General features: G+C 60.4%; 110 protein-coding genes, 1 tRNA gene and 1 pseudogene (2 of these 112 only partly in view). 54 read left to right on the forward strand and 58 right to left on the reverse strand.

Translation table 11 applies throughout. The features are described 5' to 3' along the window. The 10 genes and pseudogenes from uca to ACM6IK_RS07830 form a co-directional block, all read left to right on the forward strand. On the forward strand, positions 1 to 1,345 hold the final stretch of the coding sequence (gene uca, locus ACM6IK_RS07785; RefSeq protein WP_414873850.1) for an urea carboxylase. The gene continues 2,300 nt to the left of window position 1, outside the view; the window shows 1,345 of its 3,645 coding nt (coding positions 2,301-3,645); its start codon lies beyond the left edge, outside the window; the stop codon is at positions 1,343 to 1,345. 25 nt (positions 1,346 to 1,370) lie between these two features. After that, positions 1,371 to 3,149 carry an allophanate hydrolase gene (atzF, locus tag ACM6IK_RS07790; protein WP_414873851.1) on the forward strand — a complete coding sequence of 593 codons (1,779 nt, stop codon included), beginning with the start codon at positions 1,371 to 1,373 and terminating at the stop codon, positions 3,147 to 3,149. 60 nt (positions 3,150 to 3,209) lie between these two features. Further along, positions 3,210 to 3,383: a hypothetical protein gene (locus ACM6IK_RS07795; RefSeq protein WP_414874320.1), complete on the forward strand. Its 174-nt coding sequence runs from the start codon at positions 3,210 to 3,212 to the stop codon at positions 3,381 to 3,383. A 43-nt stretch (positions 3,384 to 3,426) separates the two neighbouring features. Further along, positions 3,427 to 3,645, forward strand: coding sequence for a cysteine-rich CWC family protein (locus tag ACM6IK_RS07800; RefSeq protein ID WP_414873852.1), 219 nt, complete (start codon positions 3,427 to 3,429; stop codon positions 3,643 to 3,645). Between the two features lie 33 nt (positions 3,646 to 3,678). Continuing rightward, positions 3,679 to 4,371, forward strand: coding sequence for a pseudouridine synthase (locus tag ACM6IK_RS07805; RefSeq protein ID WP_414873853.1), 693 nt, complete (start codon positions 3,679 to 3,681; stop codon positions 4,369 to 4,371). Between the two features lie 314 nt (positions 4,372 to 4,685). Continuing rightward, positions 4,686 to 5,570: an alpha/beta fold hydrolase gene (locus ACM6IK_RS07810; protein ID WP_414873854.1), complete on the forward strand. Its 885-nt coding sequence runs from the start codon at positions 4,686 to 4,688 to the stop codon at positions 5,568 to 5,570. 181 nt (positions 5,571 to 5,751) lie between these two features. Then, positions 5,752 to 5,825 (forward strand) — tRNA-Gly (locus tag ACM6IK_RS07815). 202 nt (positions 5,826 to 6,027) lie between these two features. Continuing rightward, positions 6,028 to 6,201, forward strand: a pseudogene (locus tag ACM6IK_RS07820) (transcriptional regulator); the annotation flags it as partial. Positions 6,202 to 6,815: 614 nt separating this feature from the next. Beyond that, positions 6,816 to 7,085: a short-chain dehydrogenase gene (locus ACM6IK_RS07825; RefSeq protein ID WP_414873855.1), complete on the forward strand. Its 270-nt coding sequence runs from the start codon at positions 6,816 to 6,818 to the stop codon at positions 7,083 to 7,085. Between the two features lie 80 nt (positions 7,086 to 7,165). Further along, on the forward strand, positions 7,166 to 7,894 hold the full coding sequence (locus ACM6IK_RS07830) for a class I SAM-dependent methyltransferase (RefSeq protein WP_414873856.1): 729 nt from the start codon (positions 7,166 to 7,168) through the stop codon (positions 7,892 to 7,894). Positions 7,895 to 7,934: 40 nt separating this feature from the next. Here ACM6IK_RS07830 and tam read toward each other — a convergent pair whose 3' ends face one another. From tam to ACM6IK_RS07855, 5 genes are all read right to left on the reverse strand, one after another. Beyond that, positions 7,935 to 8,705: a trans-aconitate 2-methyltransferase gene (tam, locus tag ACM6IK_RS07835; RefSeq protein WP_414873857.1), complete on the reverse strand. Its 771-nt coding sequence runs from the start codon at positions 8,703 to 8,705 to the stop codon at positions 7,935 to 7,937. A gap of 213 nt (positions 8,706 to 8,918) precedes the next feature. Continuing rightward, positions 8,919 to 9,422, reverse strand: a complete 504-nt coding sequence (locus tag ACM6IK_RS07840; protein WP_414873858.1) for a DUF4142 domain-containing protein — start codon at positions 9,420 to 9,422, stop codon at positions 8,919 to 8,921. Positions 9,423 to 9,494: 72 nt separating this feature from the next. Then, positions 9,495 to 9,653, reverse strand: a complete 159-nt coding sequence (locus ACM6IK_RS07845) for a KGG domain-containing protein (protein ID WP_218430358.1) — start codon at positions 9,651 to 9,653, stop codon at positions 9,495 to 9,497. A gap of 117 nt (positions 9,654 to 9,770) precedes the next feature. After that, complete coding sequence (locus ACM6IK_RS07850; RefSeq protein ID WP_414873859.1) at positions 9,771 to 11,117, reverse strand: diguanylate cyclase domain-containing protein; 1,347 nt, start codon at positions 11,115 to 11,117, stop codon at positions 9,771 to 9,773. 79 nt (positions 11,118 to 11,196) lie between these two features. Continuing rightward, complete coding sequence (locus tag ACM6IK_RS07855) at positions 11,197 to 11,835, reverse strand: LysE family translocator (RefSeq protein ID WP_414873860.1); 639 nt, start codon at positions 11,833 to 11,835, stop codon at positions 11,197 to 11,199. Positions 11,836 to 11,988: 153 nt separating this feature from the next. On the opposite strand from ACM6IK_RS07855, the gene ACM6IK_RS07860 reads away from it, so the two are divergent. Both ACM6IK_RS07860 and ACM6IK_RS07865 read left to right on the forward strand, forming a co-directional pair. Further along, a complete protein-coding gene (locus tag ACM6IK_RS07860) occupies positions 11,989 to 12,228 on the forward strand; it encodes a CopG family ribbon-helix-helix protein (RefSeq protein WP_414873861.1) in 240 nt (79 codons plus the stop codon). Further along, positions 12,218 to 12,502 (forward strand): type II toxin-antitoxin system RelE/ParE family toxin, encoded by a 285-nt coding sequence (locus ACM6IK_RS07865; protein WP_115948218.1) that lies wholly within the window; start codon positions 12,218 to 12,220, stop codon positions 12,500 to 12,502. The genes ACM6IK_RS07860 and ACM6IK_RS07865 overlap by 11 nt, the downstream gene beginning before the upstream one ends. 20 nt (positions 12,503 to 12,522) lie before the next feature. Here ACM6IK_RS07865 and ACM6IK_RS07870 read toward each other — a convergent pair whose 3' ends face one another. Beyond that, positions 12,523 to 13,431 carry a LysR substrate-binding domain-containing protein gene (locus ACM6IK_RS07870; protein WP_414873862.1) on the reverse strand — a complete coding sequence of 303 codons (909 nt, stop codon included), beginning with the start codon at positions 13,429 to 13,431 and terminating at the stop codon, positions 12,523 to 12,525. 77 nt (positions 13,432 to 13,508) lie between these two features. Between ACM6IK_RS07870 and ACM6IK_RS07875 the strand changes: the two genes are divergently transcribed. Beyond that, positions 13,509 to 13,997, forward strand: coding sequence for a DMT family transporter (locus ACM6IK_RS07875; RefSeq protein ID WP_414873863.1), 489 nt, complete (start codon positions 13,509 to 13,511; stop codon positions 13,995 to 13,997). Positions 13,998 to 14,075: 78 nt separating this feature from the next. On the opposite strand, the gene ACM6IK_RS07880 is transcribed toward ACM6IK_RS07875, so the two are convergent. The 4 genes from ACM6IK_RS07880 to ACM6IK_RS07895 all read right to left on the reverse strand — a co-directional run bounded on the left by ACM6IK_RS07880 (position 14,076) and on the right by ACM6IK_RS07895 (position 18,828). Continuing rightward, entirely contained in the window at positions 14,076 to 15,407 is a 1,332-nt protein-coding gene (locus ACM6IK_RS07880; RefSeq protein ID WP_414873864.1) for an MFS transporter, read from the reverse strand. Positions 15,408 to 15,577: 170 nt separating this feature from the next. After that, on the reverse strand, positions 15,578 to 16,504 hold the full coding sequence (locus tag ACM6IK_RS07885; protein WP_414873865.1) for a hydroxymethylglutaryl-CoA lyase: 927 nt from the start codon (positions 16,502 to 16,504) through the stop codon (positions 15,578 to 15,580). Beyond that, complete coding sequence (locus ACM6IK_RS07890) at positions 16,501 to 17,694, reverse strand: CaiB/BaiF CoA transferase family protein (RefSeq protein ID WP_414873866.1); 1,194 nt, start codon at positions 17,692 to 17,694, stop codon at positions 16,501 to 16,503. Before ACM6IK_RS07890 ends, ACM6IK_RS07885 begins: the two co-directional genes overlap by 4 nt. Before the next feature lie 225 nt (positions 17,695 to 17,919). After that, on the reverse strand, positions 17,920 to 18,828 hold the full coding sequence (locus ACM6IK_RS07895) for a LysR family transcriptional regulator (RefSeq protein WP_414873867.1): 909 nt from the start codon (positions 18,826 to 18,828) through the stop codon (positions 17,920 to 17,922). A 132-nt stretch (positions 18,829 to 18,960) separates the two neighbouring features. Here ACM6IK_RS07895 and ACM6IK_RS07900 point away from each other — a divergent pair, with 132 nt between their 5' ends. Further along, a complete protein-coding gene (locus ACM6IK_RS07900; protein WP_414873868.1) occupies positions 18,961 to 19,980 on the forward strand; it encodes a DUF4917 family protein in 1,020 nt (339 codons plus the stop codon). 173 nt (positions 19,981 to 20,153) lie between these two features. Here the strand turns inward: ACM6IK_RS07900 and ACM6IK_RS07905 are convergent, their stop codons facing one another. The 3 genes from ACM6IK_RS07905 to ACM6IK_RS07915 all read right to left on the reverse strand — a co-directional run bounded on the left by ACM6IK_RS07905 (position 20,154) and on the right by ACM6IK_RS07915 (position 21,564). Continuing rightward, complete coding sequence (locus tag ACM6IK_RS07905) at positions 20,154 to 20,498, reverse strand: YegP family protein (RefSeq protein ID WP_414873869.1); 345 nt, start codon at positions 20,496 to 20,498, stop codon at positions 20,154 to 20,156. 164 nt (positions 20,499 to 20,662) lie between these two features. Further along, entirely contained in the window at positions 20,663 to 20,968 is a 306-nt protein-coding gene (locus ACM6IK_RS07910; protein WP_115948222.1) for a ribbon-helix-helix domain-containing protein, read from the reverse strand. A 14-nt stretch (positions 20,969 to 20,982) separates the two neighbouring features. Continuing rightward, on the reverse strand, positions 20,983 to 21,564 hold the full coding sequence (locus ACM6IK_RS07915; RefSeq protein ID WP_008051822.1) for a DJ-1/PfpI family protein: 582 nt from the start codon (positions 21,562 to 21,564) through the stop codon (positions 20,983 to 20,985). A 279-nt stretch (positions 21,565 to 21,843) separates the two neighbouring features. Between ACM6IK_RS07915 and ACM6IK_RS07920 the strand changes: the two genes are divergently transcribed. Continuing rightward, positions 21,844 to 22,734 carry a DMT family transporter gene (locus tag ACM6IK_RS07920; RefSeq protein ID WP_414873870.1) on the forward strand — a complete coding sequence of 297 codons (891 nt, stop codon included), beginning with the start codon at positions 21,844 to 21,846 and terminating at the stop codon, positions 22,732 to 22,734. 77 nt (positions 22,735 to 22,811) lie between these two features. Here the strand turns inward: ACM6IK_RS07920 and ACM6IK_RS07925 are convergent, their stop codons facing one another. From ACM6IK_RS07925 to ACM6IK_RS07935, 3 genes are all read right to left on the reverse strand, one after another. Continuing rightward, a complete protein-coding gene (locus ACM6IK_RS07925; RefSeq protein ID WP_414873871.1) occupies positions 22,812 to 24,026 on the reverse strand; it encodes a class I SAM-dependent methyltransferase in 1,215 nt (404 codons plus the stop codon). 132 nt (positions 24,027 to 24,158) lie between these two features. Further along, positions 24,159 to 24,521, reverse strand: a complete 363-nt coding sequence (locus ACM6IK_RS07930) for a hypothetical protein (protein ID WP_414873872.1) — start codon at positions 24,519 to 24,521, stop codon at positions 24,159 to 24,161. A 2-nt stretch (positions 24,522 to 24,523) separates the two neighbouring features. After that, positions 24,524 to 24,802 (reverse strand): ogr/Delta-like zinc finger family protein, encoded by a 279-nt coding sequence (locus ACM6IK_RS07935; protein ID WP_414873873.1) that lies wholly within the window; start codon positions 24,800 to 24,802, stop codon positions 24,524 to 24,526. 300 nt (positions 24,803 to 25,102) lie between these two features. Between ACM6IK_RS07935 and ACM6IK_RS07940 the strand changes: the two genes are divergently transcribed. Beyond that, positions 25,103 to 25,531 (forward strand): helix-turn-helix domain-containing protein, encoded by a 429-nt coding sequence (locus ACM6IK_RS07940; protein WP_414873874.1) that lies wholly within the window; start codon positions 25,103 to 25,105, stop codon positions 25,529 to 25,531. Positions 25,532 to 25,607: 76 nt separating this feature from the next. On the opposite strand, the gene ACM6IK_RS07945 is transcribed toward ACM6IK_RS07940, so the two are convergent. From ACM6IK_RS07945 to ACM6IK_RS07965, 5 genes are all read right to left on the reverse strand, one after another. Continuing rightward, positions 25,608 to 25,964, reverse strand: coding sequence for a putative holin (locus ACM6IK_RS07945; protein WP_108216780.1), 357 nt, complete (start codon positions 25,962 to 25,964; stop codon positions 25,608 to 25,610). After that, positions 25,951 to 26,253, reverse strand: coding sequence for a helix-turn-helix transcriptional regulator (locus ACM6IK_RS07950; protein ID WP_414873875.1), 303 nt, complete (start codon positions 26,251 to 26,253; stop codon positions 25,951 to 25,953). The genes ACM6IK_RS07945 and ACM6IK_RS07950 overlap by 14 nt, the downstream gene beginning before the upstream one ends. Positions 26,254 to 26,383: 130 nt before the next feature. Further along, a complete protein-coding gene (locus tag ACM6IK_RS07955; RefSeq protein ID WP_414873876.1) occupies positions 26,384 to 27,001 on the reverse strand; it encodes a TPM domain-containing protein in 618 nt (205 codons plus the stop codon). 27 nt (positions 27,002 to 27,028) lie between these two features. Then, positions 27,029 to 27,784 (reverse strand): TPM domain-containing protein, encoded by a 756-nt coding sequence (locus ACM6IK_RS07960; protein ID WP_414873877.1) that lies wholly within the window; start codon positions 27,782 to 27,784, stop codon positions 27,029 to 27,031. A gap of 42 nt (positions 27,785 to 27,826) precedes the next feature. Beyond that, on the reverse strand, positions 27,827 to 28,432 hold the full coding sequence (locus ACM6IK_RS07965; RefSeq protein ID WP_414873878.1) for a LemA family protein: 606 nt from the start codon (positions 28,430 to 28,432) through the stop codon (positions 27,827 to 27,829). 263 nt (positions 28,433 to 28,695) lie between these two features. Between ACM6IK_RS07965 and bglX the strand changes: the two genes are divergently transcribed. Next, positions 28,696 to 30,987, forward strand: a complete 2,292-nt coding sequence (gene bglX / locus ACM6IK_RS07970; RefSeq protein WP_414873879.1) for a beta-glucosidase BglX — start codon at positions 28,696 to 28,698, stop codon at positions 30,985 to 30,987. A 71-nt stretch (positions 30,988 to 31,058) separates the two neighbouring features. Here the strand turns inward: bglX and ACM6IK_RS07975 are convergent, their stop codons facing one another. From ACM6IK_RS07975 to ACM6IK_RS07995, 5 genes are all read right to left on the reverse strand, one after another. After that, positions 31,059 to 32,216 carry a phospholipase D-like domain-containing protein gene (locus ACM6IK_RS07975; protein WP_414873880.1) on the reverse strand — a complete coding sequence of 386 codons (1,158 nt, stop codon included), beginning with the start codon at positions 32,214 to 32,216 and terminating at the stop codon, positions 31,059 to 31,061. Between the two features lies 1 nt (position 32,217). Next, positions 32,218 to 32,808 (reverse strand): YceI family protein, encoded by a 591-nt coding sequence (locus ACM6IK_RS07980; RefSeq protein WP_414873881.1) that lies wholly within the window; start codon positions 32,806 to 32,808, stop codon positions 32,218 to 32,220. Positions 32,809 to 33,095: 287 nt separating this feature from the next. Then, positions 33,096 to 33,419, reverse strand: coding sequence for an amidase (locus tag ACM6IK_RS07985; RefSeq protein WP_414873882.1), 324 nt, complete (start codon positions 33,417 to 33,419; stop codon positions 33,096 to 33,098). Then, positions 33,416 to 34,510: a serine hydrolase domain-containing protein gene (locus ACM6IK_RS07990; RefSeq protein WP_414873883.1), complete on the reverse strand. Its 1,095-nt coding sequence runs from the start codon at positions 34,508 to 34,510 to the stop codon at positions 33,416 to 33,418. Before ACM6IK_RS07990 ends, ACM6IK_RS07985 begins: the two co-directional genes overlap by 4 nt. A gap of 165 nt (positions 34,511 to 34,675) precedes the next feature. Further along, on the reverse strand, positions 34,676 to 35,563 hold the full coding sequence (locus ACM6IK_RS07995; protein WP_414873884.1) for an acyl-CoA dehydrogenase: 888 nt from the start codon (positions 35,561 to 35,563) through the stop codon (positions 34,676 to 34,678). Between the two features lie 155 nt (positions 35,564 to 35,718). On the opposite strand from ACM6IK_RS07995, the gene olsB reads away from it, so the two are divergent. Then, complete coding sequence (olsB, locus tag ACM6IK_RS08000) at positions 35,719 to 36,474, forward strand: L-ornithine N(alpha)-acyltransferase (protein ID WP_218430330.1); 756 nt, start codon at positions 35,719 to 35,721, stop codon at positions 36,472 to 36,474. Beyond that, complete coding sequence (locus ACM6IK_RS08005; RefSeq protein ID WP_414873885.1) at positions 36,474 to 37,265, forward strand: lysophospholipid acyltransferase family protein; 792 nt, start codon at positions 36,474 to 36,476, stop codon at positions 37,263 to 37,265. The genes olsB and ACM6IK_RS08005 overlap by 1 nt, the downstream gene beginning before the upstream one ends. 107 nt (positions 37,266 to 37,372) lie before the next feature. On the opposite strand, the gene ACM6IK_RS08010 is transcribed toward ACM6IK_RS08005, so the two are convergent. Then, positions 37,373 to 37,951 (reverse strand): ACP phosphodiesterase, encoded by a 579-nt coding sequence (locus ACM6IK_RS08010; RefSeq protein ID WP_414873886.1) that lies wholly within the window; start codon positions 37,949 to 37,951, stop codon positions 37,373 to 37,375. Between the two features lie 170 nt (positions 37,952 to 38,121). Between ACM6IK_RS08010 and ACM6IK_RS08015 the strand changes: the two genes are divergently transcribed. Genes ACM6IK_RS08015 through ACM6IK_RS08025 form a run of 3 tightly spaced genes read left to right on the forward strand, consistent with a single transcriptional unit; the run spans position 38,122 to position 40,717 of the window. Then, on the forward strand, positions 38,122 to 38,424 hold the full coding sequence (locus ACM6IK_RS08015; RefSeq protein WP_008019443.1) for an ArsR/SmtB family transcription factor: 303 nt from the start codon (positions 38,122 to 38,124) through the stop codon (positions 38,422 to 38,424). Positions 38,425 to 38,470: 46 nt separating this feature from the next. Beyond that, positions 38,471 to 39,637: an MFS transporter gene (locus tag ACM6IK_RS08020; RefSeq protein ID WP_414873887.1), complete on the forward strand. Its 1,167-nt coding sequence runs from the start codon at positions 38,471 to 38,473 to the stop codon at positions 39,635 to 39,637. A gap of 30 nt (positions 39,638 to 39,667) precedes the next feature. Beyond that, on the forward strand, positions 39,668 to 40,717 hold the full coding sequence (locus tag ACM6IK_RS08025; RefSeq protein ID WP_414873888.1) for an alkene reductase: 1,050 nt from the start codon (positions 39,668 to 39,670) through the stop codon (positions 40,715 to 40,717). A gap of 360 nt (positions 40,718 to 41,077) precedes the next feature. Here the strand turns inward: ACM6IK_RS08025 and emhR are convergent, their stop codons facing one another. Then, positions 41,078 to 41,710: an efflux system transcriptional repressor EmhR gene (gene emhR / locus ACM6IK_RS08030; RefSeq protein WP_108216762.1), complete on the reverse strand. Its 633-nt coding sequence runs from the start codon at positions 41,708 to 41,710 to the stop codon at positions 41,078 to 41,080. Positions 41,711 to 41,977: 267 nt separating this feature from the next. On the opposite strand from emhR, the gene ACM6IK_RS08035 reads away from it, so the two are divergent. The 4 genes from ACM6IK_RS08035 (at position 41,978) to ACM6IK_RS08050 (ending at position 49,458) form a co-directional block, all read left to right on the forward strand. Further along, positions 41,978 to 43,135 carry an efflux RND transporter periplasmic adaptor subunit gene (locus ACM6IK_RS08035; RefSeq protein WP_108216761.1) on the forward strand — a complete coding sequence of 386 codons (1,158 nt, stop codon included), beginning with the start codon at positions 41,978 to 41,980 and terminating at the stop codon, positions 43,133 to 43,135. A 3-nt stretch (positions 43,136 to 43,138) separates the two neighbouring features. Beyond that, positions 43,139 to 46,300, forward strand: a complete 3,162-nt coding sequence (gene emhB, locus ACM6IK_RS08040; protein WP_414873889.1) for an efflux RND transporter permease subunit EmhB — start codon at positions 43,139 to 43,141, stop codon at positions 46,298 to 46,300. Then, complete coding sequence (emhC, locus tag ACM6IK_RS08045; protein WP_108216759.1) at positions 46,300 to 47,760, forward strand: efflux RND transporter outer membrane subunit EmhC; 1,461 nt, start codon at positions 46,300 to 46,302, stop codon at positions 47,758 to 47,760. Before emhB ends, emhC begins: the two co-directional genes overlap by 1 nt. 438 nt (positions 47,761 to 48,198) lie before the next feature. Continuing rightward, positions 48,199 to 49,458 (forward strand): OprD family porin, encoded by a 1,260-nt coding sequence (locus ACM6IK_RS08050; RefSeq protein ID WP_414873890.1) that lies wholly within the window; start codon positions 48,199 to 48,201, stop codon positions 49,456 to 49,458. A 123-nt stretch (positions 49,459 to 49,581) separates the two neighbouring features. On the opposite strand, the gene pcaC is transcribed toward ACM6IK_RS08050, so the two are convergent. The 11 genes from pcaC to pcaR form a co-directional block, all read right to left on the reverse strand. After that, positions 49,582 to 49,974, reverse strand: a complete 393-nt coding sequence (pcaC, locus tag ACM6IK_RS08055) for a 4-carboxymuconolactone decarboxylase (RefSeq protein WP_178129518.1) — start codon at positions 49,972 to 49,974, stop codon at positions 49,582 to 49,584. A gap of 10 nt (positions 49,975 to 49,984) precedes the next feature. Further along, positions 49,985 to 50,776: a 3-oxoadipate enol-lactonase gene (gene pcaD, locus ACM6IK_RS08060; protein WP_414873891.1), complete on the reverse strand. Its 792-nt coding sequence runs from the start codon at positions 50,774 to 50,776 to the stop codon at positions 49,985 to 49,987. A gap of 11 nt (positions 50,777 to 50,787) precedes the next feature. Beyond that, positions 50,788 to 52,152, reverse strand: coding sequence for a 3-carboxy-cis,cis-muconate cycloisomerase (locus ACM6IK_RS08065; protein WP_414873892.1), 1,365 nt, complete (start codon positions 52,150 to 52,152; stop codon positions 50,788 to 50,790). A 43-nt stretch (positions 52,153 to 52,195) separates the two neighbouring features. Beyond that, positions 52,196 to 53,500: an MFS family transporter gene (locus ACM6IK_RS08070; protein WP_414873893.1), complete on the reverse strand. Its 1,305-nt coding sequence runs from the start codon at positions 53,498 to 53,500 to the stop codon at positions 52,196 to 52,198. A gap of 193 nt (positions 53,501 to 53,693) precedes the next feature. Further along, on the reverse strand, positions 53,694 to 54,260 hold the full coding sequence (gene pcaG, locus ACM6IK_RS08075) for a protocatechuate 3,4-dioxygenase subunit alpha (protein ID WP_108216753.1): 567 nt from the start codon (positions 54,258 to 54,260) through the stop codon (positions 53,694 to 53,696). A 1-nt stretch (position 54,261) separates the two neighbouring features. Further along, a complete protein-coding gene (pcaH, locus tag ACM6IK_RS08080) occupies positions 54,262 to 54,966 on the reverse strand; it encodes a protocatechuate 3,4-dioxygenase subunit beta (RefSeq protein WP_414873894.1) in 705 nt (234 codons plus the stop codon). Between the two features lie 37 nt (positions 54,967 to 55,003). Then, positions 55,004 to 56,209, reverse strand: a complete 1,206-nt coding sequence (pcaF, locus tag ACM6IK_RS08085; RefSeq protein ID WP_414874304.1) for a 3-oxoadipyl-CoA thiolase — start codon at positions 56,207 to 56,209, stop codon at positions 55,004 to 55,006. After that, positions 56,206 to 56,985: a CoA-transferase subunit beta gene (locus tag ACM6IK_RS08090; RefSeq protein ID WP_223550837.1), complete on the reverse strand. Its 780-nt coding sequence runs from the start codon at positions 56,983 to 56,985 to the stop codon at positions 56,206 to 56,208. The genes pcaF and ACM6IK_RS08090 overlap by 4 nt, the downstream gene beginning before the upstream one ends. Beyond that, positions 56,985 to 57,842, reverse strand: a complete 858-nt coding sequence (locus ACM6IK_RS08095) for a CoA transferase subunit A (protein WP_020798340.1) — start codon at positions 57,840 to 57,842, stop codon at positions 56,985 to 56,987. The genes ACM6IK_RS08090 and ACM6IK_RS08095 overlap by 1 nt, the downstream gene beginning before the upstream one ends. Positions 57,843 to 58,063: 221 nt before the next feature. Then, positions 58,064 to 59,410 carry an MFS transporter gene (locus tag ACM6IK_RS08100; protein WP_414873895.1) on the reverse strand — a complete coding sequence of 449 codons (1,347 nt, stop codon included), beginning with the start codon at positions 59,408 to 59,410 and terminating at the stop codon, positions 58,064 to 58,066. A gap of 123 nt (positions 59,411 to 59,533) precedes the next feature. Next, on the reverse strand, positions 59,534 to 60,376 hold the full coding sequence (gene pcaR / locus ACM6IK_RS08105) for a pca regulon transcriptional regulator PcaR (protein ID WP_108216748.1): 843 nt from the start codon (positions 60,374 to 60,376) through the stop codon (positions 59,534 to 59,536). Between the two features lie 691 nt (positions 60,377 to 61,067). Between pcaR and ACM6IK_RS08110 the strand changes: the two genes are divergently transcribed. Further along, on the forward strand, positions 61,068 to 61,268 hold the full coding sequence (locus ACM6IK_RS08110) for a hypothetical protein (RefSeq protein WP_007986337.1): 201 nt from the start codon (positions 61,068 to 61,070) through the stop codon (positions 61,266 to 61,268). A gap of 377 nt (positions 61,269 to 61,645) precedes the next feature. Further along, positions 61,646 to 63,121 carry an inorganic phosphate transporter gene (locus ACM6IK_RS08115; protein WP_414873896.1) on the forward strand — a complete coding sequence of 492 codons (1,476 nt, stop codon included), beginning with the start codon at positions 61,646 to 61,648 and terminating at the stop codon, positions 63,119 to 63,121. A 265-nt stretch (positions 63,122 to 63,386) separates the two neighbouring features. Here the strand turns inward: ACM6IK_RS08115 and ccoM are convergent, their stop codons facing one another. The 3 genes from ccoM to ACM6IK_RS08130 all read right to left on the reverse strand — a co-directional run bounded on the left by ccoM (position 63,387) and on the right by ACM6IK_RS08130 (position 64,250). Further along, positions 63,387 to 63,503, reverse strand: coding sequence for a cytochrome c oxidase subunit CcoM (gene ccoM / locus ACM6IK_RS08120; protein WP_305729722.1), 117 nt, complete (start codon positions 63,501 to 63,503; stop codon positions 63,387 to 63,389). 144 nt (positions 63,504 to 63,647) lie between these two features. Beyond that, positions 63,648 to 63,809, reverse strand: a complete 162-nt coding sequence (locus ACM6IK_RS08125; protein ID WP_218430314.1) for a hypothetical protein — start codon at positions 63,807 to 63,809, stop codon at positions 63,648 to 63,650. Between the two features lie 99 nt (positions 63,810 to 63,908). Beyond that, positions 63,909 to 64,250, reverse strand: a complete 342-nt coding sequence (locus ACM6IK_RS08130; RefSeq protein ID WP_108216746.1) for an aspartate-semialdehyde dehydrogenase — start codon at positions 64,248 to 64,250, stop codon at positions 63,909 to 63,911. 216 nt (positions 64,251 to 64,466) lie between these two features. On the opposite strand from ACM6IK_RS08130, the gene rapA reads away from it, so the two are divergent. Further along, positions 64,467 to 67,313: an RNA polymerase-associated protein RapA gene (gene rapA / locus ACM6IK_RS08135; protein WP_414873897.1), complete on the forward strand. Its 2,847-nt coding sequence runs from the start codon at positions 64,467 to 64,469 to the stop codon at positions 67,311 to 67,313. Positions 67,314 to 67,496: 183 nt separating this feature from the next. On the opposite strand, the gene ACM6IK_RS08140 is transcribed toward rapA, so the two are convergent. Beyond that, positions 67,497 to 68,846: a spinster family MFS transporter gene (locus tag ACM6IK_RS08140; protein ID WP_414873898.1), complete on the reverse strand. Its 1,350-nt coding sequence runs from the start codon at positions 68,844 to 68,846 to the stop codon at positions 67,497 to 67,499. A 268-nt stretch (positions 68,847 to 69,114) separates the two neighbouring features. Between ACM6IK_RS08140 and ACM6IK_RS08145 the strand changes: the two genes are divergently transcribed. Both ACM6IK_RS08145 and ACM6IK_RS08150 read left to right on the forward strand, forming a co-directional pair. Beyond that, positions 69,115 to 69,480, forward strand: a complete 366-nt coding sequence (locus ACM6IK_RS08145) for a YkgJ family cysteine cluster protein (RefSeq protein ID WP_108216743.1) — start codon at positions 69,115 to 69,117, stop codon at positions 69,478 to 69,480. Between the two features lie 148 nt (positions 69,481 to 69,628). Further along, complete coding sequence (locus tag ACM6IK_RS08150; protein WP_414873899.1) at positions 69,629 to 71,845, forward strand: putative bifunctional diguanylate cyclase/phosphodiesterase; 2,217 nt, start codon at positions 69,629 to 69,631, stop codon at positions 71,843 to 71,845. On the opposite strand, the gene ACM6IK_RS08155 is transcribed toward ACM6IK_RS08150, so the two are convergent. After that, positions 71,802 to 72,698 carry an NAD(P)-dependent oxidoreductase gene (locus ACM6IK_RS08155; protein ID WP_414873900.1) on the reverse strand — a complete coding sequence of 299 codons (897 nt, stop codon included), beginning with the start codon at positions 72,696 to 72,698 and terminating at the stop codon, positions 71,802 to 71,804. The genes ACM6IK_RS08150 and ACM6IK_RS08155 overlap by 44 nt on opposite strands. Positions 72,699 to 72,895: 197 nt before the next feature. Here ACM6IK_RS08155 and ACM6IK_RS08160 point away from each other — a divergent pair, with 197 nt between their 5' ends. Further along, entirely contained in the window at positions 72,896 to 75,091 is a 2,196-nt protein-coding gene (locus tag ACM6IK_RS08160; protein WP_414873901.1) for a hypothetical protein, read from the forward strand. Positions 75,092 to 75,407: 316 nt separating this feature from the next. Here ACM6IK_RS08160 and ACM6IK_RS08165 read toward each other — a convergent pair whose 3' ends face one another. After that, the gene (locus ACM6IK_RS08165) at positions 75,408 to 75,713 is read right to left on the reverse strand and encodes a DUF2288 domain-containing protein (RefSeq protein WP_414873902.1); all 306 of its coding nucleotides are present in this window, start codon (positions 75,711 to 75,713) and stop codon (positions 75,408 to 75,410) included. A gap of 352 nt (positions 75,714 to 76,065) precedes the next feature. Here ACM6IK_RS08165 and ACM6IK_RS08170 point away from each other — a divergent pair, with 352 nt between their 5' ends. From ACM6IK_RS08170 to ACM6IK_RS08190, 5 genes are all read left to right on the forward strand, one after another. Beyond that, positions 76,066 to 77,193 carry a branched-chain amino acid ABC transporter substrate-binding protein gene (locus tag ACM6IK_RS08170; protein WP_414873903.1) on the forward strand — a complete coding sequence of 376 codons (1,128 nt, stop codon included), beginning with the start codon at positions 76,066 to 76,068 and terminating at the stop codon, positions 77,191 to 77,193. A 232-nt stretch (positions 77,194 to 77,425) separates the two neighbouring features. Continuing rightward, the gene (livH, locus tag ACM6IK_RS08175) at positions 77,426 to 78,349 is read left to right on the forward strand and encodes a high-affinity branched-chain amino acid ABC transporter permease LivH (protein ID WP_008147295.1); all 924 of its coding nucleotides are present in this window, start codon (positions 77,426 to 77,428) and stop codon (positions 78,347 to 78,349) included. Next, on the forward strand, positions 78,346 to 79,602 hold the full coding sequence (locus ACM6IK_RS08180) for a high-affinity branched-chain amino acid ABC transporter permease LivM (RefSeq protein WP_414873904.1): 1,257 nt from the start codon (positions 78,346 to 78,348) through the stop codon (positions 79,600 to 79,602). The genes livH and ACM6IK_RS08180 overlap by 4 nt, the downstream gene beginning before the upstream one ends. After that, positions 79,599 to 80,366 carry a high-affinity branched-chain amino acid ABC transporter ATP-binding protein LivG gene (livG, locus tag ACM6IK_RS08185; protein WP_108216735.1) on the forward strand — a complete coding sequence of 256 codons (768 nt, stop codon included), beginning with the start codon at positions 79,599 to 79,601 and terminating at the stop codon, positions 80,364 to 80,366. The genes ACM6IK_RS08180 and livG overlap by 4 nt, the downstream gene beginning before the upstream one ends. Continuing rightward, entirely contained in the window at positions 80,367 to 81,068 is a 702-nt protein-coding gene (locus tag ACM6IK_RS08190; RefSeq protein WP_108216734.1) for an ABC transporter ATP-binding protein, read from the forward strand. It begins immediately after the preceding gene. A gap of 197 nt (positions 81,069 to 81,265) precedes the next feature. Here the strand turns inward: ACM6IK_RS08190 and ACM6IK_RS08195 are convergent, their stop codons facing one another. Next, positions 81,266 to 82,174 (reverse strand): LysR family transcriptional regulator, encoded by a 909-nt coding sequence (locus ACM6IK_RS08195; protein ID WP_218430303.1) that lies wholly within the window; start codon positions 82,172 to 82,174, stop codon positions 81,266 to 81,268. 107 nt (positions 82,175 to 82,281) lie between these two features. On the opposite strand from ACM6IK_RS08195, the gene ACM6IK_RS08200 reads away from it, so the two are divergent. The 3 genes from ACM6IK_RS08200 to ACM6IK_RS08210 all read left to right on the forward strand — a co-directional run bounded on the left by ACM6IK_RS08200 (position 82,282) and on the right by ACM6IK_RS08210 (position 85,378). Continuing rightward, positions 82,282 to 82,878: a short chain dehydrogenase gene (locus ACM6IK_RS08200; protein ID WP_414873905.1), complete on the forward strand. Its 597-nt coding sequence runs from the start codon at positions 82,282 to 82,284 to the stop codon at positions 82,876 to 82,878. Between the two features lie 110 nt (positions 82,879 to 82,988). Further along, positions 82,989 to 83,657, forward strand: coding sequence for a COG3650 family protein (locus ACM6IK_RS08205; RefSeq protein WP_414873906.1), 669 nt, complete (start codon positions 82,989 to 82,991; stop codon positions 83,655 to 83,657). Between the two features lie 107 nt (positions 83,658 to 83,764). Continuing rightward, positions 83,765 to 85,378, forward strand: coding sequence for an NAD(P)/FAD-dependent oxidoreductase (locus ACM6IK_RS08210; RefSeq protein ID WP_414873907.1), 1,614 nt, complete (start codon positions 83,765 to 83,767; stop codon positions 85,376 to 85,378). Between the two features lie 142 nt (positions 85,379 to 85,520). Here ACM6IK_RS08210 and ACM6IK_RS08215 read toward each other — a convergent pair whose 3' ends face one another. Beyond that, a complete protein-coding gene (locus ACM6IK_RS08215) occupies positions 85,521 to 86,618 on the reverse strand; it encodes a PLP-dependent cysteine synthase family protein (protein ID WP_414874305.1) in 1,098 nt (365 codons plus the stop codon). Positions 86,619 to 86,865: 247 nt separating this feature from the next. Here ACM6IK_RS08215 and nhaA point away from each other — a divergent pair, with 247 nt between their 5' ends. After that, positions 86,866 to 88,053, forward strand: coding sequence for a Na+/H+ antiporter NhaA (gene nhaA / locus ACM6IK_RS08220; RefSeq protein WP_223531219.1), 1,188 nt, complete (start codon positions 86,866 to 86,868; stop codon positions 88,051 to 88,053). Between the two features lie 102 nt (positions 88,054 to 88,155). Here the strand turns inward: nhaA and ACM6IK_RS08225 are convergent, their stop codons facing one another. After that, entirely contained in the window at positions 88,156 to 88,620 is a 465-nt protein-coding gene (locus tag ACM6IK_RS08225; RefSeq protein WP_108216726.1) for a glycine zipper 2TM domain-containing protein, read from the reverse strand. A gap of 163 nt (positions 88,621 to 88,783) precedes the next feature. Here ACM6IK_RS08225 and ACM6IK_RS08230 point away from each other — a divergent pair, with 163 nt between their 5' ends. Continuing rightward, entirely contained in the window at positions 88,784 to 89,020 is a 237-nt protein-coding gene (locus tag ACM6IK_RS08230; protein ID WP_414873908.1) for a hypothetical protein, read from the forward strand. Positions 89,021 to 89,025: 5 nt separating this feature from the next. Here the strand turns inward: ACM6IK_RS08230 and pdxH are convergent, their stop codons facing one another. The 5 genes from pdxH to dinG form a co-directional block, all read right to left on the reverse strand. After that, positions 89,026 to 89,673, reverse strand: coding sequence for a pyridoxamine 5'-phosphate oxidase (pdxH, locus tag ACM6IK_RS08235; RefSeq protein ID WP_414873909.1), 648 nt, complete (start codon positions 89,671 to 89,673; stop codon positions 89,026 to 89,028). Between the two features lie 24 nt (positions 89,674 to 89,697). Beyond that, positions 89,698 to 90,705: an OmpA family protein gene (locus tag ACM6IK_RS08240; RefSeq protein ID WP_414873910.1), complete on the reverse strand. Its 1,008-nt coding sequence runs from the start codon at positions 90,703 to 90,705 to the stop codon at positions 89,698 to 89,700. A gap of 112 nt (positions 90,706 to 90,817) precedes the next feature. Then, on the reverse strand, positions 90,818 to 91,963 hold the full coding sequence (locus ACM6IK_RS08245; RefSeq protein ID WP_414873911.1) for a serine hydrolase domain-containing protein: 1,146 nt from the start codon (positions 91,961 to 91,963) through the stop codon (positions 90,818 to 90,820). A 219-nt stretch (positions 91,964 to 92,182) separates the two neighbouring features. Continuing rightward, on the reverse strand, positions 92,183 to 94,597 hold the full coding sequence (locus ACM6IK_RS08250) for a beta-galactosidase (protein WP_414873912.1): 2,415 nt from the start codon (positions 94,595 to 94,597) through the stop codon (positions 92,183 to 92,185). Positions 94,598 to 94,691: 94 nt separating this feature from the next. Next, positions 94,692 to 96,836, reverse strand: coding sequence for an ATP-dependent DNA helicase DinG (gene dinG, locus ACM6IK_RS08255; RefSeq protein ID WP_414873913.1), 2,145 nt, complete (start codon positions 96,834 to 96,836; stop codon positions 94,692 to 94,694). A gap of 99 nt (positions 96,837 to 96,935) precedes the next feature. On the opposite strand from dinG, the gene ACM6IK_RS08260 reads away from it, so the two are divergent. After that, positions 96,936 to 97,400 (forward strand): CopD family protein, encoded by a 465-nt coding sequence (locus ACM6IK_RS08260; RefSeq protein ID WP_414873914.1) that lies wholly within the window; start codon positions 96,936 to 96,938, stop codon positions 97,398 to 97,400. Between the two features lie 68 nt (positions 97,401 to 97,468). Here ACM6IK_RS08260 and ACM6IK_RS08265 read toward each other — a convergent pair whose 3' ends face one another. The 4 genes from ACM6IK_RS08265 to ACM6IK_RS08280 form a co-directional block, all read right to left on the reverse strand. Then, positions 97,469 to 98,227: a collagen-like protein gene (locus tag ACM6IK_RS08265; protein WP_414873915.1), complete on the reverse strand. Its 759-nt coding sequence runs from the start codon at positions 98,225 to 98,227 to the stop codon at positions 97,469 to 97,471. Continuing rightward, entirely contained in the window at positions 98,220 to 98,498 is a 279-nt protein-coding gene (locus ACM6IK_RS08270; RefSeq protein ID WP_414873916.1) for a DUF1145 domain-containing protein, read from the reverse strand. Before ACM6IK_RS08270 ends, ACM6IK_RS08265 begins: the two co-directional genes overlap by 8 nt. A gap of 149 nt (positions 98,499 to 98,647) precedes the next feature. After that, complete coding sequence (locus ACM6IK_RS08275) at positions 98,648 to 99,358, reverse strand: OmpA family protein (protein ID WP_414873917.1); 711 nt, start codon at positions 99,356 to 99,358, stop codon at positions 98,648 to 98,650. 89 nt (positions 99,359 to 99,447) lie between these two features. Beyond that, positions 99,448 to 100,143: an OmpA family protein gene (locus ACM6IK_RS08280; protein WP_414873918.1), complete on the reverse strand. Its 696-nt coding sequence runs from the start codon at positions 100,141 to 100,143 to the stop codon at positions 99,448 to 99,450. Between the two features lie 189 nt (positions 100,144 to 100,332). Here ACM6IK_RS08280 and ACM6IK_RS08285 point away from each other — a divergent pair, with 189 nt between their 5' ends. From ACM6IK_RS08285 to ACM6IK_RS08300, 4 genes are all read left to right on the forward strand, one after another. After that, on the forward strand, positions 100,333 to 100,830 hold the full coding sequence (locus tag ACM6IK_RS08285) for a DUF6231 family protein (RefSeq protein WP_414873919.1): 498 nt from the start codon (positions 100,333 to 100,335) through the stop codon (positions 100,828 to 100,830). A 4-nt stretch (positions 100,831 to 100,834) separates the two neighbouring features. Continuing rightward, complete coding sequence (locus tag ACM6IK_RS08290) at positions 100,835 to 101,311, forward strand: YchJ family protein (RefSeq protein WP_414873920.1); 477 nt, start codon at positions 100,835 to 100,837, stop codon at positions 101,309 to 101,311. An 87-nt stretch (positions 101,312 to 101,398) separates the two neighbouring features. Further along, positions 101,399 to 101,893, forward strand: a complete 495-nt coding sequence (locus tag ACM6IK_RS08295) for an LEA type 2 family protein (protein ID WP_414874306.1) — start codon at positions 101,399 to 101,401, stop codon at positions 101,891 to 101,893. Next, the gene (locus ACM6IK_RS08300) at positions 101,890 to 102,102 is read left to right on the forward strand and encodes an SEC-C metal-binding domain-containing protein (RefSeq protein ID WP_414873921.1); all 213 of its coding nucleotides are present in this window, start codon (positions 101,890 to 101,892) and stop codon (positions 102,100 to 102,102) included. Before ACM6IK_RS08295 ends, ACM6IK_RS08300 begins: the two co-directional genes overlap by 4 nt. A gap of 213 nt (positions 102,103 to 102,315) precedes the next feature. On the opposite strand, the gene ACM6IK_RS08305 is transcribed toward ACM6IK_RS08300, so the two are convergent. Next, positions 102,316 to 102,873, reverse strand: a complete 558-nt coding sequence (locus ACM6IK_RS08305; RefSeq protein WP_414873922.1) for a cysteine hydrolase family protein — start codon at positions 102,871 to 102,873, stop codon at positions 102,316 to 102,318. A 254-nt stretch (positions 102,874 to 103,127) separates the two neighbouring features. Here ACM6IK_RS08305 and ACM6IK_RS08310 point away from each other — a divergent pair, with 254 nt between their 5' ends. The 7 genes from ACM6IK_RS08310 to ACM6IK_RS08340 form a co-directional block, all read left to right on the forward strand. Next, positions 103,128 to 105,578 (forward strand): penicillin acylase family protein, encoded by a 2,451-nt coding sequence (locus ACM6IK_RS08310; protein WP_414873923.1) that lies wholly within the window; start codon positions 103,128 to 103,130, stop codon positions 105,576 to 105,578. A gap of 155 nt (positions 105,579 to 105,733) precedes the next feature. Next, a complete protein-coding gene (locus tag ACM6IK_RS08315; RefSeq protein WP_414873924.1) occupies positions 105,734 to 106,768 on the forward strand; it encodes a ligase-associated DNA damage response exonuclease in 1,035 nt (344 codons plus the stop codon). Continuing rightward, the gene (locus ACM6IK_RS08320) at positions 106,765 to 108,435 is read left to right on the forward strand and encodes an ATP-dependent DNA ligase (protein ID WP_414873925.1); all 1,671 of its coding nucleotides are present in this window, start codon (positions 106,765 to 106,767) and stop codon (positions 108,433 to 108,435) included. Before ACM6IK_RS08315 ends, ACM6IK_RS08320 begins: the two co-directional genes overlap by 4 nt. 225 nt (positions 108,436 to 108,660) lie before the next feature. Continuing rightward, positions 108,661 to 109,443 carry a transporter substrate-binding domain-containing protein gene (locus tag ACM6IK_RS08325; protein WP_007996874.1) on the forward strand — a complete coding sequence of 261 codons (783 nt, stop codon included), beginning with the start codon at positions 108,661 to 108,663 and terminating at the stop codon, positions 109,441 to 109,443. Between the two features lie 56 nt (positions 109,444 to 109,499). Then, entirely contained in the window at positions 109,500 to 110,228 is a 729-nt protein-coding gene (locus tag ACM6IK_RS08330; RefSeq protein WP_414873926.1) for an ABC transporter permease, read from the forward strand. Next, positions 110,225 to 110,935 carry an ABC transporter permease gene (locus tag ACM6IK_RS08335; RefSeq protein ID WP_414873927.1) on the forward strand — a complete coding sequence of 237 codons (711 nt, stop codon included), beginning with the start codon at positions 110,225 to 110,227 and terminating at the stop codon, positions 110,933 to 110,935. The genes ACM6IK_RS08330 and ACM6IK_RS08335 overlap by 4 nt, the downstream gene beginning before the upstream one ends. 27 nt (positions 110,936 to 110,962) lie before the next feature. Continuing rightward, positions 110,963 to 111,451, forward strand: partial view of a succinylglutamate desuccinylase/aspartoacylase family protein gene (locus tag ACM6IK_RS08340; RefSeq protein ID WP_414873928.1) — the start only. It continues 630 nt past the right edge of the window; the window shows 489 of its 1,119 coding nt (coding positions 1-489); the start codon lies at positions 110,963 to 110,965; its stop codon lies beyond the right edge, outside the window.

The raw sequence follows: 111,451 nt of genomic DNA on the forward strand, positions 1-111,451 counted from the left end.
TGGGAGCGAGCTTGCTCGCGATAGCGGTGTTTCAGTCACACAGATGTCGGATGTGATGCCGTCATCGCGAGCAAGCTCGCTCCCACAGGGGATTGAGTCGCCTGTGGTTCTGGACATTGGGCAGGACGATACGCGGTTGGTGGCGCGTCTTTCCGGCGACACCCACCTGCTGCTGGAAATCGGCGCCCCGGAACTGGACCTGGTTCTGCGCTTCCGCGCCCACGCCCTGATGCAGGCGCTGGAAAGCAAACAGCTGCACGGCGTGATCGACCTGACGCCAGGCATCCGTTCGCTGCAAATCCATTATCAGCCCGAGCAACTATCACTGTCGGATCTGCTCGGCATCGTCGCCGGCGAATGGGACGCCGTGTGCGCCGCCAAAGACCTGCAAGTGCCGTCGCGCATCGTTCATCTGCCGCTGTCCTGGGACGACCCGGCGTGCCAGTTGGCCATCGAGAAATACATGACCACCGTGCGCAAGGACGCGCCATGGTGCCCGAGCAACCTGGAGTTCATCCGCCGCATCAACGACCTGCCGAACCTCGATGAAGTACAACGCACAGTGTTCGACGCCAGCTACCTGGTGATGGGGCTGGGCGACGTCTACCTCGGCGCACCGGTCGCCACCCCGCTCGACCCGCGTCATCGCCTGGTCACCACCAAGTACAACCCGGCGCGCACCTGGACCGCGGAAAACTCGGTGGGCATCGGTGGTGCCTACATGTGCGTCTACGGCATGGAAGGCCCCGGCGGCTATCAGTTTGTCGGGCGCACGCTGCAGATGTGGAACCGCTATCGCGAAGTCGCAGCCTTCGATGGCAAACCGTGGTTGCTGCGGTTTTTCGACCAGATCCGTTTCTACCCGGTCAGCGCCGACGAACTGCTGCGCATTCGCCGGGATTTCCCCCTCGGGCGCTTCGACCTGAACATCGAGCACAGTCAATTGAACCTGGCGGATTACCAGGCCTTCCTGGCCCGGGAAGCCGAGACCATCGGCACGTTTCGCGATCAGCAAAAAGGCGCATTCAATGCCGAGCGCGAACGCTGGATCGCCAGCGGCCAGGCCCATTTCGACAGTGAAGAACCGGCCCCGGAGACAACCGAAGAGGCGCCGCTGACCAGCGGCCAACAGAGCGTCGACAGCCACATCGCCGGCAACCTCTGGCAGGTTCAGGTCGAGGCCGGCAGCCGCGTCGAGGCCGGTGACGTGCTGGTGATCCTGGAGTCGATGAAGATGGAAATCCCCCTGCTCGCACCGATGGCCGGCGTGGTGCGCGAGATTCGCGTGCAACCGGGTTCGGCGGTGCGCGCCGGACAGCGCGTCGTGGTGCTGGAACTCGACTGAACCCATTTTGCCAAGGACTCATGCCATGAACATCAATCTGCAACTCGACGCCCTGCGCAGCGCCTACCGCGACGGCAGCCTCACCCCTCGGCAACTGTTGCCGAGCCTGCGGGACAAAGCCGCAGTACTGAACCCGGACTATCACCTGTTCATCCACTTGCTCAGCGCCGAGGAGCTGGAACCTTACCTCGCCGCCCTCGACGGTCGCGCTCCCGACAGCCTGCCGCTGTATGGCGTGCCGTTCGCGATCAAGGACAACATCGACCTGGCGGGCATTCCGACCACGGCGGCGTGCCCGGCATTTGCCTATGTGCCGCAGCGTTCGGCGACCATCGTCGAGCAACTGCTGGCCCTTGGTGCGATCCCGCTGGGCAAGACCAACCTCGACCAGTTCGCCACGGGGCTCAACGGCAGCCGCTCACCGTACGGCGCGTGCCCCAACAGCGTGTTGCCGGAGTACCCGTCGGGCGGATCCAGTGCCGGTTCGTCACTGGCGGTGGCGCTCGGGGTTGCGAGTTTTTCCCTGGGCACCGACACCGCCGGCTCCGGACGCGTGCCGGCGGCGTTGAACAATCTGGTCGGCCTGAAAGCCACCAAGGGCCTGATCTCGACGGCTGGCGTGGTACCGGCCTGTCGTACGCTGGATTGCGTCACCACGTTCACCGCCACCGCGCGGGAGGCCAGTCAGTTGCTGGCGCTCACTGCGCGCCTCGATCCACGGGACGAATACAGCCGCAGCAACCCGCTGTGGAACGACGGCTCGGCGTTCGGCACACCGCGGCCATTCCGTTTCGGCGTGCCGCGCGCGCAGGACCTGCAATTTTTCGGTTGCCCTGAAGGCCCGCTGTTGTTCGGTGATGCCATCGACCGCCTCAAGGCCTTGGGCGGCGAAGCGGTGGAACTGGACCTGTCGCCGTTTCTGGAGGCCGCCCGCTTGCTCTATGAAGGCCCGTGGGTAGCCGAGCGCTACAGCGTGGCCGGTGAGTTGATGGCGCAAAACCCCGAGGCCGTGTTGCCCGTGATTCGCGCTGTATTGGCCAAGGCACCCGCCGTCGACGGCGTGCAAACCTTCCGCGCCCAATACCGACTGCAAGCGCTCAAAGCCCTGTGCGACAACGCCCTGCAAGGCCTCGATTGTGTCGTCACGCCGACCATCGGCCGCCCGGTGACGCTGGCTGAACTCGAGGTCGAACCGGTGCTGCGCAATTCGGAACTGGGTTACTACACCAACTTCATGAACCTGCTCGACTACGCCGCTGTCGCCGTGCCCAGCGCCTTCATGGACAACGGCATGCCTTGGGGCGTGACGCTGTTCGGGCGGGCCTTCACCGATCAGTATCTGCTGAGCGTGGCGGATGCCTTGCAGCGTCAGCAAGGCCTGGCCGCACCTGCCCCGGCGCCGGTTGCACGCCATGATCGGGCGCGGCTGGTGGTCTGCGGCGCGCACCTGGACGGGCTGGCGTTGAACTGGCAGCTCAAGCAGCGCGGCGCCCGCCTGGTGGAAACGACTTTCAGCTCGCCGGACTACCAACTCTATGCCCTGGCCGACGGCCCGCCGTTTCGTCCGGGCATGGTCCGCGTGAAGGATGGCGGCGTGGCGATTGCGGTGGAAGTCTGGGAGTTGCCAAGCAGCGAGTTGGGTTCGCTCCTGACCGGAATTGCGGCCCCGCTGGGATTGGGCAAGGTACAACTGGCGGATGGTCGCTGGGAGAGCGGGTTTATCTGTGAGGCCTATGGACTGGAGGGCGCGGTGAATATCAGCCATTTGGGCGGGTGGCGGATGTACCTGAAAACACTGCGATAAACACACATCCCCTGTGGGAGCGAGCTTGCTCGCGATGGCGTCAGCACATTCACGATTGATGTGACTGACACACCGCAATCGTCGGATCGCCGCCCGGAGCAGGCTCGCTCCCACAAGATCCTGCACGAAGCCTTGCAACTGACCGTGAGCATCGGTCTCACCACCCTGCAGCCCGATGACACCTTGCACAGCCTGCTGTCGCGGGCGGATCATGCGATGCATCGGGCCAAATAAAGTGGCCGCAACCGAACCTGCGTAGAGAAGTCTCACTCCGTCCATGAACCAGCCTGAGCTCTGCCCCGCCTGCGGTGCCCCCAACGACTGCACCCTGGCCGACCCGCGAACCGCTGACAGCGCCTGCTGGTGCTACGGCGTCAGCATCGACCCGGCGGTGCTCCAGGCGCTGCCGAAGGAACTGCGCGACGCCTCGTGCCTGTGCCCGCGTTGCGCCGAAGTCGAAGCGCAGCTGCAAGCAGTGTCCAATTCGATCAAGTAAGATGCGCGCCCCTTTCTTCACTGATCCTTAGCCATGCGAGTCGACCGTTTCCTCAGCAACCTGCCGTGCTTCAACCGAAAGCAGGTACGCCTGTTGCTGGTGGAAAAACGCGTCAGGGTTGACGGAAAAATCGTCAGCGACCCACACAGCGAAGTCCGCGAGTTCAGCCGCGTCGAAGTCGACAACGACGTGCTGCAAGTCGGTAAACCCCTGCGCCACTTCATGCTGCACAAACCTGCCGGTTGCGTCAGCGCTACCAAGGACCCGCAGCACCCGACCGTGCTCGACCTGATTCATGAACCGGACAAGGAAGAACTGCACATCGCCGGACGCCTGGATTTCAATACCACCGGTCTGATGCTGATCACCAACGACGGCAGCTGGTCGCGACGCTTGACCCAACCACAGACCAAACTGCCCAAGGTCTATTACGTCGAAACCGAACAGGACATCGGTCCCGAATACGCGATCAAGTTCAGCCAAGGGCTGTACTTCGCCTTCGAAGACCTCACCACGCAACCGGCCGGGTTAGAGCTGCTCGGGGCAAAATGCGCACGCCTGAGCATCGTCGAAGGCCGCTATCACCAGGTCAAGCGCATGTTCGGCCACTTCAACAACAAGGTGATGCGCCTGCACCGCGAACGCATGGGGCCGCTGGTGCTCGACGACGCGTTGAAACCGGGCGAATACCGCTCACTGAGCGATGCAGAGATCGGATTGATCTAAGCAGGCGACCGCCGAGCAGAAAGTTGTCGAACAATTTACCAATGGCACTTGCGCGATGACGTGACCCCTGCTTGAATCAGGACGTCGGCCGAAATGTGACCGATGAGTCACCACATTCTTCCAAGAAACTTTTTGCCGGTAGGAACCCTTGGGTTCCGGCCTCATCCGGCAGACTGCCCGCCAATAACAATACCCGTCGACCGGACTGCAGTGGATCGACATGGGCCTCTCAAATTCCAGGCGTATGCCTACCTGTCACAAAGCTCGTGCAATCTCTATTTGCGCGCATACCCGCTTGCCAGGAGTCTTATGACATGAGGCCAGAAATCGCTGTGTTGGATATACAGGGTCAGTATCGGGTTTACACGGAGTTCTATCGCGCAGACGCCGCAGAGAGGACCATTATCCTGGTCAACGGCTCGATGGCCACGACTGCGTCGTTTGCACAAACCGTGAAAAACCTCCATCCGCAGTTCAACGTCGTCTGCTACGACCAGCCCTACGCGGGCCGGTCAAAAGCTCACAACCTGCATGAAAAAATGCTCACCAAGGAAATCGAAGGGCAGATCCTGCTTGAGCTGATCGACCACTTCGCCGCCGAACACGTGCTGTCGTTTTCCTGGGGCGGTGCCGCGACCATGATGGCGTTGTCGCAACGCCCACGGCGCATCGAAAAAGCCGTGATCAGCTCGTTCTCCCCGGTGATCAACGCACACATGCTCGACTACCTCGAGCGCGGCGTCGAACACCTCGGCAACCTGGATCGCGACCGGGTCGGGCACCTGGTGAACGACACCATCGGCAAACACCTGCCGTCGTTGTTCAAGCGCTTCAACTATCGCCACGTCAGCTCCCTGGCCGAACATGAGTACGGGCAGATGCACTTCCACATCAACGACGTGTTGCACAGCGACCGTCAGTGCTACCTGCACGCGGCGAAGAAAATCGACGTACCGGTGCTGTTCCTCAACGGCGAATGGGACGAATACACCGCCGCCGACGACGCCCGGTTGTTCGAAAGCCACGTACAACACAGCACGTTCAGTACCCTTCAGGCCACCGGCCACTTTCTCGACATGGAGCACAAAGCCGCCTGCCGAGACAGCCGCAACGCACTGATGGGATTCCTGAAACCAGCGCAACACGAAAGCCGACCGCGTTACCACAAAGTCCAGGAACACCATGCATTGGCAGGCTGAAGTAGCGTCATCGCGAGCAAGCCCCGCCCTGCTGCGTTAAACGCATTCTGCAGGCGCGAGGTTTGCCCGCGATCGACCGTCAGGCGGTCCGGGCTTTTTTGTCACATCTGCGTTAAACCCGCCCCACGTAAAGAAAAACTTCAAATCCATGGCCGTATCTGGTACAAAGTCACCGCTCTGAGCGGGTGTCGTATAATGGCATTACTCCAGCTTCCCAAGCTGATAACGAGGGTTCGATTCCCTTCACCCGCTCCAATCGAATTTTGATCTCACGTCAGGGTGGTTTTGACGGGGGATGTAGAGACAGAAAAAACCGGTCCGAGTGGCCGGTTTTTTTGTGGGCGGGATTTGGGTCAGCGTCTCCAAACCCTGAAAATTAGCGTTTTCGCGCAAGATCCAGGTTTCGTTAACGTTTTTCGTGTCCTGATAACGATTACATCAACGCGGAGATCGTGTGATGAACATTAAACCTATCCATCGTAAAGAAGACCTGACCGCTGCACTTGCTCGCGTTGAGCAATTGTGGGGAGCTGAAATCGGCTCGCCTGAAGGCGGTGAGCTGGAAATTCTGGCGCTGCTTATCGAAAAATATGAAGACGAGCATTGTCCGATGCCGCCCTCAGAACAGGTTGTCTGACGAGAGATCCTATGAAAGAAAAAACCAGCCCAAGTGACTAGTGCCGATCAGTTAGGGGCTTGAACACCGCAATCCTTGTGCGAGCCTGCTCGCGATGACGGTTGGAGAGTCACACAAGGGGTGCCTGACAGTCCGCCATCGCGAGCAAGCTCGCTCCCACAGGCTTCGTGTGTTAACTGATCAGCATTAGCCAAAGTGGCCGGTTTTTTGTGCGCGGAACTTAGTGATGCGTTCGCGAACGCAAGTGTTAAGGGCTCAATTTTAAAAGCCCAACGGAGATCAACGCCAGAAAAAGCAACGTCCTACACGACACTGGGAAATGTCCGTACACTTGCGCATTGCTGTGCCTTTGTCATGAGACCTATAGTCCGAGCGCGCCCAAATGGCGTATCGGGTTTGGCGACTCGGTAACAACGGTACAGAAGGCTCCGAGGATTTCTCGGAGCACTTTTGATCACGCTTGGCTGCTTTTTCGGTAGCTGTGCGTGGGAGACCTTCGGGTCTGCCGGTTTTACCATTGTCCGGTTCGCCAACCCGCGTACAGCTACCACCCTATTGTTTGGCGACAATTGAGTGGTAGGTCTTCCACCTACAATTGGTACTCACTCATGAATGAATTCATGGCTTTAACCAGCAACGCCGACGACCTCCCCTCCCTCTACGTCAACACCACCCAACCCCTGCACTCCCTGCTCAGCACCGCCAGCTACAGAATTCGCGCCGTGACGCAGCTTCTTGAAAATCTCGCAATGCGCGGCGACCTGACCTCTGACACCGTGGTGCTGAGCGACTTCGCATTGCTCTGCTGCGTGCCGCTGCGCGACGGTTGCGATGTGCTGGACGTTATCGCTCGACGCATGGATGCAGCGCCGTCCTGACGTCCCATGCCCGGTCTTCCAGTGCTGGCTTGGTCCGGTACTATGGTCGGGCTTTTTCTCTCCGGGAAATGGACTTTTACATGACTCAAAACATCTACGACGACCCTGAATTCTTCCAGGGCTACAGCCAGATGGCCCGCTCCATCGGCGGCCTCGGTGCCGCGCCGGAATGGCCTGCACTGAAGGCCATGCTACCGCCCATGCAGGGCTTGAAGGTGGTGGATCTCGGTTGCGGCTACGGTTGGTTTTGCCGTTGGGCCAGTGAGCAAGGTGCTGACAGCGTGCTCGGTCTGGATGTATCGGAAAAGATGCTGGAGCAAGCGCGCAAGACCACATCCGCATCAAACATCCGTTATCAGCGCGCCGACCTGGAGCAGCTCGATCTGCCCGCCGCCACGTTCGATCTGGCCTACAGCTCCCTGGCACTGCATTACATCAAGGACTTGCCTGGACTGTTCACACATGTCTACGCAGCCCTCAAACCCGGATCGCATTTCGTGTTTTCCATCGAGCACCCGATCTTCATGGCTCCGCGCAATCCTGGCTGGATCATCGATGCCGAGGGCCGCAAGAGTTGGCCTGTGGACGGTTACCAACAGGAAGGTGAACGCGTGACCAATTGGCTGGCGGACGGCGTGATCAAGCAGCATCGAACCATCGGGACGTTGCTCAACTCGCTGATAGCGGCGGGTTTCAGCATTCGCCATGTCAACGAATGGGGGCCGAGCGATGCCGAGGTGGCGGCGCAGCCAGCGCTTGCCGAAGAGCGTGAGCGGCCAATGATGATGCTGGTCGGCGTTCAGCGTTGATGGATAAAAAAGGGACAGATTACGCTGCCCCTTTTTTCCATCAGCGGGTCGCGACGATAAACAGTCGTGGAAACGGCAGCAGTACCGAACCATCGGCCAATACCGGGTAGGCCCGCTCGATAGCCGTCTGATATTGCTTCAGATACTGCGCCCGTTCCGCCTCGTCCAGCGGATCAAGAAACGGCCGCAAGCCACTGCCCTTGAACCACTCCACCACCCCGGACGCACCCCCTGCGAGCGGATGATGGTAAGTGGTGCGCCACACGTCGACGCGGGTGCAACAGGCTTTGAGTATCGAGTAATAACCGCTGGCATCGGCCATTTCAGTCCGCTGCCCGGCGGCGCCTGCCAGTTTGCCGACCCAAGGGCCATCAGCGGCGACTTCACGCATCAAGCGGTGCGAGTGTTCATTCAGGTTGTCAGGCATCTGGACGGCCAGGCTGCCACCCGGCGCCAGTTTGCTCACCAGCGACGGAAGCAACCTGGCGTGATCAGGCACCCACTGCAACACCGCGTTGGCGAAAATCACATCGAACGGGCCACTGTCATTCCAGGTGTCGATGTCGGCGATGTCGAACTGCACCTGCGGCAAGCGCTTGCGAGCGGCTTCGATCATGTCGCTGGAACTGTCCAGCCCGCGAACTGTGGCATCGGCAAAACGCTCGACCAGCAACTCGGTGGAGTTACCGGGCCCGCAACCGATATCGATGGCCGAACGCACGTCCCCGGCGGGAATGGCCGCCAGCAGGTCACGGGCGGGACGGGTGCGTTCATCTTCAAAAGCGACGTACTGTTTGGCGGACCAACTCATTGCGTTCTCCTGTCGGTGTGTTGTCCTCGGGCGGCTACGATACCGCAGCGAACACCGCCAAATGTTTCAGAGAATCATCTTTTCGGCCACGTCGAGTACTTGACCTCAATGGCCTGAATCCACCGCATAACCTCAAACCGCATCTGGATCAGTGCTGAAAACAAAAACGGCGCGTGACCGAAGTCCCGCGCCGTTTTTGTTCAATCCTTATGCTCAACTTTTAGCCTGCAACGCCTTGGCCATTTGCAGATGATTTTGCAATTTTGGCAGGGTTTCTTCGGCGAACGCCTTGATTTCCGGCAGATCGGTGGTTTGTGCTTCCTGCTGCAACTGATCAATGGCTTCCTGGGTGGTCTTCACCTGACTGGCTGCATAGGCCTCGTCGTAGGTCTCCCCTTCCATGATTTGTGGCATCAGGGCTTTGGCTTTTTCGACAACCTCTTCGCGCGGGGCGACAGGTAAATCCAGTTGTTTGGCGATTTTCGCCAAGTGCTGGTTCGCAGTGGTGCGGTCGTTGATGACGACGATGGTGTAGTCCTTGACCTCTTTGGACTCGGATTTCTGGTGCGCCAGGCGGCTCACTTCGATATCGGCGATACCTTTTGCCGAGGCCTCGTCGATGAACTCGGCGGGCGACTGGGCAAAGGCGCTGCTGGCAAACAGACCCAGCAGCGTGGCAAAACTGACATTACATAATCGGGTGGCCATCCGGTTCATGGTCGCGCCCTCCTTTTCAAAGTCAAACGGGAGCTTTCGCCCCCGCTTCTCAATCAAAACCACCTGCATCCTTTAGCGGGTTTTCTGACCGCCCTTGCGACCCATGCCAGGTTTCGCAGGGTCTTTATCGACGGTCGTGGTGGTGGTTTTCCCACCCTTGCGACCGGCTTCAGAGGCCTTCGTTCGATCGTTGGCGAAGTTTCCCGAGTTCGAGTTTCTTGAATTAGGCATGATTCTCTTCCTCCTGGTGATGATCGCGGCGAGCTGTAGCCCCCATAGAATCTGAAGTTGCGCGTCCCAAAAGGTTTAGAAAATTGCATGGATACCACGACGAACGGTGCCCGGCTTTCAGACCAGTCGCAGGTGATTCTCGCGTTTTGCGCAGTACATCGCCTCGTCCGCATGCCTGAACAATTGCTTCTCTTCGGTGCCGTGATCGGGGTATCGGGCGACGCCGATACTTGGCTGGATGTTCACGCTGTGCCCGTCCAGGCGCAAGGGCTGGACCAGGACCTGACGGATTTTCTCGACCACGATGTCGGTATCGCCCGCAGCGCGAATGCTGTGCAACAACACCACGAATTCATCGCCGCCGATGCGGGCCACGGTGTCGGTTTCCCGCACGCAGCCCTTGAGCCGGTTGGCCACCGCTTGCAGCAGCATGTCGCCGACCGCGTGGCCATGGGTGTCGTTGACTTGCTTGAAGCGGTCGAGGTCGACGTACAACAGCGCCATGCGCCCGCGGTCCTCCCTGGCCGCTTGCAGTGATGCCTTGAGCCGGTCGCGCAGCAATTCGCGGTTGGGTAACTGGGTCAATTGGTCGTACTGGGCCATGTATTGCAGGCGGGCATGCAGTTGCTTGCGCTCGATGGCGGTTGCGACCTGGGCGCAGACGTATTGCAGCAGTTCCTTGTCTTGCTCGGTGTAGCGCTCGCCGCCCGGAATGCTTTTGACGATCAACGCACCGATGGTGCCGTTTTGCGAGTTCAGCGGCACACCCAGCCAACACGGTGCGTTCTGCCCGGTCAACAGCACTTCGAAGCCGGCAGGCGGTGCGCTCTGGTCCGGGGTCAACAGGATCGGCTGCCCCGTGCGGATCACTTCGGTGCACAGGCGCCCGGTCATGGTTCCGGGCTGTTCGGGCTGTGGCTCGTGGTCATCGACGTGATAAGGGAAATTCAACTGCGCGCAGCGCTCGTCGTACAGCGCCACGGAAAAATTCAGTGCCGGCAGCCATTCGCCGATGATCATGTGGATGCGTTTGAACAACGCCAGCAGATCTTCCGCCGCGTGGGCCGCCTCGGAAATCGCATACAACGCTGCCTGCCGGGATTCGGCCTGCTTGCGTTCGGTGATGTCGCGAGCCACCGCGATACGCAATTGATCGTCCTCGGACCAACGTGCCGACCAGAGGATGTGTACCACGCTGCCATCCTTGCGCAGGTAGCGGTTTTCGAAGTTGAGCTTGGGCTCGCCACCCATGATTTCCCGGGCAGCGTCGAGGGTGCGCTGGCGATCGGCCGGGTGCACCATATCGATCATCGTTTCTCCGATCATCTCGTCGGCGCTGTAGCCGAAAATGCGCTCGCACGCCGCGCTGACAAAGACGAAACGGCCCTGTTTATCCACCGCGCAGACGGCGTCCAGCAACAGATCGATATAGCTCGCCAGCGGCGCGGAGTTTCGGTTTTCCATGGTTCAGCGTGGGTGTCCCGATTATGCAGTGCTCATCAATCATCCCTGCCCTGTCGGCCTTGCGTCCTTGTGATCACATTCAAGCCTTGTTCGGCATCAGCCCCGGCAACGCATGGACCAGCGCGTTGATGGCAAACCCGATGAACATCACCCCGCACAACCGGGTAATTGCCAGTTCATGACGCTGGTACAGGCTGCGCACTCGCCGCGCACCGACAACGCCAATGAGAATAGCGTAGGCGAGCAACCCGCCGACGAAACTCAGAGCGATCAGCGCCGGCAGCATTGACCAGTGGAGCAGTTCCGCGCGGCTCGACAACAGTGCCGTGAACGTCGCCACCGCCACCGGATAGGCCTTCGGATTAGTCAAACCGAACAGAATGCCGTGCCAGAACGGCTGCCGCGCCGGGCCCTGCGGCGTATCAGCGCTGCTGCGTCGGGCGCGTACCGCGCGCCAGCCGAGCCAGAACAGATACAGGCCGCTGAGCACACCGAGCACGTCGAACGCGGCACTGCCGATCTCCCGCGCACCGACAATCGCGATCAGCGCCGTGCTGCACCAGAGCACATCGCCGAGCAAATGCCCGCACAGAAACCCCGCCCCGGCCCGTCGCCCATGGGCGGCGCCAATGCCGAACACCGCCAGCACACCCGGTCCCGGGGTGATGCCGTAGATAAAACCCGAGGCAAGCACGGCCATTAGCAACGATGGGGTCATGGGGAATCCTTTTGAACGGCTTGGTGAATGGTGGCCAGTCTATATCAGGTCATTACCTGTCGACTGAAACATCTCGACAGACGAACGGGCTGGCCCCGCCCCACAGATGACGGTGTAGTATGTTGTATTACAAACCACTACATCGAGACCACCATGTCAGTTATGTCCCTGCGCATACCAGACGACATCGCCGATACCCTCGCGAGCCTTTCCAAGGCAACGGGCCGCAGCAAATCATTTCTGGCCGTGGATGCGCTGCGTGAATACCTCGCCCGTGAAGCGTGGCAAATCGAGGAAATTCAGAAAGCCTTGAAAGAAGCCGATGAAGGTGACTTCGCGACACAAGAAGAAGTGAACGCAGTGGCTGGCAAGTGGACGACGAATGCGCGTTGAGTGGTTGCGTACCGCGTTGAAGAATCTGGATGACGAAGCCGCGTACATCGCCATCGAGAACCCAAAAGCTGCTGCAGATTTTGTCCAGGCGATTCTCGCCAGTGTCGATCACCTTGCCCGATTTCCAGCAACGGGTCGTGAAGGACGCTTACCCGGTACCCGGGAATGGATCATGCCAGATCGCCCCTATTTGATTCCCTACCGGGTTCGCCAAGGTCGGCTTCAGGTACTACGAATTTTTCATACGCGTCGCCTGCCACCATCCAATTGGTAAAGGCCATTTTAGAAAAGCCTCTAGCGTTCGATCCCCTCCTCAATCCTGCGATTCAACCAGTTCAACGCCTGATCCCCGCCCCGCCGTTTATGCCACGCCAACACAAAGGCGAACGACGGAATGTGAAAGGGTGGCGGCACGACGACCAATGTCGACTCATGGATATCGCGCAGGCCTCGAGAAGCGACGGTGAGGATCAGGTCGGTACCGCTGATGAGCTGCGGGGCCACGCTCCAGTGCGGCAGGCTGATGGCGACACGCCGGCGCTCGCGCAATGCAGTCAAGGCGCGCTCGATTTCCGGGGTGCCGCTGCCGCGCATCTCCAGCAGCACATGAGGCCGAGCCAGGTAGGTGGGCAGGTCGAGGACACCATCGATGGGCAAGCTTTTGCGGTCGACCAGGCAGGCGTAGTGCTCTTCGAACAGCGCCGTGCTACGCAACTCGTTGGGCATTTCCGGAAACACACCGGCGGCGACATCAATGTCACCGTTGAGCACCCCTTCGAGCATGCTTTCGCGACTGCCATGGCTGATTTGCAGGTCAATGCCCGGCGCTTCACGGCGCAAGGTTCGGATCAGTCCCGGCAGGACGATGGCGGCGCCATAGTCGGACATCGCCAGGCGGAAAGTGCGCCTGGTGGTCGCGGGATCGAAGGCGTTCGGCGCCAACAGCGCTTGCACCTGGGCGAGGGCTTCGGCCAGCGGTGCCACCAGCTCCAGCGCTCGCGGAGTCGGCACAAGGCCGGCCCCGGCGCGCACCAGCAGCGGATCGCCGAGCAGGTCACGCAATCGCGCCAGCGCATGGCTGACCGCTGGCTGGCTCAAGTGCAGACGCTCGGCCGCCCGGGTCACGTGTTGCTCGCTGAGCAAGGCGTCGAGGATTACCAGCAAATTGAGGTCGATGCGTCGTAGATCATTCATCTGCTGCATGTTCTGGATAGCAAAACGGAATTTAAATCTGCGCGACGAATACCCTAGAGTCCAGCAAAACCTGTTGGAGCATGAACATGAGTACGTTGCATTGGGCCGGTCTGATGGGGCTGGCGATGATCGCCGGGGCGGTGGTGCCATTTCAGAGTGCGATCAACGTCAATCTCGGACGCGGGTTGGGCCATCCGTTGTGGGCGACGCTCGCCTCGTTGCTGGTGAGCGTTGTGGTGTTGTTGCCGATCATCGTTGCAATGCGCTTGCCGTTGCCGTCACTGGCGTTCATCAGCAAGGCGCCGCCTTGGATGTGGGCCGGTGGTGCCTTTGGGGTGATCTTTATTTCCTTGGCATTGGTATTGCTGCCCAAGCTGGGTGCCGCGGGGTTCATGGCATTGGTGCTGGCGGGGCAAGTGGTGGCGTCGTTGTTGCTGGATCACTACGGCTGGTTTGGGTTGGTGGAGCGGCAGGTCACCTTGCCGAAGATGTTTGGCGTGGCGTTGTTGATGGCCGGGGTGGTGTTGATTCAGTTTAGTGACGCTGCGCAAAAAGCGATGACAGCGACTTCTTGAAGATCAAAAGATCGCAGCCTCCGGCAGCTCCTGCGGGGATGCGTGGTCCGAGCAGGCGCTGCCGAAGGCTGCGATCTTTTAAAACTTGTCGAGTGTGCGCAACTTCTGCGGCAACCCCCACAGCAACAGCGCCACCGCGATCAGTGCACAGACGCCGATGACATACAGCGCCGGCGTGGTGCTGCCGGTCAGGTCCTTGATCCGGCCGACCATCACCGGGCTGACGATGCCGCCGAACTGGCCCAGGGTGTTGATCACCGCAATCCCGCCGGCAGCGCCCGCGCCGGCACCGGCCAGCAGTTTCGGCGGCAGGGTCCAGAAGCTCGGGATGGAGGCGATGATCCCGGCACCGAGCAGGCCCAACGCGACAATCAGGAAGGTCGTGTGGTTGGCGAAAATCCCTGCGCAGAAGAAACCGATCGCACCGACCGCCACCAGACCGGCGACAAACTTGCGCCGCTCGCCAGAAGCATCGGACAGCCGACCGATCACCACCATGCTGATGGCGCCGCAGATATAAGGGATGGCTGTCAGCAAACCGATCATCACCGGACTTTCGGTGCCGGCGCTGCGGATCAGTTGCGGCGCCCAGAAGTTCAAGCCGTAGGACGCCACCTGGATCAGGAAATAGATCAGGCCCAAGGTCAGGAAGCCCGGAATCCGCAGCGCGGCGAGCAGCGAACCACCGCTCTTGTGCGGCTCATGCCGGGCGATGCGGCTGGCCAGCAGGGTCTTCTCCGAAGACGTCAGCCAATGGGCGTCTTCGATGCGGTCCTTGAGCAGGGTCAGCACCAGCAAACCGAGGCCGATGCACGGCACGCCACCGAGCAGGAACAGCCAGTGCCAGCCACGCATTTGCAGGAAGCCGTCGAGGTGCTGCAGCACCAGCCCGGAGAACGGCGCGCCCACAAGGCCGGCAAATGCCGACGACAGGAACAGCATCGAGGTGATGCGCCCGCGATAGTGCTGCGGGAACCACAGGGTCAGGTAATACAGCACGCCTGGGGCGAAACCCGCCTCCATTGCGCCGATCACGAAGCGCAGCACGTAGAACTGCCATTCGCTGTTGACGAACACCATGGCCGCCGTGGCCAGGCCCCAGGACATCATGATCCGGGCGATCCAGCGGCGGGCGCCAACCTTGTACAGCATCATGTTGCTCGGCACTTCGAAAATCACGTAACCGACCACGAACAACCCGGCGCCGAGGCCATACGCGGTGTCGCTCAGGCTCAGGTCGGTCTGCAGCTGAAACTTGGCGAAGCTGATGTTGATACGATCGAAAAAGGCAAACAGGTAGCAGACCATGATCAGCGGCATCAGACGCCAGGCGACTTTGCTGACCAGGGCTTTTTCGGTGTCGTGGCTAACGGCCGGGCTCACGCCGGCCTCCAGTGCATTCAGGCTCATTGCGGTTCTCCAGGCGGACTTCCCGTGGGTGTCCGATTGTTTTTGTTGTCTGGTTGAGGTGCTTTTTACTGTAGGAGCGAGCCTGCTCGCGATGGCTGAGTCACATCCAACATTGATGTTGACTGACCCACCGCTATCGCGAGCAGGCTCGCTCCTACAGGGGATTTGTGTCAGGTGGGGATCGGGTGCAAGTCGCAATTGCGTCCGGCCTTGGCCAGTTGCCCCGGCACTTCGTGGCCGAGCAGCGCCGGCAGTCCTCGGGACAGTTTCAGCAGCAACGGTAAATCGATACCGGTATGAATGCCGACTTCATCGCACAGGTTCACCAGATCCTCGGTGCAGATGTTTCCCGATGCCCCTGGTGCAAACGGACAGCCACCGAGGCCGCCGAGGGCCGCGTCGAAGCGTCGGGCACCGGCCTCGTAGGCGGCCAGCACGTTGCACAGGCCAAGGCCGCGGGTGTTGTGAAAGTGCAGGGTCAGGTCCGCCGGGGAGACCCGTTGCAGCACCCGACGCACCAGCCGGTCGACCTGACGCGGGTTGGCCATGCCCGTGGTATCGGCCAGGGTGATGCCCTGGATGCCGAGTTCCTGATAGGCCTCGACGATTTGCAGTACCCGGTCCTCATCGATCTTGCCCTCGAACGGGCAACCGAAGGTGGTGGCGATACTGCCGTTGAGTCGTACGGGACTGTCGCCGACGAACTGCACAATTTCGCCGAACGCGGCCAATGAATCCTCACAACGCATGCGCATGTTCGCCTGGTTGTGGGGCTGGCTGGCGGACATCACCAGGTTCAACTCATCGGCACTGCACGCCAGCGCCCGTTGCGCGCCTTTGAGGTTGGGGATCAGCGCGACATAGATCACCCCCGGTTGCCGGGCGATGCCCTTGAACACCAGCTCGCCATCGCGCAGCGCTGGAATGGCCTTGGGCGACACGAACGAACCGGCTTCGATACGGCTGAATCCGGCCAGCGACAGTTGATCGATCAAGGCGATCTTGTCGTGGGTTTCAACCCAGGTCGGCTCGATCTGCAAGCCGTCGCGCGGGGACACTTCCTGCACGATCAGGCTATCGGAATAGTCGGTGATCATTGCACCACTCCTTCGACTTTCAGACGTTCTATGTCGGCAACGGTAAGACCCAGTTGCGCGAGGATGCCGTCGGTGTGCTGGCCCAAACCAGGGCCGGACCAGTTCACGCCGCCGGGGGTTTCGGAGAGTTTCGGCACGATGCCCGGCATCTTCACCGTGGCGCCACCGGGCAGTTCCGCATTGAGCAGCATGTCCCGCGCCTGATAGTGCGGATCGGCGACGATGTCGGCCACCGAATAGATGCGTCCGGCCGGGACTTCGGCGGCCTCCAGCGCGGCCAGGACTTCGTCGATGGGCAGGCTGCTGGTCCAGTGGGTGATGGCGGCGTCAAGCAGATTGCTTTTGGCTGCACGCCCGTCGTTATGGGCGAACTCCGGGGCTTCGGCCAGATCAGGGCGGCCGATGGTTTGCATCAGGCGTTTGTAGATCGGGTCGCTGTTGCCGGCAATCACCACGTAGGCGCCATCGGCGGTCAGATAGGTGTTGGACGGCGCGATGCCCGGCAAGGCGCCGCCGCTGCGTTCACGCACATGGCCCAGCATGTCGTATTCCGGCACCAGGCTTTCCATGACGTTGAACACGCTTTCGGCCAGGGACACATCAACGATTTGCCCGCCGCCCTGCCCGGTCTTGACCCGCAGCAGCGACATCAGCGCACCGATCACCGCATGCAGCGAAGCCAGGGAATCGCCAAGGCTCACGCCGACCCGCGCCGGCGGCGAACCGGGCGTGCCGGTGGTGTAGCGAATCCCGCCCATGGCCTCGCCGATGGCACCGAAACCCGGACGATCACGGTACGGACCGGTCTGGCCGTAACCGGAAATCCGCACCAGCGTCAGGTTGGGGTTGAGCGCATGCAATACGTCCCAACCGAGGCCGAGTTTCTCCAGGGCGCCGGGGCGCAGGTTTTCGATCAGCACATCGGCGCTGGTCGCCAGTTGCTTGACCAATTCAATGCCTTCAGGGGATTTGAGGTTCAGCGCCAGGGACTTCTTGTTGCGCGATTGCAGGTACCACCACAGCGAGGTGCCTTCGTGCAGCTTGCGCCATTTGCGCAGGGGATCGCCCTGGCCCATGGCTTCGATCTTGATCACCTCGGCGCCGAACTCGGCCAGCATGCGCGCCGCAAACGGCGCGGCGATCAGCGTGCCGATCTCGATCACTTTGATCGCACTCAAGGGGGCAGTCATCGCGGGGTACCTCTTGTTCTTGGAATATGCGCCAAGGCTAGAGGACAGGGGGCTCGGGAATCCAACCTTCAGTTGGCAACGAGCGTTCGCCAAATGCGAACGCTCAGGAAGATTGTCGTGGCCTCAGGTCAGTCATCGCGAGCAAGCTCGCTCCCACAGGGGAACGCATTCCAATGTGGGAGCGAGCTTGCTCGCGATGAGGCCGGCCCATACAGCCAAGAACTGTCAGGCTGGCCCCCGCAAATGCTCAAACAACATCCGGCTCACCGGCGACAGCAACGCCTCATCCCGCACCACCAGAATCAGCGCCCGATCGGACCATTCGTCCGTCAGCGGCACCGCGTGCAAACCCAGCGCCCGGCCAAACAATTCATAGGCCCGTTGCGGGAGGATGCCGATCCCCATGTTGGCCTGGACCATGCGGCACATGGCATCGAACCCTGGCACATGAATACGTACCCGCAACACCTTGCCGGCTTCGCGGGCCGCGGCATGGGTGCGCATGTTGATCGAACTGGCGGCATGCAAGCCGACGTAGTCGCTGCCCAGCGTATCGGCGAACGCCACGCTCGACCGGCTCGCCAATGGATGATGGGGCGGCATCAACACCACCAGTTTGTCCTGACGATACAACACGCTGTGCAGGCCCTTGATGTCACTGTCGATGGAGCAGATCCCGAGGTCGGCCACCCCGTCGAGCACGCCCTGAATCACCCCGGCGCTGGGGCGCTCTTCGAGGTCGGTCTTGACCTGTGGGTGACGCTCGGAAAAATCCCGCAGGTCCTCGGGCAAAAACTGAATGATCGCAGACAGGTTGGCGAGCATCCGCACATAGCCGCGCACACCGTGGCTGTGCTCGCCCAGTTCAAGGCCCATTTTCTCGACGTTGAACAACATCTGCCGGGCATGGTGCAACAGGGTTTCGCCGGCCGGCGTCAGGGACATGCCCTTGGCCTGGCGCACGAACAGGCTGATGCCCAGCGCCTCCTCCAGCTCCATCAAGCGCTTGCTCGCCGCCGAGACGGCAATCGCTTCGCGCGAGGCGGCACGGGTCAGCGTGCCCTCTTCATGCACGGCGACGAACAGTTGCAGGGTGATCAGGTCGAGACGGCGGATCAGGCTTTTTTGCAGCATCGGGTACTCGGCGAAGTCGGCTCAGGCAAAGTCGCAGCATAGCGTTCTTCGCCCGCGTCGTGCCGTGGTCCGGGCACCCGGTCGTGATAAAGTCGCCGCCCACAGACCTTTTGCCGTGAGACGAAGACCGCAATGACCGATTTCCAGGATGTCGATGCCCAGCTTGAAGACTGGAACGCCTTGCGCAGTACCGCTTCGTTCAGTGGTTTGCTGGTGGGTAACGGCGCCAGTCGCGCGGTGTGGGACGATTTCGGCTACGAGTCGCTGTTCGAAAACGCCCGCACCGTTGAAGAAAAACCCCTGAGCCAGTCCGAGCTGAGCGTGTTCGATGCGCTGCAGACCCGCAGTTTCGAGCAGGTACTGAGCGCGTTGAAAACCACCAGCCGGGTCAACAAGGCCCTGGCCGTCAGCTCCGCCGCCCCACGCAATCGCTACTACGCGATCAAGGAAGCGCTGATCAACACCGTGCATACGGTGCATATCCCGTGGCGGCTGGTGGTGCCTTCGACGTTGGCGACGATCAATCAGGAACTGGCCAGTTACCGCACGGTGTTCACCACCAATTACGATTTGCTCAACTACTGGGCGGTGCAACAGCAGCCCGAGGCGATTACCGACCTGTTCCAGGGTGCCGAGCCCGGTTTCGATCTGAGCGACACGGCCACCGACAAAACCCGTTTGCTGTACCTGCACGGAGGCCTGCATCTGGTGCGCAACCAGGACGGCACGGCGCGCAAGCTGATGTCGACCGAGGGCACGTTGCTGGGCAATTTCGCCATCAACAACACGATCAAGACCCTCGACGACGTGCCGCTGTTCGTCAACGAAGGGCCGAGCGCGGACAAGCTCAAGACCATCCGCAGTTCGGACTATCTGTCGTTCTGCTACGAGCAACTACTCGGTCACGGCCAGGCGCTGTGCATCTTCGGCCAGGCGCTGGGAGAGCAGGACAGCCACATCATCCACGCCTTGCGCCTGGCGAAGCCGCAGGTGGTGGCGATCTCGATTTACCCGCGCAGCAAGGCATTCATCCAGCACCAGAAGCGGCATTACGCGAAGGTGTTTGAGGGGACGGGGGTTGAGTTGCGGTTTTTTGATTCCAAGAGCCATGCGTTGGGTGGCCCGAAGCTGACCGTACCCGTTGAAGTCTAACTGCGACACGATTGACGCCTTCGCGAGCAAGCCCGCATTGGAACGCACTACCCCTGTGGGAGCGAGCTTCGCTCGCGATGAGGCCATTACATTCAATTCAGATGTTGACTGTCAGACCGCCATCGCGAGCAGGCTCGCTCTCACAGGGATATCGGTGAAGTTGAAACGTTGATTCAAAGCACCGGCAACGTTTTGTCCTTGACCACCTTGGACGGGCCATTAGCCTTCACGCTGGCAATGCCTTTCTCCATGGCCGCCGGTGAGGCATAGGCCTCGCTGCTGCCGATGATCTCGTGGTTGCCCGCCTTGAGGTTGAAATACGGGTGACCATCCTTGGTGGTTTTCTTCTCGTAACGCTCATCCAGCGGACTGTTGGCCTGGACCGAGGCGATGCCTTTGTCGGCGGCGGCGTGAGTGGTGTACAGCTCGCTGGTCAGAATGGTCTCGGCGTTGGCTGCCTTGAGGACAAACCTGAACTGGCCATTGCTGCTTTTGCTCACTTCATACCATCCGGACATGCTCTTTCTCCTGGGCGATTGAGAGGTTGCGCGCTTCACAGTAAAGACCAGCCTAGTGTTTCTGTCGCCTGTACCGACCCCATCGCGGGCAAGCCCGCTCCCACAGGTTCAGCGTGATCCCTGTGGGAGCGAGCCTGCTCGCGATGGAGTCGACACAATCTTCCTTACTTCGCCGCAGCCCGCACCACCGACAACTCCGGCGCCGACGCCCGCCGCTGGCTCAAATACCGCGTACAACTCACCCGCAGGAACGAAGCGAAATTGACCACCTCGCCGCGATAATCCATCACCTCTTCATACAGCTTGGCGATCAACTGATTGGTGGTCATGCCATCGACTTCGGCGATTTCGCTGAGGATGTCCCAAAACTGATTCTCCAGCCGCAGGGTGGTGACCACCCCGCAGATGCGCAGCGAGCGGGAGCGCGATTCGTAAAGTATCGGATCGGCTTTGACGTACAGCTCGCACATGGACTTATCCCTCGTTACAACGTGATTTTGGTACCCAGCAACCCCAGGAAACCGGCCAGCCAGTTCGGGTGCGCAGGCCAGGCCGGAGCCGTGGCCAGATTGCCCTGAACATGGCCGTCCGTCACCGGGATATCGATATACGTACCGCCCGCCAGGCGCACTTCCGGGGCGCAGGCCGGATAAGCGCTGCATTCGCGACCTTCGAGAACACCCGCTGCTGCCAACAACTGTGCGCCATGGCACACGGCGGCGATAGGTTTACCGGCCTTGTCGAATGCGCGCACCAGTTCCAGGACTTTTTCGTTCAGGCGCAGATACTCCGGCGCACGGCCGCCCGGAATCAGCACGGCGTCATAATCGGCGGCATTGACCTTGGCGAAATCAAAGTTCAGGGCAAACAGGTGACCGGGTTTTTCACTGTAGGTCTGGTCGCCTTCAAAGTCATGGATCGCCGTGCGCACAGTCTGGCCGGCGGCCTTGTCCGGGCAAACGGCGTGCACCGTGTGGCCGACCATCAGCAGCGCCTGGAACGGCACCATCACTTCATAGTCTTCGACGTAATCACCAACCAGCATCAGGATTTTTTTCGCAGCCATGGGGAAGACTCCTCTGGAAGTGGGCGTGCAGGAGTATTCAAGGTAGTCCTTATCCCGTGAGGTGGGTAACAACCGGCTACTACCTGATAGACCGCGTTATCGTTCTTCGCGAGCAGGCTCGCTCCCACAAGGACGACACAATCCCTGTGGGAGCGAGCCTGCTCGCGAAGAGGTCCGCAAACTGTACGGATAACTCTGCACCTAGCTGTAACAGCGGGAAACCCACGGTTTATGGCTATATGAAGCCCTACCCCATTCCCCAATATTCTGGTTGCCATCATGTCCTCGCGCGAAAACACCGGCATGGCCCTGGGCCTGCTCGGCGTTGTGATCTTCAGCCTCACCCTGCCCTTCACGCGGATCGTCGTGCAGGAACTGCACCCGCTGCTCAATGGCCTGGGCCGGGCACTGTTTGCAGCGGTTCCGGCGGCGTTGCTGTTGCTGTGGCACCGGGAAAAATGGCCGACCTGGAAACAGGTCAAAGGCCTGACGCTGGTGATGGCCGGGGTGATCCTCGGTTTCCCGGTATTGTCGGCCTGGGCCATGCAAACCTTGCCGGCGTCCCACGGTGCGCTGGTCAACGGTTTGCAACCGCTGTGCGTGGCGCTGTATGCCGCGTGGTTGTCCCATGAGCGGCCGTCGAAAGCCTTCTGGGCCTGCGCCGCATTGGGCAGCGCGTTGGTGCTCGGTTATGCACTGATCAGCGGCGCCGGCAGCATTCAGGCCGGTGATTGGCTGATGCTTGGTGCCATTGCAGTGGGCGGATTGGGCTACGCCGAGGGAGGCCGACTGGCCAGGGAGATGGGCGGCTGGCAGGTGATCTGCTGGGCACTGGTGCTATCGACGCCCCTGCTGATCGGGCCTGTGGTGTATCTGGCGCTGCAGCATCAGGGCGAAATCTCCGCCAAGACGTGGTGGGCCTTCGGTTATGTCTCGCTATTTTCGCAGTTCATCGGCTTCTTCGCCTGGTACGCCGGGCTGGCCATGGGCGGCATTGCCCGGGTCAGCCAGATCCAGTTGCTGCAGATTTTCTTCACCATCGCCTTCTCGGCGCTGTTCTTCGGTGAACATGTGGAGCCGATTACCTGGCTGTTTGCGGGCGGGGTGATCGTGACGGTGATGCTCGGGCGCAAGACAGCAGTGCGCCCGGCGCGGGTTGCTACCGCATAACCTGTAGGAGCCGGCTTGCCGGCGAAGGCGTCCTTGAGATCGCTTTCGCTGGCAAGCCAGCTCAGGATTGTGGGAGATCAGAGGTAACCGTCAGCGCGCAGCAAGGTTTCCAGGCAATGCTCGCTGATGTGATAGAAGTCCTTCAGCTCCTGAATCTTCGCCAGCAACCGGACCGGGTCCCCCGGCTCGGCGCGTTTGACCGCCAGGATCATTTTGTTCTTGTTGGTGTGGTCCAGTGAGATGAACTCGAACACCTTGGTCTCGTAGCCGCAGGCCTCAAGGAACAACGCGCGCAAACTGTCGGTGACCATTTCCGCCTGCTGGCCCAGGTGCAAGCCGTATTGCAACATCGGCTTGAGCAGCGCCGGGCTCTGGATTTGCAGGCGGATCTGTTTGTGGCAGCACGGCGAGCACATGATGATCGCCGCGCCGGAGCGGATGCCGGTGTGGATCGCATAGTCGGTGGCGATGTCGCAGGCGTGCAGGGCGATCATTACGTCCAGTTCGCTCGGCGCCACGCTGCGCACGTCACCGCACTTGAACACCAGTCCGGGGTGTTCAAGCCTGGCAGCAGCGTTGTTGCACAGGGTGACCATGTCTTCACGCAGCTCGACGCCGGTCACTTCGCCTTCGGCCTTCAAGGTGTTGCGCAGGTAATCATGGATGGCGAAGGTCAGGTAACCCTTGCCCGATCCGAAGTCCGCCACACGCACCGGTTTGTCCAGCGCCAGCGGCGACGAGGTCAGCGCATGGCTGAACACTTCGATGAACTTGTTGATCTGCTTCCACTTGCGCGACATCGCCGGGATCAGTTCATGCTGCTTGTTGGTTACACCCAGGTCGGCGAGAAACGGCCGGCTCAGGTCAAGAAAACGGTTTTTTTCACGGTTGTGCTCGGCCGATGGCACTTCGCGCAATTGTTGAGGTTTGCTCTTGAACAGCGATGACTTGCCCTTTTTGCTGTATTCGAGCTGGGCTTCGTCGGTCAACGCCAACAAATGCGCATTTTTGAACGATGCTGGCAGCAGCCGGACAATGCTCGCCACGCCTTCGGCCAGCGGCAGGTTCTTGGTGATGTCGCGGGTCTTGTAGCGGTAGACAAAGGACAGGCAAGGCAGCGTCTTGACCGTCACCGGTTTGATGATGATCCGCTGCAGGTCCGTTTCATCGCCCACGTACTTGGCCAGCACCAGTTTGATGAACGCATTTTGCTCGAGGCTGGTTTGCACCAGATCGATGAACTGGGCGTGATGATCCGGCGCGAGGTTGGCGGGAGTGGTGGTGACGGACATGGAAAAACGGCCTCAGGCGATGCAAATCGGAGAATGCCGGTATTTTAAGGGGGACGAGGAATTTGGGCACGGGGTTATTTTGCGGCAGGTCCCGGTCATGGTGCCCAGGACCTCAGTACCACCGCTGAAAACTCAGGGTTCCACCAAGCGAAGCCTGCGGTTGTTCGGCGAGTTGATGATGTGTTTGACGATCAGCCCCACTGGCACCGCCCACGTCAGGCCATTGGCAGGGTCAGTCACCACGGCGACCGTTTCGGAACTTGCCTCGATATCCAGGCGCCGTCGGTCGTCGCACGACTTGAGTACGCCGTAGGCACGGCTAACCAGCCTTTCCGCCAGGTACATCGGTACATCCAGATTCTGCAGATGCTTCACCGCGCGACAAAACAGAACTTGATCATCGTTCCCCCCTCCACTTTCATGACGCCCCAGAAACGCCTGGGCTATAGCCAACAGCTCCCCATTCAGATCTGCATATTCATCGATGACCTTCATGCTCACGTCTCCTGCGGCACGTCTGTGGTGGCAGGACTGGCTGCTACGGGCCGGGCGGCGCGGCGCAAATCGGGTCCGGCGCAAGGCAGGCGCACGGCCGGATTGGGCATGCCACTGGGCGAAAGTTCATGGGTCATTTCAAATTCGGCACGCACGGACCAGCCGCAAGCTTCCGACGTGCATTGCAGATACGCCACCCGCAGGAAAATATGTCGGCCTTCGCTAGTGCGGATGCGCATCCTGCTCAAGCAGTGCGGGCACACCATTTTATAGGTACTCATGCTTGATTCCCGACAGTCATTGGGTGGCAATCAACCTGATCAAACGCAATACTGCTTGAGAGTTTCATCGCGGCGCTCCGGTCTTGCGAACAGTGTCTGCCAGACATAAGGAAGTGCATCGGGCAGACGCGTAATGGGTTCGAGCCATGCTCGTAGGAAATCACCCTGATAGCATTAGGAAGTTTCGACATCGTATTCTTCTGACTCATCTTTGATGATTGATTAGTTACAAGAAAAAAAGTACTCATTACGCATAAATTAGGCACTCAAAAAGCATATGTCAAAAGGAAGAGGCTCAAATTGCGTAGCAAAAAATCACAAGCTGTTCTGGCTCGTCTAAAGCAAGTTACCGGTACTAAAACCGATGTTTCTTTATCTTCGGCGCTACAAATCAGCCCGCAAACCCTTAGTAGCTGGAAAGGCCGCGATAGCACGCCGTACTCATTATGCGTAGAAATCGCTCAAACTCGGGGTATCTCCCTTGACTGGTTGCTGCTGGGCGAAGGTCCGATTTTGAGACAATCAGTTACTAACTCTTCGGAAGCCAATCAGGAAAGCACAACACGGGAAAACACCATTCTCACGCTCTGGCGTTTGCTCGACGAAGATGATCGCTGCGCCATACAAAACGCACTCGAGGAAAAGCAACGACTGCGTAATATGGAACTCAGGCTTTGCGAAATGGCCTCCATTCTGGCAACACTTAAACCTTCGAATGAAACTTCATGACCTATGTAATTCGAAGTTTCATTGCTTCAAGACGCCGAGCCCGCCACCCACACCAGAGCAACCCATTCACGGCCCCTCATCTTCGCCCTCGCAGGTGTCGAATGATTTCGCCGATACCGACGCTATCGATCCATTGCATGAGCTTGATGCTGATAGGAATAACAACCAGTGCGCAAAGAAAGGCTGTCACGCCTGCTGTCAGAAAAGGCACCAGCGGATGCGCGACAGGCGTGAAAAGGTAACCGACACCTGCAGACAGCAACCAGGAACCGATACGCTGCCAGGCCTTGAAGTCAGTGCGAGTGGTTGTGACCAGCCACGCGCCGAGCATTGCACCGAACAGTACCTCGCCATCAACCACTGGCAGCGATGCAATCCCCATTCCCAACATGAGCCCACTGATGCCGTTGTAGGTCGAATCAGTCAGGCTCATGTGCACCTCGCGCAACGACCGAATCCACGATGATCGCTCCCGACTCGATCGCCTTGAGCAAGGCAGAACTGCGAGAGCTGACGTCGAACTTTCGGCGAATATTGGCGAAGTGAAAATTGACGGTAGATTCCGCGCAATTCTCGATCCTGGCGATTTCCCAGGAAGTCTTGCCCTTGAAACACCACATCAGGATTTGTGTTTCTTTCGCCGTCAGCTTCACCGTTGGTGTACTTCCCTCTCCACCGGGTGCTACCGGTGCCAAAGAGTCATTCGATTGCTGGGTTGACATAAGAATCCCTCTTCGCGGGAACACCCGTCGCTGGGCGTCCACTGTTAGAGAGAAATACTGACGACCAGGCCGAACCCGGACAATCGACGGGAGTTGTAGCGATGGGCGCTACACAACGCCATGGCAAGACTTAGCCGAGCACCACCAACCGGTTCGGCAACTCATTGCGCACATGGGTTACTGGCACATGCACCTTGAGCAGCTCGCCGCAGGCTTCGATGCAGCTGACAAACCCTTGCAGCGTCTGCCCCTGCTTCACCTGCTGGGTGAATGTGGCGACGATCGCGTCCCAGTTCTTGTTGTCCAGGCGACTGGAAATCCCTTCATCCACCAGGATCTCCACGTAACGCTCGGCCTCGGAGACGAAAATCAGCACGCCAGTGCGGCCCTCGGTGTGGTGCAGGTTCTGCTCCAGGAACTGCCGGCGCGCCAGGTTCGAGGCGCGCCAGTGGCGCACCGAGCGCGGAATCAGATGGGTGGTGACGGGCGGCAGGCGGAATACCAGACACAGCACGATGAAGATGGCCCATTGCACCAGCAACAGGCTGTGCAGGGTCAGCCAACCGGTGAAGTAATGCACGATGCCCGGCACCAGCAGCGCCAGCAGGCTGGCCCACAGCAACGGGATATACGCATAGTCGTCGGCGCGGGCCGCGAGCACGGTCACCAGTTCTGCGTCGGTGTCGCGCTCGACCCGGGCAATGGCCTCGGCCACCTTGCGTTGTTCGTGTTCAGTCAGTAATGCCATGCGTAAAGTGCCTGCTCGTTTTTATTATCACCAGCCGCCGGACGAACCGCCCCCGCCGAAACTGCCCCCGCCGCCGCTGAAGCCTCCACCTCCATCGCCGCCGCCAAATCCACCACCGCCGAAGCCGCCCCCGGATCCACCGGAGCCGCCCCGGCCGGCAGGCAGGATACCGAGCATCTGGCACACAAAAACAGTCAGGATGAACAACATCAGCAAAAACACGAACAACCCGGGGTGGCGCGAAACGAAATCGTCCCCCGGATCGCCTCTGGATTCATACGCCGTGGAGGGCTCGTCCAAGGGGTTGCCGCCCAACACCACCAGCATCGCCGCCACGCCGTCACTGATGCCCTTGCTGAAGTTGCCGGTCTTGAATGACGGGGTGATGACCTGATTGATGATCACCGAACTCTGGGCATCGGTCAGGCGATCTTCCAGGCCGTAGCCGACTTCGATACGAAGTTTACGCTCGTCCCGGGCGACGATCAGCAAGACGCCGTTGTTCTTGTCCTTCTGTCCGATGCCCCAGTAGCGGCCGAGCCGGTAACCGAAGTCAGCGATGTCAGTGCCTTGCAAATCCGGCAAAGTCACGACCACAAGCTGCTCACCGGTGGCTTGCTCGTGGGCCTGAAGTTGCCGGGTGAGTTGCTCGCGCACCGATGGCTCGATCATCTGCGCGTTGTCGACCACCCGTCCGGTCAGCGCCGGGAAGCTCAGCTCGGCCCTGGAGGCGACCGCCACCACCCACAACAACAGCAACAGGCCTGTTTTAAACGCACGCATTGGCAACCTCTTCCGTCCCAAGCCTGGCCCTGTAGGGTTGATTCAGAATTTGACCTCAGGGGCTTTTTCCGACCCCGATGTGGCTTCGAAGGTCTCGCGCACCGGCAGGTCGCTGTACATCACGCTGTGCCACAGGCGACCAGGGAACGTGCGGATCTCGGTGTTGTATTTCTGCACCGCGAGGATGAAATCACGCCTGGCCACGCTGATGCGGTTCTCGGTGCCTTCAAGCTGCGATTGCAAGGCGAGGAAGTTCTGGTTGGCCTTCAGGTCCGGATAACGCTCGGAGACCACCATCAAACGACTCAAGGCGCCACTGAGCTGATCCTGAGCCTGCTGGTACTGCTTGAGTTTTTCCGGGTTGTCGAGGGTCGAGGCATCCACCTGGATCGACGTGGCCTTGGCTCGCGCTTCAATCACCGCGGTCAGGGTCTGTTCCTCATGTTTGGCGTAACCCTTGACGGTTTCCACCAGATTGGGAATCAGGTCGGCACGGCGCTGATACTGGTTCTGCACCTGGCCCCAGGCGGCCTTGGTCTGTTCGTCGAGGGTCGGGATATTGTTGATGCCACAGGCGGTCAGCAACGTGGCCAGCATCAGCAGCGTGGCGACCTGCAGGCGCGAACGGTAGGTTGGACTTACATTCATCTGGCTGATGCTCCCTGGTACATGTCATGAAAAAACCGACCGCGAAACCTTCTGGACCGGCTCTTGGGGCATAATCGCCCACGCCTCTGGATTGCAACGTGCCGATGGGCTAAAAAGAGGCCCTGCGCGAAACCGCATCCGCCATCTTGCGGTCGTATCCTGGCTCTGGTTTTTTGAGCCGGCGCCCGAACAACAATAGACGCTCCCTAAATTTTGGCTGGCCGGCGTGTACATCGCCGTTTGGGCCCTTGAGAAAACTATTCATGAAGAAGCTGTGTTTGCTGGGCCTGTTCGTCAGCCTGGCCAGTCATAACGTATTGGCCGCCACGACCCCCGCACCCCTGGAGAACAAGGAAGCCTTCGTCAGCAACCTGATGAAGCAAATGACCCTCGATGAAAAAATCGGCCAGTTGCGCCTGATCAGCATCGGCCCGGAAATGCCGCGCGAAATGATCCGCAAGGAAATCGCGGCGGGCAACATCGGCGGTACGTTCAACTCGATCACCCGCCCGGAAAACCGGCCGATGCAGGACGCGGCCATGCGCAGCCGCCTGAAGATCCCGATGTTCTTCGCCTACGACGTGATCCACGGCCACCGCACCATTTTCCCGATCCCGCTGGCCCTGGCCTCGAGCTGGGACATGGACGCCATCGGCCTGTCCGGGCGCATTGCCGCCAAGGAAGCCGCGGCTGACAGCCTCGACATCACCTTCGCGCCGATGGTCGACATCTCCCGCGACCCGCGCTGGGGCCGTACTTCCGAAGGCTTCGGCGAAGACACCTACCTGGTGTCGCGCATTGCCGGCGTGATGGTCAAGGCGTTCCAGGGCACGGGTGCCAACGCGGCCGACAGCATCATGGCCAGCGTCAAGCACTTCGCCCTGTATGGCGCGGTCGAGGGTGGCCGCGACTACAACATCGTCGACATGAGCCCGGTGAAGATGTACCAGGACTACCTGCCGCCGTACCGTGCCGCCATTGATGCCGGCGCTGGCGGGGTCATGGTCGCGCTGAACTCGATCAACGGCGTGCCGGCTACCGCCAACACCTGGCTGATGAACGACCTGCTACGCAAGGAGTGGGGCTTCAAGGGCCTGGCGGTCAGCGACCACGGAGCGATCTTCGAGCTGATCAAACACGGCGTTGCCGCCGACGGTCGCGAAGCGGCGAAGCTGGCGATCAAGGCCGGCATCCACATGAGCATGAACGACACCCTGTACGGCAAAGAGCTGCCAGGGCTGCTGAAGTCCGGCGAGATCCAGCAGAGCGACATCGACAAAGCCGTGCGTGCGGTGCTCGGCGCCAAGTACGACATGGGCCTGTTCAAGGACCCGTACCTGCGCATCGGCAAAGCCGAGGATGACCCGGTCGACACCTACGCCGACAGCCGCCTGCACCGCGCCGAGGCCCGTGATGTGGCACGCCGCGGCCAGGTGCTGTTGAAAAACCGCAACGCAACCCTGCCACTGAAGAAGACCGCGAAAATCGCCCTGGTCGGCCCGCTGGCCAAGGCGCCCATCGACATGATGGGCAGTTGGGCTGCCGCCGGTAAGCCGGCGCAGTCGGTGACCCTGTTCGACGGCATGACCAACGCCCTGGGCGACAAATCGACACTGATCTACGCCCGTGGCGCCAACATCACCAGCGACCCGAAAATCCTCGGCTACCTCAATTTTCTCAATTTCGACGCCCCGGAAGTGGTGGATGACCCGCGCCCGGCGAAGGTGCTGATCGACGAAGCGGTGAAAGCGGCCAAGGATGCCGATGTGGTCGTTGCCGCCGTCGGCGAATCCCGTGGCATGTCCCACGAATCGTCGAGCCGCACCGACCTGAATATCCCGGAAAACCAGCGCGAGCTGATCCGTGCCCTGAAAGCCACTGGCAAACCGCTGGTACTGGTTTTGATGAACGGCCGTCCACTGACGATCCTCGAGGAGAAGGAGCAGGCTGACGCGATCCTGGAAACCTGGTTCACCGGCACCGAGGGCGGTAACGCCATCGCCGACGTGCTGTTCGGCGACTACAACCCGTCGGGCAAACTGCCGATCAGTATCCCGCGCTCGGTCGGCCAGATTCCGACCTACTACAACCACCTGACCATTGGCCGGCCGTTCACCCCGGGCAAACCGGGCAACTACACCTCGCAATATTTCGATGACACCACAGGTCCCCTGTACCCGTTCGGCTATGGCCTGAGCTACACCGAGTTCAGCCTGAGCGACATGGCCCTGTCGTCGACGACACTGAACAAGACCGGCAAGCTCGACGCCAGCGTCACAGTGAAGAACACCGGCAAGCGTGACGGCGAAACCGTGGTGCAGTTGTACATCCAGGACGTGGCCGGCTCGATGATCCGTCCGATCAAGGAACTGAAGAACTTCCAGAAAGTGATGGTCAAGGCTGGCGAGCAGAAAGTCGTGCACTTCACCATCACCGAGGACGACCTGAAGTTCTACAACACCCAGCTCAAATACGCGGCGGAGCCGGGCAAGTTCAACGTGCAGATTGGCCTGGATTCCCAGGACGTGACGCAGCAGAGCTTTGAGTTGCTCTAAACCCCACTCCCCCCTGTAGGAGCTGGCTTGCCAGCTCCTACAGGGGTTTCAGGGTGTTCGGAAGATCGGGTTCAACCCCTTCGATCCAGCAGATTCACCACCACCCGATCCACCCATCCCCACACCCGCTGCTTGACCCGCCGCCACAATGGCCGACGCTTCCACTCATCCAGACTGACTTGCTGGCTCAGGGCGAAGTCGTGCTCGAAACTCGCGGCCACCGACCGGGTCAACCCGGGGTCCAGCGCTTCCAGATTGGCTTCCAGGTTGAAGCGCAGATTCCAGTGATCGAAGTTGCACGAGCCGATGCTCACCCAGTCATCGATCAAGACCATTTTCAGGTGCAGGAAACACGGCTGGTACTCGAAGATCTTCACCCCGGCCCTGAGCAGTCGCGGGTAGTAACGATGCCCGGCGTAGCGCACGGACGGGTGATCGGTACGGGGTCCGGTCAGCAGCAACCGCACATCGACGCCCCGGGCAGCCGCCCGGCGCAGGGAACGGCGGACCTTCCAGGTCGGCAAAAAGTACGGCGTGGCCAGCCAGATCCGTCGCTGGCCGCTGTTCAACGCGCGCACCAGCGATTGCAGAATGTCCCGGTGTTGACGGGCGTCGGCATAGGCCACCCGGCCCATGCCCTCGCCCATCGATGGCACCCGTGGCAGGCGCGGCAAGCCAAAATGCGAGGCCGGTCGCCAGGCGCGGCGATGGCGGTTGGCGATCCACTGACGATCGAACAGCAACTGCCAGTCGAGCACCAGTGGCCCGGTGATTTCCACCATCACCTCATGCCATTCGCTGACCTCTTCCCCCGGGGTCCAGAACTCATCAGTGACGCCTGTGCCGCCGACGACCGCCAGGCTCTGATCCACCAGCAACAATTTGCGGTGATCGCGGTAGAAATTGCCGACCCAACGCCGCCAGCTCAGGCGATTGTAAAAACGCAGTTCCACTCCGACAGCCGTCAGCCGCTGACGCAAGGTCAGGGTGAAGGCGAGGCTGCCATAGTCATCGAACAGGCAGCGCACTCGCACACCGCGCTCGGCGGCCTGCACCAATGCCTGGACCATGGCTTCGGCGCAGGCGCCCGCTTCCACCAGGTACAGCTCCAGCTCGACCTGTTCTTCGGCGCGGGCAATCGCCACCAGCATGCGCGGGAAGAACTGTGGACCATCGACCAGCAGTTCGAAGTGGTTGCCTTCACGCCAGGGAAAAATCGCTCCGGCCATGTCAGCGCGCCGTGAAAATCAGCACCGCACTCACCGGCACTGAAAGACTGATTGCCGACAGATCGGCCATTTTGCGCAACGTTTCCAGGCCGGGAGCCAAATCGAAATCTTCGGCGTTGATCACCAGCGGTTCGAGGGTCACCACCTGGAAGCGCCGGTCATCGAGACGGGTCGCCAGCAGTTCGGCGGGGTATTCGTGCTGCTTGCCGTGCAAGTCCACCATCAGCGGCAGGCGCAACTCCAGCTGTGCGCCGGGAGCAAGATCATTGATCGGGCGCAGATCGATTTTCGTGGTGATCAAGGCGTCGGGAAACCGGTCGATCTGAAACAGTTCCTTGCGCATGCGCTCATCGCGCAACGGGATGCCGCTGTTGATCGATTCCAGCTCGACTTCGACCTGTGCCAGTCCTTCGGGATCGACCTTGCCGTGCAGCACCAGAAAGCGCTGCACTTCGCAGACATTGGCGTTTTTGGTGCTGACGAATGACAGACGCGAGGACTCACCATCCAGGTACCAATCGGCACGGGCCGACAACGCGGCACCGGCCAACAACAGGAAAGCGAGGGTTTGATGGGTGGAGCGCTTGAACATAGAGACTCGTGGGGCAGATAAACCTGTGCTGAACCTTAACTGGCTTGTCACAGGTTGCAAACTTTCTGTTGCTCCTTGAACACATTACCTGAGGCAAGTGAGCTTTTGTGGCGAGGGGGCTTGTCGGGTCGCCGCACCGCCCCGCTCGACTGCGAAGCAGACGCAAAGCCAGCCTTCCCGGTGAATCAGACTTACTTGGTTGCAGCTTTCAGCACTGCTTCGCAGCGCAACGGGGGCAAGCCCCCTCGCCACAAAAGCACTCGCCTGACCTCACGGTTTTGGCGTGTTCAAGGCTGCAAACGGCAGCCCTGGCGCTCGCCGATCCACACGGCGCTGTTGCTGCGGCCCATGCCGCTGACCGTTACGCGCTTGTCGGTAGCATCATCGGTAAAGCCGCTGGCGGGCAGCCACTGTTGCACATAACGGTGGCAGTACTCGGCGTCGTTGTTCATCACATAGCGGCACGAACAGTATTCCTTGGCGGTGTAGGCGCTGATGATGTCGGGGAACGCCCACAGCGCCACCCGCTCGTGCCAGATCCAGCAGAGCAAGGCGATCAACAGGATCAGCAATAGAGAACTGGCCGGTCGACGACGAATGAAACCGGTCATGGCTGCACCTTCCCGGCAAAGGCCTTGAGCGCGAGCTGGAGCAATTGGTTGTGCCGGTAGCTGCCGTCGCGGTCATCGCCATAGCGGACGATCACCAGGTGTTCGCTGGGGATCACATACATTGCCTGCCCCCAATGACCCAATGCGGCGAAGGTGTCGGCGGGGGCATCGGGCCAGGGTCGTGTCGCGCCCTCGACGGCTCGATTGAGCCACCATTGGCCGCCGGGGACGGCATCGTCTTCGTGTGCGTGATAGTGAGCGAACGGCTCGCGGTTGAAGGCCAGCCAATCCTTGGGCAGCAGCTGCTTGTCTGCCCAGCGACCCTCGCGAGCCATCAACAGACCGACCCGGGCCAGGTCCCGTGCAGTGAGGTAGGCATAGGACGACGCGACGAAAGTGCCCGTGGCATCGGTTTCCCAGATCGCGTGGCGAATGCCCAGCGGTTCGAACAATGCAATCCACGGAAAGTCGGGATAACGGCCGGGACCGACGATGGTTTTCAGCGCGGCGGACAGCAGGTTGCTGTCACCGCTGGAGTAGCGGAACGCCTGGCCTGGCGCCACATAAGCATCATGGGTCGCAGTGAACGCAGCCATGTCGTGGTGACCGCGGGTGTAGAGCATGGCCACCACCGAAGACTTCAGCGGTGCGTATTCGTAGTCTTCTTGCCAATCCAGGCCCGAGGCCCAGTGCAGCAGGTCGGCCATGGTCATGTCGGGGTGTTTTTGCAGGGGCGGATAAAACTTCGCCACCGGGTCGCCAAGCTTGAACAAGCCTTCGCCGTAGGCCACGCCGAGGATCGTGGCCATCAGGCTCTTGCTGATCGACCAGGTCAGGTGCGGCGTCTCGGCCGTCGTCGGACCGGCGTAGCGTTCATAGAGCAACTGGCCATCGCGAATCACCAGCAAGGCATCGGTGCGAATGCCCTGGCGGGTGGTGTCATCGCGGGATGGGAAGGCGTAGGCCTCCAGGGCTTGAAGCGCCGGGCCGGTCGGCGTCGGGGCGGTCGGCCATTGCTCGGCGGGCCAGTTTTCGGCCCTGGCCGTGAGGCTGAGCAACAGCAGGAAAATCAGGGACAAGCCTTTGGGCATGGCGGGGGCTCACAGATTGAACCTGCTGAGCCTAGTCGAGGTTGATGACAATTCAGAAGTTCATGTTGCCAATCAGGCCGCCATCGCGAGCAAGCTCGCTCCCACAATGGATCTTTGGTGTGAGCGAGATCCCTGTGGGAGCGAGCTTGCTCGCGATGAGGCCAGTCAGGCCAGCGAAGATTGCGCCAGAGCCTTCGCCAATCGCTTCCCTCGCGCCCCTACCGCCAAATCCATCACCGCCTGGTCCCGCTGCCACATCGTCGCCCACTCCGCAGGCCCTGCGGCCAACGCCTCATTGACCTCAGCCTTGAGCCCTTCGAACTGCGCAAACAACCCGCCAAGCAACACATGCCCGGCCGGAAGGGTCGGTGGCTGGCGGCTGGTTTCCGCGCACCCCGCCAACAACCCCAGCAACCGCAATTGCAAGCCTTGCGGCCAATCGCATTCCTGGCCAATGCCATACAACCACGCCGTCATGGCGCTCAGCACATAGATGTCTTCCAGGGTGCGGAACGGTTTGACATAGGCATCCCAGCCGTCCCCGGCGAGCAATTCGCACAAGGCATTGTCCAGAAACAATCGGCCATGACTGATGTCCGGCATCAACGGGATCGGCGCCAGTTTTTCCACCCGCACACCCGGCTCACCACGATAGATCACCGCCAGGCTCAAGTGCGGATCGGTACCAGGCTCCTCACTGCGCGCCGCCACCAGTAGCCAGTCGGCGGCAAAGCCTGCGGTGACGAAATCCTTGCGTCCGCTCAAACGCAAACCGCTCAGTCGGGTTTGCATGTCGGCCGGGCGCAGGCTGCGCTGTTCGGTGGCGCACAGCGCGCCGAGGCTCAGCGGCGCACTCGGCCAAAGCATGCGTAATGCCGCTTGATAGCCCACCAGAAACGCCAGCCCCGGCGTCGCCATCAACCGCCCGCCAAGCACGGCCAATTCGAACGGCGTGACCGCGCCCAACTGCTGCAACAAGGTCGCGAAACCTTCAGCCAGATCCGGGTTGGCGGGCAAGCGATCACGGCGGTTCAACAGGGTTTGCCAGGGCATAAGAGGCTCCTCGAGGGCTGTCATATAAGCATCACCAAAGCTTAATGGCGATGACACCGGGGCTACATAGCCTGACTTTGCACAACACGGCTAGACAAAGAAAGTCGATTCGCTGTAGCCCAAAGACAGGTGAGCAGCCCGCACGGAGATTCGCCATGACTCAGATCGCCCGCATCAGCGACACCGGCAACGAACGCCGCCTGCAAGCCGAACGCCTGGTGGGCGCCGAGGCGTTGCAGGAAGCCCAAGCCTTGCGCTTCAACGTGTTCAGCGGCGAATTCAACGCCAGGCTCAAGGGCGCTGAACTGGGTCTGGACATGGATGACTATGACGTTCACTGCGCCCACATCGGCGTGCGTGACCTGAACACCGGGCGTCTGGTGGCGACCACACGTTTGCTTGACCACACGGCTGCCAGCAGCCTGGGCAAGTTCTACAGCGAAGAAGAATTCAGCCTCCACGGCCTGGTGCACCTGCAAGGCCCGATCCTGGAAATCGGCCGCACCTGCGTCGACCCGGCCTACCGTAACGGCGGCACCATCGCCGTGCTCTGGGGCGAACTGGCCGAAGTCCTGAACCAGGGCGGCTACAGCTACCTGATGGGTTGTGCGAGCATTCCGATGCAGGATGGCGGCGTACAGGCCCACGCGATCATGCAGCGTCTGCGCGAGCGCTACCTGTGCACTGAACACCTGCGTGCCGAGCCGAAAAAACCGCTGCCGAGCCTGGACATCCCGTCGAACGTGATCGCCGAAATGCCACCGCTGCTCAAGGCCTACATGCGCCTGGGCGCGAAGATCTGCGGCGAGCCATGCTGGGACGAAGACTTCCAGGTCGCCGACGTGTTCATCCTGCTCAAGCGCGACGAACTCTGCCCGCGTTACGCCAAACACTTCAAGGCGGCTGTCTGATGAGCCGGTTACGGGTGTACGCGCGAATCGCGCGAGTGCTGCTGGTGGTGACGCTGGGCCTGGGCATGGCCTGCGTGTTCGGAGTGTTCGAGCGCCTGGGCATGGCCCATTCGATGGCGCGTCGTCAGCGCTGGTCGCGGTTTTTCATGGCCCGCCTGAGCAACGCCCTGCCCTTTGACGTGACCGTTCACGGCGAGCTGCCGAAGGCACCGATGCTCTGGGTCAGCAACCACGTGTCCTGGACCGACATCCCGCTGCTGGGCATGCTCACGCCGCTGTCGTTCCTGTCCAAGGCCGAAGTGCGCACCTGGCCAGTAGCCGGCTGGTTGGCGGCCAAGGCCGGTAGCCTGTTTATCCGCCGTGGCTCGGGTGACAGCCAGTTGATCCGCAAGCAGATGACCCGTCACCTGGAACAGGCACACCCCCTGCTGATGTTCCCGGAAGGCACCACCACCGATGGCCGTTCGCTGCGTACCTTCCATGGTCGCCTGCTGTCCGCCGCCATCGATTCCGAAGTGGCGATGCAGCCGGTAGCGATTCGTTATGTGCGTGACGGCGAGCCTTGCGCGCTGGCGCCGTTCATTGGCGACGATGATCTGCTCTCGCACTTGATGCGCCTGTTCAGCAATGACCGTGGCGGTGTGGAGATTCATCTGCTCAAGCCAATCGCTTGCGAAGGTCGGGAACGCGCAGCGCTGGCGTTCGAGGCACAGCAGGCGGTGCAGAAGGCGTTGTTTGGTGAGATTGTCGAACCGCATCGAACACCAATGCGCCCCGCAATTGCAGCGTAAACACATAACTCCTGTGGGAGCGAGCTTGCTCGCGATAGCTATCTAACAGTCATATCCATGGTGACTGTTATGGCCTCATCGCGAGCAAGCTCGCTCCCACAGGGGTTTCAGGGTGTTGAGTAGTTCCGGGCAAACGCCTGCAGCTGCGGATAGAACAAACTGAAGTCCTCGCTCAACGGTTCATACAACCGCCGCAACTCCTGCATCGCCGCCGCCAGTTCCTCCGGCCGGGTCAGGCGCCGTGAGATTCCGCGCAACACCTGCTCCAGCACTTCGAATTCCTGATACGAGCCCAACCAGTCATTGGCCACCATGTGCGGCGCTATCTTCGCCAGCCGCTCCGGCAATTGCCGTTCGCTGGACAGCACGCGGTAAACGTCCGAGGTGAACAACGCCAGGGGCCGGTCGGCATACAGCGTCCAGTCCCGGGCCAGGCAATGGTCGAAAAACACGTCGAGCACGATCCCCGCGTAGCGACGACGGGTCAGGGAGAAACGCGACAACGCGACGTCCACCAGCGGATGGCGATCAGTGAACACGTCGATGCTGCGGTGCAACTGGATAGCCCCCTCGATTTCCGGAGCGAACTGCCCTTGCAGCCGTCCCTTGACGAAATCGCCATATAGGCTGCCGAGCATTTGGCCGGGACGCTGACCACCGAGGTGAAGATGTGCGAGATAGTTCATGGGCGCAGCTTAGCACTGCCCTCTTGTCTTGTTACACTCACCATATCGTTATAACTCGATATACCGAAATGTGAGCGGGTCAGAGCAAAATCATATTTGTATATCGCGAAATACCGATTTAAAGTTCGCTTAATCGCGATATAACGTTTTACACATCACGAGCCCACATCATGACCATCAATCTCGACGAAATAATAAAAGCCCTGGCGCACCCGGTACGGCGAGACATCCTGCACTGGCTCAAGGACCCGACCGTCGAATTTCCCGACCAGTCCCACAGTAACGAACACGGCGTCTGCGCCGGGCAGATCGATCAACGTTGCGGCCTGTCGCAGTCCACGGTGTCCGCACACCTGGCGACCCTGCAACGCGCCGGCCTGATCAGCAGCCGCAAAGTCGGCCAGTGGCACTTCTTCAAACGTAACGAGGAAACCATCCAGGAGTTCCTCAAAACCTTCAGTAAAGAGCTCTGACCCTGAGAACGCCCCCAACGTCAGCCAGCCGAAAAGGAATTAAACAATGCCCCTCTCGCTACTCATCCTGGCCTTGAGCGCCTTCGCCATTGGCACCACCGAGTTCGTCATCATGGGCCTGCTGCCCAACGTGGCGGCTGACCTCGGTGTGTCGATTCCCGGTGCCGGCTGGCTGGTGACCGGTTACGCCCTGGGTGTGGCCATCGGCGCGCCGTTCATGGCGCTGGCCACCGCCAAATTGCCGCGCAAGGCCGCCCTGGTAGCGTTGATGGGCATTTTCATTATTGGCAACCTGCTCTGCGCAGTGGCCGGCGACTACAACGTGTTGATGTTCGCCCGTGTGGTCACCGCCCTGTGCCATGGCGCCTTCTTCGGTATCGGTTCAGTCGTAGCCGCCGGCCTGGTGCCTGCGAACAAACGCGCTTCGGCCGTGGCCCTGATGTTCACCGGCCTGACCCTGGCCAACGTCCTCGGCGTACCGCTGGGCACCGCCCTCGGTCAGGCAGCCGGCTGGCGTTCGACCTTCTGGGCCGTGACCGTGATCGGTGTGATCGCACTGATCGGTTTGATCCGCTTCCTGCCGGCCAAGCGCGATGAAGAAAAACTCGACATGCGCGCCGAACTGGCCGCACTCAAGGGCGGCGGCATCTGGCTGTCCCTGAGCATGACCGCGCTGTTCGCCGCTTCGGTGTTCACCCTGTTCACCTACATCGCGCCGCTGCTGGGCGAAGTCACCGGCGTCTCGCCCCGTGGCGTGACCTGGACCCTGATGCTCATCGGCCTGGGCCTGACGGTCGGCAACATCATCGGCGGCAAGCTGGCCGACAAAGGCATGGCCGCGACGCTGATCGGCGTGTTCATCACCATGGCCGTGGTGTCCACCGTGCTGACCTGGACCAGCGTCGCGCTGATCCCGACCGAAATCACCCTGTTCCTCTGGGCCACCGCGTGCTTCGCCGCGGTACCGGCGCTGCAAGTGAACGTGGTGACCTTCGGCAAGGCCGCACCGAACCTGGTGTCGACCCTGAATATCGGCGCTTTCAACATCGGCAACGCCCTGGGCGCCTGGGTCGGCGGCAGCGTGATCGCCCACGGCTTCGGCCTGACCAGCGTGCCGCTCGCCGCAGCCGCACTGGCGGTACTCGCCCTGCTGGTGACCCTGATTACTTTCCGTCAGAGCGGCAATCCCGATCTGGCCCCTGCTACCAACTGATCAACCATTACCTCACGAGGGTTGCTTTAAATGACGACTATTTTCGATCCGATCAAACTGGGCGACCTCGAGTTGGCCAACCGCATCATCATGGCGCCACTGACCCGCTGCCGCGCCGACGAAGGTCGCGTGCCCAACGCGCTGATGGCCGAGTACTACGTGCAACGCGCCTCCGCCGGCCTGATCCTCAGCGAGGCCACCTCGGTGACGCCGATGGGCGTCGGCTACCCGGACACCCCGGGCATCTGGTCCAATGATCAGGTGCGTGGCTGGTCTAACGTGACCAAGGCGATCCATGGCGCGGGCGGCAAGATCTTCCTGCAACTGTGGCACGTGGGTCGCATTTCCCACGGTTTGTACCTGAACGATGAAGCCCCGGTCGCCCCGAGCGCCATCCAGCCCAAGGGCCACGTCAGCCTGGTGCGTCCGTTGGCCGACTTCCCGGTGCCGCGCGCCCTGGAAACCGCTGAAATCGCCGACATCGTCGACGCTTACCGCGTCGGTGCCGAGAACGCCAAGGCCGCCGGCTTCGACGGTGTGGAAATCCATGCCGCCAACGGTTACCTGCTCGACCAGTTCCTGCAAAGCAGCACCAACCAGCGCACCGACAACTACGGCGGCTCCCTGGAAAACCGTGCTCGCCTGCTGCTGGAAGTGACCGACGCGGCGATCGAAATCTGGGGCGCCGGCCGTGTGGGCGTACACCTGTCGCCACGCGCCGACCTGCATGACATGGGCGACGACAACCTGGCCGAAACCTTCACCTACGTCGCTCGCGAACTGGGCAAGCGTGGCATCGCCTTCATCTGCTCGCGGGAGAAAGAAGGTGCCGACAGCCTCGGCCCTCAACTCAAGGAAGCCTTCGGCGGCCCTTACATTGCCAACGAGCGCTTCACCAAGGACAGCGCCAACGCGTTGCTCGCCAGCGGCAAGGCCGATGCAGTCGCCTTCGGCGTACCTTTCATTGCCAACCCTGACCTGCCAGCGCGTTTGCAGGCTGACGCGCCGCTGAACGACGCGCGTCCGGAACTGTTCTACGCCAAGGGCCCGGCCGGCTACATCGACTACCCGACGCTGTAATCAGCAACCGTTGAAACGTGAAAGCCCCGACTCGAAAGAGCCGGGGCTTTTTAGTATCTGGACGGTTAACACTATCCACTGTAGGAGCGAGCTTGCTCGCGATGGGCTCGATAGCGTCGCGTTTAACCAGTAACCACGCGTTATCGTTAACGACCATCGCGAGCAAGCTCGCTCCTACAGGGGCAATAGATGGCCTTCTCACAGACTCGACACAAAATTCCTACAAATTACTGAGCTTGCTACCTGTCCACCTGCCGAGTGTAAGTATATAAAAGCACCCCATTGTCGGAGGGCGCGTGAAGAACTGTTCATCTTCGGTTTCAATGGTTGACACACAAGGCGCCAATTACGCATTTTGCTTTATTTACGCAGGCTGGGGCTGAAGCGCAACAGATCCAGCCCGGTATCGACCCAACGTTCGGCTTCGGCGTGCAATTGAAAACTGTCCGGGGCCAGCAACCACTGGTACAGGATGCCATCAATAAAAGCATGCAAGCTGATGGCGGCGCGGGCGGTGTCGAGGTTTTCCGGCAACTGGCCGCGATTCACCGCATTACTCAGGGCCAGGCCGATCCGCACATTGCATTCGAGGCTGGCCGACACCCGTTGTTGGCGCAGGTCGCACATTTCATCGGTGAATTCACACTTATGAAAAAGAATCTCATTGATGCGGCGGGTTTTCGGGTCCAGCGCAATTTGATGAAACAAATGAATCAACAGTTTGCGCATGCAGCCCAGGGGATCGAGTTCGTCTTCGCTCTCGCTGGCCTTGGCCATTTCTTCCAGCGGCTCATGCAAGGTGTCGAGCATGGCCTGCACCAGATCCGCCTTGTTGCTGAAGTGCCAGTAAATGGCCCCTCGAGTGACACCGGCCAGGGTCGCGATGTCCGCCAGGGTCGTGCGCGCCACGCCTCGCTCGAAAAAGGCCTTTTCGGCCGCCTCGAGAATTTGTGCGCGGGTTTCCTGAGCTTCCTCTTTGGTACGACGGACCATGGCAGTACAACCTCAATCGGGGTGCTTCAGCGATGTCTGAATATCAGCTGAATAAAAAGTGGGGCGAACGTTCTGGGGGGGGCGTCCCCAGCCTGCATTTACTACCGTTCAACGGCTTGTGTAACGACGTTGATACGCCGCCTGGGTATTTACAAACAGCCATGTACGTAAGTATATTCCTTAGCAAGCTACTTATCCACTCGGTAACCATTTTTCAACCTTCCACCTTTCTAGTGCGCTCCTTGCGCGCCTGACCCGAGGATTTTCATGCAATTCAAGCCAGCTGTTACCGCTCTGGTCGCCGCCGTCGCCCTGGCATCGCTGCTCAGCGGATGCAAAAAGGAAGAGGCAGCACCGGCCGCCCCACCGCCTCAGGTCGGCGTCGTGACTCTGCAACCCCAGGCTTTCACCCTGACGTCCGATCTGCCAGGTCGGACCAGTGCGTACCGCATTGCCGAAGTCCGTCCGCAGGTCAACGGCATCATTCTCAAGCGCTTGTTCAAGGAGGGTAGCGACGTCAAGGCCGGCCAGCAGCTCTATCAGATCGATCCGTCAATCTATGAAGCGACGCTCGCCAGCGCCGAAGCCAACCTGCGTTCGACCAAATCGATTTCCGACCGCTACAAGCAACTGGTCGACGAACAAGCCGTAAGCCGTCAGGAATACGACACCGCCCTGGCCAACCGCCTGCAATCGGAAGCCGCACTGCAAACCGCCCAGATCAATGTGCGCTACACCAAGGTCAATGCCCCGCTGACCGGCCGCATCGGCCGCTCCTCGGTGACCGAGGGCGCACTGGTGAGCAATGCCCAGGTCGATGCGATGGCGGTGATTCAGCAAATCGACCCGATCTACGTCGACGTGACGCAGTCTTCGGTCGAGCTGTTGCAACTGCGCCGTGAGCTGGAAAGCGGTCGCCTGCAAAAAGCCGGTGACAACGCAGCCTCGGTCAAGCTGACCCTCGAGGACGGCAGCGAGTACAAGCTGGACGGCAAGCTGGAGTTCTCCGAAATCTCGGTTGACCAGACCACCGGTTCCGTCACCCTGCGCGCGATTTTCCCGAACCCTGATCACACCCTTCTGCCAGGCATGTTCGTGCACGCCAAATTGCTGACCGGCGTGAACAGCGCGGCGATCCTGGCTCCGCAGCAAGGCGTGACCCGTGACCTCAAAGGCACCCCGACCGCTCTGGTCGTCGGCCCGGACAACAAGGTCGAACTGCGTCAACTCAAGGCCAACCGCACTGTCGGTAACCAATGGCTGATCGAAGACGGCCTGAAGGCCGGCGATCGCCTGATTACCGAAGGTCTGCAATTCGTCAAGCCTGGCATCGAAGTCAAGACCAGTGAAGCGACCAACGTAGCCGTAAGGAACCCGGCCCCCGCCCAGGTAGCTGATAAAGCCTCCGGCGGCGAAGGGGAGTAAACCATGTCGAAATTTTTTATCGACCGTCCGATTTTCGCCTGGGTAATTGCCCTGGTGATCATGTTGGTCGGGGCACTATCGATCCTCAGACTGCCGATCAACCAGTACCCGAGCATTGCGCCTCCAGCGATCGCCATCTCCGTGGCCTACCCGGGTGCTTCGGCGCAAACGGTACAGGACACCGTGGTTCAGGTGATCGAGCAACAACTCAACGGTATCGACCACCTGCGTTATGTCTCGTCGGAAAGTAACTCCGACGGCACCATGACCATTACCGCGACCTTCGAGCAAGGCACCAACTCCGATACCGCGCAGGTTCAGGTCCAGAACAAGCTGAACCTGGCCACCCCACTGCTGCCGCAAGAAGTGCAACAGCAGGGTATCCGCGTCACCAAGGCGGTGAAGAACTTCCTGTTGGTGATCGGCGTGGTGTCGCGTGACGGCAGCATGACCAAGGACGACCTGTCCAACTACATCGTGTCGAACATGCAGGACCCGATCTCGCGGACCGCCGGTGTCGGTGACTTCCAGGTGTTCGGTTCCCAGTACGCCATGCGGATCTGGCTCGACCCGGCCAAGTTGAACAACTACAACCTGACGCCGATCGACGTCAGAACCGCCATCGCTGCGCAAAACGTCCAGGTGTCATCCGGCCAGCTCGGCGGCCTGCCTGCCCTGCCCGGCACCCAGTTGAACGCGACGATCATCGGCAAGACCCGCCTGCAGACCGCGGAGCAATTCGACAAGATCCTGCTCAAGGTCAACAAGGACGGTTCCCAGGTTCGCCTCAAAGATGTTGCCGAAGTCGGTCTGGGGGGTGAGAACTACAGCATCAACGCCCAGTTCAACGGCGCCCCGGCTTCCGGTCTGGCGGTGAAACTGGCCACCGGTGCCAACGCTCTGGATACCGCCAAAGCCCTGCGCACGACCATCGACAGCCTCAAACCGTTCTTCCCGCAAGGGATGGAAGTGGTGTTCCCGTATGACACCACGCCGGTAGTAACGGAATCGATCAAGGGCGTGGTTCACACCCTGGTCGAAGCGGTCGCGCTGGTGTTCCTGGTGATGTTCCTGTTCCTGCAGAATTTCCGTGCCACCATCATCACCACGATGACCGTGCCGGTGGTATTGCTCGGTACGTTCGGGATCCTTGCGGCAGCCGGTTTCAGCATCAACACCCTGACCATGTTCGGTATGGTGCTGGCCATCGGCTTGCTGGTGGACGACGCCATCGTCGTGGTGGAAAACGTCGAGCGGGTGATGAGCGAAGAAGGCCTGTCACCCAAGGAAGCCACCAAGAAATCCATGGGCCAGATCCAGGGAGCACTGGTCGGTATTGCCCTGGTGCTGTCGGCGGTGCTGCTGCCAATGGCGTTCTTCAGCGGTTCCACCGGTGTGATCTACAAGCAGTTCTCGATCACCATCGTCTCGGCCATGGCCCTGTCGGTTCTGGTTGCGCTGATCTTCACCCCGGCGCTTTGCGCGACCATGCTCAAGCCGATCCGCAAAGGCGAGCACGGCGTACCGAAGCGCGGTTTCTTTGGCTGGTTCAACCGCAACTTCGACCGCGGCGTACGCAGCTACGAGCGTGGCGTGGGCAACATGCTTGCGCAAAAGGCCCCGTACCTGCTGGCCTACCTGATCATCGTCGTCGGCATGATCTGGCTGTTCACCCGTATTCCAACGGCGTTCTTGCCTGAAGAGGACCAGGGTGTACTGTTCGCCCAGGTGCAAACCCCGGCCGGTTCGACATCCCAGCGTACCCAGGTGGTCGTGGACGAAATGCGGGAATTCCTGCTGCGTCCGAGCAAGGATGGCGGCGAAGGCGATGCGGTGAACTCGGTGTTTACCGTGACCGGCTTCAACTTCGCCGGTCGAGGTCAGAGTTCGGGTATGGCGTTCATCATGCTGCGCCCGTGGGATGAACGTAACGCCGACAACAACGTGTTCAAGGTGGCGGCTCGTGCCCAGCAGCACTTCTTCACTTTCCGCGATGCCATGGTGTTTGCCTTCGCGCCACCGGCGGTACTGGAATTGGGTAACGCCACCGGTTTCGACGTGTTCCTGCAGGACCGCGCCGGTATCGGCCACGAAAAACTGATGGCTGCGCGTAACCAGTTCCTCGGTATGGCAGCGCAGAGCAAGATTCTGGCTCAGGTGCGTCCGAACGGACTGAACGACGAACCGCAATACCAGCTGGAAATCGATGACGAGAAGGCCAGTGCCCTGGGCATTACCATCGCCGACATCAACAGCACCCTGTCGATTGCATTGGGCAGTAGCTACGTCAACGACTTCATCGACCGTGGTCGGGTGAAAAAGGTGTACGTGCAAGGCCAGCCAGGCGCTCGAATGGGCCCTGAAGACCTGCAGAAGTGGTACGTGCGCAATAGCGTCGGCACCATGGTTCCGTTCTCGGCGTTCGCCAAGGGCGAGTGGATCTACGGCTCGCCCAAACTGGCCCGTTACAACGGCGTGGAAGCGATGGAAATCCTCGGCGCCCCGGCACCGGGTTACTCCACCGGTGAAGCCATGGCCGAAGTCGAAGCCATCGCCAAGAAACTGCCGGCCGGTGTCGGTATTTCCTGGACCGGCCTGTCGTACGAAGAGCGTCTGTCCGGTTCGCAAGCACCCGCGCTGTATGCCCTGTCGCTGCTGATGGTGTTCCTGTGCCTGGCGGCGTTGTATGAAAGCTGGTCGATTCCGATCGCGGTGATGTTGGTGGTGCCGCTGGGGATCATCGGTGCATTGATGGCCACCAGCCTGCGCGGTTTGTCCAACGACGTGTACTTCCAGGTAGGTCTGTTGACGACTATCGGTCTGGCGGCAAAAAACGCCATTCTGATTGTCGAATTTGCCAAGGAGCTGCACGAACAAGGGCGTAGCCTGCGCGATGCGGCAATTGAAGCCAGTCGCATGCGTCTGCGACCGATCATCATGACCTCGCTCGCCTTCGTTCTGGGTGTGGTACCACTGGCGATATCCACCGGCGCGGGCTCCGGTAGCCAGCATGCAATCGGCACCGGTGTGATCGGCGGTATGATCACAGCCACTGTGCTGGCGATCTTCTGGGTCCCACTGTTCTTCGTCACCGTGTCGTCCATAGGCCAGCGTAAAATCGCCGACCAGGATGACGCCACTGAAACTCCTCAAGAGGCTGGCTAATGAGCAAGTCGCTACTCTCCCTGGCAGTCGCCGCCTTCGTGCTCGGTGGCTGCTCGCTGATACCTGATTATCAGCAGCCCGAAGCGCCGGTGGCGGGCCAGTACCCGCAGGGTCCGGCGTACTCGCCGGCCCAGGCACCGGCGCAAGCGGCTGCCGAGCAGGGCTGGAAGCAGTTTTTCCATGACCCGGCGCTGCAACAGCTGATCCAGGTTGCCCTGGAAAACAACCGTGACCTGCGTGTCGCGGCCCTGAACATCGACGCGTTTGCGGCGCAGTACCGCATCTCCCGTGCCGATCTGTTCCCGGCCGTCTCGGCCAACGGCACCGGCAGCCGTCAGCGCGTTCCGGCTGACGCTTCGCAGACCGGCCAGACCGGCATCGTCAGTTCCAACTCGGCCACGGTCGGGGTCAGCGCCTACGAACTCGACCTGTTCGGTCGGGTCCGCAGCCTGAACGAAGAAGCGTTGCAGAAATACTTCGCCACTGAAGAAGGTCGCCGCAGCACACAGATCAGCCTGGTGGCCAGTGTGGCCAACGCCTACCTGACCTGGCAGGCGGACAAGGAACTGTACAAGCTGACCCAGGACACCCTGGCCACCTTCGAGGAGAGCTACAAGCTCACCGCCCGCAGCAACGAAGTCGGGGTCGCCTCGGCCCTGGACCTGGCGCAGTCGCGCACCTCGGTGGAAAACGCCCGTGCGCAACTGGCCAAGTACACCCGTCAGGTCGCCCAGGACGAGAACAGCCTGGTGCTGCTGCTCGGCACCGGTATCCCGGCCAACCTGCAAGCGGCCAAACCACTTGACGACGACCTGCTGAGCGACGTGCCGCCCGGCCTGCCGTCGGACTTGCTGCAACGTCGTCCGGACATCCTTCAGGCCGAGTACAACCTGAAGGCCGCCAACGCCAACATCGGCGCGGCGCGGGCTGCGTTCTTCCCGAGCATCAGCCTCACGGCCAATGCCGGCACCCTGAGCACGGACCTGTCAGGCCTGTTCAAGGGTGGTTCGGGCACCTGGCTGTTCCAGCCGCAGATCAACCTGCCGATCTTCAACGCCGGCAGCCTGCGCGCCAGTCTGGACTTATCGAAAATCCAGAAAGACATCGGCGTGGCGAACTACGAGAAGTCCATTCAAACGGCCTTCCAGGAAGTCGCCGACGGCCTGGCCGCGCGCCAGACCTATGTCCAGCAATTGCAGGCACAGAAAGATTTCGTCAGTGCCAACCAGGTCTACTACCGCCTGGCCGAGCGTCGTTACCTCATCGGTGTCGACAGCAACCTGACCTTCCTCGATGCCCAGCGTCAGCTGTTCAGTGCGCAGCAGGTGTTGATCACCGATCGCCTGGCGCAGCTGGTCAGCCAGGTCAACCTGTACAAGGCCCTGGGTGGTGGCTGGAACGAACAGACGGCGAAGAACGAGCCGTTGAAAGAAGAAGCGCCGAAGATGAAGTACTTCTGATAGCGCTGTGAAAACACGAAGCCCACCGATTGGTGGGCTTTTTGTTGGCTACGGGAAAAGGAGTGTTGTCAGTGCTGGCCTCATCGCGAGCAAGCTCGCTCCCACAAGGGATCGTCGATTGGCAGAAATCGCATGCACACAGAAAGCCCCTGTGGGAGCGAGCTTGCTCGCGATGAGGCCAGTGCTGACACCATTAAACACCGCGTCATGTTGCGTTCGATAATCGCCCAAAACCCGCTTTTTACGATTGAACCATCCAGTACATTCCACGCACCATCCGAACCACAAAACCAATAACAACAGGTTCGACACCATGCCCCCGCGCCTTGCCCTCTCCGGCTGATCCGCTTCGTTTGTACTGATTTCGAAAATTCGTCTGCAACCCCGGGTTGCGGCATCGCCCCGCTTCATCCCCAAGAATTAGAGAGACCCGAGCTCATGACGTCTTCCACCGCGCAGTATTTCGTTCCCAGCCTGATTGCCATTGCCCTGGCCAGCGCGGCCCTGCCCGCCAGCGCCGAAGAGTCGGGCTTCGTCGATGGGGCCAAGGTCAACCTGAACCTGCGCAACTTCTACATCAACCGCAACTTCACCAACCCGACCAAGGCCCAGGGCAAGGCTGAAGAGTGGACGCAAAGTTTCATCCTCGACGCCAAATCCGGGTTCACCCAGGGCACCGTCGGGTTCGGCATGGATGTGCTCGGTTTGTATTCGGTGAAGCTTGATGGCGGCAAAGGCACCGGCGGCACGCAACTGCTGCCGCTGGATCACGACGGTCGCCCGGCGGATAATTTCGGCCGCACCAACGTGGCGTTCAAGGCCAAGCTGTCGCAGACCGAAGTGAAAGTCGGCGAGTGGATGCCGGTGCTGCCAATCCTGCGTTCGGACGACGGCCGCTCGTTGCCGCAAACCTTCCGTGGCGGGCAGATCACGTCGAAGGAAATCAATGGCCTGACGCTCTACGGCGGCCAGTTCCGCCAGAACAGTCCACGCGACGACAGCAGCATGGATGACATGTCGATGACCGGCAAAGCGGCGTTCACCTCTGACCGTTTCAACTTCGAGGGCGGCGAGTACCTGTTCAATGACAAGCGCACCCAGATCGGTCTGTGGAACGCCGAGCTCAAGGACATCTACAGCCAGCAATTCGTCAACTTGATCCACAGCCAACCGCTTGGCGACTGGACCCTGGGCGCCAACCTGGGTTTCTTCTACGGCAAGGATGACGGCAGCGCCCGGGCTGGCGAGCTGGACAACAAAACCCTGTACGGCCTGTTCTCGGCCAAGTACGGCGGCAACACGTTCTATGTCGGCCTGCAGAAACTCACCGGCGACAACGCCTGGATGCGGGTCAACGGCACCAGCGGCGGCACCCTGGCCAACGACAGCTACAACTCCAGCTACGACAATGCCCGGGAACGCTCCTGGCAGGTACGCCACGACTACAATTTCGCCGCCCTCGGCGTACCGGGCCTGACCCTGATGAACCGCTATATCAGCGGCGACAATGTGCACACCGGTAGCATCACCGATGGCAAGGAATGGGGGCGTGAAAGTGAACTGGGCTACACCGTGCAGAGCGGTGCGCTGAAAGACCTGAACCTGAAATGGCGCAACTCGACCATCCGCCGGGATTACAGCAATAACGAGTTCGACGAGAACCGCGTGATCATCAGCTATCCGATCAGCTTGCTGTAAACACAAAACAAATGTGGGAGCGAGCTTGCTCGCGATGGCGTCGGCACATTCACTATTGATGTCGCCTGATACACCGCCATCGCGAGCAAGCTCGCTCCCACAGGTTGTTGACCGTTTTACCGCTTATTCCCGCGATTCAACCCCTAACTCATCCCACACCGACTCGGCCAAATGGAACGTCGCATTGGCCGCCGGGATCCCGCAGTAGATGGCGCTCTGCATGATCACTTCCTTGATCTCGCCACGGCTCACGCCGTTGTTGGCGGCGGCGCGCAAGTGCAGTTTCAATTCTTCGTTGCGATTCATACCGATCAACATGGCGATGGTGATCAGGCTGCGGGTATGGCGCGGCAGGCCCGGGCGGGTCCAGATGTCGCCCCAGGCGTGACGGGTGATCATCTCCTGAAACTCCGAGTTGAACTCGGTCAGGGCGGTCAGGCTGCGGTCGACGTGGGCGTCGCCGAGGACCGCGCGACGGACTTTCATCCCCTCGTCGTAACGTTGTTTCTCATCCACTGGAATACCCTCAATCAGCCGACAGAAACGCCAGCACACGCTCGCTGAACGCATCGCCTGCCTGGACGTTGGATAAGTGCGCCGCATAGAACTCGGCGTACTCGGCCCCGCGCACATGCTCCTGGATAAAATGCCCGCCGGACGGCGGCGTCACGGCGTCTTCGGTACCGGCAATCACCAGCAGCGGCGCCTTGATCGAGGACAACTGATCGCGGAAATCGGCATCGCGCACCGCTGCGCAATTGGCTGCATAGCCTTCGGGCGAAGTGGCCGCGAGCATGTCGGTGATTTGCTTGGCTGCCGCCGGGTTGGCTTCGGAGAAGTCCGGGGTGAACCAGCGGGCAATCGACGCATCGCGCAGGGCAACCATGGCCGCCTGCCCCTCACGCAGCACCATTTCGATACGCGGGTTCCACACCGACGGATCGCCGATTTTCGCCGCGGTGTTGCACACGATCAGCTTGTTCAGTCGCTCGCCGGCGTTGATACCCAGCCACTGGCCGATCAACCCGCCCATGGACAATCCACAGAAATGCGCGCGCTCGATGTGCAAGGCATCCAGCAGTGCAAGCACGTCGCGGCCCAGTTGCTCGATGCTGTACGGACCCGGCGTCACCAGCGATTGGCCGTGACCACGGGTGTCGAAACGCAACACGCGAAAATGCTCGGAGAACGCCGGGATTTGCGCGTCCCACATGTGCAGGTCGGTGCCCAACGAATTGGACAACACCAGTACCGGTGCATCGACCGGTCCATCGAGTTGGTAATGCAGTTCGCCCTCGGCGAGTTGTAAAAAAGCCACAGCAGTCTCCTTCAGGCAGTCAATGCAGAGTGTTCGGCCACCGCGCGCTCGACCCAGGTTTTGGCCTGACCGAGGTAATGGGCGGGGTCCAGCAGATGATCGAGTTCAGCCGCCGACAGCTCGGCGGTCACTTGCGGTTCGTCGCCCAGGACCGCACGCAGGTGACGCTGCTCGGCCACCGCGCGTTTGCAGCATTGCTCCAACAGATGATGCGCGGTATCGCGCCCTACCCGTTGCGCGAGGACGATGCTCACCGCTTCGGCAAGCACCAGGCCCTGGGTCAAATCGAGGTTGCGCGCCATGCGCCCGGCATCCACTTCCAGGTCTTGGGCGATCAACAGCGCTTGCTGCAAGCTGCCCGACACCAGGCAGCAAATCTCCGGCAGGGTTTCCCACTCGGCATGCCACAGGCCGAGGCTGCGCTCGTGTTCCTGGGGCATGGCGCTGAACAGCGTCGAGAGCAGACCGGGTACGCGAGTCGCCGCGCCGATCAGCACCGCCGCACCTACCGGATTGCGTTTGTGCGGCATGGTCGAAGAACCGCCCTTGCCCGGCGCCGAAGGTTCGAACACTTCGCCAGCCTCGGTTTGCATCAGCAGGCTGATATCGCGGCCGAGTTTGCCAAGACTGCCGGCGATCAGGCCGAGCGCGGCACCGAACTCCACCACGCGATCGCGCTGGGTATGCCACGGCTGATCGGGCAAGGTCAGTTGCAGTTCTTCGGCCAGCGCCTGGGCAATCGGCATGGCCTGCTCGCCCAGGGCTGCAAGGGTTCCGGACGCGCCGCCGAATTGCAGCACCAGCAGACGCGGCTTGAGTTCGGCCAAGCGTTGGCGACTGCGCGTCACCGCCCCCAGCCAACCGGCGATTTTCATGCCGAGGGTGACCGGCGTCGCATGCTGCAGCCAGGTGCGTCCGGCCAATGGCGTGGTCGCGTAGCGCTGGGCCTGGGACGCGAGCGTCTGCCCCAGTTGCGCCAGATGGTTTTCGATCAGTTCCAGTGCGCGGCGCAGTTGCAGCACCAGGCCGCTGTCCATCACGTCCTGGCTGGTCGCGCCCAGATGCACATAGCGCTCGGCGTCGGCATCGGTGGCCGCGATCTGTTTGCCCAGTGCCTTGACCAACGGAATCGCCGAGTTACCCGCCGTGGCAATCGCCTCGCCCAACGCCGCGAAGTCATAAAGCCCGGCGCGGCAAGCCGCTTCAATCGGCGCGACAGCACTCGGCGGAATGAACCCGACCCGCGCTTCGGCCCGGGCCAGCGCCGCTTCGAAATCGAGCATGGCCTGGACCCGGCCCTGATCGCAGAACACCTCACGCATATCGCGGGCAGTGAAATAGGCATCGAACAATTGATTGCCCGGTCGCTGGTTCATAAACAATTCCTGGAGGCGCGGGCCTGCGGTCCGCGCGTGAAGATCAAAGATCGTGATGCAGATACTTCGCCTGTTTCGGCAGACGCAGGCTGAACAGGAACGCTATCGCCATCATCACCGTCACGTACCAGTAGAAGGAGTTTTCCATGCCCACGGCCTTGAGGCTCAAGGCCACGTATTCCGCCGAACCACCGAAGATCGCATTCGCCACCGCATACGCCAGGCCGACACCCAGCGCACGCACTTCCGGCGGGAACATCTCGGCTTTTACCAGACCGCTGATCGAGGTGTAGAAACTGACGATCGACAGCGCCACAGTAATCAGCACGAAGGCCAGAAACGGACTGGTCACGCTTTTCAGGCTCAACAGGATCGGCACGGTGAACAGCGTGCCGAGGGCGCCGAACCAGAGCATCGAGTTACGCCGGCCGATCTTGTCGGCGAGCATGCCGAAAATCGGCTGCATGCACATATAAAGGAACAGCGCGCCGGTCATGATGTAGCTGGCGGTCTTGGCCGGCATGCCGGCGGTGTTCACCAGATACTTCTGCATGTACGTGGTGAAGGTGTAGAAAATCAGCGAACCACCGGCGGTGTAACCCAGTACGGTGATGAACGCGGCTTTGTGGTCGCGAAACAGCGCGCCGATGCTGCCGGCGTCCTTGTTTTCGCGCATTTCCTTGCTGGAAGTTTCTTTAAGCGAACGACGCAAATACAGCGAAACCAACGCCGCCATGGCACCGACCACAAAGGGGATCCGCCAGCCGTAGGCACGCAGGTCGTCCTCGGTGAGGAACTGTTGCAGGATCACCACCAGCGACACTGCGAGCAACTGACCGCCAATCAGGGTCACGTACTGGAACGAGGCGAAGAAACCGCGCTGGCCCTTGAGCGCCACTTCGCTCATGTAAGTCGCGGTGGTGCCGTACTCACCGCCCACCGACAAGCCTTGCAGCAAACGGGCGAACAGCAGCAGGATCGGCGCCCAGACCCCGATACTGTTGTAGGTCGGCAAGCAGGCAATCAGCAAAGAGCCGAAGCACATCATCAGAATCGAGATGAGCATCGAGTTCTTGCGCCCGTGCTTGTCCGCCAACCGACCGAAAATCCAGCCACCAATCGGGCGCATCAGGAATCCGGCGGCAAACACACCGGCCGTATTGACCAACTGCACCGTGGGGTTGTCGGACGGAAAAAAGGCCGGCGCGAAATAGATCGCACAGAAGGCATAGACATAGAAGTCGAACCATTCGACCAGGTTGCCGGACGAAGCACCGACAATGGCGAAAATCCGCTTGTTGCGTTCTTCGCCCGTATAAAGAGCTATAGGAGCCGTGGGTGTTGTCATTGTTTTATCACTCAAAGGGGGCAGTGAGAGTCTAGACACACTTTGCAATAGTCCCGTTCCACAGATAAATCAGCAACACGTAACCCCTGTAGGAGCGAGCCTGCTCGCGATAGCAGTGTGTCAGACGACATCGACAGTGAATGTACCGGCGCCATCGCGAGCAGGCTCGCTCCTACAGGTGAACAGTGTTCGCTCAATAATCGAAGAACACCGTCTCCGCATCGGTACCCTGCAGAATCACGTTCCACTGGTACACGCCCGACGCATCCTGCTTGGCCATCAGCGTATTGCGACGCTCGGCCGGCACGCACTCCAGCAACGGATCATTCACGTTGGCCGCCTCGCCATCAAAGTAAATCCGCGTCAGCAAGTGCTTCACCAGGCCACGGGCAAACACCAGCACCACCAGGTGCGGTGCCTGGGTCGTGCCTTTCAAACCTTCAACCGTGCCCGGCTTGATGGTGGTGAAGCGAAAACGTCCTTCGGCATCCACCGGCACCCGGCCAAAACCTTCGAAGTTCGGGTCCAGGGGTTTGTCCTGGTCGTCTTCCGGGTGGTCATACTTGCCGGCGGCGTTGGCCTGCCAGACTTCGAGCATTGCGTCGTTGACGACATCACCGTTGCCATCGACCACTTGCCCGGTGATCGCCACGCGCTCGCCCAGGGTTTGTTCGACAGTCAGGTTTTCGCGGTTCAGCCAGGTCAGGCCGATGTGGTAGTACGGCCCGACGGTGTGGGACGTGGTCGCAGTCAGCGTCATCTTATTTCTCCATCGGCGTGGCGTCGCGGCCGCGCAAAACGATGTCCCAGCGATAACCGAGGGCATAGGAAGGGATGGTTTTTTCCAGATCGAAGGTGGCGATCAAACGCTCTTTGGCGCTGGTATCGGGCACGCAGTTGTAGATCGGGTCGTACGCCAGCAGCGGGTCACCCGGGAAATACATCTGCGTCACCAGGCGCGTCAGGATGCTCGGCCCGAACAGCGAAAAATGGATGTGCGCCGGGCGCCAGGCGTTGTGGTGGTTGCCCCATGGATAGGCGCCGGGCTTGATGGTCTGGAACTGATACCAGCCATCGGCGTCGGTCACGGTACGGCCGGTACCGGTGAAGTTCGGGTCCAGCGGCGCGTCGTGCAGGTCGCGGGCATGGGCGTAGCGACCGGCGGCGTTGGCCTGCCAGATCTCCACCAGAATCCCCGGCACCGGCAGACCGTTTTCATCCAGTACACGACCGTGAATGATGATGCGCTCACCCTGTGGCTGCCCCTCATGCTGGGCGGTCAGGTCGTTGTCCTTCTCGTTGACGCGCTCGGCGCCGATGGTCGGCCCGGTGATTTCCGACAACGAGTGGGGCAGAAACACCAACGGTTTGGACGGCGAGCGCAAGTTGGTGGATTGATAGGTCGGGTGCAGGTATTGCGGCTGAGTGCCCGCCTGCGGGCGACGGTATCCAGGCTTGTCAGTCATGAAGCATTCCTCAGTTCTTATAAGTCTTCAGAGCGCGTCAGACGCGCTCGATCGCCAGGGCCAGACCCTGACCGACGCCGACGCACATGGTCGCCAGACCTTTCTTGCCACCGGTTTTTTCCAGCTGATGCAACGCGGTCAACACCAGTCGCGCACCGCTCATGCCCAACGGGTGACCCAAGGCAATCGCGCCACCGTTGGGGTTGACCTGGGCCGCATCGTCGGCAATCCCCAGTTCACGCAGCACTGCCAAACCCTGGCTGGCGAAGGCTTCGTTGAGTTCGATCACGTCGAAATCGCTGACCGCCACACCGAGGCGTTCGGTCAGTTTACGCACCGCAGGCACCGGGCCAATGCCCATCACCCGCGGCGCAACACCGGCGCTGGCCATGCCCAGCACTTTGGCGCGAGCGGTCAAGCCGTGTTTCCTCACGGCTTCGGCCGAGGCCAGGATCAACGCTGCCGCGCCATCGTTCACTCCGGAGGCGTTGCCGGCGGTGACAGTTTTGTCGAGGCCGTTCACCGGTTTGAGTTTGGTCAGGGCTTCCAGGGTGGTATCCGCGCGAGGATGCTCGTCCTGGCTGACCACGGTTTCACCCTTCTTGTGGGCAATACGCACCTCGACGATTTCTTCGGCGAAAAAACCTGCGGCTTGCGCGGCGGCCGTACGCTGCTGGCTGCGCAAGGCAAAGGCGTCCTGATCGGCTCGGGACACTTTGTAATCATCGGCGACGTTGTCAGCGGTCTGCGGCATCGCATCCACACCGTACTGGGCTTTCATCAACGGGTTGATAAAACGCCAGCCGATGGTGGTGTCTTCCAGTTTCATGTTGCGCGAGAACGCCGCGTCAGCCTTGCCCATCACGAACGGAGCGCGGGACATCGACTCGACGCCACCGGCAATCGCCAGCTCCATCTCACCGCTGGCGATGGCGCGGAACGCGGTGCCAATGGCGTCCATGCCCGAAGCGCAAAGACGATTGAGGGTCACACCGGGAATGCTTTCCGGCAGGCCCGCCAGCAACAGCGCCATGCGCGCGACGTTGCGGTTGTCTTCACCGGCCTGGTTGGCGCAGCCGAGGAACACTTCGTCCACGGCGTTCCAGTCCACCGACGGGTTGCGCGCCATCAAGGCTTTGATCGGAACGGCAGCCAGGTCGTCGGCACGCACCGTCGACAGACCACCGCCGAAACGGCCGATGGGGGTACGAATCGCGTCGCAGATATAAACGTCACGCATCAGGCTTCTCCGGGGGCTTGGCCGTGGGCGGCGGCGGTGCGGGCTTCAAGATCACGCAGCGCGGTCAACTCCACGATGGTTGGCTCGGCGGTGGTCGCAACGCTGTCGGCAAAACGAATCGGCCAACCGGTGGCGGCGACCACTTGCTCGCGGGTCACGCCAGGATGCAGTGCGGTGACCACGAACTCGTGGGTGCCCTCCTCCGGCTCCATGGTGCACAGGTCAGTGATGATCCCGACCGGACCGGCGCCCGGCAGACCGAGACGCTTGCGCGAATCACCGCCCTCGCCATGGCCGACCGACGTAATGAAGTCGAGCTTGTCGACAAAGGAGCGCGCCGACTGCTTGAGGATGATCAGTACGCTCTTGGCCGAACCGGCAATCTCCGGCGCGCCACCGGCACCTGGCAGGCGCACTTTCGGCGCGTGGTAGTCGCCGACCACGGTGGTGTTGATGTTGCCGAAACGGTCGACCTGTGCCGCTCCAAGGAAGCCGACGTCGATGCGCCCGCCCTGCAGCCAGTAACGGAAAATCTCGCCGGTCGGGACTACGGTGTCGGCGGTTTCCGCCAGTTCACCGTCGCCGATCGACAACGGCAGTACGCTCGGCTTGGCACCGATCGGACCCGACTCGTAGATCAGAACGACATCAGGCGAGGAAGTCAGGCGCGCCAGGTTGGCCGCTTTCGACGGCAGACCTATACCGACGAAGCACACCGAACCGTTCTTCAGGCGGCGAGCGGCGGCGACGGTCATCATTTCATTGGTGGTGTAAGTCATTACTTCGCCTCCGAAGCGGCGGCCAGTTTGGCCTGGAACTCGCTGAAGTCAGCGCTGCCATGGATGTACTCATTGATCCACGCGGTGAAGGTTTCACGGTCGCGGGCAATCGGGTCCCAGGCCTGGTAGAAACGGTTGTCGCGCTCGTTGTAGCCGTGGGCATAGGACGGGTGCGCGCCGCCTGGCACGTGGCAAACAGCGCTCAAGGCCCAGGTTGGCAGTACACAGGAGTTCATCGGTGCATTGAGGTCGTCGACGATTTCCTCAACGGTGACGATGCAGCGCTTGGCCGCCAGCGCGGCTTCCTTCTGCACACCGAGAATGCCCCAGAGCAGCACGTTGCCCTTGCGGTCGGCTTTCTGCGCGTGAATCACGGTAATGTCCGGACGCACCGAAGGCACGGCGGCCAACACTTCGCCAGTGAACGGGCAGGTGACGGATTTGATCAGTGGGTTGACCTTCGGCAAGTCGGAACCGGCGTAGGCACGCAGGACCGCGAACGGCAGGCCGGAAGCGCCGGCGACGTAAGCATTGGCCAGGTCGGCGTGGCTGTGCTCTTCGATTTCCAGCGGGTGCGGCCATTGCTTCTCCACGGCGTCACGCAGGCGATGCAGGGAGCCGACACCCGGGTTGCCGCCCCAGGAGAAAATCAGCTTGCGGGCACAACCGGCACCGATCAACTGGTCGTAGATCAAGTCAGGGGTCATCCGCACCAGGGTCAGGTCTTTCTTGCCCTGGCGAATGATTTCGTGACCCGCCGCCGTCGGGATCAGGTGAGTAAAGCCTTCGAGCGCGACCGTATCGCCGTCGTTTACGAATTGCTTCACCGCGTCGTGCAGCGAAAGGATTTCAGCCATTGGGGGCAGGCTCCCATTTATTGTTAACCGACAGTGGAAGAAGGCGCCGATGCGCAGCGCCGGAATGACTGAAGATTAAGCCCGTGCAAAACGCCAAACAATCCGATAATCGACTAACCGTTCGATTATCGAACATATTGTTGCTTGGCTACCGATCTCTGTAGGAGCGGGCTTGCCCGCGAAGAGGCCCGATAACTCACCGTAAAACTCGGCAACCAACCTCAGGTCGCATCCGCATGACTGACCATGCCCTTGATCACCACTGCCGTGGTCGCCAGGGCCGCCGGAATCACCAGCGCTGTCAGCACTTGCTCGAAATTCCAGCCCAGCCCCAACAGCGTCGCGCCCATCCATGCCCCGAGGATAGCGCCGAAGCGGCCGATCCCGAGCATCCACGACACCCCGGTGGCTCGCCCCTGAGTCGGGTAAAACCGTGCGGCCAGCGACGGCATTGCCGATTGCGCGCCGTTGACACACATCCCGGCCACCAGCACCAGGGTCGCCAGGATTGTGATGTTCCCCAGGCTCTGCCCTACCGCGTAGGCAAACACCCCGGCCAGCAGGTAAAAAATGCCGATGACCTTGTGCGGATTGAACCGGTCCATCGCCCAGCCCACGCCCACCGCACTCAGCACGCCGCCAAACTGGAACAGCGCGCCGATGAAGGCGGCTTGCTCCATGCTCGCGCCACTGTCACGCATCAGCGTCGGCAGCCAGCTGGTCAGCAGGTAAACGATCACCAGGCCCATGAAGTAGGTCAGCCACAGCAGCAAGGTGCCGGCGCTGTAGGTGCCGGAGAAAATCACCGCGAACACATTGCGCGCCTTCACGGTTTTCTGTTCCGGAACGCTGAAACTGGACGCCAGGGCCACCACCGTCGGATCAATCGGCGCCAATGCCTTGCGCACTTTGTCCGTACCGCGATTGCGTACCACCAGGTAACGCGCCGACTCCGGCAACCAGAGCAGCAAAACGACGGCGAGGATCAGCGGCAAAATTCCGCCGATCAGCAGCAGGCTGTGCCAGCCAAAGGCCGGAATCAGCTTGGCCGAGATAAATCCGCCGCCAGCCATGCCCAGGTTGAAACCGCAGAACATACTGGTTACCAGCAGGGACTTTTTGCGCTCCGGGGTGTACTCCGACAGCAGGGTCGTGGCATTCGGCATGCCGGCGCCCAGACCCAGGCCGGTCAGGAAACGCAATGCCAGCAACTGATCGACATTGCTGCTGTAGGCCGAGGCCAGGCTGAAGGCACCGAACAACAGCACCGCACCGACCAGTACGACTTTTCGTCCGAATCGGTCAGCCAATGGCCCTGAACCGAGTGCGCCGAATACCATGCCGATCAAGGCGGCACTCATCACCGGGCCAAGGCTGGCACGATCGATCCCCCAATCCTGAGACAGCGCCGGCGCAATGAAACCCATGGCCGCAGTATCGAGGCCGTCGAGGAAGACAATCAGGAAACACAGGATCACCACCCGCCATTGGTAGCGCGAAATGGGTTGAGCATTGATGAAGGACTGCACGTCGAGGCAGTTACCTACAGCAGACTGAGGCTGGTTCATTATTTTTATTCCACGGATCGCAGTCGAACGGTGTCAGCAGATGCTGACGAAGCCGCGACAGTAATGATCCGCAGGAAACAGCGTCAATTCGATAAACGCGACTCTGTGCGTTTATCGAACAGCTTAGGCAAACAGCTGGGCGCTGAGGTCGCGACTGGCACTCAGCAGGCCAGGCAGAAATCGCTGTTGCAGCTCATTGCGGCTGACTCGCCCGGCGTGAGTGCTGACGTTGAGGGCCGCAACCACCTGGCCGGAGGCGTCATACACAGGAACGGCAATTGAACGCAGCCCTTGCTCAAGTTCCTGGTCAACGATGCACCAGCCTTGCTGTCGCACCTCTTGCAGGCATTCGAGCAATGCCTCGGGGGTGTGAATCGTACGGCTGGTCTTGGCTTGCAGTTCGGCGTGATCAAGGTATTCGCCCAGCGACGTGTCATCCAGCGCGGCCAGCAGAATCCGCCCCATCGACGTGCAATAGGCTGGCAAGCGCCCGCCCACCGACAGGTCCACCGAAATCAGGCGCTGGGTGGTTGCGGAGCGGGCGATGTACAGAATGTCATCACCTTCCAGCGTGGCCATGTTGCAGGCCTCGTGCAGTTGCTCGCTCATGCGGTCCAGGTAGGGCTGGGCGGACACCGCCAGCGGCGTCGATGACACATAGGCATGGCCGAGGGTCAGCACTTTGGGCAGCAGCGAATAGGTGCGGCCGTCGGTGGTGGCGTAGCCGAGTTTGATCAGGGTGTGCAGGCAACGGCGCACGGCGGCGCGGGGAATTTCCGTTCGGTGACTGATCTGGGCGATGGTCAGGTGTCGTTTGCGCTCCTGGAACGCTTGCACCACGGCCAGGCCACGGGCCAGGGACGTCATGAAGTCCGGGTCGCCGGTCAGTGCCTGGATCCGTTTGGCCGGTGAGGCAACGATGGGGGGAGCCACTGAAGTGAAGGAGTTACGCATTTGATCGTTCATACAAGGTCCTGTTACCCACTCGGATCAGCGACTATTACAAAGGGCTACCGCCTGGCACTCAAGCCCGGCCTGCCATCTTCGGGCGATTATCGAACGCTCGACCGATAATCGCAATCCATCGAGTCAATCACCCGATTCGCGGGTCTCCGGTTTTTCGCTGACTCACGAACCGTTGTTTACATCGACTCGACACAGGACTTAATGGGGCAATCTAAATACCGTAACTTGTTCGAACATAATGGCGTCAGGCAGGCAGGCTGCAATCTGGTACCCCGCCGGCGTTCCAGTTAATCGTAAAGTTTCGAGCAACAAAATGGTCACACACCGGGATCCGCTTTTAACTCTTTGGATATAGTGTTCTTCAAATCGGCCGCTATAATACAATTCAGTAGCGCTTCGGTTTTTTACTTGCCGAACCCGCTGCCCGGCAATGCGATGTTACATCGCCGTTGCCCGTTGCAAGCGCCAGGCTCGCATTGAACCGCCTTGCCAATGCGCTTGCTGATACAGGAAACTGAAGCTACGTCAGCTGTTTATATCTGGTGCCGTGGCCGCCTGTGACATGGAAGTATTGATCACCCTGTTGCCAAAACGATGCCTTGACGGGCATTGCCCATTCGACGAACGTGATCAATCGATTTGATGCAGCGCGTGTTCACCAGAATTTATCCCAACTCAATCAGGTAGCACTGTGACGAAAGACGAACTGCGCGCGGAACTAGAGCGCCAGGAACAACGCTACAAGGAAGTTTACGGCGGAGAAGTCACCACTTACGCCGCTCAACCCGAACCGGAACGCAAGCCCTGGCGTAAACGCGCCACCGTTCAGGACCAGGTTTTTCAGCAAGAACTTCAAAAAATGGAAAAGGAACTCAAAGCCGAAGAGCCGTGACTGCTTTGGCCTGATCCTTACAAAGGCCAGCCTCTGCACCCGTTAAAAGCGGGGGTGTATTGATGCTGCCTTTCGCGCCCGCCATGAGCGGGCAGCAGCCATCACCGTCGTCGAATCCGGCATATTTCCGGTGTCTGACCTATTTCTCAGATTTTTCTCACAACCGTTCAAGCCCCTCTTACCGGGTCGTGAAGGTTTTGTGAAGGTATCTTTTTTCTATAAAATCAATGACTTACAAAACACAGCAAAACCGTGGGTTTTCGGGTGCTGCGGCAAAAAAAATCGTTGAAGTATGTTACCGATGAGCAGCTAGTGCATTGATTAGCAGTCTTTTCTGGCATAATCGCGCCCCCTTATGACCGGGTCAGAAAACCTTCATGATCGATTTATTCAGCGGACTGGATGCTTGGGTGCTTGTGAGCCTCTTGCTCGCCCTGGCCTTTGTCCTCGCCTTCGAGTTCATCAACGGCTTTCATGACACCGCTAACGCGGTGGCGACCGTTATCTACACCAAAGCCATGCCGCCTCACCTGGCGGTGTTTTTCTCCGGTGTGTTCAACTTCCTCGGCGTGCTGCTGGGCGGGGTCGGCGTGGCGTATGCCATCGTCCACCTGTTGCCGGTAGAACTGCTGATCAATGTGAACACCGGGCACGGACTGGCCATGGTGTTCTCGTTGCTCGCCGCTGCCATCACCTGGAACCTGGGCACCTGGTACTTCGGTATTCCCGCTTCCAGTTCCCACACGCTGATCGGTTCGATCCTCGGTGTCGGCCTGGCCAACGCCCTGATCAACGACATTCCGCTGGCTGACGGTGTGAACTGGCAGAAAGCGATCGATATCGGCGCTTCCCTGGTGTTCTCGCCGATGGCCGGTTTCCTGATCGCCGCACTGATCCTGATCGGTCTTAAATGGTGGCGTCCGCTGTCGAAGATGCACAAGACACCGGAACAGCGCCGCAAGATCGACGACAAGAAACACCCGCCGTTCTGGAATCGCCTGGTACTGGTGATCTCGGCCATGGCCGTGAGTTTCGTGCACGGCTCCAACGATGGCCAGAAAGGTATCGGCCTGATCATGCTGGTCCTGATCGGTATCGTGCCGGCCCAGTTCGTCCTCGACCTGAACAGCACGACCTACCAGATCGAGCGGACTCGCGACGCTACGCTGCACCTGAACCAGTTCTACCAGCGCAATGCCGAAACCCTGGGTGAGTTCCTGGCCCTGGGCAAGAGCCTGGATGGCGATCTGCCGGAGAAATTCCGTTGCAACCCGCAACAGACCGAACCGACCATCAACGCCTTGCTCGACACCCTCAAAGGTGTAGCCGACTATCACTCGCTGCCTTCGGAAAGCCGTATCGAAGTCCGTCGCTACCTGCTCTGCCTGGACGACACCGCGAAGAAAGTCAGCAAGCTGCCAACGCTCGGGGCTCGTGAAAAGACCGACCTGGACAAGCTGCGCAAAGACCTGACCACCACCACCGAATACGCGCCGTTCTGGGTGATTCTGGCGGTTGCACTGGCCTTGGGCCTGGGCACCATGGTCGGCTGGAAACGCGTGGTACTGACCATTGGCGAGAAGATCGGCAAGCAAGGCATGACCTACTCCCAGGGCATGTCGGCGCAGATCACCACCGCGAGCCTGATCGGCATGGCCAACATCTTCAGCCTGCCGGTTTCCACCACCCACGTGCTGTCCTCGGGCGTGGCGGGCACCATGGTCGCCAACAAAAGCGGCCTGCAAAGCGGCACCGTCAGAACCATCCTGCTGGCCTGGGTATTGACCCTGCCAGCCACCGTGGCCCTGTCGGCCGGGTTGTTCTGGCTGGCTTCGAAGGCCCTTGGCAGCTGATAGGCAGCCAAACGAAAAAAGGCGCGCTCCGCAAGGAACGCGCCTTTTTTATTGCCATGGATTTCTTAACACCATAGAACCCATGTGGGAGCGGGCTTGCTCGCGAAGGCGGTGTGTCAGTAAACATAGATACTGACTGACACGGCCTCTTCGCGAGCAAGCCCGCTCCCACATTTATCTTGTGTACTTCCCTAAATGACAGACAAAAAAAAGGGCAACCGAAGTTGCCCAAAATGCCTTGCGTGCTCATTACATCCAGAAAGAACTACGGTTTTTTCCGCTTGTGCGAATCCTTCCAGATAAAAAGTCCGAATCCTGCAAAAAACACAAACATGAGGCCGACAGTCAGCACTCCGGCGATCACCACGTTGTCGAAAAACATGACGCGTCTCCTGCACTTGCCCTGTTGCGATAGGGCTAAGTTAACCAAACGGGCAGGAGAGAATATTGACCGGGATCAATGTCGCCCGAGACTGGGCAAGAGGAAGGGAAACGTTTGACCCGCATCAATGAATGCGGGGGGATTTCAGCGCTTTTTCGGTTTGTTTTTCGGCTTTTTCCTGGCCTTGCCCAATGGCATGGCCTGTTCGAACGCCTGGCGAACTTCATTGAGCCGCTTGTCATTGAGGTCATGGATACGTTTGGCGCGTTCAGCGTTGAGGTCAATCAGTTTGTCGTCTTGGCTCATGGCAATCAGTGCATCGCTTGAAATGAGTGTCAGCCGCCGTAGCGTTCGGCAACCCTACGCCAATAATGCGGCCTGAAGGCCGCGCTGACCAGCCTGCGCTCAAATCTCGATATCGACCCACAGCCCCTGCCGCGGCTGATCTTCCATCAGCGGCGCCACCGGCACGGTGTTGTCGGCATTGAGTTCATCACCGGGAATCGCCAGGTGCGCCTCGGGGTCATGATCAGCCTCGCGGCGACGTCTTTGCTGCTCCTGCTTGCGGCGCTGTTCCTCGCGCAACACTAACCCGTCCTCTTCAGGATTGCGCTTTTGCAGGTCAATGGTGCTTTCACTGGAGCTTTCCTGCACCGGCACCACCGGTGGAATGTCCGGACGCTGGCGGATCGGGTCGGTTTGTGAAGTGATCGGCACGGCACTCAGGGGGAGCATCGGTGGCAGCATGGTTTCAGTCTCCTGTCAGCAGGCTGTCGGCTGCGGGGATGGCGACTTGAGCCATCGGTCGCAAACTGTGACCCGATTGGCACTCATTAGTGCACCGGGCGGCGCGCCATGCACAGGTGGGCTAACGTATGACTGTGAGTTTTTCTGAGAGTCCTTTGGCCCTGAAGCCCTCATTCCGTTAAGATAGCCGGCTTTTTCAGGTGGGAGTCAGGCAGCATGGCGCAGCAGTATCAACCGGGGCAACGCTGGATCAGTGACAGCGAAGCCGAGCTGGGTTTAGGCACCGTTCTGGCACAGGACGGTCGCTTGTTGACCGTGCTCTATCCGGCCACTGGCGACACCCGCCAGTACGCGCTACGGAATGCGCCTCTGACCCGCGTGCGGTTTTCGCCCGGTGACTCCATCACTCACTTCGAAGGCTGGAAACTGACCGTCCGCGAAGTCGACGACATTGATGGCCTGCTGGTTTACCACGGCCTCAACGGGCAGAACGAAGTGGTCACCCTGCCGGAAACCCAACTGTCGAACTTCATCCAGTTCCGCCTGGCCAGCGACCGTCTGTTCGCCGGCCAGATCGACCCGCTGGCCTGGTTCTCCCTGCGTTATCACACTCTGGAACACACCAGCCGCCAGTTGCAGTCCTCCCTTTGGGGTTTGGGCGGCGTGCGTGCGCAACCGATCGCGCACCAGTTGCACATTGCCCGCGAAGTCGCCGACCGTATCGCACCACGGGTTCTGCTGGCCGATGAAGTAGGCCTGGGCAAAACCATCGAAGCCGGCTTGGTAATCCATCGCCAATTGCTCTCGGGCCGTGCCAGCCGTGTGCTGATCCTGGTTCCGGAAAACCTGCAGCACCAGTGGCTGGTCGAGATGCGCCGCCGTTTCAACCTGCAGGTCGCGCTGTTCGACGAAGAGCGTTTCATCGAAAGCGATGCCAGCAACCCGTTCGAAGACACCCAGCTCGCGCTGGTCGCGCTCGAGTGGCTGGTGGACGACGAGAAAGCCCAGGACGCGCTGTTCGCGGCCGGCTGGGACTTGCTGGTGGTCGACGAAGCTCACCACCTGGTGTGGCACGAAGATCAGGTCAGCCCTGAATACTCGCTGGTCGAGCAACTTGCCGAAACCATTCCCGGCGTGCTGCTGTTGACCGCCACCCCGGAACAATTGGGCCAGGACAGCCACTTCGCTCGTCTGCGCCTGCTCGACCCGAACCGTTTCCATGACCTGCAAGCCTTCCGCGCCGAGAGCGAAAACTATCGCCCGGTGGCTGAAGCCGTTCAGGAGTTGCTGGACAAGGGACACCTGTCGCCGCAAGCCCACAAGACCATCCACGGTTTCCTCGGCAACGAAGGCGAAGCCCTGCTGGCCGCCGTCAACGATGGCGACACCGAAGCCAGCGCCCGCCTCGTGCGTGAACTGCTCGACCGCCACGGCACCGGCCGCGTGCTGTTTCGCAACACCCGCGCCGCCGTCCAGGGTTTCCCGGAGCGCAAGCTGCACCCGTACCCGCTGCCGTGCCCGGATCAATACCTCGAACTGCCGTTGGGCGATCACGCCGAGTTGTACCCGGAAGTCAGCTTCCAGGCCCAACCGGACACCAGCGAAGAAGAACGCTGGTGGAAATTCGACCCCCGCGTCGAGTGGCTGATCGATCAGCTGAAGATGCTCAAGCGCACCAAAGTGCTGGTGATCTGCGCCCACGCCGAAACCGCCATGGATCTGGAAGACGCCCTGCGCGTGCGTTCCGGCATCCCGGCCACGGTGTTCCACGAAGGCATGAACATCCTCGAGCGTGACCGCGCCGCCGCCTACTTCGCCGATGAAGAATTTGGCGCGCAAGTGCTGATCTGCTCGGAAATCGGCAGTGAAGGTCGTAACTTCCAGTTCTCCCATCACCTGGTGCTGTTCGACCTGCCGTCCCACCCGGACCTGCTGGAGCAACGTATCGGTCGTCTGGACCGGATCGGCCAGAAGCACATCATCGAACTGCACGTGCCGTATCTGGAAACCAGCCCGCAAGAGCGTCTGTTCCAGTGGTACCACGAAGCACTGAACGCATTCCTCAACACCTGCCCGACCGGCAACGCCTTGCAGCATCAGTTCGGCCCGCGCCTGCTGCCGCTGCTGGAAGAGGCCGACGACGGCGAGTGGCAAGCGCTGATCGACGAAGCCCGCGCCGAGCGTGAGCGTCTGGAGGACGAGCTGCACACCGGCCGTGACCGCTTGCTGGAGCTGAACTCCGGTGGCGCGGGCGAAGGCGATGCGCTGGTGGAGGATATCCTTGAGCAAGACGATCAGTTCGCGCTGCCGATCTACATGGAAACCCTGTTTGACGCCTTCGGCATCGACAGCGAAGACCATTCGGAAAACGCGCTGATCCTCAAGCCCAGCGAAAAAATGCTCGACGCCAGCTTCCCGCTGGGCGACGACGAAGGCGTGACCATCACCTACGACCGCAACCAGGCGCTGTCTCGCGAAGACATGCAGTTCATCACCTGGGAACACCCGATGGTTCAGGGTGGCATGGACCTGGTGCTGTCCGGCTCGATGGGCAACACCGCCGTGGCGCTGATCAAGAACAAGGCACTCAAGCCGGGCACCGTGTTGCTGGAATTGCTGTATGTCAGCGAAGTGGTTGCCCCGCGCTCACTGCAACTGGGCCGCTACCTGCCGCCGGCCGCCCTGCGCTGCCTGCTCGATACCAACGGCAACGACCTGTCGGCCCGCGTTTCGTTCGAAACCTTGAACGATCAGCTTGAAAGCGTGCCACGTGCCAGCGCCAACAAGTTCATCCAGGCCCAGCGTGACCAGTTGACGCCACGGATCAACGCCGGTGAAGCGAAGATCCTGCCCCGCCACACTGAACGTGTCGCCGAAGCGCAGCGTCGCCTGGCCGCCGATACCGAAGAAGAACTGGCACGTCTGACCGCGCTGCAAGCGGTCAACCCGACCGTACGCGACAGCGAACTGGTTGCCCTGCGCAAACAACGCGAGCAAGGCCTGGCCATGCTCGACAAGGCTGCGCTGCGACTGGAAGCGATTCGGGTGTTGGTGGCGGGTTAACAGCTCTCCTCCACCGCCATAAAAAGAAGGCCCGCAGCGATGCGGGCCTTTTTGTTTACTTCAATTTCAGTAGTGCTGCTGATGGCCTCATCGCGAGCAAGCTCGCTCCCACAGGGATCTCATATGCACTGAAGATCCAATGTGGGAGCGAGCTTGCTCCGGGCGGCGTTCCGACGATAGCGGTTAAACAGTCACCGCAGAACCTTCAGGCTCAACCACCGCCACCAACCCTTCCTTCATCCGCTTGGCATCGCGCACAAAACACCGCGAAGCCAGCACCAGAAACACCACGGTGAACAACAGCGCCACCGGAATCAGGTACATCGCATCGTGCAGGCCGACCGCCTTGAAGGCTTCGGTCATCTGCCCGGCACCGTCTGACAGCATCGCCGAGTGGGCAAAGTGATCCGACAAGGCCCCGACCACCACCGGTCCCAAACCGCCGCCCAACAGATACAGCCCGGCAAAGAACAGCGCCATGGCCGTCGCCCGCAACCGCGGCTCGACCACATCCTGAATCGCCGTGTATACGCAGGTGTAGAAGTTGTAGGCGAACAGCCAGCCCACACTGAATACGGCGATAAACACACCGATCTCGATGCGCCCGGAATGCAGCGCCCACGCGGTGCAGAGCGTCGAAATCACCAGGCTGAAGGCCGCAAACAACAGCCTCCCGTTGGCAATCCGCTGGTGAATCTTGTCCGCGATCCAGCCACCGAGGGTCAGGCCGACCAACCCGGTCACGCCGACAATAACCCCGGTGGCGACCGCCGCTTCCTGCAACGGCATGAGGAAGTAGCGCTGCAGCATCGGCACCAGAAACGAATTGCAGGCATAAGTGGCGAAGTTGAAACACAGGCCGGCCATCACCAGCCACAGGAAGGTCGGCACAGCCAATACCCGGCGGATCGGCCGATCGATCTTTTCCTGCGACACCTGAACGCTCTCGGCGGCGCCACGCTTCGGCTCCTTGATGAAAAACATGAAGATCGCGAGGATCAGCCCGGGCACCGCTGCGATAAAGAACGGCGCGCGCCAGCTATCGAAGGCCTTGACCATCGCGCCGATGGTGAAGAACGCCAGCAACAGCCCCAACGGCAGCCCGAGCATGAAGATGCCCATGGCGCGAGCCCGGCGGTGAGCCGGGAACAAGTCGCCGATCAGCGAGTTGGCGGCTGGCGCATAACTGGCCTCGCCGATACCGATGCCCATGCGCACGATCAGGAAACTCCAGAAACTGCCCACCATACCGTTGACGGCGGTCAACCCGCTCCATACCGCCAGCCCCCAGCCCATCAGCTTGCTGCGCGAACCGGTATCGGCCATGCGCCCCAATGGCAAGCCGGCAATGGCGTAGACGATGGTGAATGCCGTACCGATGATCCCCAGCTGGAAATCACTGAGGTGCCATTCCATGCGAATGGGTTCGATGATGATGGCCGGGATAGTGCGGTCGAAAAAATTGAACAGATTGGCCAGGAACAACAGGAACAGGATGCGCCAGGCATTGGCCGCTTGGGTCGAGTTCTGCATGGGTCCGTCTCTTTTATTGTTTTTGGGGCGTCACTGCCCCCGGACTTTGCAATCTAGACAGGGCGGCCACACCTGTCTTTCATTATTCGCCAGGCTGATACCAACCCATGGGACGCAACCTGTAGGAGCTTTCGCAGGACGGGTATTTCGCAGTCCGTCCGGTCGTTGAAAAATACCTTTCTCCCCCCCTTCCCAAGCCGTTGGCGAAGCCTAGAATAGCGGGCTTGATTCCCCCCTGTGTCTCCACCCCTCCTTACGATAATCGCCCATGTCCGAAGCCAGTCCGTGTCTGAATTGCGGTGCCTGCTGTTCTCATTTTCGCGTGTCATTTTTCTGGGGTGAATGCGCCTCGTCCGGAGGAACGGTACCCGATGAGCTTGTCGAGCAGATCAGTCCCAGTCGGGTCGCGATGCTCGGCACCGGCTGCAAACCCGTGCGTTGCACCAGCCTGGTGGGAGACGTGGGCAGTACGGTGCAGTGCTCGATTTACGAAAAACGCTCCAGCACCTGCCGGGAATTCGACGCTTCGTGGGTCGATGGCCTGGCCAATCCCGATTGCGACGCGGCCCGTGCCGCTTTCGGCTTGCCGGCCCTGCAACCCGCATTCGAGACGCCGCAGAAACACATCGCCTGATGTATTAGCACTATTCGCTATTAAGTTAATATCAAAATGTTTGGCATCAATATGCCACTATCGCTTGCGCTCCATCCACGCCCTCTATACTCCAGGACATTCGCTGGCGCTCCTTGCGCCGGCCTGATGGATAACGATGGGGCGTGCTATGGAGTGGCCTGGTTTGCATTTCCTTACCGAGCTACCAGAGAGTGGGCAGGTCATACTTAATTGCACACATGACCCTTTTCTGGTGTTGCTGGCTTATCTGGTCGCTTGTGTCGGCAGCTTCGCGACACTGGACATGGCCGAACGGGTTGCTCACGCTGAAAAATCCGCTTCCCAAACGCTCTGGCGCTGGGTTGGCAGCGGATGCCTGGCTGGCAGTATCTGGGCCATGCACTTCGTCGGGATGCTGGCATTCCAGGCGCCTGTCGCTCTTCACTACCAACTGCCTGTCACGGTGTTCTCGCTAACCATCGCGCTGCTCGCCGCGTGGCTGGCCATGCATACCCTCAGCCTTCCCGAGCTGAGTTTGCGACAGTGCCTCACGTCATCGGTCGGGATCGGCCTGGGTATCGCGACCATGCATTACGTGGGCATGACGGCCATGCACGCCAATGCCTCGGTCTATTACCATCAGGGCCTGTTTGCCCTTTCCATCGCGATCGCGATCGGTGCCGCACTGGCAGCCTTGTTACTGGCATGGTATCTGCGCGACGGCGCCGGCATGCTGCATCAGCTCATCAAATACTGCGCCAGCCTGTTGCTCGGGGCTGGCATCCTCAGTATGCATCTCACGGCCATGGCCGCCTTCAACCTGGTGCTGCCCGAAGGCAGCCTGCCAGCGCAAACCGGCGATCACAGCCAACTGCAACTGGCACTGACCGTGGCGGTCATGACCCTGCTGATCATCGGCAGCAGCATCAGCGCGGCGCTGGCGGACAAGAAACTGCAACGCAAGGACCACGACCTGCAACGGGTCAACTCCCTGCTCGGCCAGTTGGACCAGGCGCGCAGGTCGCTGCAACAGGTGGCGCACTACGATGCGCTGACCAACCTGATCAACCGCCGCGGATTCAACCAGGTCTTCGCCGAAAAACTCATCGAGAAAACCAACAAAGGCGGGATGCTGGCGGTCATGTTCCTGGACATCGACCATTTCAAGCGGATCAACGACAGCCTTGGCCACGATGCCGGTGACGAACTGCTCAAAGTGCTTGCCGGGCACATCAAGAATTCGGTTCGCAGTCACGAGGATGTGGTCGCGCGCTTCGGTGGCGACGAGTTCTGCCTGCTTATCGACCTGCATGATCGTGAAGAGGCGCGGCAGATGGCCCAACGCATCATGCTGAAAATGAAGGAGCCCATCGAACTGGCCGGCAGGCGCATGGTCATGACCACCAGCATCGGCATCAGCCTGTTTCCGGAGGATGGCAAGACCTGTGAAGAACTGCTGAAGAACGCCGACCTTGCGCTATATCAGTCCAAGGGCCGTGGCCGCAACGGCCTGAGTTTTTTCAGCGCCGACCTGAAAACCCGCGCCACACTGGAACTGCAACTGGAAGAAGAACTGCGCCATGCCCTGCGAGAAGACACCGGCCTGATGCTCTATTACCAACCGATCTACGACCTCAAGACCGGACAGGTCAGCAAGCTCGAAGCCTTGATCCGCTGGCAACACCCGGTCCATGGTTTCCTCGTGCCGGATCGTTTTATCGCCATCGCCGAGGCCAACGGCCTGATCGCCGAACTGGACAACTGGGTGCTGCGCAAGGCCTGCGAGGATCGGGGTGAGTTGTCGCGCCTGGGTTGTGCAGACCTCAAGATCGCCGTGAACTGCTCACCCCTGAGCCTGGCACGCGTAGAACTGGCCGATGAAATCGAGTCCGCATTGCGAGCCGCCGGTGTGAAGCCCCACCAGCTGGAACTGGAAGTCACGGAAAACGCCCTGATGGGCAATATCGCCAACACACTGATGTTGCTGCGACAAATTCGTGCCCTCGGCGTGTCGCTGTCGATCGATGACTTCGGCACCGGCTATTCTTCCCTGGCCTACCTCAAGCGCTTGCCGCTCAACACACTGAAAATCGACCGCTCGTTCATCCAGGACATCCCCAAGGCCACCCAGGACATGGAGATTGTCCAGGCGATCATCGTCATGGCTCATACCCTGCACCTGCAAGTGGTCACCGAAGGGGTTGAAACCTTCGAGCAATATCAGTTCCTGGAAAACCATGGCTGTGATTTCGTTCAGGGCTATTTGCTCAGTCGGCCGGTGCCGCTGGCCGAACTGCATCCGGTGTTGAACGAAATCAATCAGCGCGAGCACGCCTGTACCGTCACGACGCTGAGCCTGGCTCACGGTACATCTGCACTAATGTAGAGGGGTCCTTTTCAAGGAACCCCTGACTCCCATGCAGGCGCATCAACTGCGCGGCCAGGCCGCTGATCGGTGTCGCCGAGCCTTGCTCTCGCGAAAACCTTACCGCTGTATCCAGATCCTTGAGCAACGTGCGCACATGCCACTTGATCGGTTCGAAGCGGTTTTCAGCCATCTGCGGGGCCAGGATCTGCAAGGGTTTCGAATCGGCAAAGCCGCCGGCCAGCGCTTCGGCGATCAGGCTGGCATCAACCCCGGAACGCTCCGCCAGCGCGACCACTTCGGCAATCACCAAGGCATTGCAGGCGACGATCATCTGGTTACACGCCTTGGTCACCTGCCCTGCCCCGACGCCGCCCATGTGCGTCACACGTTGCCCCAGGCTCAGCAGAACGGGACGAACCCGATCCAGATCCTGTGACTCGCCACCCACCATGATCGCCAGGCTCCCGGCTTCGGCCCCGACCACACCGCCGGACACCGGCGTGTCGAGCCAGCCCATGCCGGTTTTACCGGCGAGTTCTGCGGCCATTTCCCGCGTGGCGTTAGGCTCCAGGCTGGAAAAGTCCACCAGTAACTGGCCTTTCTTTGCCCCCTCGATAATGCCTGCCGGACCAAACACTACCTCGCGTACGACCGACGTATCCGCCAGGCACAACATCACCAGGTCCGCGTGCTGGCACAGTTCTGCCGGGCTGGCGACCTGGCGTGCGCCGGCCTCCACCAGCGGCTTGCACTTGTCCGGATTGCGATTCCATACCGCCAGCGGATAACCCGCCGCCAACAGGCGCCGGCACATCGGCAACCCCATCAGGCCGATCCCGGCAAATCCCAGCGCAGGTAGCATTGACATCATTTTGCCTCCTTTTGATTAAAGATCACCGAATATTGGCCGATCCATCATGACTCAGGAAAGGATTCACGCCGAGTGATGCTCAGGCCAAGGACCAAGGCATGGTCCAGGTACGCGCTGAAAAAAAGACGCGATTGTATTCCGTGACGGTTCGACGACTGCGAGTCGGCCAACCAATCAGCCCAGGTAGATGGCGAACAATGACTTCTAAAAACAACCCGGCCACAGCGGTAACCGATCTGACGTTGAGCCCCGCGGCCAACAGCCCGTCATCACCGAAGCCATTGATTCAATCGCGCCCATTGGCAACCCAGCAATACCTGTACTTCACCGAAACCAACACCGACCGTATCCTCGACAACCTCGACGGCCTGCGCGACATGGTGTTCCCGCGCGCACCGCATCTGGAGGGCGACAGCGAACAGCACAACGATCAGGAGTTCCCGTCGGTGTGTCTGATCGGCCTGGGCCGCTGCGGCTCGAACATTGCGCTGGACGTGGCGGAGCTGGTGTACAACGCCCGCAAGTTCTACCTCAACGAATTCAACAACGAAGATCGCCTGTCGCCGGACAAGCGTTTTGCCGAAACCGGCTACAGCCCGGCCCAGTGGATCCGTAACAACCTGCGCCTGGGCCAGAACAAAAACACCAAGCCGGTGTTTCTGGTCGAACCACTGGTGATGCTCGGCGACCTGGACAAGGACATCGCCGGACGCATCCGTTTCTCGCGCAAGGGCGAAAAAAGCGGTTTCCTGCGCGACTACAGCAAGATGAAAATCATGGACTTGTCGGAAGTCCACGCCGGTGGCGCCGGTAACGCGCCGATCCTCGGCCAGTACCTGGCCAAGATCATCCTGAACAAGGACACCCAGCGTTTCTCCAGCCCTGACTGGAAGATGATCCACTCGTACCTGATCGACAGCTGCGGCATCAAGGCCAATCAGTCGCGCCTGTATTTCTCGATCTTCAGTGCCGGTGGCGGTACCGGTTCGGGCATGGCCTCGGAGTTCGGTCTGGCCCAGCAGCACTCGTACATGAACAAGACGTTCGACACCAAACCGATGGACGAGCACGACAGCAAGAGCGGCCACGCCTTCGTCTTCGAACCGATCTTCACCAGTGGCATCTGCGTACTGCCGAACATTTCCGATCACCGCAGTGAAATGTCCGAGGCGCTGCACATCAACGCCGGCCGCCTGCTGTGCAAATACCTGTCGGAAGAGTGGGACTTCTCCTACAACTTCGCCAACGAAGACAGCAGCGAAGCCAGCGTCATGGGCCGCATTCGCCCCTGGAACGCGATGATGTTGATCTCCAACGACATCATGCGTTACGCCGAAGAGAACGATGACGGCAATATCCAGAACATTGATGTCAATGCCATGGAAAAGCATGCCAACCAATACATCTCACAGCAGATCTTCAACATTCTCACGGCCCAGGCGGTGACCACCGACTACGACCAGAACTACTTCCGGCGCGCCGGCATCGACATCGGCGAAACCATCCGCCTGGACGCCAACGACCTGTTCATGAGCCTGGCCGGCCCGGTGGCGATTGCCTACGCAGAGTCCGTGGTGCCGGAAACCCCGCCGCCGAGCAGCGACAAATTCAAGGTGTTCGAGAAAGAGCCGCAGCGCCTGAACATCGACGACCTGTTCTTCCGCTCGATCGACCTGCCGCACTTCAACAAGGTCACCCAGGCCATCGAAGGCATCAGCCTGTTGCCGATCGAGTCCAAGCGCTATCGCGCATCGCTGGAGCAGTACAAGAACTCGGGGTACGACGCGGCGGCCCTGCATGACCTGCACTTCTTCAAGAATTGCTCGTCGGTGGTGTCGATCGTTTCCTTGCCCAAGGACTACAAGCTGTCCTACATGGATTTGAACCGGTTGAAGACGCACCTCAACAGCCTGTTCCCCAACACCACGCTCAAGCGCTACGCGCTGGTGATCGGTGCCTCGGCCAACCTGTCGCTGACCACCCTGATCGCCAAGAGCCCGTGCCTGTCGGACGATTTCCTGACACTGATCGTGGCCTTCATCAAGCGCTGTTTCGCGAAAAACCCGTACCGCTTCGACGAGACCCTGGACAACTCGATCCTGGACTTCATCATCAACGACCAGTTCGATGAAGACCGGATCGACGAGCTGCTCAACGAATTCGAGAACCCGGCGAAGATCCTCGATACCAACTGGTACGCGATCAAGCCGATGTACGAGAAGAAGTACCGCGAGCTGATCAACGACAAGGACAAATTCGTCTCGATCAACGACATCCGCCTGTCCCGGGATTGCGTGAAGAAATCGATCAAATACCTGCGCGAGATCTACCGTCACCGCATTGGCAAGACCAAGGTCATTTCGTTGAATAACCATACGGGCAAGACTTGCTGATCCAGGTTTGATACCCAGTCGCCCCCAATCGCGGGCAAGCCCGCTCCCACAGTGTTCTCGGTCGTTCACACATGTTGTGTACACCTCCGGAACCTGTGGGAGCGGGCTTACCCGCGATGAGGCCCTTATGGGCACTGGAAAATCCGAATTCCCAACATCCAGAAACAATTGAGCAGGCGTTCAGTTGCCCTCTCAACTGTTCCCGTTACGTTTACGTCACCGTGAAGCTGTGGCCTTTCTCTACGGCAACATGCCATCACGCTACTCGGCTACACACTTTTCCCTCCGAAAGAAGCGCACCATTCAGGTGCAACCTTTAAGCCTGCGCCCTTTCCTGGACCAGAATCCACGGCGAAACAACCACGGCCCACAACTGTGGATCACGTTCAAAAAGATCCAGCGCCCGCGTCTCAGACAGCTTGGCGAGCTTGCCAGCGGCCAGCCAGGCAGCCACTTTCTCTCCTTCATCCTGGGCCACGGCCTCAGCGGCGGCGATCAAATCCAGGCCAGGATCGACCCACAATAGGGCACCCTTGGCGAAGAACGGCTCCAGCTCTTTCCAGGTAATAGATGCGGTTTCACCAAGCAGCTTGGCATAGAGGGTGCTAGGTTCTTGATTCATGGGACTGTCCGGAAAAGAAATCGACGTAGATGATAACGTCGGTGGTCTGGCAGAAAAACCCGGATGCAATTGAGTGACCGAAATGAAAAGCGCAGTAAAGCCAGGGAATGCACTGAATCCGGCTATAAGCCCTTCAAGACCCTCGCCGCAATTCTGTCTTTTTCTTTCAATAAAGCGACACTTGCAGGTTTTGCCCCCCGGCGCCGCCTTCCCAGGCTGACAATCGGCGCTCTACACTGTACCGGTACAGTTGCCGGGGGGCATTTCCGGGGGGATGTCGTGGATATCTGACCCGGTTCTGCTGCCATCGGCGCCAGGACTATAAAAACTACAACAGTAAGAGTGGAGCACTATGACTAAGGCTACTAAGCAGATTTCCAAACTGTTTGCCGCTATGGTTCTGGCCGGGGTTGCCAGCCATTCGTTCGCAGCTGACACCATCAAGATCGGCATCGCCGGCCCTAAAACCGGTCCTGTAGCCCAATACGGCGACATGCAGTTCAGTGGCGCCAAAATGGCCATCGAGCAGATCAACGCCAAGGGCGGCGTGGACGGCAAGAAACTCGAAGCCGTTGAATACGATGACGCCTGTGATCCAAAACAAGCGGTAGCGGTCGCGAACAAAGTCGTCAACGATGGCGTCAAGTTCGTGGTCGGTCACCTGTGCTCCAGCTCCACTCAACCGGCTTCGGACATCTACGAAGACGAAGGCGTGATCATGATCACCCCGGCTGCCACCAGCCCGGACATCACCAGCCGCGGTTACAAAATGGTGTTCCGCACCATCGGCCTGGACAGCGCCCAGGGCCCTGCCGCCGGTAACTACATTGCCGATTTCGTAAAACCGAAAATCGTTGCCGTCCTGCACGACAAACAGCAATACGGTGAAGGCATCGCCACCGCCGTGAAAAAAACCCTGGAAGGCAAAGGCGTGAAAGTTGCCGTGTTCGAAGGCATCAACGCCGGCGACAAAGACTTCTCGTCGATGATCTCCAAGCTCAAGCAAGCCAACGTCGACTTCGTCTACTACGGCGGCTACCACCCGGAGCTGGGTCTGATCCTGCGTCAATCCCAGGAAAAAGGCCTGAAAGCCAAATTCATGGGTCCGGAAGGCGTGGGTAACGACTCCATTTCGCAGATCGCCAAGGACGCTTCCGAAGGCCTGCTGGTGACCCTGCCGAAGTCCTTCGACCAGGATCCGGCCAACATCGCCCTGGCTGATGCGTTCAAAGCCAAGAAAGAAGACCCGAGCGGTCCGTTCGTGTTCCCGGCCTACTCGGCTGTGGAAGTGATCGCCGAAGGCATCAAGGCTGCCAAGTCCGAAGACTCCGCCAAAGTGGCTGAAGCCATCCACGCCGGCACCTTCAAGACCCCGACTGGCGACCTGAGCTTCGACGCCAAGGGCGACCTGAAAGACTTCAAATTTGTGGTTTACGAGTGGCACTTCGGCAAACCTAAAACTGAAGCCAAGCCTCAGTAAGGCGTTGCCTGACTGACTGCCAATAAAGCCCACGGCGTGCCGTGGGCTTTATTTTACGAACGTATTGGGCCGCGCTGGCGTGATCCGCCAGTCTCCCCACCTGAAAATCTCAAAACCGTCATCAGCGGTTCGCTGGCAAACCCCGAATTCGAAGTGGATGCAGATCCACGGGGCTCGGGCGGGAAAATGACTCCACCAGTGAAATGCGTATCAGGTTTTTAGGAGCGCTGTAATGCCTGACATCTATCACTTTTTCCAACAGCTGGTTAATGGTCTGACCATTGGCAGCACGTATGCCCTGATCGCCATCGGCTATACGATGGTTTACGGCATCATTGGAATGATCAACTTCGCCCACGGCGAGGTGTACATGATCGGCTCCTACGTGGCGTTCATCGCCATCGCGGGCCTGTCCATGATGGGACTCGACAGCGTTCCGCTGTTGATGACCGCCGCTTTTCTCGCGACCATCGTCGTGACCAGTGCCTACGGCTACAGCATCGAACGGATCGCCTACCGCCCCTTGCGCGGCAGCAACCGTCTGATCCCGCTGATTTCCGCCATCGGCATGTCGATCTTCCTGCAGAACACGGTTCTGCTGGCGCAAGACTCCAAGGACAAATCCATCCCCAACCTGATCCCCGGCAACTTCTCCATCGGGCCAGGTGGCGCACATGAAGTGCTGATTTCCTACATGCAAATCGTGGTGTTCGTGGTGACCTTTGTCGCCATGCTCGGCCTGACGCTGTTCATCTCCCGCTCTCGCCTGGGTCGCGCCTGCCGCGCCTGTGCCGAAGACATCAAGATGGCCAACCTGCTGGGTATCAACACCAACAACATCATCGCCCTGACCTTCGTCATCGGTGCCGCACTGGCGGCCATCGCGGCCGTGCTGCTGAGCATGCAATACGGTGTGATCAACCCGAACGCCGGTTTCCTGGTCGGCCTCAAGGCCTTCACCGCCGCGGTACTGGGTGGTATCGGCAGCATCCCCGGCGCCATGCTCGGGGGGATCGTGCTGGGGGTGGCGGAAGCCTTTGGTGCCGATATCTTCGGCGACCAGTACAAGGACGTCGTGGCGTTCGGTCTATTGGTTCTGGTGTTGTTGTTCCGGCCAACCGGCCTGTTGGGACGTCCGGAGGTTGAGAAAGTATGACTAGGAATCTTAAACAGGCACTGTTCAGTGCCTTGCTGGTGTGGGCCGTTGCCTACCCGGTACTCGGTCTGAAGCTGACCATCGTCGGCATCGACCTCGAAGTCCATGGCACCAGCACTACAACGCTGATCACCATCGCCGCGTGCTCGGTGCTGATGTTCCTTCGTGTACTGTTCGACCAGCAGATCAGCTCGGCCTGGCGCTCCTCGCCCAGCATGCCGCTGATTCCGGCCAAGGCCAGCAACTTCCTGACCCTGCCGACCACCCAACGCTGGATCATCATCGCGCTGATCGCCGGTGCGCTGATCTGGCCGTTCTTCGGCTCTCGCGGCGCGGTAGACATCGCCACGCTGGTGCTGATCTACGTGATGCTCGGCCTTGGCCTGAACATCGTGGTCGGCCTGGCCGGCCTGCTCGACCTCGGTTATGTCGGCTTCTATGCCGTCGGCGCCTACAGTTATGCGCTGCTGTCGCACTACTATGGTTTGAGCTTCTGGATCTGCCTGCCGATTGCCGGGATGATGGCGGCCACCTTCGGCTTCCTGCTGGGCTTCCCGGTCCTGCGTCTGCGTGGTGACTATCTGGCGATCGTGACGCTGGGCTTCGGTGAAATCATCCGGCTGTTCCTGCGTAACCTGACCGGCCTCACGGGCGGGCCGAACGGCATCAGCAACATCGAGAAACCGACGTTCTTCGGCCTGACCTTCGAACGTAAAGCGGCTGAAGGCCTGCAGACGTTCCACGAGTACTTCGGCCTGGAATACAACTCGATCAACAAGGTGATCTTCCTCTACCTGGTGGCGTTGTTTCTCGCGCTGTTCGCCCTGTTCGTCATCAACCGCTTGCTGCGCATGCCTCTGGGCCGTGCCTGGGAAGCCCTGCGTGAAGACGAAATCGCCTGCCGTGCACTGGGTCTGAACCCGACGATCATCAAGCTTTCAGCCTTCACCCTGGGTGCCTGCTTTGCTGGTTTCGCCGGCAGCTTCTTCGCCGCGCGTCAGGGCCTGGTGACACCAGAGTCCTTCACCTTCATCGAGTCGGCCACCATCCTCGCCATCGTGGTGTTGGGCGGAATGGGCTCGCAACTGGGTGTCGTACTCGCGGCCACGGTAATGATCCTGTTGCCGGAAATGATGCGTGAGTTCAGTGAATACCGCATGTTGATGTTCGGCGCCTTGATGGTGCTGATGATGATCTGGCGTCCTCAAGGTCTGCTGCCCATGCAACGTCCTCACATGGAGCTGCGCAAATGAGCCGCGAGATCCTCAAAGTAGAAAACCTGAGCATGCGCTTCGGCGGCTTGCTGGCGGTCAACGGCGTGGCCTTGAGCGTGAAGGAAAAACAGGTCGTGGCATTGATCGGCCCTAACGGCGCCGGCAAGACCACCGTGTTCAACTGCCTGACCGGCTTCTACAAGCCAAGTGGCGGCAGCATCCTGCTGGACGGCGAGTCGATCGAGGGCCTGCCCGGCCACAAGATCGCCCTCAAGGGCGTGGTGCGCACCTTCCAGAACGTGCGGTTGTTCAAGGACATGACCGCGGTCGAGAACCTCTTGATCGCCCAGCACCGTCACCTGAACACCAACTTCCTGTCCGGTCTGTTCAAGACGCCGTCGTTCCGCAAAAGCGAGCGCGAGGCCATGGAATTCGCCGAGTACTGGCTGGACAAGGTCAACCTCAAGGCGTTTGCCAACCGTCCTGCCGGCACCCTGGCCTACGGTCAGCAACGTCGTCTGGAAATCGCTCGCTGCATGATGACCCGTCCGCGGATCCTCATGCTCGACGAACCGGCCGCAGGCCTGAACCCGAAGGAAACCGAAGACCTCAAGGCGCTGATCAGCATGCTGCGTGAAGAGCACAACGTCACCGTGCTGCTGATCGAACACGACATGAAACTGGTCATGAGCATTTCCGACCACATCGTCGTGATCAACCAGGGCACGCCCCTGGCCAACGGCACGCCGGAGCAGATCCGCGACAATCCTGAAGTGATCAAAGCCTACCTGGGGGAAGCGTAAATGCTGCAGTTCGAAAACGTTTCCACCTTCTACGGCAAGATCCAGGCCCTGCACAGCGTCAACGTCGAAGTCCGCCAGGGCGAGATCGTGACCCTGATCGGTGCCAACGGTGCCGGCAAATCGACCCTGCTGATGACGCTCTGCGGTTCGCCGCAGGCCCACAGCGGCAGCATCCGCTACATGGGTGAGGAACTGGTCGGCCAGGACTCCTCGCAGATCATGCGCAAGAGCATCGCCGTGGTACCGGAAGGCCGTCGGGTGTTTTCCCGCCTGACCGTGGAAGAAAACCTCTCCATGGGTGGTTTCTTCACCGCCAAAGGCGACTATGAGGAACAGATGGACAAGGTCCTCGGACTTTTCCCACGCCTGAAGGAACGCTTCGCCCAGCGTGGCGGCACTATGTCCGGTGGCGAACAGCAAATGCTCGCCATCGGCCGTGCGCTGATGAGCAAGCCCAAGCTGTTGCTGCTCGACGAGCCGTCGCTGGGCCTGGCACCGATCATCATCCAGCAGATCTTCGACATCATCGAACAACTGCGCAAGGACGGTGTGACGGTGTTCCTGGTCGAACAGAACGCCAACCAGGCGCTGAAAATCGCTGACCGTGCCTACGTGCTGGAGAACGGCCGGGTGGTGATGCAAGGCACCGGTGAAGCATTGCTGACCGACCCGAAAGTGCGCGAAGCGTACCTCGGCGGCTAAGCCATTGCGGTAAACAGAAAACGGCCTTCGGGCCGTTTTTTTTATGCCGGCAACAACCTCGCAAACAATGAAGATCCATTGTGGGAGCGAGCCTGCTCGCGAAAGCTGTGTGTCTGCCAACAAAGATGTTGAATGATAAACCGCATTCGCGAGCAGGCTCGCTCCCACAGGGTCTATACGGTGTCAGATGTTTTTTGTCACAGCCGATCCAGCACCTCCCCACTGCGCTTGAACCACCCGATCAAATAATCCGCCAGCACCTGCGTGCGCTTGGGCAATCCGCCCTGATACGGATGCACCAGATACATCGGCATGCTGCGGGTCTGATAATCGCGCAGGAGCCATCGCAAACGCCCGTCGGCCAGTTCTGTTGGCAAACAGTAGGATGGCAGGCGCGCAATACCGGCACCGACCAATGCGGCTTTCTTCAACAGGTTGTAGTGATTGCTGGCGAACGGCCCTGACACCCGCACCCGCAACAATTCATGCTGCTGGTGATACAGCCATTCTTCGCGGCCGCTGTAATGGCTGTTGAGCAGGCAACGATGTTCGGCCAGCGCCTGGGGCGTTTGCGGTTCACCGTATTGCTCCAGGTAAGCCGGGCTGGCGCAGGTCAGTTCTTGCCAAGCCAGCAACGGACGCGCCACCAGTCGCTGGTCAATTGCCACGTCAGAACGAATCGCCAGATCGAAGCCGTCGCGGGACAGTTCGCGGTAGCTGTTGTTGAGCTCCAGTTCGATCTGCACCTGGGGATACCTGGCGGAGAACTCCAGCAACAAGCCATCGAAGAAGGTTTCCCCGAGTGATACCGGAACTGTCATCCGTACCGGGCCGGCCATGTCGTCCTTCAGCCGCGCCAGCGCCTGACGCGCCCGCTCGACTTGCACCACCAGCGCCTGAGCCTGTGGTAACAACGCAGCACCGGCTGCCGTCAGGCTCAAACGGCGAGTGGTGCGCTGCAACAGCACCACACAAAACTGCGCTTCCAACTGGCTGATGCGCTTGGACAGCTGACCTTTGCTGCAACCGAGCTGCTGCGCCGCCAGGGTGAAACTTCCCGCTTCGATCAATACGGCGAACGCGGCCAGGTCATCCATCTCGCTCATGGATTGTTTCCATTTGAAAACCAAAGGTTGCCTATTAGTGCGCTTATCTAGAGAAAAAACCACCCTAAACTGATGCCTTGTTCAACCCATAACGAGGATCAGCTTCCATGAAAATTCTTTTGATCGGCGCAGGCGGCACCATCGGATCGGCTATCGACAAAGAACTGTCGCAACGCCACGAAATCATTCGCATAGGTCGCACCAGCGGCGACTTCCAGGTGGACATCAGTGACAGCGCCTCAATTCGCAAACTGTTTGCGCAGACCGGCAAATTCGATGCGCTGGTGTGCGCCGCTGGCAACGTGACCTTTGCCCCGCTCAATGAGATGACCGAGGAGAGCTTTACCCTGGGCCTCAAAGACAAGCTCATGGGCCAGGTCAATTTGCTGTTGATCGGTCGCGAATTCGCCAACGACGGTGCTTCGTTCACCTTCACCACTGGCGTACTCAGTCACGATCCGATTTACAGTGGTGCCTCGGCAGCGTTGGTCAACGGTGCACTGGACAGCTTCGTCCGGGCCGCCGCCATCGAACTGCCGCGTGGCCTGCGTGTGAATTCGATCAGCCCGAACGTCCTCGTCGAGGCCATGGGTAAATACGCTCCATACTTCCGTGGCTTCAAGCCGGTTCCTGCGGCGGACGTAGCCTTGGCCTACGCCAAAAGTGTGGAAGGGTTGCAGACCGGTCAGACCTTTCATATCTGAAGACCGAACAACCCGAGTTGTACCAGTGCCTGTACAAAGTGGAGGCAATAACGGGTTGTGATGAACGGTCAGCCTGAGTAACGTGGCGGCACTTGTCAGGAGACCCCAAGATGCGTGTTGCCCGTTCCTTAGTCCTCGTAGCCCTGCTTCCGCTGTTCACCGCTTGCCAGTTGTTCGAGGGTGAACGGCAGAGCGTTTCCCATGCCGGCCAGACACGCATGCAAGGCCAGTTGACCGCGGCGGACGGCAAACTGCTGTTCCAGCCGTGTAACCAGGCAAACCGCTACGTGGTCAACGACACGGGCGGTACCAGCGTCCTGCAGCAGGCCGCAAACCTGGCGGACAAGCAGGGCAAACTGTTTGCCGACGTGCGTGGGCGGGTTGTGGCCGGCAGCGGTGGTGACGGCCAGCTCGATCTGGAGCAGTTGTACCGCGTCGAGCGCTCGGGCACCGCCTGCGACGATCCGAATTTCAAGCTGCTGACCCTGCGCGCCGCCGGCCATACGCCGGAGTGGAACGTCAAGGTCAGCGGCAAAGGCATGGTCATTGACCGCGCCGGCCAGCCGCCCCTCGCCGTGCCCTACGTGGAAGAGCAACTGGGCGACGGCCGTTTCAACCTCAGCACCGAAGTCAATAACCAGCACATCGAACTGTGGGTTGCGCCGCAACGTTGCGTCGACAACAGCACCGGCAGCGTCCAGCACATGAGTGCCGAGCTGCGCGTTGACGGCCAGGTCCAGCGTGGATGCGGGTATTTCGGCGGCTCGCGCGACGACTGATTCGACGAGAGGCGGTTTTTGCCTCACTGGACGCTGTCTTTGGGGCTTATAATCGCCGGCTTCAAACGCCCTGGCGCAGTTGTGCGCCCCGCGAACCGGATCCCGCCATGTTACGAATCACCGAACTCAAGTTGCCGATCGACCATCCCGATGAAGACCTGCGCCCTGCCATCGTGCAGCGCTTAGGGCTTGCCAGCGATGACCTGCTCGATTTCACCTTGTTCAAGCGCAGCTACGATGCGCGTAAAAAGTCCTCCGAACTGTGTTTCATCTACACCATCGACCTTGAAGTTCGCGATGAGGCGGCGGTACTGCACAAGTTCGCTGATGACCGTAACGTCAACGTGGCTCCGGATGTCAGTTACAAAGCGGTAGGCCAGGCACCGGCCGAACTGAGCGCACGTCCGATCGTCGTCGGCTTCGGTCCGTGCGGGATTTTCGCCGGGCTGCTGCTGGCGCAAATGGGCTTCAAGCCGATCATCCTCGAGCGCGGCACCGAAGTACGCCAACGCACCAAGGACACCTGGGGCCTGTGGCGCAAAAGCGTGCTCAACCCCGAGTCCAACGTGCAATTTGGTGAAGGCGGCGCGGGGACATTCTCCGACGGCAAGCTCTACAGCCAGATCAAGGATCCGAAATTCCTCGGTCGCAAAGTCCTGCACGAATTCGTCAAGGCCGGCGCGCCGGAAGAAATCCTCTACGTCAGCAAACCGCACATCGGTACATTCCGTCTGACCGGCGTCGTGGAAAACATGCGTGAGCAGATTCGCGCCCTCGGCGGCGAAGTGCGCTTCCAGCAGCGGGTCACCGACGTGCTGATCGAGGACGGGCAACTGGTCGGCGTCGAACTCAACGGCGGAGAGCAGATACATTCAAAGCACGTGATCCTCGCCCTCGGCCACAGTGCCCGCGACACCTTCCGCATGCTTCACGGCCGAGGCGTGTTCATGGAAGCCAAGCCGTTTTCGGTGGGTTTCCGCATCGAGCACCCGCAATCGCTGATCGACCGTGCGCGCCTGGGCAAATACGCCGGCCACCCGAAACTGGGCGCCGCCGACTACAAACTGGTGCACCACGCCAAGAACGGCCGTTCGGTCTACAGCTTCTGCATGTGCCCGGGCGGCACCGTGGTGGCGGCGACGTCCGAGCCGAACCGCGTGGTCACCAATGGCATGAGCCAGTACTCGCGCAACGAGCGCAATGCAAACTCCGGGATCGTCGTCGGCATTACCCCGGAAGTCGACTATCCGGGCGGCCCGCTGGCCGGTATCGAGCTGCAGGAACGCCTGGAGTCCCACGCTTTTGTGCTGGGCGGCAGCAACTACGAAGCGCCGGCGCAACTGGTCGGCGATTTTATCGCGGGCAAACCGTCCACCGAACTGGGCAGCGTCGAACCGTCCTACAAGCCGGGTATTGCCCTGGGTGATCTGGCGTTGGCACTGCCGGCGTTCGCCATCGAAGCGATCCGCGAAGCCTTGCCGGCGTTCGAAAAGCAGATTCGTGGTTACTCGCTGCACGATGCGGTGTTGACCGGCATCGAGACCCGTACCTCCTCACCGCTGCGCATTACCCGCAACGAGTCGTTGCAGAGCCTGAACGTGAAAGGCCTGTTCCCGGCCGGTGAGGGTGCCGGTTATGCGGGCGGGATTCTGTCGGCGGGCGTTGACGGGATTCGCATTGCAGAAGCAGTGGCTCGGGACATCCTTGGCCTGGAAGCCTGATACCCGATCCCGTAAACAATGCAAAACCCTGTGGGAGCGAGCTTGCTCGCGATAGCGGTAGATCAATCAACATATGTGTTGAATGTGGCGCCGCCATCGCGAGCAAGCTCGCTCCCACACTGGTTTCTGTGTCTGATGAGTTTCAGATATTGGCGCGCAACACGCTAGCCGGCAGCGCCTCACCCCGCTCCACCGTCGCTGCCACTGCAGCCATCAAACCACTCAATTCATACCCCTGAGCCTTGAGCCAGTCCTGATCGTAATAGGTCGTGGCGTAGCGCTCGCCGCTGTCGCACAGAATCGCCACCATCGACCCCGTCTCCCCCTGCGCCTTCATGTGTTGAGCGGCCATCAGTGCGCCGATCAGGTTGGTCCCGCTCGACCCGCCCACATGGCGTCCCAGACGCTGCGCCAGGTAGTGCATGGCCGCCAGTGACAGGGCATCCGGCACTTTGACCATCGCGTCGATCACCTTGGGGAGAAACGACGCCTCCACACGCGGCCGACCGATACCTTCGATCCGCGAGCCGTGGTCCAGTCGCAGGCTGGCATCGCCGGTCTGGTAGTAATCGAAGAACACCGAGCGCTCGGCATCGGCACACAGCACGCGGGTGCAATGCTGGCGATAACGCACGTATCGGCCCAGGGTGGCCGTGGTGCCCCCGGTACCGGGGCTGGAGATCAGCCAGCTAGGCTCGGGATGCTGTTCGAAACGCATCTGCTGAAAGATCGACTCGGCAATGTTGTTGTTCGCCCGCCAGTCGGTGGCGCGCTCGGCGTAGGTGAACTGGTCAATGAAGTGCCCGTCGTGCTCGCGGGCCAGGCGCTCGGACTCTGCATAGATCTGGGTCGGATCGTCCACCAGGTGGCTTTGGCCGCCATAGAAGGCGATTTGCGCGATCTTTTCTTTCGAGGTAGTTGCCGGCATCACTGCAATGAACGGCAGGCCTAGCATGCGCGCGAAGTACGCTTCGGAAATCGCCGTGGAACCGCTGGAAGCCTCAATGACCGGCGCCCCTGGCTTGAGCCAGCCATTACACAGCGCGTACAGGAACAGCGAACGGGCCAGTCGGTGCTTGAGACTGCCCGTGGGGTGGCTGGATTCATCCTTGAAGTACAACTCGATGCCTGGAAAACCCGGCAGCGGCAAGGGGATCAGGTGGGTGTCGGCGCTGCGCTGGAAATCGGCTTCGATGATCCGGATCGCTTCGCGGGACCACTGTCGGTTGTCGCTCATGATGGATTTCTCGTTGAATCGGGCAGGAGTCGGCCTTTTATCAAGGCTCATCCGACAAGCTTAGGTAAAAACCTACATCCAGCACAGATACAGCTGAGGTCCAATACGCCCGACAACTGCTAGGCTCAACTCGGTACTGGCGGCTCACTCTGTAACGGCATATAACAAAAAAGAATATAACTTTTGTTTTAACAACTAACAGTACTTGTTAGGGTGTAACACCTTTTGAACTCACGGATGGAGAGCGACCTTGCCTCTGCGTAGCACTTTCACGCGTTTCTTTCAGTTGGAAGCTGCCAGCGGTCTGTTACTGATCGCCGCTGCCGTTCTGGCTCTGATCATCAACAACTCGCCGCTGGCGTGGCTGTACAACGGCCTGCTGGACACCCCCGTGGTGGCGCAGATCGGCGCGCTTAAAATCGCCAAGCCGTTGCTGCTGTGGATCAACGACGGCCTGATGGCGCTGTTCTTCCTGCTGATCGGCCTGGAAGTGAAGCGCGAAGTCCTCGACGGCCAGTTGTCCAAACCGTCGCAAATCGTCCTGCCTGGCGCGGCGGCGATTGGTGGCATGGTGGTGCCGGCGCTGATCTACTGGTACCTCAATCGCGACACGCCACCGGCCCTCAACGGCTGGGCAATCCCGACCGCTACCGACATCGCCTTCGCCCTTGGCGTGCTGGCGCTGCTGGGCAAACGCGTTCCGGTCTCGCTGAAACTGTTCCTGATGACCCTGGCGATCATTGACGACCTCGGCGCGATCATCATCATTGCGATCTTCTATTCCGGCGCTCTGTCGACCCTGTCCCTGGCGCTGGCCGCGGCCTGTATTGCGGCGCTGATCGGGATGAACCGGCTCGGCGTGGTCAAGCTCGGGCCCTACATGATCATTGGCTTGATTCTCTGGGTCTGCGTGCTCAAGAGCGGTGTCCACGCCACGCTGGCCGGTGTGACCCTGGCTTTCTGCATTCCGCTGCGCACGAAAAATGCCGAGCCCTCGCCATTGCTGACCCTGGAACACGCCCTGCACCCGTGGGTGGCCTACGGCATTCTGCCGCTGTTCGCGTTTGCCAATGCCGGCCTGTCCCTGAGCGGTGTCACCGTCGAAAGCTTCACTCACCACGTCCCCATGGGCATCGCCATCGGACTGTTGCTGGGCAAGACCGTCGGTGTCTTCGGCCTGACCTGGCTGGCCGTGAAAACCGGTATCGCCGCCCTGCCCCAAGGCGCCAATTGGGGCCAGATATTAGGCGTGGCGATTCTCTGCGGCATTGGTTTCACGATGAGCCTGTTTGTCGGCTCGCTGGCCTTTGAGCCGGGGGTGAGTGATTTCGCCGGGATGGATCGCATGGGAATCCTGACCGGTTCGATTCTGGCCGCGCTGATCGGTTATGGGGTGACGGCGATGGCGAGTCGCAAGGGTTCCAGCCTGGCATCCTGATAAACCGCGATAACGCCTGGCGCCAATCAAGACTCGCCTCAGCCAAAAACAAAAACCCGATCAGTCACCTGATCGGGTTTTTTGTTTATCCGGTGTTTACGCTTAGTGCGAAACGCGGCTGGTGCCACCCACACTGGCGATACGCACACGCTCACCAACACGGAACACTTCGTTTGGCTGAACTTCCTGAACGTAGGCGCGCATGCTGCCATCATCTTCGCGCACGGTGATTTCCACGCCCTGGGTGCGGGTCAAGCCTTCTTCAGCGGCCGAACCGATCAGACCACCGGCGACTGCGCCGATGACCGCAGCAACAACACTGCCTTTGCCACCACCGATCGAGCTGCCACCCACGCCGCCGACCACTGCGCCTGCAGCGCCGCCGATCGGGGTTTTGGTGCCTTCGATTTTCACCGGACGCAATGCTTCGATGGTGCCCATGCGAACGGTCTGCACGCGACGTGCTTCGTCACGGGAGTAGGAGTCACCGGTCAGGCTCGATTGGCAACCAGTGAGCAACATTGCCATCGTGGAAAAGGAAGCAACCAGTAGAACAGACTTACGCATAGCATCAACTCCAAAGAAACAGATATTCATTAAACTCCGCAGCTTGACGCCTGTCACGGCACCGCCCGGATAAAATTGGTTTGATTCAGGCTCCGTTAAGGCGCCTCCGCGAACTCACACAGTAGCGGCAAATCGGAAAACCGCACACTGGCCAAGGATTCTCATGGACTATTTTATCATCGTCGTCACGACTGTTGCCGGTTTGTACTTCCATTGGTGGCTGTACGTGCGGATCAAACGCTGGATGGACCGCGACCTGGCACTAGCGCTGGCGGGCAAGGATGAGCAGAAAAAAGCCTTCATGCTCGAACGGTTGGCGAGTGCTCAGGCGCAGAGGATCAAGCGTCGAGACCTGCCGAAGTGGCTGGAGGCCGCTGCGGCAGACTATCCCGGTGGGTAAACTGCTCAGGGGGCCAGACGTTCAAGAATCCAGCCGGCGCCCTGCTGGCGGTAATTGAGGCGGTCGTGCAGGCGGCTTGGGCGGCCCTGCCAGAATTCGATGCGCTCCGGCAGCAGGCGATAACCACCCCAGTGTTCCGGGCAGTGCGGCTGGGTGTCGCTGAAGCGTTGCTCGGTGTCCTTGAGCAACGTTTCGAGTTCGCCACGACCGGCGATCACGCGGCTCTGCGGCGATGCCCAGGCCCCCAGGCGACTGCCCAGTGGACGGACCTGATAATAGGCATCGGACTCTTCAGGCGTGACCTTCACCACCCGCCCTTCGATGCGCACCTGGCGCTCCAGCGCCGGCCAGAAAAACGTCATGGCCGCGAACGGATTCGTGGCCAGGTGTTGGCCCTTGGCGCTTTCGTAGTTGGTGAAAAAGGTGAAGCCCTGCTCGTCCAGGCCCTTGAGCAACAGAATGCGACAGTGCGGTCGACCGTCCTGGTCGACGGTGGCCAGGGTCATGGCATTGGCTTCCACCGGCGCCTGTTCGGTTTTCACCGCGTCGGCGAACCACTGGTGGAACAGCGCGAACGGCTCGGCCGGGGCTTGTGCCTCGGTCAGGCCATCACGGGTGTAGTCGCGACGCATATCAGCCAGGCCCTGGGTCATGGCGCATTCCTTTTGGTTAACCTATCACTGCTTTGCAGTATCGGTGGTGGCGACTTTCTTGTCAGCCGTCGAGGCTTTGGCTGGCGTGGTCTTTTTTGCCGGCGTTGCAGTTTTCGCAGGTGCTTTCTTGGCCGACGCTTTTTTCGCCGGGGCTTTTTTCGTCGCTGGAACAGCAGCCTTTTTAGTCGCTGGGGCCGGTGTCACAGACTTGGCGACCGGTTTGACGTCAGCTGCAGCGACCATGGTCACCGGGGCTGGCGCCGGCATGTTGTACTTGCTCAGCAGCGCGACCATGGTGTTTTGCGGGGTCACCAGCAGTTCCACGCGGCGGTTCAACGCACGCCCTTGCACGCTGTCGTTGGCGGCACGCGGCGCATCACCGCCCAGGCCACGCAGCATCAAGCGCTCACGCTGCAAACCACTGAGACGGAAAATCGCCGCAACGGACTGGGCACGCTCCTGACTCAACTTGACGTTGGCCGGTGCCGCGCCGGAGGTATCGCTGTGACCGAGGATCAACACAGCGGTCTTTGGATCGGCTTCAAGGATTTTCGCAACCCGGGTAAACGGACCGAGTGTGACCGGCAGCAGCATGGCCGGACGATCAGGATTGAACGAGCCCTCGACCGGCGCAGTCACCACCAGCACGTTTTCACGGCGTTCGAGTTGCATGTTGCTGCCCTTGACTGCCTCGCGCAGGCGCGGTTCGTAGTCGTCAAGCCAGGCCTGGGTGACTTTCGGGTCGGGCATCGGCACAGCCTTGGCGGTGCTCTGCTCGCCGCCGCCGAACGGCCAGTACCACTTGCTGCCGCTAGCGGTTTCAGCCTTGGCCACCGCAACGGGTTTGACTTCAGGTTTTACCTGCGGCTTGACTGCGGGCTTGTCGGCGCTGTCGTCGGAACCGAATGGCCAGTACCAGTGGCTGCTGCTTTCAGTCTTGGCAACGGGGGCCGCCGCGTCTTTCTGTGGAGTCTGTGCGCAACCGGTAATAGCGAAGCACAGGGCCAAGGCGAGGGTTTTATTGGATGACATTGGATATCCACAAAAATGAAGTCGAAAAATCAGGCCACATCGGCCCGTATAAACTGACGCTTTGAAACTGGAAAGGCTATTGGGTTCCAGCACTGGAACCCGATGATCGCTTTTACAGACAAGTGGCCAAAACCCGCACCAGCTTTTGCGCGCGCGGATCCATCAAGACGTACGGCCCCAGGGTATTTGTCACAAATCCGAAGGCCACATCGTGCTCCGGGTCGGCAAAGCCAACGGAACCGCCGGCGCCGGGATGACCAAACGCCCGCGGACCAAGGCCGAAGGTGGCATTGGCAACGTCCGGTTGATCGAGCATGCAACCCAGGCCAAAACGGGTCCGGGTCAGTAAAGTCTTGTCCTCGCCGAGGCTGTGCTCGCGGGTCAGTTCATCGAGCATTTCGCTTTCCAGCAAGCTGCCATCGAGCAGGCCTGCATAGAAGCCGGCCAGGCTGCGGGCATTGCCATGGCCATTGGCGGCCGGTTGCTGCATGCGTCGCCACTCGGGTTTGTTGGTGCTGGTCATGATCGACGGCGGGTTGGTGAACGCCCGGGTCGTCATGGCCGTTGGCTCGCGCATGGTCACTTGCAGCAGGCGCTGGGCGGCGGCATCGCCGACATTGCCCTTGCCCCGCGCAATGTGAGCCACGCGATAGAACTCTTCGTCGGACAGGCCGACATGAAAGTCCAGGCCCAACGGTTTGGCGACCCGCGCGACGATGGATTCCCCCGGTCCACGACCGTCGGCACGGCGCAGCAATTCACCGACCAGCCAGCCATAGGTGATCGCCGCGTAACCGTGGCCTTCGCCCGGCGTCCACCATGGCATTTCGGCGGCCAGGGCGTCGACCATGGTTTGCCAGTCGTAAAGGGCTTCGGGGGCCAGTAACTCGCGCAATGCCGGCAGGCCGGCCTGATGGCAGAGCAATTGTCGCAGGGTGACGGACTCTTTGCCGGCAGCGGCAAACTCAGGCCAGTAGCGTGCGACCGGGGCATCCAGTTGCAGTTTGCCTTCGGCCACCAATTGCAGCGCGGTGACGGCGGTAAAGGTCTTGGTGCAGGAGAACAGGTTGGCGATGGTGTCGCTGTGCCAGGCCTCGGCCCCGTCCTTGTCCGCAGTGCCGGCCCACAGATCGAGGACGGTTTCGCCACCGACCTGGATGCACAACGCTGCGCCACGCTCCTGAGGATCGTCGAACAGCGCCGCGAACGCCTCTCGCACCGCTTCGAACTTAAGCTCGTAATGACCCTGAATCTGCACCCGCAACTCCCCGGATTAACGCTCTACAAAGTGGCGGGCATTGTTCCAGCCCTTGACGGTTTTGGGAACAGGGTTGGGCTGGATGGTCGCTCTGCCATCAACTTCAAATGCAGTGGTGATGCTAATGACGCCTTCGCGAGCAGGCTCGCTCCCACAGGAGAATGCTTTCCAAAGTGGGAGCGAGCCTGCTCGCGAAGAACGATGACGCGGTTTCAGCGATTAATGACCTTTGCCGGAATGCCCGCCAGCGCCCTTCCCCGGCCCCTTGCCGGCCTCGGCCTTGCGGCCGCCCTCGGCGTCATGACTGGCTTTGTCGGCGGCAGCCGCAGCCTTCTCGGCCTCCTTGCCCAATTGCTCGACCGTCGCCAGGTTGCTCTTGCGCACGCTGTCGACAAAGCCCTGGAACGGCAGATCAGTAATGCCCACCAACCCGAAGTGACCGTTTTCACCGTCAAGCAGGCGCCCGGTGACCGGTTGATCGAGGTACTGAAACCAATGCACACCAACAATCGACGGCTCGCTCAAGGCCTGCTTGAGGAAGTTGGCATACGCCGCACCGCGGTCCTCCTCCTTCGCCAACGGCGTGACGCCGCCCCAGAACGGGCCACGATCGGTCGAGCCGAAATTGAACTCGGTGATCAGCACGGGTTTGTCGAGACTGCGCAGTTTGGCGAAGTCGTAACCATCCTGAGGTTGCAAGGTATACATGTTGAAACTCAACACGTCGCAATACTGGGCGCAGGACTCCACGGCCTCCGGCGTGCTGATGGCGAAACGGCCGCCGAGCAGCAGCTGGTTCGGCGCGTGCCACTTGAGTGAATCGGAGAGGGTCTTGAAATAGGTGTCGGCAAAGACCTTCTGGAAGTATTTGAAGTCAGCCTCGATTTCCGGGTGCTCGGCGCTTGGCAGTGGCGGTACGAACCCCGGGTCTTCCATCAGCTCCCAGGCCGGCAGATCAATGCCCCAGGCTTTCGACAAGCCAGCCTGATTACGGTACTTGTCGCGCAGTTGCTTGAGGAACGCGCGCTTGGCCGGCACGTCAGTAGTCATTTTCAAGGTGCCATACGCCAGGGCATAACGGGCTTTCGGGTCATCCCCTGGACCGGCCCAGGCCAGTTCATTGTCCGCGTAGTAACCGATCAGCCACGGATCATCACGATGGTCGCGGGCGGCAATCGCCACGGCACGTTCGGTGGCCATGGCGAAACGCGGGTCGAACGGGTCGGGCATGCCGCCCCACCAGTCGGTACCGGTGCTGATGCTGGCGTAGTCGCCGACGATCGACAGCGGCAAGGTGTACGGCACGCGATCAGCGTTGCCCAGTACGGGTGCGCTCCAGTTGCCGATGGTGTTGAAGCCCCAGGCCTGCAAGCGATCAAGGGTGTGACTGGCCCAGCGTTGCTCGTCGAACAGCGCTTTACACGGTTCGACAGATTTCGGCTCTGGCGCTTTCGCTACCGTCGCTTCGGGCTTGGCCGCTTCGGTGACGCCGGCCTTGGTTTCGCTGCCCAACGCGCAAGGATCACCATATAGACGCTGCAGGTTGGCAGCGTAGAAGTCGTACCAGCGTCCGGCATTGTAGCCGCGTCCTTGATCGACCCCATTGCCGCCACGGTTGTCGCCTTCGCCATAGTGGCTGGCCAGCGCCTCGTCGGCCTTGGGCAGGGATTCGAACATCCACTCGCGACCGGCAACATAGGTCTGGTTGACATCCGGGGCCACGGTATTGACCCCGAGGGAATAGAACGGGTGGCCCTCAGGCGTCACCAGATACCAGCGACCGTCATGCTTTTCCGTGCGGAAAAAACCGCTGGCCTTGAGAGACGGGCCTTTGGTCAAGCCACCGAATTTGTCCAGGGAGGACTTTTCGCGCTCGGCGAGCCAGGCTTTCAGTTGTTGCTGCTCCTTGCTGACGGCGCCTTTGAGTTGATCGTCGCTGCTGATTTTTTCCGGCCATTTGGCCCGGGTCGACTGGCCGTAAGCATCCACTAACCCGCCATACACGGCTTGGGTGACCGACTCGCCGTCCTGCACACCAAAGCGCTCCAGCAAGATGCTTTGCGCGACCTTCGGCTGGTCCATCGACAAGCTCACCGACACCACCTGGCTGCGATCCAGGTCACCGGCGCTACTGGCCAGTAACACACGTTGACCCTCGACAGTCACAGGCATCGGCGGGCCAGCTTTCATGCCCTGGCTCAGCGGTGATGTCGCTTGCAAAGGCACCAACAGGGTTTGCGCAGGCCCCGCCGGCAAATCGACGCGGCTGACCAGTGTCTTGCCGTCGTTGCTCTGGATGGTCACGTACAGGGTCAGGGCCCAGTTCATCGCGCTCTGGATCCGCAGGCTCATGACGCCCGACTGCGACCAGTCCCAGGCGCCGGTTTGCGGGGTCAGGCGCAAAGTCGGCCGTGCGACCGGGTTGAACGTCACCCGGCGCAGCACTTCGCCTTCAGGGGTTTGCTCGGCGTTGGATTGCGGCAGGCTCGCGTCCTGAGTCGCCACCTGGACCACGTCGGCGGGGCGTACAAAGTTGAACAGCGTCTGTTCGCTGGCGGGAGCGGCCAGCAAAGGTGTTGCGAACAGCAGGACAAAAACGGCAGGTAACGAACGGCGCAGCGAACGGCAAATCATGAGAACGAAAATCTCCCTAACGACCCGGATGGCCAGTGGAAAAGCGATGGCAGAGAGATAGACAACGCGGTGGGCAAAACTGCCCACCGGTGTTTCAGGAAATTTCTCGACGGAACGGCGGCAACGCGTTGAGGATGGCTTTGCCATAGCGCTGGGTCACCAGGCGCCGGTCGAGCAAGGTGATGGTGCCGCGGTCTTCTTCGGTGCGCAGCAAGCGACCGCAGGCCTGGACCAGCTTCAGCGAGGCGTCCGGTACGGAGATTTCCATGAACGGATTGCCACCCCGGGCTTCGATCCATTCTGACAAGGCTGCTTCGACGGGGTCATCGGGTACCGAGAATGGAATCTTGGCGATGACCACGTGCTCGCAATAGGCACCGGGCAAGTCGACCCCTTCGGCGAAGCTCGCCAGGCCGAACAACACGCTGGAGTCGCCGCCATCGACTCGCGCCTTGTGCTTGTTGAGGGTTTCCTGCTTCGACAGGTTACCCTGGATGAACACTTGCTTGCGCCAGTCGCGGTCCAGGCCATCGAACACGTCCTGCATCTGTTTACGCGAGGAAAACAGCACCAGCGTACCCCGCGAGCCTTCGACCAATTCAGGCAGATCCCGAATGATCGCGGCGGTATGTGCCGCTGCATCACGGGGGTCGGCGTTCAGGTTCGGCACCCGCAACACACCGGCGTCGGCGTGATGAAAGGGGCTTGGCACCACCGCCGTCACGGCTTTTTTCGGCAGGCCGGCGCGCATGCGGAAGCGGTCGAAGGTGCCAAGGGCAGTCAACGTCGCCGAAGTCACCAGACAGCCATACGCCACATTCCACAAATTGCGCCGGAGCATTTCCGCCGCGAGAATGGGACTTGCATTGACCTCGATGTCGAACAGCGAGCCGCTTTCGGCCAGGGTCAGCCAGCGGGCCATGGGCGGGTTGTCTTCCGGGTCTTCGACGGTGAAGGCGGTCCACAGCTCCCAGTTGCCGGAAGAACGCGAGAGCAGGCTGCCGAACAGCGGATACCACTCTTCGGCCTGGTTGCTGGCGATGCCAATGTTGACCTCGCCGTCCATGCCCTCCTTGAGCAGTTCGGTCAGACGGGTGAACAGGTCCGTCAGCCGCGCGAAGCCTTTCTTCAGTTCAATGCCCATCTCGCGCATGTGCTCGGGAATCACACCGCCGACGAATCGGTGACGCGGGCGCTCGCGGCCTTCAACGTCTTCGCCGGGTTTGAAATCGGCAATCTGCTCGCAGGCAGTGAACATGAACTGCTGCTGGGTCTTGATCTCCCGCGCCAGCTCCGGCACCTGTTCGATCAACTTGCCCAAGTCGCCCGGCAACGGGTGCTGGGCCAGCAGTTTGGTGAGGTTCTTGGCGGTGGTTTCCAGCCAGTCGGCGGTGGAACGCAGGCGCGTGTAATGGGCGAAGTGGCCGATGGCCTTGTCCGGCAGGTGATGGCCTTCGTCGAACACGTAGATGGTGTCACGCGGGTCCGGCAGCACGGCGCCGCCGCCCAGGGCCAGGTCGGCCAGGACCATGTCGTGGTTGGTGACGATCACGTCGACCTTGCCCATGCCTTCGCGGGCCTTGTAGAAGGCGCACTGGCCGAAGTTCGGGCAATGACGGTTGGTGCACTGGCTGTGATCGGTGGTCAGGCGCGCCCAGTCGGCGTCTTCCAGGGCGGTTGACCAACTGTCGCGATCGCCGTCCCATTTATTGCCGGCGAGCTTCTCGATCATGCTGGTGAACAGCTTCTGGCTGGCCTCGTCGACCTCGATCTTGAAACCTTCTTCTTCGAACAACTGCGCCGTGGCGGTCCGCGCATGGCCTTCCTGAAGCAACATGTCGAGCTTGGACAGGCACATGTAGCGCCCGCGCCCCTTGGCCAGGGCGAAGCTGAAGTTCAGCCCGCTGTTGCGCATCAGGTCGGGCAAGTCCTTGTAGACGATCTGCTCTTGCAGGGCCACGGTAGCCGTGGCGATTACCAGGCGCTTGCCGGCGGCCTTCGCCGTAGGAATCGCCGCCAGGCTGTAGGCCACGGTCTTGCCGGTACCGGTGCCGGCTTCCACCGCGACAATCGCGGGGTCGCCACTGCGCCGGCCTTCGTCGTCGGTGTCGATGTCACCCAGGACCTTGGCGACTTCGGCAATCATCAGGCGTTGGCCATAACGCGGCTTGAGGCTCTTGGCTTCGAGAAAACGCGAGTAGGCGCCCTGGATCGTGGTTTTGAGTTCGGTGCTGATCATGGATTGTCGGGCGCAAAAAACGCTGGATAAATTTTCAGTGGTTCGGTTTGGTCGCTATCATACCCCGCTAATGAATACCGCGCAGAACGGAGTAACCCAATGACACCTTTTAGCCTCATTTATAGCCTGCATGTACTGGCGGCCCTGGTCTGGGTCGGCGGCATGTTTTTCGCCTGGATGGTCCTGCGCCCCGCGGCGATCACGGCGCTGGAGGGCCCTGCCCGGCTGAAGCTGTGGGTAGAAGTGTTTCAAGGTTTTTTCCGCTGGGTCTGGGTGGCGGTGGTGCTGTTGCCGGTCAGCGGCGTGGGCATGCTGAATTTGCACTTCAACGGTTTTGAAAGCGCACCGCGCTATGTGCAAGTGATGATGGGTTTGTATGTGGTGATGACCGCGCTGTTTATCCGCATTCAGGCGCTGATGCTGCCGGAACTGCGCACCGCGGTGACCGGGCAGGATTGGCCAGCGGGGGCCAGTGTACTTGGGCGGATTCGCCGGTTGGTGGGGATCAATCTGCTGGTGGGGTTGGCTGTGGTGGCAATTGCCGCGGTTCGGCCGATGTTTTGAAGCAAATGTAGCCGGAGGGGCTTTTGTGGCGAGGGGGCTTGCCCTCGCCACAAGGCTCTCGGTGTTTCTTACATCCGCTGCACAGTCACCGAACCCGCCGCGCCTTCAGGCCCCGGCTGTCCGTCGGTGCCAGGTTTACCGCTCTTGCCGCCATCAGCCTTGTAAATCAGGCAGCCCTTGGCCTTGCCACCCGCGCCCGGCTTGCCGCCCGGGCCAGCCAGGCCACCGGTACCGCCGGCCACCTGAACCTTGATCCGGTCTGCCGGGTAGTCGTGCGGCACTGCCAGTTTAACCAGAGCCCCCGGAGCCCCTGGCTGGCCGTTGCTGCCATCACCGCCATCGGCACCGCGACCGGCTTGACCCCAGGTGCAGCCCGGCTCCTGGCCGTTGGCCCCATCGAGACCAATAAACCCCGGTGCGCCCGCACCACCACGAGCATCAACGATCAATTGCGGCGCGTTCAGTGCCTTGATCTGCAAATCAAGATTGCGTCCGGATCGGGCAGCCTTCTGATAGGTTCCGGGTGCGCCACGGGCGGTGATCTGACTGCCTTCGGACAAATCAGCGCGACGGACCTTCAGGGCCAGCGCCTGTTCCCCCGGCACGATGGCAATGCGCGCTTCACGCCCCAGATGCAATTCACCCACGGTGACTTCGGTCACGTTCGAGGGAATCAGCAAGGTGCCGTAATCCGCCACTTCCAGGCGTTCCAGTTGCAGGGTGCTGGCGGTGTTGGGCAAGCGCATCAGCGAGTTGGTTTCGACACTCACCACCTGTGCGCTGGCCAATGGACTGATGAGTGCGGCGAGCAGACAGAGTTTACGCATGGGAAGCCTTCGAAGCGGTGGGGGCTGGAATGGTTTGCAGATGGAATACGCCGAAAATGACGATCTTCAGGCGATCAAGCCAGGGATGGGCGCGACCTCGAAGGCTGCGATAGCACAGCAACGCTTCCAGAAGATGGATGAACCCCAACAGGCCGCCGGCCAGGTTGACCAACAGATGCAGCGGAAAGACGAACGGTGTGAGCAGATTGACCAGCACTACTGACCAGAACAGCAAAGTCAGTAACCGCCCCAGTCCCCATAAGACTTTCATACGCGCCCCCCGATGAGAATTATTGTTTGCGCGCACAGTAACGGCTTCCACGCGGGATAAGCCAGAGGGCAACGAAAAAATCTTCATGCAGGCCGCCGAACGGCCGTCGCACCGACCGCAAATGTCGCCCGACGGCTCTATCTCATGGCTCAGCGGTTTATATGCAGATCCACGCGACGGTTTTTCGCACGGCCTTCTTCTGTTTCGTTGTCGGCAATCGGTTGGCTCGCGCCGTTGCCTTCGCTGGTGACTTTGTTCGGCGCCACACCCTGGCTTAGCAAGTATTCCGCCACGCTGCTGGCACGTCGCTCCGACAAGGTCTGGTTATAGGCATCCGAACCGACGCTGTCGGTATGGCCGACCACTTTGATGCTGACCACATCGGCATCCTCGAACTTGCTCATCAACGCGTCCAGTTGACTCTTCGCCGTCGGGGTCAGGTCGGATTGATTGAAGGCAAACAGCACGTCATCGCTCAGGGTGATGACTTCCGATTGCGCAGGCTCGGCCTGGACGCTGTCCGGGTACTGCGGCGCCGGGCAACCGCGATGGTCGACCGGGGTATTGGCGGGAGTATCAGCACAACGGTCACGTCGGTCGAAAACGCCGTCGCCGTCTTCGTCGCCATCCTGGGCATAACAGATCAAGCCTCCGGACAAAATACCCAGCGCCGCCCCACCCGCGGCCCAGGCGCCGCTCTCGATTGCGCCCAGACCACCACCGACCAGGCCGCCGATCACGCTGCAAATTGGCCAGGTGCGTTGATTGAGGGGGGCAGTGCCATCGCTGTGGGTGGCGCAACCGGTCAAGAGGCTGCCAAGTAGCAGAACCGGCAAGACGGTCCTTGTGAGAACGATCATGTTGAAAGCTCCTGTGTCACCGGCCAATACCGGTCACACAGGAGTAAAGACCCGCATCCGCGACTGCACAAGCCGCGGATACGGCGGGCTTAACGCTGTATTTTGATTTCGGTACGACGGTTCTGTGCACGGCCGTCAGCGGTTTTGTTGTCCGCAACTGGCTGGCTTTCACCGGCACCGACAACCGACACGAAGTTGCTGCGAGGTACGCCTTGCGCGATGAGGTATTCAACCACCGAGTGGGCGCGTTTATCCGACAGTTTCTGGTTATAGACGTCACTGCCCACGCTGTCGGTATGGCCGGTTACGGTCAGTTGAGCAGTCGGGGCCTCGGCTTTCAAGCGAGTGGCAATCTTGTCGAGTACCTGTTTATCGGACGAGGTAAGCGTGGCCTTATTAAACTGGAAGTGAACATCGCGGATGACGATAGTTTCTTCCTGGACTACAGCCACTTCTTCAACCACAGGTGCAGGTGCAGGTGGTGGGCAACCGTTGGCATCGACTTGAACGCCTTTTGGCGTGCCTGGGCACTTGTCGCGACTATCTGGCACACCATCGCCGTCTTCGTCGCCATCGCCATGAACCCAGCAATAAGCTGCCGCCGTACCGCCGACGAGCAGAGCACCATACCCTGCCCATGCCGAGCTTTCGGTCGCACCGAGGCCCGCACCCACGACACCACCGACCGCCGCACAGGTCGGCCAGTCGGTTTTCTGCAAACCTGCGCAACCAGTCAAGACACTGGTTAGCAGAACCAAGGGTAATGCTGTCCGTACTATGCTCATCTAGTTTTCTCCTGAGGGATCGGCTTAAAACCGATTCAGGTAGTAAAGACCCGAGTTTTAATCTCCGCCAGCAATAGGCCATGCTGTTTATTCGTGTATTAACGACAGGTTGACGCTTTTGTCGCCAGGCCGCTCTAGGCCCGAACGTTCGGTCAGGCTAGTCTTGGCAGATCTGATTGAGGATCTTCGATGATTGCAGGTATTTCTTCACGCACGCCGCAGCAGGCACTGGCAGCTTTACTTGACCGATATGCCCCCGCGCGCCTGTTGTTGATCGGCGCCAGCGAGTTCCCGGCGCTGGAGGCTTTCAAGCTCGCTCACCCGGACAGCAGCGTCGCTTTCGCAGCCCCCGGACCGTTGCCCGACGAGTTGGCGGCCCGCCGATTCGACCTGGCCCTGGTGGTCGATTGCCTGGAGCATTTGCCCAAGCGCAACGGCCTGAATCTGCTGGGCGGCATTCGCAACCTCAACGCCAGCCGCATCGCCGTGTTGGCGGATCTGTCAGCGTGTGGCTGGCAGGAAACCGACTTTTTCTCCCTGGCCCTGCAAGCCAGCGAACGCTTTCAACGGGACGAACAGATCTTGACCCTGTTCACCTACGATCTGCTTGAATACAAACAAGTCCCTGACTGGCTCAATTCGCGCTTCTGGGCCAATCCGGAAAACTTCGGGAAATACTGGTGGTAATGCAATGAGTACATCCATTTGCCCTTGCGGCAGCGGCACCCTGCTCGAGGCCTGCTGCGGTCACTACCATGCCGGGCACCCGGCGCCGTGCGCCGAAGCCTTGATGCGCTCGCGCTACAGCGCCTACGTGCTGGGGTTGGTCGACTATCTGGTGACCACCACCCTGCCCGCCCAACAGGCCGGCCTGGACCGTCAATCGATCAGCGACTGGAGCGCGCAAAGTACGTGGCTGGGCCTTGAGGTGGAAAGCTCCGAAGTGCTGGGCGGCCAGCCTGAACACGCTTTCGTGACCTTCACTGCACGCTGGCACGACAGCAATGGCGAGCACAGCCACCGCGAGCGTTCGTCATTTGTGCAAAACACCGGGCGCTGGTATTTCATCGACCCCACCGTGCCGCTCAAGCCCGGACGCAATGACACCTGCCCGTGCGCGAGTGGGCAGAAGTTCAAGAAGTGTTGCGCAGGCTATTTCAGCAGTTAAGACATGGAATGTCTGTCCACCCCGCAGGAGCTGCCGAAGGCTGCGATCTCTTGGGTCTGGACCGGGGCTCAAGGGAGAAACACCACGATGATCATCCGCCGCGGCGCACTCTATCTGCTGACGTTGTTCCTGACACTCGGACTCGGCGGCTGTACATCGTGGTTCGACGACGACTTGCCGGACCCCGAGGTCCATCTGGTGAAGATCGAGGTGGTCAGCGCCAAACTGCTGGAACAGAAATTCCTCCTGCACTTTCGCATCGACAACCCCAATGACAGTGACCTGACGGTACGCAGTCTGGAGTACCGCGTTCACTTGGGTGACATACTGCTGGCCGACGGCGAGTACGAACACTGGTTCACCATCGGCCCCAGGCACAGCGCCTACCTCAAGGTGCCGATCCGCACCAACCTGTGGTCCAAGGTCCGTGATCTGGCCAAACTGCTGAAAAAATCCGATCAACCCATTCCCTATCGTCTGGAAGGTGAACTGGAAACCGGTATATTCATCGCCCACTACGTGCACCTGGCGCGCAATGGCGTGATAATCGCCGCCGATTTAATTCCGGAGCAATACCGATGACCCAGCAACCCCACGTCCACGGCCCTGACTGCAACCACGATCATGATCATGATCATGACCACCATGATCACGACCACGGCCATGTCCACGGTCCGAACTGCGGCCACGCTCACCAGGAACCTGTGCGCAATGCCCTGAAAGACGTCGGCCGCAACGATCCGTGCCCATGCGGCAATGGCAAGAAATTCAAGAAGTGCCACGGCGCTTGATGCTTCGGGCGAAGGCTTGCTTCGCCTGTTGAATCCCCTTCGCGAGCAGGCTCGCTCCCACATTTGGACTGCGCCAGACAACTGTCCTGTGAATGCAGCCCCCTTGTGGGAGCGAGCTTGCTCGCGATGACGGCAGCACACTCACTATGGGTGTGTCAGTCAGACTGCCATCGTCGGAACGCCGCCCGGAGCAAGCTCGCTCCCACAGGTTTTTCAGTCCGCCTTTAATACACAGGCGGTGCTGACCACCGTCGCATACTCTCCATGCAAATTCCCCAGCGACATCGCATGCACCTCTTCGGCGCTATGGGCATGGCCGAAAAAATCAGCCTTGTCGAAGGTAAAGCACGCATCCTCGGCCACCCACGTATCAAACCCCAGGTTGCCTGCAGTACGCGCCGTGGATTCCACCGAGTTGTGGGTCGCGACGCCTACGATGATCAATTGCCCGATCCCCGCCTCGCGCAACTCAGTCTCCAGCCCCGTCGAACAAAACGCATCCGGCACCTGTTTCTGGATCAAGCGCTCACCGGCCATTGGTAGAAACCGTTCCTGAAACTCCACCCCCGACTGCTGCGGCCAGAACACTGAGCCCTCAGAGCGGGACAGATGCTGCACATGGATCACCGGCCGAACGGTGCGCCGCCAATGGCCGAGTAATTCCAGCATACGCTCTTCAGCCTGAGGATTATTCCGGCGGCCGAGTCTGGGATGCAGGATACCTTTCTGTTGATCGATGATGATCAGTGCCGCGTTTGTCTTGAGCTCCATGCCGGCTTTTCTCCAGGATTGTCGAGCGTGTCGCACTTCAATATCACCAGTTACGGCTGGCAAGCCACTGTTGAGGGTCAAAAGATCGCAGCCTTCGGCAGCTCCTGCGCGAGATCGGCGTATCTCTACAGGAGCTGCCGAAGGCTGCGATCTTTGACAAATCCTGAAATAACCTCTTACCCCGCTTGCGCGGCCATCACCTGCTCACTAACGTAGCGCCTTTATTGCGCCACCACCCCCGCAGGAGCTTTGCCATGGCCTCGCCAGCCCTTACTCATTTTCTACCCCGGTTCGGCGTTGCCGCAGCAGTGGCCGGTGCCTTGAGCCTGACCGGTTGTCAGAACTTCAACGCCCAGGACACCCTCCCGCCGACCTCCGGCGTGCAACCGCTCAAGGGCTTGGCGCAGAACGTTTCGGTGCGCCGCAATGCCATGGGCATGCCGCTGATCGAAAGCAACAGCTTCCACGACGCGCTCTTCACCCTCGGTTACGTGCATGCCGGCGACCGTATCACGCAGATGGTCACCCTGCGCCTGCTGGCCCAGGGTCGTTTGGCCGAGATGCACGGTGCGGATCTACTCGATGCCGACCGTTACATGCGGGCGGTCAACCTGAAGAAAAGTGCTGGCGAGTTGTACAAGGCCTCTTCACCGCGTCTCAAGCGTTTCTTCGAAGTCTACGCGCGCGGCGTCAACGCCTATCTGTTCCGCTACCGCGACAAACTGCCGGCGGACCTCGCGGCCTCCGGGTACCAGCCTGAATACTGGCAGCCGGAAGATTCGGCGCTGATTTTCTGCCTGTTGAACTTCAGCCAGTCGACCAACCTGCCGGAAGAAATTTCCGCGCTGGTACTGGCCCAGACTGTCACCACCGACAAACTGGCGTGGTTGACGCCGTCGGCTCCCGACGAAAAGCTGCCGGTCGCCGAAAGCGAAAAGCTGCAAGGCATCAAACTCAACGGGCAAGTGCCGGGGCTGGCCGAACTCGGCAAGGCCACCGGGCAACTGTCGGACCTGAACCTGCTTGGCGCCACCTCGTCGAACAACTGGGCCATCGCCCCGCAACGCAGCCGCAGCGGCAAGAGCCTGTTGGCCAGTGACAGTCACGGCCCGCTGGGCGTGCCTTCGTTGTTCAGTTACGTGCAGATTCGCGCGCCGAAGTATCAGGCCTCCGGCGTAACCATCGCAGGCCTGCCAATGGTGCTCGGTGGTTTCAACGGCAAGGTGGCATGGAGCATGACGTCCGTGATGGGCGACAACCAGGACCTGTTCCTGGAGAAGATCAAACGCCAGGGCAACGGGCTCACCTACGAAAACGCCGGGAAGTGGCAGCCGGCGATCGTGCGCAACGAAACCTATTTCGTCAAAGGCCAGCGGCCGATTCGCGAAGCGGTGTACGAAACCCGCCATGGACCGCTGCTCAACAGCGCTCAGGGCAGCACTCTGGCCAATGGTTTCGGCCTGGCCTTGCAGACGCCGAACTTCACCGACGACAAGACCCTGGACGCGTTCTTCGACCTGTCCCGCGCCCAGAGCGTCGAGAAAGCCTCGGATGCCAGCCGCGAAATCCGCGCCATCGCGCTGAACCTGGTGTTTGCCGACGCGAGCCACATCGGCTGGCAAGTCACCGGTCGTTACCCGAACCGTCGCGACGGCGAAGGTCTGCTGCCCTCGCCGGGCTGGGAAGGTCGTTACGATTGGGACGGCTACGCCGACCCGATGCTGCACCCGTACGACCAGGACCCGGCCCAGGGCTGGCTCGGCACTGCCAACCAGCGGGTCATTCCCCATGGCTACGGCATGCAGTTGTCCAATTCCTGGGCCGCTCCGGAGCGCGGCGAGCGCCTGGCCGAACTGTCCGGCGCAGGCAAACACGACAGCCGCAGCCTGATCGCCATGCAATACGACCAGACCACTACCTTCGCTGCCAAGCTGAAGAAAATGTTTGAAGCGCCAGGTATGACCCAGCCGCTCAAACAAGCCATCGACGCCTTGCCGGCGGCCGATCGCGCCAAGGCGCACGAAGCCTACAGCCGCTTGATGGCATTCGACGGCAAGCTCAGCCCGACCGCCACCGATGCGGCCATCTACGAACTGTTCCTGCAGGAAAGCACCCGGCAGATCTTCCTCGATGAACTGGGCCCGGAAAGCAGCCCGGCGTGGAAGGCTTTTGTCGCCAACGGCAAGCTTTCCTACGCGGCCCAGGCCGATCACTTGCTCGGGCGTGAAGACAGCCCGTTCTGGGATGACGTGCGCACCGCACAGAAAGAAGACAAACCGGTGATCCTCGCTCGCAGCCTCGCCGCAGCGATCAGCGCAGGCGACAGCCAATTGGGCAGTGATCACAAGGCCTGGCAGTGGGGCAAACTGCACCGCTATGAATGGAAGAACAGCAGCGGCCAGACCGTACGCGGACCGCTGCCGGCCGGTGGCGATCACACCACGCTCAACACCGCCGCCTTCGCCTGGGGCCAGGACTTCAACACCACGCTGGCACCAGCCATGCGCTTTATCGTCGACTTCGGCCAGTCCGAACCGCTGATGGCGCAAAACGGCACCGGCCAATCCGGCAACCCGGCCAGCCCGAACTACCTCAACAGCATCGAACCGTGGCTCAAGGGCCAGTACATGAGCCTGCCGATGCAGCCGCAGAACTTCGACAACGCCTATGGCAAGGCACGGTTGACGCTGACGCCCGGTAAATAACCACGCCCCCTATCTGTGGGAGATTCTATGGTTGAGGGCTTTCCCTCAACCATAGAATCTCCCACAGGGGATGTTATTAATCCCCCAAAAACAAATAGAACTTCTCGCCAGACGCCAACCTCATAGCTAACAAGCCCCTCCACTCCGGTAACGAAATGGACCTTGTTATCTCCCGCCCCGAAGGTTTGTACTGCCCCGCCGGCGACTTCTACATCGACCCGTGGCGGCCGGTCGAACGCGCCGTGATCACCCACGCCCACGACGATCATGCCCGCGCCGGCAATCAGCATTACCTGGCGGCAGCGTCCGGCGAGGCCATCCTGCGCACGCGACTGGGCCAGAACATCAACCTGCAGACCCTGCGCTATGGCGAACGCCTGCTGCATCGAGGCGTGCGCCTCAGTTTTCATCCCGCTGGCCATGTGCTCGGCTCGGCGCAAGTACGCCTGGAATACGGTGCACAAGTCTGGGTCGCATCCGGGGACTACAAGATCGAACCCGACGGCACTTGCGCGCCGTTTGAACCAGTACGCTGCGACACCTTCATCACCGGGTCGACCTTCGGCCTGCCGATCTACCGCTGGCCGCCCCAGGCACAGGTGTTTGCCGAGATCAATCAATGGTGGCAGGCCAATGCGGCTGTCGAAAAAGCCAGCGTGCTGTTCTGTTGTTCCCTCGGCAAGGCCCAGCGCATTCTCCATGGCATCGACCCACGACTCGGTCCCATTCTGGTGCATGGCGCCGTCGAACCCATCAACGAGATTTACCGCGAAGCGGGGGTTTATCTGCCGCCCACGATTCATGCCGCCGACGTAAAAAAGAACGGCCCACTGATGCGCAAGGCGCTGGTGCTCGCCCCTCCTTCAACGGCGAACAGCAGTTGGATGCGTTGCTTCGGCGATTACAGCGATGGCTTCGCCAGTGGCTGGATGCGCTTGCGTGGCACGCGTCGGCAGCGCGGTGTGGACCGTGGCTTCGTGCTGTCCGACCACGCCGACTGGCCCGGCCTGCTCTGGGCCATCGAACAGACTGGCGCTCGGCGGATCATGGTGACCCATGGTTCGGCCGGCGCGCTGGTACGCCATCTGCGCGAGCAAGGGCTCGATGCCATGGAATTCAATACCCAATACGGTGATCACGAAGAGGATGTGGTCATCGCCGAAGCCGAGCCTGCCGAGATGCTGCCATGAAGGCGTTCGCCGAACTGTATACCGAACTGGACACGTGCACCTCGAACAACGCCAGACTGGCGGCATTGCAAAACTACTTCGCCCAGGCCAGGCCGGAAGATGCCGCCTGGGCGTTGTACTTTCTGTCAGGGGGACGCCCCCGGCAATTGGTGCCGGTACGGGTCCTGCGCGAATTGGCCGTGGCGTTTTCCGGTTTGCCGCAATGGCTGTTCGAAGAGAGTTACCAGGCAGTCGGTGATCTCGCGGAAACCATTTCGCTGGTTGTACCGCAAGCGTCGCATCACTCGACCGACGGGCTGGCCGCGTGGATCGAGGACAAATTGCTGCCACTGCGCGGCGAAACAGAGCAGTCCCTCGCTCGACGATTACCGGCGCTGTGGACGCAACTGGACGGTCCGAGCCTGATGGTCTGCATCAAACTGATCACCGGCAGCTTGCGCGTCGTGGTGTCCAGGTTATTGGTGACCCGTGCCCTGGCAGCCATGGCTCACCTGGACAGTAAACGCGTGGCCCAGCGCATGGTGGGTTACACCGACCAGACCCATCGCCCCAGTGCCACCTGCTACCTGAAACTGATCGCTGCCGAATCCCTGGATGAACACGCCCAGCGTGGCGGCCAGCCCTACCCGTTTTTCCTCGCCCACGCCTTATCGCCGCCCGTGGAGCAATTCGAAGCCCTGCTCGGCCCTGTCCAGCACTGGCAGGCGGAATGGAAATGGGATGGCATCCGCGCCCAGGTGATCAAGCGCGACGGGCGACTGTGGATCTGGTCGCGGGGTGAAGGGCTGGTGACCGAACGCTTCCCTGAACTGGACCGCTTAATTCTGAACATTCCCGACGGAACGGTGATCGACGGCGAGATCGTCGCCTGGAAATCTGCACCAACCGCCATCGACAAAGTGTTTCAACCCGCGGCGCAACCTTTCGCCCTCCTGCAACAACGCATCGCTCGCAAAACCCTGGACCGGAAAATCCTCGAAGAAGTGCCAGTCGTGTTAATCGCCTTCGATTTGCTCGAATGGCAGGGTGAAGACTGGCGCAACCGGCGTCAGGCCGAGCGACGCGCGCAACTGGAACGGCTGGCCTGTGACTGCGCCAATCCGCGGTTGCACCTCTCGCCATTGGTGACCGGTGACACGTGGCTCGACCTCGCCCGCCAGCGCGAGACATCCCGCGCCCTCGGTGTCGAAGGCCTGATGCTCAAGCCACGCGATGCCTTGTACGGCGTCGGCCGGACCAAGGACGCGGGTGCGTGGTGGAAATGGAAAGTCGACCCGTTCAGCGTTGACGCCGTGCTGATCCATGCGCAACGGGGGCAAGGACGCCGGGCCAGCCTCTACAGCGATTACACGTTCGCCGTCTGGGACGGCCCACCAGACGCCAGCGAACGTTCCCTGGTGCCGTTCGCCAAAGCGCATTCAGGGTTGAGCGACGACGAAATCCGCCAGGTCGACAGCATCGTGCGCAAGACCACGGTGGAAAAAATCGGCCCAGTGAGCAGCGTCCAGCCGAGCCTGGTGTTTGAATTGGGTTTCGAGGGGATCGCCCTCTCCCACCGTCACGAAAGTGGCATTGCCGTGCGTTTTCCGCGCATCTTGCGCTGGCGCAAGGACAAGTCGGTCGACGAAGTCGACAGTTTGGCGACCCTGCAAAATCTGCTCGGCTGAGCCTTCTTTTTATCCTCAAAATTTTTTCTTTTTGAGTCGAACGGGTGCGGCCATTTCCCTGCGCCCGTTTTCGTGCATAAATCTGTCTCCGGCTATTTCCAGACACCTTTTAAAACGCTTGTTCGGCACTCTGGTTCGGAAATTGCTACTTTCAACAGGTCTTACGCTTTCCAGTAACAATAATTCTGCGCCACAAGCGCTCATATTGGTTTTAGGGATTGAATAATGAAAAAAGCATTGCTGACCCTTTCTGCACTGGCGTTGTGCATGGCCGCTGGCTCCGCCATGGCGAAGGAGTACAAAGAACTGCGTTTCGGCGTTGACCCTTCTTACGCACCGTTCGAGTCAAAAGCGGCCGACGGCAGCCTGGTAGGCTTCGACATCGATCTGGGGAACGCGATCTGCGCCGAACTGAAGGTCAAGTGCAAGTGGGTCGAAAGTGACTTCGATGGCATGATTCCCGGCCTCAAAGCCAATAAATTCGACGGTGTGATCTCGTCGATGACCGTGACCCCGGCCCGTGAAAAAGTCATCGACTTCTCCAGCGAGCTGTTTTCCGGCCCAACCGCTTACGTGTCCAAGAAAGGTTCTGGCGTGACCGCTGACGTCGCGTCCCTCAAGGGCAAAACCGTTGGCTACGAACAAGGCACCATTCAAGAAGCCTATGCCAAAGCCATTCTGGACAAGGCCGGCGTAAAAACCCAGGCCTACGCCAACCAGGATCAGGTCTACGCTGACTTGACCTCCGGTCGTCTCGACGCTGGGATCCAGGACATGCTGCAAGCCGAACTGGGCTTCCTGAAGTCGCCACAGGGTGCCGACTACGAAGTCAGCAAGCCGGTCGACAATGAACTGCTGCCGGCCAAAACAGCGGTCGGTATTAAGAAAGGTAACACCGAGCTGAAAGCACTATTGGATAAAGGTATCAAAGCGTTACACGATGATGGCACCTACGCCACCATCCAGAAGAAACACTTTGGCGATCTGAATCTGTACAGCGGCAAATAATGCCCGGCGCCCATCTCTGGATGGGCGCTTTTTTCATCCGATCAGGCTGCTGATTTATGTTTGAAAACCTACTGGAAAATCTGGGGCTCTCTGCCTTCAGCCTCAAGGGCTTCGGTCCGCTGCTGATGCAAGGCACCTGGATGACGATCAAATTGTCGGCGTTATCGCTGTTGGTGGCCGTGTTGCTCGGGCTGCTTGGCGCCAGTGCCAAGTTGTCAAAAGTCAAACTGATGCGCGTGCCTGCCCAGCTTTACACCACACTTATTCGCGGCGTTCCGGACCTGGTCCTGATGCTGCTGATTTTCTACAGCCTGCAAACCTGGCTGACCTCGTTTACCGATTTCATGGAATGGGAATACATCGAAATCAACCCGTTCAGCGCCGGGGTCATTACCCTGGGCTTCATCTACGGTGCATATTTCACCGAAACCTTCCGTGGCGCGATTCTCGCGGTTCCGCGTGGCCAGGTCGAAGCGGCTACCGCTTATGGCCTCAAGCGCGGCCAGCGTTTCTGGATCGTGGTGTTCCCACAGATGATGCGTTATGCCCTGCCAGGTATCGGTAACAACTGGATGGTAATGCTCAAGGCCACCGCCCTGGTGTCGATCATCGGCCTGGCCGATCTGGTCAAGGCTGCCCAGGACGCCGGCAAAAGCAGCTATCAGCTGTTTTACTTCCTGGTACTTGCCGCGCTGATCTACCTGGTGATCACCAGCGCGTCCAACTTCGTTCTGCGCTGGCTTGAACGTCGTTACTCTGCCGGTACCCGGGAGGCCGTAAGATGATCGAACTCCTGCAGGAATACTGGAAACCCTTCCTTTACAGCGACGGCAACAACATCACCGGTCTGGCCATGACCATGTGGTTGCTCAGCGCATCGATATTCTTCGGTTTCATCGTCTCGATTCCGCTGTCTATCGCCCGGGTTTCACCGCGCCTCTACATTCGCTGGCCGGTGCAGTTCTACACCTACCTGTTCCGTGGCACGCCGTTGTATATCCAGCTTCTGATCTGCTACACCGGGATCTACAGCCTGGCCGCCGTGCGCGCACAACCGCTGCTCGACAGCTTCTTTCGCGATGCGATGAACTGCACCATCCTGGCCTTCGCCCTGAACACCTGCGCCTACACCACGGAGATTTTCGCCGGGGCAATCCGCAGCATGGCCCACGGTGAAGTGGAAGCGGCCAAGGCTTACGGACTGACAGGCTGGAAGCTGTACGCCTACGTGATCATGCCATCGGCCCTGCGTCGTTCGTTGCCGTATTACAGCAACGAAGTGATCCTGATGCTGCACTCGACCACCGTGGCCTTCACCGCGACCATCCCGGACATCCTGAAAGTCGCACGGGACGCCAACTCGGCGACCTTCCTGACCTTCCAGTCGTTCGGCATCGCCGCGCTGATCTACCTGTCCGTCACTTTTGCGCTGGTCGGCCTGTTCCGCCTTGCCGAACGCCGATGGCTGGCCTTCCTCGGGCCGACCCACTAGGACTCCGTTTTCAGGAAACAAAAATCCATGCGCCACCAGACTCATGACCTGCTGGCCCCGCTACCGGGGACTGCACGACAGATCCACAGTTTTCACTTCGGCCCACAACCCGCCAACGGCAAGATTTACATCCAGTCCTCCCTGCATGCCGATGAAATGCCCGGCATGCTGGTGACCTGGCACCTCAAGCAACGCCTGGCGGAGCTGGAAGCCGCTGGCCGCTTGCGCAGCGAAATCGTCCTGGTCCCGGTCGCCAACCCGATCGGCCTGGAACAAGTACTGATGGACGTGCCGCTGGGCCGCTTCGAGCTGGAAACCGGGCAGAACTTCAATCGCTGGTTCGTCGATCTGAGCGAAGAGGTCGGCAACGAGATCGAAGGCCAACTCGGCAACGACCCGCAGAACAATCTCGAGCTGATTCGTAACGGCCTGCGCAATGCGCTGGCCCGGCAAACCGCCAGCACCCAATTGCAATCCCAGCGGCTGACCCTGCAACGGCTGGCCTGCGATGCCGAC

The sequence above is a fragment of the Pseudomonas sp. IT-196MI5 genome, assembly GCF_949767415.1.
GTDB lineage: Bacteria > Pseudomonadota > Gammaproteobacteria > Pseudomonadales > Pseudomonadaceae > Aquipseudomonas.

Bases quoted from the DNA above. Each gene is read 5' to 3' on its own strand.
- ACM6IK_RS08065 (WP_414873892.1), bottom strand. From the start codon at position 52,152: ATGAACCAGCGACCGGGCAATCAATTGTTCGATGCCTATTTCACTGCC.
- olsB (WP_218430330.1), top strand. From the start codon at position 35,719: ATGACTCAGATCGCCCGCATCAGCGACACCGGCAACGAACGCCGCCTG.
- atzF (WP_414873851.1), top strand. From the start codon at position 1,371: ATGAACATCAATCTGCAACTCGACGCCCTGCGCAGCGCCTACCGCGAC.
- ACM6IK_RS08090 (WP_223550837.1), bottom strand. From the start codon at position 56,985: ATGACTTACACCACCAATGAAATGATGACCGTCGCCGCCGCTCGCCGC.
- ACM6IK_RS07800 (WP_414873852.1), top strand. From the start codon at position 3,427: ATGAACCAGCCTGAGCTCTGCCCCGCCTGCGGTGCCCCCAACGACTGC.
- ACM6IK_RS07900 (WP_414873868.1), top strand. From the start codon at position 18,961: ATGACCGATTTCCAGGATGTCGATGCCCAGCTTGAAGACTGGAACGCC.
- ACM6IK_RS08180 (WP_414873904.1), top strand. From the start codon at position 78,346: ATGACTAGGAATCTTAAACAGGCACTGTTCAGTGCCTTGCTGGTGTGG.
- ACM6IK_RS08290 (WP_414873920.1), top strand. From the start codon at position 100,835: ATGAGTACATCCATTTGCCCTTGCGGCAGCGGCACCCTGCTCGAGGCC.
- ACM6IK_RS08300 (WP_414873921.1), top strand. From the start codon at position 101,890: ATGACCCAGCAACCCCACGTCCACGGCCCTGACTGCAACCACGATCAT.
- ACM6IK_RS07910 (WP_115948222.1), bottom strand. From the start codon at position 20,968: ATGTGCGAGCTGTACGTCAAAGCCGATCCGATACTTTACGAATCGCGC.
- ACM6IK_RS07860 (WP_414873861.1), top strand. From the start codon at position 11,989: ATGTCAGTTATGTCCCTGCGCATACCAGACGACATCGCCGATACCCTC.
- ACM6IK_RS08170 (WP_414873903.1), top strand. From the start codon at position 76,066: ATGACTAAGGCTACTAAGCAGATTTCCAAACTGTTTGCCGCTATGGTT.
- dinG (WP_414873913.1), bottom strand. From the start codon at position 96,836: ATGATCAGCACCGAACTCAAAACCACGATCCAGGGCGCCTACTCGCGT.
- ACM6IK_RS07950 (WP_414873875.1), bottom strand. From the start codon at position 26,253: ATGTCAACCCAGCAATCGAATGACTCTTTGGCACCGGTAGCACCCGGT.
- bglX (WP_414873879.1), top strand. From the start codon at position 28,696: ATGAAGAAGCTGTGTTTGCTGGGCCTGTTCGTCAGCCTGGCCAGTCAT.
- pdxH (WP_414873909.1), bottom strand. From the start codon at position 89,673: ATGACCCAGGGCCTGGCTGATATGCGTCGCGACTACACCCGTGATGGC.
- ACM6IK_RS08155 (WP_414873900.1), bottom strand. From the start codon at position 72,698: ATGATGTCAATGCTACCTGCGCTGGGATTTGCCGGGATCGGCCTGATG.
- ACM6IK_RS08315 (WP_414873924.1), top strand. From the start codon at position 105,734: ATGGACCTTGTTATCTCCCGCCCCGAAGGTTTGTACTGCCCCGCCGGC.
- ACM6IK_RS08050 (WP_414873890.1), top strand. From the start codon at position 48,199: ATGACGTCTTCCACCGCGCAGTATTTCGTTCCCAGCCTGATTGCCATT.
- ACM6IK_RS07905 (WP_414873869.1), bottom strand. From the start codon at position 20,498: ATGTCCGGATGGTATGAAGTGAGCAAAAGCAGCAATGGCCAGTTCAGG.
- ACM6IK_RS08070 (WP_414873893.1), bottom strand. From the start codon at position 53,500: ATGACAACACCCACGGCTCCTATAGCTCTTTATACGGGCGAAGAACGC.
- ACM6IK_RS07975 (WP_414873880.1), bottom strand. From the start codon at position 32,216: ATGGCCGGAGCGATTTTTCCCTGGCGTGAAGGCAACCACTTCGAACTG.
- ACM6IK_RS07830 (WP_414873856.1), top strand. From the start codon at position 7,166: ATGACTCAAAACATCTACGACGACCCTGAATTCTTCCAGGGCTACAGC.
- ACM6IK_RS08295 (WP_414874306.1), top strand. From the start codon at position 101,399: ATGATCATCCGCCGCGGCGCACTCTATCTGCTGACGTTGTTCCTGACA.
- rapA (WP_414873897.1), top strand. From the start codon at position 64,467: ATGGCGCAGCAGTATCAACCGGGGCAACGCTGGATCAGTGACAGCGAA.
- ACM6IK_RS08260 (WP_414873914.1), top strand. From the start codon at position 96,936: ATGACACCTTTTAGCCTCATTTATAGCCTGCATGTACTGGCGGCCCTG.
- ACM6IK_RS07865 (WP_115948218.1), top strand. From the start codon at position 12,218: ATGCGCGTTGAGTGGTTGCGTACCGCGTTGAAGAATCTGGATGACGAA.
- ACM6IK_RS08285 (WP_414873919.1), top strand. From the start codon at position 100,333: ATGATTGCAGGTATTTCTTCACGCACGCCGCAGCAGGCACTGGCAGCT.
- ACM6IK_RS07945 (WP_108216780.1), bottom strand. From the start codon at position 25,964: ATGAGCCTGACTGATTCGACCTACAACGGCATCAGTGGGCTCATGTTG.
- ACM6IK_RS08320 (WP_414873925.1), top strand. From the start codon at position 106,765: ATGAAGGCGTTCGCCGAACTGTATACCGAACTGGACACGTGCACCTCG.
- ACM6IK_RS08325 (WP_007996874.1), top strand. From the start codon at position 108,661: ATGAAAAAAGCATTGCTGACCCTTTCTGCACTGGCGTTGTGCATGGCC.
- ccoM (WP_305729722.1), bottom strand. From the start codon at position 63,503: ATGTTTTTCGACAACGTGGTGATCGCCGGAGTGCTGACTGTCGGCCTC.
- emhR (WP_108216762.1), bottom strand. From the start codon at position 41,710: ATGGTCCGTCGTACCAAAGAGGAAGCTCAGGAAACCCGCGCACAAATT.
- emhC (WP_108216759.1), top strand. From the start codon at position 46,300: ATGAGCAAGTCGCTACTCTCCCTGGCAGTCGCCGCCTTCGTGCTCGGT.
- ACM6IK_RS08160 (WP_414873901.1), top strand. From the start codon at position 72,896: ATGACTTCTAAAAACAACCCGGCCACAGCGGTAACCGATCTGACGTTG.
- ACM6IK_RS07880 (WP_414873864.1), bottom strand. From the start codon at position 15,407: ATGAGCCTGAATGCACTGGAGGCCGGCGTGAGCCCGGCCGTTAGCCAC.
- ACM6IK_RS08190 (WP_108216734.1), top strand. From the start codon at position 80,367: ATGCTGCAGTTCGAAAACGTTTCCACCTTCTACGGCAAGATCCAGGCC.
- ACM6IK_RS07845 (WP_218430358.1), bottom strand. From the start codon at position 9,653: ATGCCTAATTCAAGAAACTCGAACTCGGGAAACTTCGCCAACGATCGA.
- ACM6IK_RS08240 (WP_414873910.1), bottom strand. From the start codon at position 90,705: ATGTCATCCAATAAAACCCTCGCCTTGGCCCTGTGCTTCGCTATTACC.
- ACM6IK_RS08265 (WP_414873915.1), bottom strand. From the start codon at position 98,227: ATGCGTAAACTCTGTCTGCTCGCCGCACTCATCAGTCCATTGGCCAGC.
- ACM6IK_RS07805 (WP_414873853.1), top strand. From the start codon at position 3,679: ATGCGAGTCGACCGTTTCCTCAGCAACCTGCCGTGCTTCAACCGAAAG.
- ACM6IK_RS08095 (WP_020798340.1), bottom strand. From the start codon at position 57,842: ATGGCTGAAATCCTTTCGCTGCACGACGCGGTGAAGCAATTCGTAAAC.
- ACM6IK_RS08250 (WP_414873912.1), bottom strand. From the start codon at position 94,597: ATGATTTGCCGTTCGCTGCGCCGTTCGTTACCTGCCGTTTTTGTCCTG.
- ACM6IK_RS07895 (WP_414873867.1), bottom strand. From the start codon at position 18,828: ATGCTGCAAAAAAGCCTGATCCGCCGTCTCGACCTGATCACCCTGCAA.
- ACM6IK_RS08330 (WP_414873926.1), top strand. From the start codon at position 109,500: ATGTTTGAAAACCTACTGGAAAATCTGGGGCTCTCTGCCTTCAGCCTC.
- livG (WP_108216735.1), top strand. From the start codon at position 79,599: ATGAGCCGCGAGATCCTCAAAGTAGAAAACCTGAGCATGCGCTTCGGC.
- ACM6IK_RS07840 (WP_414873858.1), bottom strand. From the start codon at position 9,422: ATGAACCGGATGGCCACCCGATTATGTAATGTCAGTTTTGCCACGCTG.
- ACM6IK_RS08145 (WP_108216743.1), top strand. From the start codon at position 69,115: ATGTCCGAAGCCAGTCCGTGTCTGAATTGCGGTGCCTGCTGTTCTCAT.
- ACM6IK_RS08010 (WP_414873886.1), bottom strand. From the start codon at position 37,951: ATGAACTATCTCGCACATCTTCACCTCGGTGGTCAGCGTCCCGGCCAA.
- ACM6IK_RS07925 (WP_414873871.1), bottom strand. From the start codon at position 24,026: ATGTCCGTCACCACCACTCCCGCCAACCTCGCGCCGGATCATCACGCC.
- ACM6IK_RS08210 (WP_414873907.1), top strand. From the start codon at position 83,765: ATGTTACGAATCACCGAACTCAAGTTGCCGATCGACCATCCCGATGAA.
- ACM6IK_RS07955 (WP_414873876.1), bottom strand. From the start codon at position 27,001: ATGGCATTACTGACTGAACACGAACAACGCAAGGTGGCCGAGGCCATT.
- pcaR (WP_108216748.1), bottom strand. From the start codon at position 60,376: ATGAACGATCAAATGCGTAACTCCTTCACTTCAGTGGCTCCCCCCATC.
- ACM6IK_RS08195 (WP_218430303.1), bottom strand. From the start codon at position 82,174: ATGAGCGAGATGGATGACCTGGCCGCGTTCGCCGTATTGATCGAAGCG.
- pcaG (WP_108216753.1), bottom strand. From the start codon at position 54,260: ATGACGCTGACTGCGACCACGTCCCACACCGTCGGGCCGTACTACCAC.
- ACM6IK_RS07960 (WP_414873877.1), bottom strand. From the start codon at position 27,784: ATGCGTGCGTTTAAAACAGGCCTGTTGCTGTTGTTGTGGGTGGTGGCG.
- pcaH (WP_414873894.1), bottom strand. From the start codon at position 54,966: ATGACTGACAAGCCTGGATACCGTCGCCCGCAGGCGGGCACTCAGCCG.
- ACM6IK_RS08130 (WP_108216746.1), bottom strand. From the start codon at position 64,250: ATGCTGCCACCGATGCTCCCCCTGAGTGCCGTGCCGATCACTTCACAA.
- ACM6IK_RS07870 (WP_414873862.1), bottom strand. From the start codon at position 13,431: ATGCAGCAGATGAATGATCTACGACGCATCGACCTCAATTTGCTGGTA.
- ACM6IK_RS08225 (WP_108216726.1), bottom strand. From the start codon at position 88,620: ATGCGTAAGTCTGTTCTACTGGTTGCTTCCTTTTCCACGATGGCAATG.
- ACM6IK_RS08025 (WP_414873888.1), top strand. From the start codon at position 39,668: ATGACGACTATTTTCGATCCGATCAAACTGGGCGACCTCGAGTTGGCC.
- ACM6IK_RS07980 (WP_414873881.1), bottom strand. From the start codon at position 32,808: ATGTTCAAGCGCTCCACCCATCAAACCCTCGCTTTCCTGTTGTTGGCC.
- ACM6IK_RS07850 (WP_414873859.1), bottom strand. From the start codon at position 11,117: ATGGAAAACCGAAACTCCGCGCCGCTGGCGAGCTATATCGATCTGTTG.
- ACM6IK_RS07935 (WP_414873873.1), bottom strand. From the start codon at position 24,802: ATGAGTACCTATAAAATGGTGTGCCCGCACTGCTTGAGCAGGATGCGC.
- ACM6IK_RS08115 (WP_414873896.1), top strand. From the start codon at position 61,646: ATGATCGATTTATTCAGCGGACTGGATGCTTGGGTGCTTGTGAGCCTC.
- ACM6IK_RS08200 (WP_414873905.1), top strand. From the start codon at position 82,282: ATGAAAATTCTTTTGATCGGCGCAGGCGGCACCATCGGATCGGCTATC.
- ACM6IK_RS07875 (WP_414873863.1), top strand. From the start codon at position 13,509: ATGAGTACGTTGCATTGGGCCGGTCTGATGGGGCTGGCGATGATCGCC.
- ACM6IK_RS08020 (WP_414873887.1), top strand. From the start codon at position 38,471: ATGCCCCTCTCGCTACTCATCCTGGCCTTGAGCGCCTTCGCCATTGGC.
- ACM6IK_RS08100 (WP_414873895.1), bottom strand. From the start codon at position 59,410: ATGAACCAGCCTCAGTCTGCTGTAGGTAACTGCCTCGACGTGCAGTCC.
- ACM6IK_RS08165 (WP_414873902.1), bottom strand. From the start codon at position 75,713: ATGAATCAAGAACCTAGCACCCTCTATGCCAAGCTGCTTGGTGAAACC.
- ACM6IK_RS07985 (WP_414873882.1), bottom strand. From the start codon at position 33,419: ATGACCGGTTTCATTCGTCGTCGACCGGCCAGTTCTCTATTGCTGATC.
- emhB (WP_414873889.1), top strand. From the start codon at position 43,139: ATGTCGAAATTTTTTATCGACCGTCCGATTTTCGCCTGGGTAATTGCC.
- ACM6IK_RS08015 (WP_008019443.1), top strand. From the start codon at position 38,122: ATGACCATCAATCTCGACGAAATAATAAAAGCCCTGGCGCACCCGGTA.
- ACM6IK_RS07810 (WP_414873854.1), top strand. From the start codon at position 4,686: ATGAGGCCAGAAATCGCTGTGTTGGATATACAGGGTCAGTATCGGGTT.
- ACM6IK_RS07915 (WP_008051822.1), bottom strand. From the start codon at position 21,564: ATGGCTGCGAAAAAAATCCTGATGCTGGTTGGTGATTACGTCGAAGAC.
- ACM6IK_RS07885 (WP_414873865.1), bottom strand. From the start codon at position 16,504: ATGATCACCGACTATTCCGATAGCCTGATCGTGCAGGAAGTGTCCCCG.
- ACM6IK_RS08335 (WP_414873927.1), top strand. From the start codon at position 110,225: ATGATCGAACTCCTGCAGGAATACTGGAAACCCTTCCTTTACAGCGAC.
- ACM6IK_RS08205 (WP_414873906.1), top strand. From the start codon at position 82,989: ATGCGTGTTGCCCGTTCCTTAGTCCTCGTAGCCCTGCTTCCGCTGTTC.
- ACM6IK_RS08305 (WP_414873922.1), bottom strand. From the start codon at position 102,873: ATGGAGCTCAAGACAAACGCGGCACTGATCATCATCGATCAACAGAAA.
- ACM6IK_RS07990 (WP_414873883.1), bottom strand. From the start codon at position 34,510: ATGCCCAAAGGCTTGTCCCTGATTTTCCTGCTGTTGCTCAGCCTCACG.
- ACM6IK_RS07855 (WP_414873860.1), bottom strand. From the start codon at position 11,835: ATGACCCCATCGTTGCTAATGGCCGTGCTTGCCTCGGGTTTTATCTAC.
- ACM6IK_RS07825 (WP_414873855.1), top strand. From the start codon at position 6,816: ATGAATGAATTCATGGCTTTAACCAGCAACGCCGACGACCTCCCCTCC.
- ACM6IK_RS08270 (WP_414873916.1), bottom strand. From the start codon at position 98,498: ATGAAAGTCTTATGGGGACTGGGGCGGTTACTGACTTTGCTGTTCTGG.
- ACM6IK_RS07930 (WP_414873872.1), bottom strand. From the start codon at position 24,521: ATGAAGGTCATCGATGAATATGCAGATCTGAATGGGGAGCTGTTGGCT.
- ACM6IK_RS07965 (WP_414873878.1), bottom strand. From the start codon at position 28,432: ATGAATGTAAGTCCAACCTACCGTTCGCGCCTGCAGGTCGCCACGCTG.
- ACM6IK_RS07890 (WP_414873866.1), bottom strand. From the start codon at position 17,694: ATGACTGCCCCCTTGAGTGCGATCAAAGTGATCGAGATCGGCACGCTG.
- ACM6IK_RS08150 (WP_414873899.1), top strand. From the start codon at position 69,629: ATGGAGTGGCCTGGTTTGCATTTCCTTACCGAGCTACCAGAGAGTGGG.
- ACM6IK_RS07995 (WP_414873884.1), bottom strand. From the start codon at position 35,563: ATGCCCTGGCAAACCCTGTTGAACCGCCGTGATCGCTTGCCCGCCAAC.
- ACM6IK_RS08125 (WP_218430314.1), bottom strand. From the start codon at position 63,809: ATGAGCCAAGACGACAAACTGATTGACCTCAACGCTGAACGCGCCAAA.
- ACM6IK_RS08140 (WP_414873898.1), bottom strand. From the start codon at position 68,846: ATGCAGAACTCGACCCAAGCGGCCAATGCCTGGCGCATCCTGTTCCTG.
- ACM6IK_RS08230 (WP_414873908.1), top strand. From the start codon at position 88,784: ATGGACTATTTTATCATCGTCGTCACGACTGTTGCCGGTTTGTACTTC.
- tam (WP_414873857.1), bottom strand. From the start codon at position 8,705: ATGAGTTGGTCCGCCAAACAGTACGTCGCTTTTGAAGATGAACGCACC.
- ACM6IK_RS08310 (WP_414873923.1), top strand. From the start codon at position 103,128: ATGGCCTCGCCAGCCCTTACTCATTTTCTACCCCGGTTCGGCGTTGCC.
- ACM6IK_RS08005 (WP_414873885.1), top strand. From the start codon at position 36,474: ATGAGCCGGTTACGGGTGTACGCGCGAATCGCGCGAGTGCTGCTGGTG.
- ACM6IK_RS08035 (WP_108216761.1), top strand. From the start codon at position 41,978: ATGCAATTCAAGCCAGCTGTTACCGCTCTGGTCGCCGCCGTCGCCCTG.
- ACM6IK_RS08280 (WP_414873918.1), bottom strand. From the start codon at position 100,143: ATGAGCATAGTACGGACAGCATTACCCTTGGTTCTGCTAACCAGTGTC.
- livH (WP_008147295.1), top strand. From the start codon at position 77,426: ATGCCTGACATCTATCACTTTTTCCAACAGCTGGTTAATGGTCTGACC.
- ACM6IK_RS08275 (WP_414873917.1), bottom strand. From the start codon at position 99,358: ATGATCGTTCTCACAAGGACCGTCTTGCCGGTTCTGCTACTTGGCAGC.
- ACM6IK_RS07920 (WP_414873870.1), top strand. From the start codon at position 21,844: ATGTCCTCGCGCGAAAACACCGGCATGGCCCTGGGCCTGCTCGGCGTT.